This is a genomic window from Stenotrophomonas sp. 116085_Sma (assembly GCF_056479585.1).
Map to the genome: position 1 here is coordinate 2299554 of NZ_CM151057.1, position 113304 is coordinate 2412857.

Annotated in this window: 96 protein-coding genes and 2 pseudogenes (1 of these 98 cut by a window edge); 36 read left to right on the forward strand and 62 right to left on the reverse strand. The window is 66.2% G+C overall.

Features of this window, described 5'->3' with window-relative positions; genetic code table 11:
- Positions 1-595, reverse strand: partial view of a FecR family protein gene (locus ACZK0Z_RS10780; protein WP_049427753.1) — the 5' portion only. It extends 257 nt beyond the left edge of the window; the window shows 595 of its 852 coding nt (coding positions 1-595); its start codon is at positions 593-595; the stop codon falls past the left edge of the window.
- The gene (locus ACZK0Z_RS10785) at positions 592-1116 is read right to left on the reverse strand and encodes an RNA polymerase sigma factor (protein ID WP_100443840.1); all 525 of its coding nucleotides are present in this window, start codon (positions 1114-1116) and stop codon (positions 592-594) included. The genes ACZK0Z_RS10780 and ACZK0Z_RS10785 overlap by 4 nt, the downstream gene beginning before the upstream one ends.
- A 201-nt stretch (positions 1117-1317) precedes the next feature.
- Here ACZK0Z_RS10785 and ACZK0Z_RS10790 point away from each other — a divergent pair, with 201 nt between their 5' ends.
- From ACZK0Z_RS10790 to ACZK0Z_RS10805, 4 genes are all read left to right on the forward strand, one after another.
- Positions 1318-1584, forward strand: coding sequence for a hypothetical protein (locus ACZK0Z_RS10790; protein WP_197631911.1), 267 nt, complete (start codon positions 1318-1320; stop codon positions 1582-1584).
- 9 nt (positions 1585-1593) lie between these two features.
- Complete coding sequence (locus tag ACZK0Z_RS10795) at positions 1594-2766, forward strand: low temperature requirement protein A (RefSeq protein ID WP_197631912.1); 1173 nt, start codon at positions 1594-1596, stop codon at positions 2764-2766.
- An 86-nt stretch (positions 2767-2852) separates the two neighbouring features.
- Positions 2853-3287: an EamA family transporter gene (locus ACZK0Z_RS10800; protein WP_049427888.1), complete on the forward strand. Its 435-nt coding sequence runs from the start codon at positions 2853-2855 to the stop codon at positions 3285-3287.
- Positions 3288-3320: 33 nt separating this feature from the next.
- Positions 3321-3713 carry a DUF3224 domain-containing protein gene (locus ACZK0Z_RS10805; protein WP_049427886.1) on the forward strand — a complete coding sequence of 131 codons (393 nt, stop codon included), beginning with the start codon at positions 3321-3323 and terminating at the stop codon, positions 3711-3713.
- A gap of 13 nt (positions 3714-3726) precedes the next feature.
- Here the strand turns inward: ACZK0Z_RS10805 and ACZK0Z_RS10810 are convergent, their stop codons facing one another.
- The 7 genes from ACZK0Z_RS10810 to pip all read right to left on the reverse strand — a co-directional run bounded on the left by ACZK0Z_RS10810 (position 3727) and on the right by pip (position 11244).
- Positions 3727-4368: a response regulator transcription factor gene (locus tag ACZK0Z_RS10810; RefSeq protein ID WP_100443841.1), complete on the reverse strand. Its 642-nt coding sequence runs from the start codon at positions 4366-4368 to the stop codon at positions 3727-3729.
- The gene (locus ACZK0Z_RS10815; protein WP_049430486.1) at positions 4361-5416 is read right to left on the reverse strand and encodes a sensor histidine kinase; all 1056 of its coding nucleotides are present in this window, start codon (positions 5414-5416) and stop codon (positions 4361-4363) included. Before ACZK0Z_RS10815 ends, ACZK0Z_RS10810 begins: the two co-directional genes overlap by 8 nt.
- Before the next feature lie 77 nt (positions 5417-5493).
- Positions 5494-6231 carry an MgtC/SapB family protein gene (locus ACZK0Z_RS10820; RefSeq protein WP_049430484.1) on the reverse strand — a complete coding sequence of 246 codons (738 nt, stop codon included), beginning with the start codon at positions 6229-6231 and terminating at the stop codon, positions 5494-5496.
- A gap of 31 nt (positions 6232-6262) precedes the next feature.
- Positions 6263-9022, reverse strand: coding sequence for a magnesium-translocating P-type ATPase (gene mgtA, locus ACZK0Z_RS10825; RefSeq protein ID WP_197631914.1), 2760 nt, complete (start codon positions 9020-9022; stop codon positions 6263-6265).
- Positions 9023-9085: 63 nt separating this feature from the next.
- Complete coding sequence (locus tag ACZK0Z_RS10830) at positions 9086-9385, reverse strand: hypothetical protein (protein WP_005413574.1); 300 nt, start codon at positions 9383-9385, stop codon at positions 9086-9088.
- A gap of 292 nt (positions 9386-9677) precedes the next feature.
- Positions 9678-9977, reverse strand: a complete 300-nt coding sequence (locus ACZK0Z_RS10835) for an EF-hand domain-containing protein (RefSeq protein WP_049430480.1) — start codon at positions 9975-9977, stop codon at positions 9678-9680.
- Positions 9978-10296: 319 nt separating this feature from the next.
- Positions 10297-11244 (reverse strand): prolyl aminopeptidase, encoded by a 948-nt coding sequence (gene pip, locus ACZK0Z_RS10840; RefSeq protein WP_197619257.1) that lies wholly within the window; start codon positions 11242-11244, stop codon positions 10297-10299.
- A 114-nt stretch (positions 11245-11358) separates the two neighbouring features.
- Here pip and ACZK0Z_RS10845 point away from each other — a divergent pair, with 114 nt between their 5' ends.
- Entirely contained in the window at positions 11359-12024 is a 666-nt protein-coding gene (locus tag ACZK0Z_RS10845) for a TraX family protein (RefSeq protein ID WP_049430475.1), read from the forward strand.
- Positions 12025-12275: 251 nt separating this feature from the next.
- Here ACZK0Z_RS10845 and ACZK0Z_RS10850 read toward each other — a convergent pair whose 3' ends face one another.
- Positions 12276-14411, reverse strand: coding sequence for a TonB-dependent receptor (locus ACZK0Z_RS10850; RefSeq protein WP_414489305.1), 2136 nt, complete (start codon positions 14409-14411; stop codon positions 12276-12278).
- A 301-nt stretch (positions 14412-14712) separates the two neighbouring features.
- On the opposite strand from ACZK0Z_RS10850, the gene ACZK0Z_RS10855 reads away from it, so the two are divergent.
- Both ACZK0Z_RS10855 and ACZK0Z_RS10860 read left to right on the forward strand, forming a co-directional pair.
- Positions 14713-15327 (forward strand): TetR/AcrR family transcriptional regulator, encoded by a 615-nt coding sequence (locus tag ACZK0Z_RS10855; protein ID WP_049430471.1) that lies wholly within the window; start codon positions 14713-14715, stop codon positions 15325-15327.
- A gap of 77 nt (positions 15328-15404) precedes the next feature.
- The gene (locus ACZK0Z_RS10860; RefSeq protein WP_049430501.1) at positions 15405-16493 is read left to right on the forward strand and encodes a DNA glycosylase AlkZ-like family protein; all 1089 of its coding nucleotides are present in this window, start codon (positions 15405-15407) and stop codon (positions 16491-16493) included.
- A 145-nt stretch (positions 16494-16638) separates the two neighbouring features.
- Here the strand turns inward: ACZK0Z_RS10860 and ACZK0Z_RS10865 are convergent, their stop codons facing one another.
- Genes ACZK0Z_RS10865 through ACZK0Z_RS10875 form a run of 3 tightly spaced genes read right to left on the reverse strand, consistent with a single transcriptional unit; the run spans position 16639 to position 19058 of the window.
- A complete protein-coding gene (locus ACZK0Z_RS10865; protein WP_197631916.1) occupies positions 16639-17715 on the reverse strand; it encodes an ATP-binding protein in 1077 nt (358 codons plus the stop codon).
- A gap of 3 nt (positions 17716-17718) precedes the next feature.
- Positions 17719-18435 (reverse strand): response regulator, encoded by a 717-nt coding sequence (locus ACZK0Z_RS10870; RefSeq protein ID WP_197619253.1) that lies wholly within the window; start codon positions 18433-18435, stop codon positions 17719-17721.
- A gap of 53 nt (positions 18436-18488) precedes the next feature.
- The gene (locus ACZK0Z_RS10875) at positions 18489-19058 is read right to left on the reverse strand and encodes a hypothetical protein (protein WP_197631917.1); all 570 of its coding nucleotides are present in this window, start codon (positions 19056-19058) and stop codon (positions 18489-18491) included.
- 239 nt (positions 19059-19297) lie between these two features.
- Between ACZK0Z_RS10875 and ACZK0Z_RS10880 the strand changes: the two genes are divergently transcribed.
- Together ACZK0Z_RS10880 and ACZK0Z_RS10885 are read left to right on the forward strand one after the other, a co-directional pair.
- On the forward strand, positions 19298-20479 hold the full coding sequence (locus ACZK0Z_RS10880) for an efflux RND transporter periplasmic adaptor subunit (RefSeq protein ID WP_197631918.1): 1182 nt from the start codon (positions 19298-19300) through the stop codon (positions 20477-20479).
- 2 nt (positions 20480-20481) lie between these two features.
- A complete protein-coding gene (locus ACZK0Z_RS10885; protein WP_197631919.1) occupies positions 20482-22425 on the forward strand; it encodes a MacB family efflux pump subunit in 1944 nt (647 codons plus the stop codon).
- A 148-nt stretch (positions 22426-22573) separates the two neighbouring features.
- On the opposite strand, the gene ACZK0Z_RS10890 is transcribed toward ACZK0Z_RS10885, so the two are convergent.
- The 16 genes and pseudogenes from ACZK0Z_RS10890 to ACZK0Z_RS10965 all read right to left on the reverse strand — a co-directional run bounded on the left by ACZK0Z_RS10890 (position 22574) and on the right by ACZK0Z_RS10965 (position 37607).
- A complete protein-coding gene (locus tag ACZK0Z_RS10890; RefSeq protein WP_197631920.1) occupies positions 22574-23644 on the reverse strand; it encodes a M23 family metallopeptidase in 1071 nt (356 codons plus the stop codon).
- A 154-nt stretch (positions 23645-23798) separates the two neighbouring features.
- Entirely contained in the window at positions 23799-25508 is a 1710-nt protein-coding gene (locus ACZK0Z_RS10895) for a sensor domain-containing diguanylate cyclase (RefSeq protein ID WP_197631921.1), read from the reverse strand.
- A 120-nt stretch (positions 25509-25628) separates the two neighbouring features.
- A pseudogene (locus ACZK0Z_RS10900) lies at positions 25629-25824 on the reverse strand (hypothetical protein).
- Positions 25824-26459, reverse strand: a complete 636-nt coding sequence (locus ACZK0Z_RS10905; RefSeq protein WP_197631922.1) for a DNA-3-methyladenine glycosylase — start codon at positions 26457-26459, stop codon at positions 25824-25826. Before ACZK0Z_RS10905 ends, ACZK0Z_RS10900 begins: the two are co-directional and overlap by 1 nt.
- Positions 26460-26531: 72 nt before the next feature.
- Positions 26532-27491 carry a cation diffusion facilitator family transporter gene (locus tag ACZK0Z_RS10910; RefSeq protein WP_049439609.1) on the reverse strand — a complete coding sequence of 320 codons (960 nt, stop codon included), beginning with the start codon at positions 27489-27491 and terminating at the stop codon, positions 26532-26534.
- A gap of 69 nt (positions 27492-27560) precedes the next feature.
- Positions 27561-28145 (reverse strand): AprI/Inh family metalloprotease inhibitor, encoded by a 585-nt coding sequence (locus tag ACZK0Z_RS10915; RefSeq protein ID WP_049430461.1) that lies wholly within the window; start codon positions 28143-28145, stop codon positions 27561-27563.
- 210 nt (positions 28146-28355) lie between these two features.
- Positions 28356-28613, reverse strand: coding sequence for a hypothetical protein (locus tag ACZK0Z_RS10920; RefSeq protein ID WP_014037272.1), 258 nt, complete (start codon positions 28611-28613; stop codon positions 28356-28358).
- Positions 28610-29962 (reverse strand): TFIIB-type zinc ribbon-containing protein, encoded by a 1353-nt coding sequence (locus ACZK0Z_RS10925; protein ID WP_197619247.1) that lies wholly within the window; start codon positions 29960-29962, stop codon positions 28610-28612. Before ACZK0Z_RS10925 ends, ACZK0Z_RS10920 begins: the two co-directional genes overlap by 4 nt.
- A gap of 21 nt (positions 29963-29983) precedes the next feature.
- A complete protein-coding gene (locus ACZK0Z_RS10930) occupies positions 29984-31123 on the reverse strand; it encodes an SPFH domain-containing protein (RefSeq protein ID WP_049430456.1) in 1140 nt (379 codons plus the stop codon).
- 101 nt (positions 31124-31224) lie between these two features.
- Complete coding sequence (locus tag ACZK0Z_RS10935; protein ID WP_458998554.1) at positions 31225-32067, reverse strand: NAD(P)-dependent oxidoreductase; 843 nt, start codon at positions 32065-32067, stop codon at positions 31225-31227.
- Positions 32068-32160: 93 nt separating this feature from the next.
- Positions 32161-33486, reverse strand: a complete 1326-nt coding sequence (locus tag ACZK0Z_RS10940) for a transporter (RefSeq protein ID WP_197631924.1) — start codon at positions 33484-33486, stop codon at positions 32161-32163.
- 46 nt (positions 33487-33532) lie between these two features.
- On the reverse strand, positions 33533-34282 hold the full coding sequence (locus ACZK0Z_RS10945; RefSeq protein WP_049430450.1) for a hypothetical protein: 750 nt from the start codon (positions 34280-34282) through the stop codon (positions 33533-33535).
- A 13-nt stretch (positions 34283-34295) separates the two neighbouring features.
- Positions 34296-35000 carry a C39 family peptidase gene (locus ACZK0Z_RS10950; protein ID WP_197631925.1) on the reverse strand — a complete coding sequence of 235 codons (705 nt, stop codon included), beginning with the start codon at positions 34998-35000 and terminating at the stop codon, positions 34296-34298.
- Positions 35001-35099: 99 nt separating this feature from the next.
- The gene (locus ACZK0Z_RS10955; RefSeq protein WP_197631926.1) at positions 35100-36416 is read right to left on the reverse strand and encodes an adhesin; all 1317 of its coding nucleotides are present in this window, start codon (positions 36414-36416) and stop codon (positions 35100-35102) included.
- 43 nt (positions 36417-36459) lie between these two features.
- A complete protein-coding gene (locus tag ACZK0Z_RS10960; RefSeq protein WP_478449630.1) occupies positions 36460-37077 on the reverse strand; it encodes a hypothetical protein in 618 nt (205 codons plus the stop codon).
- A complete protein-coding gene (locus ACZK0Z_RS10965; RefSeq protein ID WP_197631928.1) occupies positions 37074-37607 on the reverse strand; it encodes a hypothetical protein in 534 nt (177 codons plus the stop codon). The genes ACZK0Z_RS10960 and ACZK0Z_RS10965 overlap by 4 nt, the downstream gene beginning before the upstream one ends.
- Positions 37608-38003: 396 nt before the next feature.
- Between ACZK0Z_RS10965 and ACZK0Z_RS10970 the strand changes: the two genes are divergently transcribed.
- A complete protein-coding gene (locus ACZK0Z_RS10970) occupies positions 38004-39359 on the forward strand; it encodes a sigma-54 dependent transcriptional regulator (protein WP_197631929.1) in 1356 nt (451 codons plus the stop codon).
- Here ACZK0Z_RS10970 and ACZK0Z_RS10975 read toward each other — a convergent pair whose 3' ends face one another.
- The 4 genes from ACZK0Z_RS10975 to ACZK0Z_RS10990 form a co-directional block, all read right to left on the reverse strand.
- The gene (locus tag ACZK0Z_RS10975; RefSeq protein WP_197631930.1) at positions 39360-39668 is read right to left on the reverse strand and encodes a DUF6958 family protein; all 309 of its coding nucleotides are present in this window, start codon (positions 39666-39668) and stop codon (positions 39360-39362) included.
- Positions 39661-40197 carry a GFA family protein gene (locus ACZK0Z_RS10980; protein ID WP_197632019.1) on the reverse strand — a complete coding sequence of 179 codons (537 nt, stop codon included), beginning with the start codon at positions 40195-40197 and terminating at the stop codon, positions 39661-39663. The genes ACZK0Z_RS10975 and ACZK0Z_RS10980 overlap by 8 nt, the downstream gene beginning before the upstream one ends.
- Before the next feature lie 68 nt (positions 40198-40265).
- Positions 40266-41147 (reverse strand): TolB-like translocation protein, encoded by an 882-nt coding sequence (locus tag ACZK0Z_RS10985; protein ID WP_197631931.1) that lies wholly within the window; start codon positions 41145-41147, stop codon positions 40266-40268.
- The gene (locus tag ACZK0Z_RS10990; RefSeq protein ID WP_197631932.1) at positions 41144-42184 is read right to left on the reverse strand and encodes a twin-arginine translocation signal domain-containing protein; all 1041 of its coding nucleotides are present in this window, start codon (positions 42182-42184) and stop codon (positions 41144-41146) included. Before ACZK0Z_RS10990 ends, ACZK0Z_RS10985 begins: the two co-directional genes overlap by 4 nt.
- A gap of 91 nt (positions 42185-42275) precedes the next feature.
- Here ACZK0Z_RS10990 and ACZK0Z_RS10995 point away from each other — a divergent pair, with 91 nt between their 5' ends.
- The 4 genes from ACZK0Z_RS10995 to ACZK0Z_RS11010 are packed head-to-tail and all read left to right on the forward strand — an operon-like array spanning position 42276 to position 44323.
- On the forward strand, positions 42276-43202 hold the full coding sequence (locus ACZK0Z_RS10995; protein WP_049430433.1) for a LysR substrate-binding domain-containing protein: 927 nt from the start codon (positions 42276-42278) through the stop codon (positions 43200-43202).
- On the forward strand, positions 43199-43660 hold the full coding sequence (locus tag ACZK0Z_RS11000) for a helix-turn-helix domain-containing protein (RefSeq protein WP_005409769.1): 462 nt from the start codon (positions 43199-43201) through the stop codon (positions 43658-43660). Before ACZK0Z_RS10995 ends, ACZK0Z_RS11000 begins: the two co-directional genes overlap by 4 nt.
- Positions 43661-43670: 10 nt before the next feature.
- Positions 43671-44096: a VOC family protein gene (locus ACZK0Z_RS11005; RefSeq protein ID WP_049430432.1), complete on the forward strand. Its 426-nt coding sequence runs from the start codon at positions 43671-43673 to the stop codon at positions 44094-44096.
- Positions 44093-44323: a hypothetical protein gene (locus tag ACZK0Z_RS11010; RefSeq protein ID WP_049430431.1), complete on the forward strand. Its 231-nt coding sequence runs from the start codon at positions 44093-44095 to the stop codon at positions 44321-44323. The genes ACZK0Z_RS11005 and ACZK0Z_RS11010 overlap by 4 nt, the downstream gene beginning before the upstream one ends.
- A gap of 7 nt (positions 44324-44330) precedes the next feature.
- On the opposite strand, the gene ACZK0Z_RS11015 is transcribed toward ACZK0Z_RS11010, so the two are convergent.
- Both ACZK0Z_RS11015 and ACZK0Z_RS11020 read right to left on the reverse strand, forming a co-directional pair.
- Complete coding sequence (locus ACZK0Z_RS11015) at positions 44331-45026, reverse strand: HAD family hydrolase (protein WP_049430430.1); 696 nt, start codon at positions 45024-45026, stop codon at positions 44331-44333.
- 104 nt (positions 45027-45130) lie between these two features.
- The gene (locus ACZK0Z_RS11020; protein WP_049430429.1) at positions 45131-45871 is read right to left on the reverse strand and encodes a DNA/RNA non-specific endonuclease; all 741 of its coding nucleotides are present in this window, start codon (positions 45869-45871) and stop codon (positions 45131-45133) included.
- A 798-nt stretch (positions 45872-46669) separates the two neighbouring features.
- Between ACZK0Z_RS11020 and ACZK0Z_RS11025 the strand changes: the two are divergent.
- Positions 46670-48244: pseudogene (locus ACZK0Z_RS11025) on the forward strand (S15 peptidase family protein).
- Between the two features lie 60 nt (positions 48245-48304).
- On the opposite strand, the gene ACZK0Z_RS11030 reads toward ACZK0Z_RS11025, so the two are convergent.
- On the reverse strand, positions 48305-48487 hold the full coding sequence (locus ACZK0Z_RS11030; protein ID WP_049430425.1) for a hypothetical protein: 183 nt from the start codon (positions 48485-48487) through the stop codon (positions 48305-48307).
- Positions 48488-48680: 193 nt separating this feature from the next.
- Between ACZK0Z_RS11030 and ACZK0Z_RS11035 the strand changes: the two genes are divergently transcribed.
- A complete protein-coding gene (locus ACZK0Z_RS11035; protein WP_197619235.1) occupies positions 48681-50132 on the forward strand; it encodes a S41 family peptidase in 1452 nt (483 codons plus the stop codon).
- Between the two features lie 58 nt (positions 50133-50190).
- On the opposite strand, the gene ACZK0Z_RS11040 is transcribed toward ACZK0Z_RS11035, so the two are convergent.
- The 7 genes from ACZK0Z_RS11040 to ACZK0Z_RS11070 all read right to left on the reverse strand — a co-directional run bounded on the left by ACZK0Z_RS11040 (position 50191) and on the right by ACZK0Z_RS11070 (position 59186).
- The gene (locus tag ACZK0Z_RS11040) at positions 50191-51120 is read right to left on the reverse strand and encodes a DUF6708 domain-containing protein (RefSeq protein WP_100443844.1); all 930 of its coding nucleotides are present in this window, start codon (positions 51118-51120) and stop codon (positions 50191-50193) included.
- A 62-nt stretch (positions 51121-51182) separates the two neighbouring features.
- Complete coding sequence (locus ACZK0Z_RS11045) at positions 51183-52202, reverse strand: sugar kinase (protein ID WP_197631933.1); 1020 nt, start codon at positions 52200-52202, stop codon at positions 51183-51185.
- Positions 52203-52212: 10 nt separating this feature from the next.
- Positions 52213-53400, reverse strand: a complete 1188-nt coding sequence (locus tag ACZK0Z_RS11050; protein ID WP_197631934.1) for a GDSL-type esterase/lipase family protein — start codon at positions 53398-53400, stop codon at positions 52213-52215.
- A 21-nt stretch (positions 53401-53421) separates the two neighbouring features.
- On the reverse strand, positions 53422-54174 hold the full coding sequence (locus ACZK0Z_RS11055; RefSeq protein ID WP_197631935.1) for an SDR family NAD(P)-dependent oxidoreductase: 753 nt from the start codon (positions 54172-54174) through the stop codon (positions 53422-53424).
- Positions 54175-54220: 46 nt separating this feature from the next.
- Positions 54221-55525: an MFS transporter gene (locus ACZK0Z_RS11060; protein ID WP_197631936.1), complete on the reverse strand. Its 1305-nt coding sequence runs from the start codon at positions 55523-55525 to the stop codon at positions 54221-54223.
- Positions 55522-57750 (reverse strand): oligoalginate lyase, encoded by a 2229-nt coding sequence (locus tag ACZK0Z_RS11065; RefSeq protein ID WP_197631937.1) that lies wholly within the window; start codon positions 57748-57750, stop codon positions 55522-55524. The genes ACZK0Z_RS11060 and ACZK0Z_RS11065 overlap by 4 nt, the downstream gene beginning before the upstream one ends.
- Entirely contained in the window at positions 57747-59186 is a 1440-nt protein-coding gene (locus tag ACZK0Z_RS11070) for a polysaccharide lyase 6 family protein (protein ID WP_197631938.1), read from the reverse strand. The genes ACZK0Z_RS11065 and ACZK0Z_RS11070 overlap by 4 nt, the downstream gene beginning before the upstream one ends.
- Positions 59187-59427: 241 nt before the next feature.
- On the opposite strand from ACZK0Z_RS11070, the gene ACZK0Z_RS11075 reads away from it, so the two are divergent.
- The 3 genes from ACZK0Z_RS11075 to ACZK0Z_RS11085 all read left to right on the forward strand — a co-directional run bounded on the left by ACZK0Z_RS11075 (position 59428) and on the right by ACZK0Z_RS11085 (position 63835).
- A complete protein-coding gene (locus ACZK0Z_RS11075) occupies positions 59428-62319 on the forward strand; it encodes a TonB-dependent receptor (RefSeq protein WP_197631939.1) in 2892 nt (963 codons plus the stop codon).
- A gap of 102 nt (positions 62320-62421) precedes the next feature.
- On the forward strand, positions 62422-63165 hold the full coding sequence (locus ACZK0Z_RS11080) for a FadR/GntR family transcriptional regulator (protein ID WP_049430822.1): 744 nt from the start codon (positions 62422-62424) through the stop codon (positions 63163-63165).
- 178 nt (positions 63166-63343) lie between these two features.
- On the forward strand, positions 63344-63835 hold the full coding sequence (locus ACZK0Z_RS11085; RefSeq protein WP_100443848.1) for a hypothetical protein: 492 nt from the start codon (positions 63344-63346) through the stop codon (positions 63833-63835).
- A 127-nt stretch (positions 63836-63962) separates the two neighbouring features.
- On the opposite strand, the gene ACZK0Z_RS11090 is transcribed toward ACZK0Z_RS11085, so the two are convergent.
- Positions 63963-65609, reverse strand: a complete 1647-nt coding sequence (locus ACZK0Z_RS11090; protein ID WP_197631940.1) for a fatty acid--CoA ligase — start codon at positions 65607-65609, stop codon at positions 63963-63965.
- Between the two features lie 128 nt (positions 65610-65737).
- Here ACZK0Z_RS11090 and ACZK0Z_RS11095 point away from each other — a divergent pair, with 128 nt between their 5' ends.
- Positions 65738-66412: a response regulator transcription factor gene (locus tag ACZK0Z_RS11095; protein WP_049430814.1), complete on the forward strand. Its 675-nt coding sequence runs from the start codon at positions 65738-65740 to the stop codon at positions 66410-66412.
- 4 nt (positions 66413-66416) lie between these two features.
- Here the strand turns inward: ACZK0Z_RS11095 and ACZK0Z_RS11100 are convergent, their stop codons facing one another.
- Genes ACZK0Z_RS11100 through ACZK0Z_RS11115 form a run of 4 tightly spaced genes read right to left on the reverse strand, consistent with a single transcriptional unit; the run spans position 66417 to position 73379 of the window.
- On the reverse strand, positions 66417-69752 hold the full coding sequence (locus tag ACZK0Z_RS11100) for a hybrid sensor histidine kinase/response regulator (RefSeq protein WP_197631941.1): 3336 nt from the start codon (positions 69750-69752) through the stop codon (positions 66417-66419).
- 35 nt (positions 69753-69787) lie between these two features.
- Positions 69788-70273, reverse strand: coding sequence for a MaoC/PaaZ C-terminal domain-containing protein (locus ACZK0Z_RS11105; protein WP_197631942.1), 486 nt, complete (start codon positions 70271-70273; stop codon positions 69788-69790).
- The gene (locus tag ACZK0Z_RS11110; RefSeq protein WP_197631943.1) at positions 70270-71148 is read right to left on the reverse strand and encodes an alpha/beta fold hydrolase; all 879 of its coding nucleotides are present in this window, start codon (positions 71146-71148) and stop codon (positions 70270-70272) included. The genes ACZK0Z_RS11105 and ACZK0Z_RS11110 overlap by 4 nt, the downstream gene beginning before the upstream one ends.
- Before the next feature lie 32 nt (positions 71149-71180).
- Positions 71181-73379, reverse strand: a complete 2199-nt coding sequence (locus ACZK0Z_RS11115) for a TonB-dependent receptor (protein WP_414489299.1) — start codon at positions 73377-73379, stop codon at positions 71181-71183.
- Between the two features lie 197 nt (positions 73380-73576).
- Here ACZK0Z_RS11115 and ACZK0Z_RS11120 point away from each other — a divergent pair, with 197 nt between their 5' ends.
- The 3 genes from ACZK0Z_RS11120 to ACZK0Z_RS11130 all read left to right on the forward strand — a co-directional run bounded on the left by ACZK0Z_RS11120 (position 73577) and on the right by ACZK0Z_RS11130 (position 75978).
- Positions 73577-74581 (forward strand): extracellular catalytic domain type 1 short-chain-length polyhydroxyalkanoate depolymerase, encoded by a 1005-nt coding sequence (locus tag ACZK0Z_RS11120; protein ID WP_197631944.1) that lies wholly within the window; start codon positions 73577-73579, stop codon positions 74579-74581.
- A gap of 91 nt (positions 74582-74672) precedes the next feature.
- Positions 74673-75029 carry an excalibur calcium-binding domain-containing protein gene (locus tag ACZK0Z_RS11125; RefSeq protein ID WP_100443849.1) on the forward strand — a complete coding sequence of 119 codons (357 nt, stop codon included), beginning with the start codon at positions 74673-74675 and terminating at the stop codon, positions 75027-75029.
- Between the two features lie 133 nt (positions 75030-75162).
- Positions 75163-75978 (forward strand): S1 family peptidase, encoded by an 816-nt coding sequence (locus tag ACZK0Z_RS11130; protein WP_197619221.1) that lies wholly within the window; start codon positions 75163-75165, stop codon positions 75976-75978.
- 588 nt (positions 75979-76566) lie between these two features.
- Here the strand turns inward: ACZK0Z_RS11130 and ACZK0Z_RS11135 are convergent.
- Genes ACZK0Z_RS11135 through msuE form a run of 3 tightly spaced genes read right to left on the reverse strand, consistent with a single transcriptional unit; the run spans position 76567 to position 79261 of the window.
- Positions 76567-77601, reverse strand: coding sequence for a methionine synthase (locus ACZK0Z_RS11135; protein WP_049430794.1), 1035 nt, complete (start codon positions 77599-77601; stop codon positions 76567-76569).
- Positions 77602-77639: 38 nt separating this feature from the next.
- Positions 77640-78617 (reverse strand): DUF1852 domain-containing protein, encoded by a 978-nt coding sequence (locus ACZK0Z_RS11140; protein WP_049430793.1) that lies wholly within the window; start codon positions 78615-78617, stop codon positions 77640-77642.
- Positions 78618-78673: 56 nt separating this feature from the next.
- Positions 78674-79261, reverse strand: coding sequence for an FMN reductase (gene msuE / locus ACZK0Z_RS11145; RefSeq protein ID WP_197631946.1), 588 nt, complete (start codon positions 79259-79261; stop codon positions 78674-78676).
- Positions 79262-79336: 75 nt separating this feature from the next.
- On the opposite strand from msuE, the gene ACZK0Z_RS11150 reads away from it, so the two are divergent.
- From ACZK0Z_RS11150 to ACZK0Z_RS11165, 4 genes are all read left to right on the forward strand, one after another.
- Positions 79337-80251, forward strand: coding sequence for a LysR family transcriptional regulator (locus ACZK0Z_RS11150; RefSeq protein WP_049430788.1), 915 nt, complete (start codon positions 79337-79339; stop codon positions 80249-80251).
- On the forward strand, positions 80251-81120 hold the full coding sequence (locus ACZK0Z_RS11155) for a methylenetetrahydrofolate reductase (RefSeq protein ID WP_049430785.1): 870 nt from the start codon (positions 80251-80253) through the stop codon (positions 81118-81120). The genes ACZK0Z_RS11150 and ACZK0Z_RS11155 overlap by 1 nt, the downstream gene beginning before the upstream one ends.
- Positions 81121-81941: 821 nt before the next feature.
- Positions 81942-82373, forward strand: coding sequence for a BLUF domain-containing protein (locus tag ACZK0Z_RS11160; RefSeq protein ID WP_197631948.1), 432 nt, complete (start codon positions 81942-81944; stop codon positions 82371-82373).
- A 40-nt stretch (positions 82374-82413) separates the two neighbouring features.
- Entirely contained in the window at positions 82414-82929 is a 516-nt protein-coding gene (locus tag ACZK0Z_RS11165; RefSeq protein ID WP_049430781.1) for a hypothetical protein, read from the forward strand.
- Between the two features lie 13 nt (positions 82930-82942).
- Here the strand turns inward: ACZK0Z_RS11165 and ACZK0Z_RS11170 are convergent, their stop codons facing one another.
- A complete protein-coding gene (locus tag ACZK0Z_RS11170) occupies positions 82943-83878 on the reverse strand; it encodes a LysR family transcriptional regulator (RefSeq protein ID WP_049430778.1) in 936 nt (311 codons plus the stop codon).
- Positions 83879-84013: 135 nt separating this feature from the next.
- Between ACZK0Z_RS11170 and ACZK0Z_RS11175 the strand changes: the two genes are divergently transcribed.
- Both ACZK0Z_RS11175 and ACZK0Z_RS11180 read left to right on the forward strand, forming a co-directional pair.
- On the forward strand, positions 84014-85228 hold the full coding sequence (locus ACZK0Z_RS11175; RefSeq protein WP_478449639.1) for an FAD-dependent monooxygenase: 1215 nt from the start codon (positions 84014-84016) through the stop codon (positions 85226-85228).
- 118 nt (positions 85229-85346) lie between these two features.
- Positions 85347-87995: an excinuclease ABC subunit UvrA gene (locus ACZK0Z_RS11180; RefSeq protein ID WP_197631949.1), complete on the forward strand. Its 2649-nt coding sequence runs from the start codon at positions 85347-85349 to the stop codon at positions 87993-87995.
- A 65-nt stretch (positions 87996-88060) separates the two neighbouring features.
- Here ACZK0Z_RS11180 and ACZK0Z_RS11185 read toward each other — a convergent pair whose 3' ends face one another.
- On the reverse strand, positions 88061-88963 hold the full coding sequence (locus tag ACZK0Z_RS11185; protein WP_049430770.1) for a LysR family transcriptional regulator: 903 nt from the start codon (positions 88961-88963) through the stop codon (positions 88061-88063).
- Between the two features lie 109 nt (positions 88964-89072).
- Between ACZK0Z_RS11185 and ACZK0Z_RS11190 the strand changes: the two genes are divergently transcribed.
- From ACZK0Z_RS11190 to ACZK0Z_RS11210, 5 genes are all read left to right on the forward strand, one after another.
- Positions 89073-90194 carry a 4-oxalomesaconate tautomerase gene (locus tag ACZK0Z_RS11190; RefSeq protein WP_197632021.1) on the forward strand — a complete coding sequence of 374 codons (1122 nt, stop codon included), beginning with the start codon at positions 89073-89075 and terminating at the stop codon, positions 90192-90194.
- A 76-nt stretch (positions 90195-90270) separates the two neighbouring features.
- Entirely contained in the window at positions 90271-91329 is a 1059-nt protein-coding gene (locus ACZK0Z_RS11195) for an ABC transporter substrate-binding protein (RefSeq protein WP_049430767.1), read from the forward strand.
- A gap of 14 nt (positions 91330-91343) precedes the next feature.
- Complete coding sequence (locus tag ACZK0Z_RS11200; protein ID WP_014647218.1) at positions 91344-92177, forward strand: ABC transporter ATP-binding protein; 834 nt, start codon at positions 91344-91346, stop codon at positions 92175-92177.
- A complete protein-coding gene (locus tag ACZK0Z_RS11205) occupies positions 92161-92937 on the forward strand; it encodes an ABC transporter permease (protein ID WP_005409726.1) in 777 nt (258 codons plus the stop codon). Before ACZK0Z_RS11200 ends, ACZK0Z_RS11205 begins: the two co-directional genes overlap by 17 nt.
- A gap of 132 nt (positions 92938-93069) precedes the next feature.
- On the forward strand, positions 93070-94503 hold the full coding sequence (locus ACZK0Z_RS11210) for an OprO/OprP family phosphate-selective porin (RefSeq protein WP_478449642.1): 1434 nt from the start codon (positions 93070-93072) through the stop codon (positions 94501-94503).
- Positions 94504-94528: 25 nt separating this feature from the next.
- Here the strand turns inward: ACZK0Z_RS11210 and ACZK0Z_RS11215 are convergent, their stop codons facing one another.
- Complete coding sequence (locus ACZK0Z_RS11215) at positions 94529-95776, reverse strand: arsenic transporter (RefSeq protein ID WP_049430762.1); 1248 nt, start codon at positions 95774-95776, stop codon at positions 94529-94531.
- A 190-nt stretch (positions 95777-95966) separates the two neighbouring features.
- The gene (locus ACZK0Z_RS11220; protein ID WP_100443851.1) at positions 95967-98543 is read right to left on the reverse strand and encodes a glycoside hydrolase family 3 protein; all 2577 of its coding nucleotides are present in this window, start codon (positions 98541-98543) and stop codon (positions 95967-95969) included.
- A 216-nt stretch (positions 98544-98759) separates the two neighbouring features.
- Here ACZK0Z_RS11220 and ACZK0Z_RS11225 point away from each other — a divergent pair, with 216 nt between their 5' ends.
- A complete protein-coding gene (locus ACZK0Z_RS11225; RefSeq protein ID WP_049430759.1) occupies positions 98760-99806 on the forward strand; it encodes a LacI family DNA-binding transcriptional regulator in 1047 nt (348 codons plus the stop codon).
- A gap of 61 nt (positions 99807-99867) precedes the next feature.
- Here ACZK0Z_RS11225 and ACZK0Z_RS11230 read toward each other — a convergent pair whose 3' ends face one another.
- Both ACZK0Z_RS11230 and ACZK0Z_RS11235 read right to left on the reverse strand, forming a co-directional pair.
- Entirely contained in the window at positions 99868-101328 is a 1461-nt protein-coding gene (locus ACZK0Z_RS11230; protein ID WP_414489298.1) for an MFS transporter, read from the reverse strand.
- 114 nt (positions 101329-101442) lie between these two features.
- Positions 101443-104109: a TonB-dependent receptor gene (locus tag ACZK0Z_RS11235; protein ID WP_197631951.1), complete on the reverse strand. Its 2667-nt coding sequence runs from the start codon at positions 104107-104109 to the stop codon at positions 101443-101445.
- 415 nt (positions 104110-104524) lie between these two features.
- On the opposite strand from ACZK0Z_RS11235, the gene ACZK0Z_RS11240 reads away from it, so the two are divergent.
- Positions 104525-105733, forward strand: coding sequence for a serine hydrolase domain-containing protein (locus tag ACZK0Z_RS11240; protein WP_414489297.1), 1209 nt, complete (start codon positions 104525-104527; stop codon positions 105731-105733).
- A 74-nt stretch (positions 105734-105807) separates the two neighbouring features.
- Here the strand turns inward: ACZK0Z_RS11240 and ACZK0Z_RS11245 are convergent, their stop codons facing one another.
- The 5 genes from ACZK0Z_RS11245 to ptsP form a co-directional block, all read right to left on the reverse strand.
- A complete protein-coding gene (locus ACZK0Z_RS11245) occupies positions 105808-106407 on the reverse strand; it encodes a fasciclin domain-containing protein (RefSeq protein ID WP_197619201.1) in 600 nt (199 codons plus the stop codon).
- A gap of 190 nt (positions 106408-106597) precedes the next feature.
- Positions 106598-107851, reverse strand: a complete 1254-nt coding sequence (locus ACZK0Z_RS11250) for a carbohydrate porin (RefSeq protein WP_197631952.1) — start codon at positions 107849-107851, stop codon at positions 106598-106600.
- A gap of 83 nt (positions 107852-107934) precedes the next feature.
- Positions 107935-109638, reverse strand: a complete 1704-nt coding sequence (locus ACZK0Z_RS11255) for a PTS fructose transporter subunit IIC (protein WP_197631953.1) — start codon at positions 109636-109638, stop codon at positions 107935-107937.
- Between the two features lie 87 nt (positions 109639-109725).
- Positions 109726-110682 (reverse strand): 1-phosphofructokinase family hexose kinase, encoded by a 957-nt coding sequence (locus ACZK0Z_RS11260; protein WP_197631954.1) that lies wholly within the window; start codon positions 110680-110682, stop codon positions 109726-109728.
- Positions 110679-113189 carry a phosphoenolpyruvate--protein phosphotransferase gene (gene ptsP, locus ACZK0Z_RS11265; protein WP_197631955.1) on the reverse strand — a complete coding sequence of 837 codons (2511 nt, stop codon included), beginning with the start codon at positions 113187-113189 and terminating at the stop codon, positions 110679-110681. Before ptsP ends, ACZK0Z_RS11260 begins: the two co-directional genes overlap by 4 nt.
- Positions 113190-113304 lie beyond the last annotated feature (115 nt).

Here is a 113304-nt window from a genome sequence, read left to right on the forward strand (position 1 = left end):
CCGGTTCGGGTGGCGACAACGATCCCGGCTGGGCCAGCATGCGCTGCCCCGGCTTCAGGCGCTGCTCGGCGCCCCGGCCATCCACGCGCACGCCCACCTCGCCGCGCCACAGGGTGACCTCGCTGAGGTTGCCCTGCCGGTCCACGTCGAACACCGTGCCGTAGTTGCGCACCCGCACCGGCCCGGCCTCGACCTCGAACGGGCGCCAGCTCGAGTGCTGCACCTGGAAACGGGCCTGGCCCTGCACCAGCACTACCTGTCGCGAGCGAATGTGCCTGCGAACCTGCAGATGGGTACCGGCGTCGAGCAGGAGATGGCTGCCATCGGGCAGGCGGATGTCGCGGCGTTCGCCCACCACAGTCCGATAGTCGTGCACCTGCCATGCCGGGTCGGCAATGAACACGCCGGTGGCCGCGATCAGCAGCAGCGGCAGGACGATCTTCGCCGCACGCCCACCGCGACGACGCTGCAGGGCATCCGCGCTGGGCATGGGGAAGCGTTCCTTCAGGGCGTCGCGATGCTGGTCCAGCACCTGGTCGGTGGTGGCGGGTTGGATCGGCGGTTGCGGTGTGGACGGCGGCGGCTGTGGACTCATCGCAGGCCAGCCGACAGGTGGCAATCGGCCATGGCCAGGCGCAGGTGGCGCTCCACCGCCTTGAGGCCGATGCCCATGCGCCGGGCGACCTCGGCCTGTGGCAGTTCATGGATCTTGTGCAGGATGAAGACCTGCTGGCGGCGGCAGGGCATGCGTTCGATGGTCGCGCCCAGTCGCTGCATGGCCTGCTGTCCCTGTGCCTGCTGCTCCGGCCCGGGGCGCGGGCAGGCGTCATCGGGCAGCTTGGCACGCCCCTCCACCCAGTGCCGGCGCAGATCCTCGGCGCGGCAGCGGTCCACCGCGGCATCGTGTGCGATCCGCCGCAGCAGCGCGACCGGTTGCCGTGCGTCATGCGCGACCGGACGCTCCAGCAGGCGCACGCAGACATCGTGCACCACCTCACGGGCCAGCCCCGGCGAGCGGAAACGGCGGCGCAGATATTCCACCAGTTCCTCGTAATGGCGCACCAGCGAGGACATCAACGGCGGCGCAGGCGGGCAGGGAGAGGGCAGGCGGGGCATCCGGACCGGCAGTGGAAGCAAAGGGCGGGCGCGGGAGGGCATCCCTGCGCGATGACGCAATACTAATGGGAACTGTTCTCGTTTGCCATGTGGCACGCGGGTCGGGATTGTTCGTCGGGGCTGGAAGGTGAAACCACGATCATCGGCTGGAGCGCAGAATCGGCGGCGGCTAGCCTGCCAGCGGGCTCAAGGAGATGGACCATGCACGTGCTTCTGGTGATGGTGGGTGGGGTGCTGCTGTTGGGCGTGTTCCTGCTGTTCGGGCGGCTGTGGAGCGTAGGCCAGTCACAGCTGCCTGCGGCCCTGATTGCGTTCATCGCCACCTGGTTGCTGGTGACGGTAGCCAACATGTGGGTGGGCGTGAGCAAGGCCGGCTATGCCGTCCGCGAGGAACTGCCGATCCTGCTGCTGGTGTTCGCCGTGCCGGCGTTGCTGGCCGGTCTGCTGTACTGGCGCCTGACGCGCTGAAGGACGGCCATGAGTACACGACTGCGGCTGCCCGCCCTGCGCCAGCGCGATGGCCACCATGCCCGCGTGACCTACGAAGAGTTGTTCTTCGACCTCGTCTATGTATTTGCGGTTACCCAGCTCAGCCATCACCTCCTGCACCACCTGGACCTGGTCGGCGTGAAGCAGACGCTGGTGCTGTGGTTCGCGGTCTGGCTGGGCTGGCAATACGCCTGCTGGGTCAGCAACTGGTTCGATCCGGAGGCGCCACGCATCCGTGGCCTGCTGTTCGTCACCATGCTGCTGGCGCTGCTGATGTCTTCGTCCATCCCCGAGGCCTTTGCCGATCGCGCCTGGGTGTTTGCCGGGGCCTACGCCACGATGCAGGTCGGGCGCACCGTGTTCGTGCTGCTGGAGGTCGGTCGCGGCCATCCGCTGGCGCCGAATTTCCGCCGGATGCTGGCCTGGGTCAGCGTCTCGGCGTGCTTCTGGCTGGCCGGGGCGGCCACCGAGGGCAATGCGCGGCTTGCGCTGTGGGCGGTGGCGGTCGCCTGCGAGTATGTCTCGCCGATGTTCGGTTTTGCGTTCCCGGGGCTGGGCCGTTCGCACACCCGTGAGTGGACCATCGAAGGTGGGCACCTGGCCGAGCGATGCCAGTTGTTCGTCATCGTCGCGCTGGGGGAGACCCTGTTGGCGACGGGGGGCGTACTCAGCGAGATCAAGCACTGGAGCAGCGCTGTGGTATCGGCGGTGTTGGCCACCTTCGCCGGGACCATCGCCATGTGGTGGCTGTACTTCGGCATCTCCAGCCGCGACGCCACCGAGGCGATCACCCATGCGGCCGACCCCGGGCGCATGGGCGCCAACTTCCACTACGTGCATGCACTGCTGATCGCGGGCATCATCGCCACAGCGGTGGGCAATGACCTGGTGATGGATCACCCGGGCGCGGCGGTCACGCCGGTGTATGCGACGGTGCTGGTGGCTGGGCCGCTGATCTACCTGCTGGGCAGCGCCTTGTACAAGCGGGTGGTCTACGGGCGTGCGCCCTGGTCGCATCTGTTCGGTGCCGTGGCGCTGGCCGTGCTGGGCGTCGCGCTGACGCAGGCCCATCTGCTGGCTGCCGGCTGGCTGACCAGTGCGGTGCTGCTGGCCGTGGGACTGATGGACACGCGGTTGAAGCGCCGCCTGCAAAGCGCCTGATCCGCACGTTGCCCGGCATTGCTTGCGCAGGCGTGCGACGGGTGTAGCGTTGGCAACGGGACGCATGGATCCGGGAGAGGCGCAGCATGCAGAACGTTCCGCAGTGGTTGGTGTGGGCCGGGTTGTCGGCGTGCTTCGCCGCGCTGACCGCGTTGTTCGCCAAGGTGGGCGTGAAGGGCGTCGACTCGGACCTGGCCATGGCGATCCGCACCCTGGTGGTGGCCGCGGTGATCCTGCCCTTGGTGGTGGTTACCGGCAAATGGTCCAATCCGCTGCTGTTGCCGGGTCGCACCCAGTTGTTCCTGGTGCTGTCTGCACTGGCCACCGGCGCTTCATGGCTGTTCTACTTCCGCGCGCTGCAAAGTGGTGAGCTGGCCAAGGTCGCGGTGGTCGACAAATTCAGTGTGGTGCTGGTGATCGTGCTGGCCTACCTGCTGCTGGGCGAACGACCGACCCTGCGGGAATGGAGCGGGATCGGCCTGGTGGTGGCCGGGGTGATCGTGCTGGCGACGAAGAAGTAGCGGCGTTCAAACCCATCGACGAGGGAGAGCAGGATGCAGGGCGAAGCGCACGGAACCTTTAAAGTGAACCTGCTGCCGATCGGTGGCAACGACGGCCCGATCGGGGTGATGTCGATCGACAAGGTCTTCCACGGTGACCTGCAGGGCAGCAGCGTCGGCCAGATGCTGGCGTTCCGCAGCCCGGTACAGGGCTCGGCCGGCTACGTGGCCATGGAGCGGGTGAGTGGCACGCTGGCCGGACGCCAGGGTGCTTTCACGCTGCAGCACAACGGCCTGATGACCCGTGGCAGGCCGGAGCTGAGCGTGGTGGTGGTGCCTGACTCGGGCAGTGAGGGGTTGCTCGGCCTGAGCGGCACACTGGAGATCACCATCAGTGAAGGCCGCCACGACTACCGGTTCGCCTATGCATTGCCGGAACCGGAATAGCCGGCTTCCGGATTCAAGCGCTGCCCGCCTGCAGGCGGTCATACATTCGCACCAGATCCACCAGGGTGCGCGCACCCATCTTGCGCATCACCTGTGCGCGGCGAACCTTCACCGTGATCTCGCTGACGCCCAGGTCGCCGGCGATCTGCTTGTTGAGACGGCCGCGCACCACGCCATCGACCACCTCGCGCTCACCGGTATTGAGTGTGGCCCAGCGCTGTTGCAGCGCGCCCAGTGCTTCGCCCTCGCGGCGCCGCAGGCGGTCGAGCTCGATGCCCTTGTGGATCGCATCGAGCAGTTCCTGGTCGCGGAAGGGTTTGGTCAGGAACTCGATGGCGCCGTCCTTGATCGCGTTGACGCCCATCGCGATGTCGCCGTGGCCGGTGATGAACACCACGGGCAGCTGCAGGCCCAGGCTGCCCATGCTGCGCTGGAACTCCAACCCGCTCTGGCCCGGCATGCGTACGTCCAGCACCAGGCACGCAGGGGTGTCTTCCAGTTCGTGTTCAAGGAAGGCCTGGGTGGAGGCGAAGGCGCGCACCTGCAGGCCCATCGAGGCCAGCAGGTCTTCCAGCGCCGCGCGCACCGATGGATCGTCGTCGACCACGTAGACGATCGGCGCCGGTTCGGCCGCAGGTGCAGGGGGCTTACGCATGAGGGGTATCCAGGGCGACGGGCAGGTCGAAGATGAAGCAGGCACCGCCGCCTGCGGGGCGTTCGGCGCGGATCTGGCCGTCATTGGCCTCGATCATTGAACGGCTCAGGCTGAGCCCGAGCCCCAAGCCGTGTGACTTGGTGGTCCAGAAGGCATCGAACACACGCTCGGGATGGTCGGCGGGCAGGCCGACGCCGCGGTCACGCACACTGAGACTGACCCGCTGGCCGTCACGCCGGGTCAGCAGTGACAGGCGCCGGTCGGCGGCGGGCACGCCTTCCATCGCGTCCACCGCATTGAGGATCAGGTTGCCGATCACCTGCTGCACTTGCACGCGATCGGCCTGCACCGGAGGCAGGTCGGCGTCCAGCAGCAGCGCCACGGCCACGCCGTGCTGGTCGAGCTCGCTGCGCGACAGCGCCAGCATTTCCTCCACCGCCTGGTTCAGATCGAAGGCGCGTCGTTCCGGTGCCGCGCCCTGGGTCAGGCCGCGGATGCGGGCGATCACGTCGCCGGCGCGGTGCGCATCGGCCAGGATGCGGGCCACGGTCTGCCGTGCCTTGTCCACGTTCGGCGGGTCCTGTGCCAGCCAGCGCTGGCAGGCTTCGGCGCTGCTGGCGATGGCGGCGAGCGGCTGGTTCACTTCATGCGCGATGGAGGTGGTGAGCTCGCCCACGGTGGAAGCGCGCGCCACCCGCAGCAGGCGGCCCTGTGCTTCCTGCACGGCGGCCTTGGCCGCTTCCATGTTCAGGGCGAGGTAGGTGGTGATGCCGATCACCAGCATGCCGATCACCGAGTTGACCAGGCCGATGCGGTAGGTGCCGAAGCGGGTCAGGAAGAAGCTCAGCCCGGTCAGCGCGATGCAGGCAATGGCCAGGGTGATAAGCCCGCGCGCGCTCAGTACGCGCGACGCGGCGAGGATGACTGCTGCGTAGAAGCAGGCGGCGGCAACCGCATAATCGGTGACGGTGTCGATCAGGAAGATCGCCGCCATCACGACGATCAGAGCCAGCAGCACCAGCGGGCGGCGGGGCGACAGCGATGGCATCGGGACGGCTCCCTGGCGTGGGCGGAAAGGATAGCAAAGCCGCCATTGGGTGGATGCCGGCCGGCAGTACCGAACCACTATTCCTCCAGGCTGGCGTTCCAGAACCCCTGCAGTACGCCGGGCGTCGTCGCCAGTGTGGCCAGCACCGCATCGAGCTCACCGGCATCGACGGTGGTGGCATACAGCACCGCCTCGATCTCCACGTCGCGCTCGCCGAACGGCCGCTGGTCCACCGCGCGCACCGGGTACTGCGCCTGCTCGAGCAGCAGCAACAACCGGTCCAGCACCTCGGCCTGCTGCTCGCGCTGGCAGACCACGTTGATCGCATAGGTCGCCTCGCTGAACGCTTCCGGCAGTGGCTGCCGCTGGATGCGGTTCACCACGGGCCGAAGCAAAGTATTGGCGGCCAGCACGAACACCGCCGCCAGTACCGCCTCAGGCAGCAGCTTGATGCCCGCACATGCGCCCACGGCCGCCGATCCCCACAGGGTGGCGGCGGTGTTCAGGCCGGACACCTGGGCGCCGTCCTTCATGATCGCGCCGGCACCGAGGAAGCCGACGCCGGAGATCACATAGGCAACCACATGCAGCGGCGACGGCGGGCCGCCGTACAGGTCATGGAAGCGTACCGCCAGATCGACGAACACCGCCGCTCCCACCGCCACCAGGGTGTTGGTACGCAGGCCGGCGGTGCGTTGCCGCAGCTGCCGTTCCAGGCCGATGATCGTGCCCAGCACGAATGCCACCGACAGGCTGATCAGCGAGCTGAGCGTTGCGCCGGCGTTGAACGCCGGCAGGTTGGGATTGATGTCCATTGTGTTTCTCCCTGGACCAGGCGGCGGGCGCTTACTGCCAGCCGTAACGGCGGATGTAGAACCGCTTCAGCGCAGTGGTCAGCACCGCATAGCCGAACAGGATCGCCACCAGGAAAGGCCAGTAGCCGGCCGGCAGGGCCTGCAGCTTGAAGTAGCCGGCCAACGGGCTCATCGGCAGGGCCACGCCGATGGCCATGATCAGGCCGGTCATCAGCAGCAGGGGCGGTGCAGCGATGCTCTGCAGGAACGGTACTTTCGGCGTACGGATCATGTGCACGATCAGGGTCTGGGTCAGCAGGCCGACCACGAACCAGCCGGATTGGAACAGGCCCTGGTCGGCCGGCGTGCGGGCATCGAACACGTACCACATCAACGCAAAGCAGGTCAGGTCGAAGATCGAGCTGATCGGCCCGAAGAAGACCATGAAGCGACCGATGTCCGTCGGGTTCCACTTCAGCGGCTTGCGCACCAGTTCCTCGTCCACGTTGTCGAACGGAATGGCGATCTGCGAGATGTCGTACAGCAGGTTCTGCACCAGCAGCTGCAGCGGCAGCATCGGCAGGAACGGCAGGAAGGCCGAGGCCACCAGCACCGAGAACACATTGCCGAAGTTGGAGCTGGCGGTCATGCGGATGTACTTCAGCATGTTGTTGAACGTGCGCCGGCCCTGGATGACACCTTCTTCCAGCACCATCAGGTTCTTTTCCAGCAGGATGATGTCGGCGGCCTCCTTGGCGATGTCCACGGCGCTGTCCACGCTGATGCCGATGTCGGCCGCACGCAGTGCCGGGGCATCGTTGATGCCGTCTCCAAGGAAGCCCACCACCTTGCCCTGAGCACGCAGCTCGCGCACCAGGCGCTCCTTGTGCAGCGGCGTCAGCCGGGCGAACACGCGATGGTGGTGCAGCGCCCGCGACAGCGCACCGTCATCCATGCGCTCGATCTGCGGGCCGGTCAGGATGGTGTCGGCATCCAGTCCCACCTGTGCGCAGACACGGGCGGTCACCAGTTCGTTGTCGCCAGTGAAGACCTTGACCTCCACGCCATGCGCGGCAAGCGCCTGCAGCGCCTGCGCGGCCGATTCCTTCGGCGGGTCGAGGAACGCCACGTAGCCGATCAGGGTCAGGCTACATTCGTCGGCCTGCGAATAGGCGGTCTGGCTGGCCGCGGTCTCCTTCATCGCCACCGCGACCACACGCAGGCCCTGTTCGTTCAGCTCCTCGGTGGTCTGCCGCACGCGGGCCAGGCGGCGCTCGTCCAGCGGCATGTCCTGGCCGTTTTCACGCACGGTGCTGCAGACCGCCAGCATCTCTTCTACCGCCCCCTTGCAGATCAGCTCGTGGTGGTCCTCGCGCTCGGAGACCACCACCGACATGCGGCGGCGCTCGAAGTCGAACGGAATCTCATCCACCTTGTGGTAGTCCTGCGACAGCCGCAGCGAACTCTGCAGCTCCACGTGCTCCAGTACCGCACGATCCAGCAGGTTGATCAGCCCGGTCTGGAAGTGGCTGTTGAGGTAAGCGAACTTCAGTACGTCTTCCGAATCGTGGCCGAACACATCGGTGTGGCGCTCCAGCGCGATCTTGTCCTGGGTAAGGGTGCCGGTCTTGTCGGTGCACAGTACTTCCATCGCGCCGAAGTTCTGGATGGCATCCAGCCGCTTGACGATCACCTTGCGCCGCGACAGCAGCACCGCGCCCTTGGCCAGGGTGGAAGTGACGATCATCGGCAGCATTTCCGGCGTCAGGCCCACCGCCACCGACAGCGCGAACAGGAAGGCCTCGGTCCAGTCGCCCTTGGTCCAGCCGTTGATCAGCAGCACGAACGGCACCATCACCAGCGCAAAGCGGATCAGCAGCCAGCTGACACTGTTGACGCCGGCCTGGAACGCGGTGGGTGCGCGGTCGGTGGCGGTGCTGCGCTGGGCCAGGGTGCCGAAGTAGGTGCGGTTACCGGTGGCCAGCACAATGGCGGTGGCCGTACCGGACACCACATTGGTGCCCATGAACAGCAGGTTGTGCTGCTCCAGCAGGCCGGCCAGCCCGTCGCCCGGGTGCGCGAACTTCTCCACCGGCAGCGACTCACCGGTCATTGCCGCCTGCGCCACGAACAGGTCCTTGGCACTCAGCACGCGGCAATCGGCCGGGATCATGTCGCCGGCCGACAGCACGATATGGTCACCGGGCACCAGCTCGCGGATCGGAAGGTCCAGCAGGCGCGCCGGGCGACGGCTGTGCAGGTGCGCGCCGAAGTACTGGTCGGCCACATCCGCAGCCTCGGTGCCGGGATTGCGGCGCAGCACGCGCGCAGTGTTGCCGACCAGTGCCTTCAGCCGCTCGGCCGCTCGGTTCGAACGACCCTCCTGCACGAAGCGGATCAGCGTGGACAGCAGCACCATCGCACCGATGACGATCGTCGCCTTGATGTCCTCGGTCAGCCAGGACACCGCCGCCAGCACGGTCAGCAGCAGGTTGAACGGATTGCGGTAGCACTGCCACAGGTGGCGCCACCACGGCAGCGGCCTTTCGTGATCCACCTCATTGGGGCCGAGCGTGGCCAGTCGCTCCTCGGCCTCATGCGGGCTGAGGCCATCGGCATGTGATTCCAGCGTGGCCAGCAGCTGGTCTTCATCCTGCTGGGCGAGGGTGACCAGGCCGGTGGTGAGTGCGAATGGTGCCGCTTCGGCGCTGCCCGGGCCGAAGCCGGCCTCGGGCATCGCGCGGCGGCGGAACAGGTTGCCTGCGCGACGGCTGCGCAGGAAGGCGTTGAACCAGGCGTTGAGCAGGCTCATGGGACGCTCCTTGAATGTCAGAGCCGGCCGGGGCCGGAACACGAAGGGAATGGACGAAACAGATCAGGCGTGGCGCATCGCCAGCACCGCCGGTGACCACGGCTGCATGTGCAGGCGCTGGCTGCCGCCGATGCACAGTGGCTTCATCGCATCGCGCAGGGGGTAGGGCAGGTGGCGCAGCACCGTGATGCGTTCGCTGATCGGCAGCAACGACAGCGCGTCGGCCACCACGCGTGGCGAGCCGAGCGACAGCGAACGGGCGAACATGACCGGGCCGTGCTGCAGCAGCTGGCTGCGCAGAGCGGCAACATCGCGCTCACCGATCAGGCGGCGCAGGGTGATGTAGAGGATCTTGTAGGACATGGGGGCGATCTCCAGGCAGGCGGCACCTGGCGATCCCCCCTCACTCAGACAGGCAGGGACCGGCGGGCAGGCGCCAGGAACAGGCAACAAGCGGGCATCCGGGGCGCGGTGCGCCCGGCAGGGTCGGGGTCCATCTGCGTCTCCATGAGGGGAGGGGCCGGCCAGGGCTGCCCTGGCCAGTGGCGCTATTGTCCGCCCCTGAATGGGGCAGTCCTAGAGGCTCGTGGGTTACCCCGGCTATACCTTGGTATAGCCGGGTACCCGTAGCGCCAATCGAGGGTTCAGTAATGGATCAATGCGAAGCGCTGGTCTGCTTGCAGACGTCGTACTCGCCACGGGTCAACGTCTTGTCACGGTCGGTATCGCAGGCATGCAGGCGTTCGGCCCAGTCCGGTGCTACCGCATCGACTTCCGCCAGGGTGACGATGCCGTCCTTGTCCCTGTCCAGCGACTCGTACGGCGGTATCAACTTCACTTCGGTGACGTCCTCGGCGGCGGTGGCCTTGCTCGCCTCCTGGGTCCTGGAACAGGCGCCCAGCAGCAGGGCCGCACAAAGCGAGAGTGCAATGGGAAGGTAGCGACAAGCGATCATGGCGTGCTCCTGAAGAAAAGGCGGACTACCGGTGCGGTGGTCACGGCCGGATCTTCTGCGGGAGGCTGTAAGTGGGCTGCGAAGAATGGGGCCCGTGGACCGTTGCCGGTGGGTCGCCATTCACCGGGCCGCACAGCTACGATTGCGCGGAGACGCCTGGGCGAGGTGGCTCGACGGAGACGGCTCGGTAGAGTCGACTGCTAGTCGACTATCGCGCGCAGCGCGGAGCTTTCAGCTTCCTGCCAAGAGCAGTCGACTAACAGCCGACTCTACCCTGGAACGGCAGGAAGCCGGCCAGCGGCCGGCACTCCCGTCTGCTTCAGAAGCGGTCGGCAAAGGCGTCCGTGGCCCGCACCAGCGCATCCACCGTGGCCGGCTCGTTGGCACTGTGGCCGGAGGTCACCATCTCCAGCCGCGCTTCCGGCCAGGCCTTGGCCAGGTCCCAGGCGCTGCGCGGCGGGCAGATGATGTCGTAGCGCCCCTGCACGATCACGCCCGGCAGGTGGCGGATGCGATCGATATCACGCAACAGCTGGTCCGGTTCCAGGAAGATGCCGTTGCGGAAGTAGTGCGCCTCGATGCGGGCCTTGGCGAGGGTATCCAGCGGGTCATCGGTGGATTCGGCATCCACGTCGTGCTGCAGGGTGGCCGCGTTGTCTTCCCAGCCCAGCCAGGCCTGCGCGGCTTCGATCCGGATCGCTTCATCCGGGCCATCCATGCGGCTCCAGTAGGCTGCGATCATGTCGCTGCGCTCGGCTTCCGGAATGTAGGCTTCATAGCGGTCCCAGCGCTCCGGGAAGATCCAGCGCGCACCGCCGTCGGCCTCGGCGAACCAGCGGTTTTCCATTTCGCGGCCGAGGAATACGCCGCGCACGATCAGGCCGGTGGCGCGCTCGGGATGCGCCTGTGCGTAGGCCAGTGACAGGGTCGACCCCCAGGAGCCGCCATAGACCAGCCAACGCTCGATGCCCAGGTGCTCACGCACCTTCTCGATGTCGGCCACCAGGTCCTGCGTGGTGTTGTCGCGCAGCTCGCCGAACGGTGTGGAGCGGCCGCTGCCACGCTGGTCGATCAACACGATGCGGTAGCGTGCCGGATCGAAGAAGCGGCGATGAGTGGGTGAAATGCCCGCGCCTGGGCCGCCGTGCAGGTACACCACCGGAATGCCGTCCGGTGTGCCGCACTCTTCGACATGCAGCGTGTGCAGATCGCTCACCGGCAGGGTGAACTCGCGGTAGGGCTCGATGGCGGGGTACAGGCTGCGCATGGCGGGTGTCTCACAAGCAGGGGCGGCCAGCATAGCGCCGCAGCCGGGTGCCTGCAGTGGCACATGCTTTCGCGATGCTGGAAATGGGCTGACCGATGCGCATAAGCTGCCGCGATGCAAGCGACCACGACCGGGACGTCAACCTTCAACTTCACTCTCCGCAGCGGCGCGCGCGAGCTGCTGAAGTGGATCGCACTGCTGGCCATGACCGGTGATCACGTGGCCAAGGTGGTCTTCGACGGCTACGTGCCGGTGGTCAGCGAACTGGGGCGCATTGCCTTCCCGCTGTTCGCGCTGGTGATGGCCTGCAACCTGGCCCAGCCCGGGGCCGACCTGCGCAAGTCGATGCGCCGGCTGGCGCTGTGGGGGCTGATCGCGCAGCCATTGCACGCATTCGCGTTTGGCGCCTGGTTGCCGCTCAACATCCTGCTTACCTTCACTTTGGCGGCCGTGGCCGTGCACGCGCTGGCGAACCATCGGCCCGTTCTGCTGTTGCTGGCTGCTGGCGTGCTGCCGATGTTCGTGGATTACCAGTGGGCGGGTGTCGGCTGCGTGCTGCTGGGGTGGATCGCGTTCCGGCATCGCGCGTGGTGGCTGCTGCTGGTCGGGCTCGCAGCGGTGTGCTGGGTCAACCACAACGGCTGGGCATTGCTGGCCGTACCGGTGGTGCTGCTGGCCGCGCGGGTAACATGGCCACTGCCGCGCTGGCGGTGGGCGTTCTACGGGTATTACGTGGGGCATCTGGCGGTGCTGGCGTTGGTTGCCCATCTGCTTGTGTAATGTCGGAACTGGCATGTCGAGTGTCTTGAATGCCGGATGCGGTCAAGGAATGCGCGTCGCAGGTGGGGGGTGAAGCATGCCGCCATCGGCGTGTGTAGAGTCGAGCCATGCCCGACTCAGCGGGCGAACCGGAGCCGAGCATGGCTCGGCTCTACACGTTCTGGGAAATCCACGCCATGCGTGACCGGCAAAGCGAGCCGAGCATGGCTCGACTCCACAGGTGATGCATGTCTGGCGTGGAGGCGCCTGTCTCAGAAGTCCATCGTCGCCGACACCAGCACCGTCCTCGGTGCACCCAGCGCCAGGCTCGACAACAACGGCATGCCCCAATACGCCTTGTTGGTCACGTTGTTCACACTGGCTCTCAGCGCAAGCGGTCGACCCGCCACGGTGGTGCTGTAGCGCGCCCCGACATCGAACAGCGTGCGGCCCGGCACCGACAGGCTGTTGTCGGCACTGATGTACTGCTTCGACATCGCCGTGGCATTGCCGGTCAAGGTCAGGCCCTGCAAGGTCGGCACATCCCACTCCACACCCAGCTTGGCCTGCCGCTGCGCAACCGCTGTGGCCATGCGGCCTTCATTCACGCCGCCTGCCGTGCGGGTCAGTTTCGGCTGCACATAGGCCACGCCGCCCAGCAGGCGCACGCCGTCCAGTGGCGCACCGAAGAAGCCCCATTCCAAACCGCGGTTCCGCTGTTCGCCGCCGAACGAGAAAATATTCGTGACCGGGTCGGTGTAGCTGCTGGGCCGCTTGATTTCGTACACGCTGAAGGTGTGCGCGAAGCTACCCATGTCCAGCTTCATGCCCAGCTCCTTCTGCTTGGTGCGGAACGGTGCGAACACATCGCCCGCGTTGGCGGCGGTCATCGGTGCGGTGGCGCCCTGGCTGAGGCCTTCGATGTAGTTGGTGTAGACCGAGATCGTGTCGGTGGCCTTCACCAGCAAGGCTGCCGCCGGGGTAGTAGCGCTCTCGTCATACCGCGAAGTACGTACGCCCGTGGCCACGTTGAAGGTCTCGCTGACTACCTGCTGGCGGCGCACGCCCAGCGTCAGCTGCACGCGGTCATCGGCGAAGGAGAGGGTATCGGCGAAGCCAAGGCTGTCCAGGCGCAGGTCGGTATGCGAGATGTGTGGCGCTACGAACGGCGCGGCCGGGCCCCACACCGGGTTGTAGAGGTTGGTGGTCCAGTCCCAGCCGGGCACGCTGCGGCGGCCATAGTCGTTCTGGGTGTGCTGGTAGTGGGTCACGTTGGCGGCCCATTGGTGGCCTACGCTACCGGTGCGGAAGCTGCCGCGCAGGCCGGCGTCACCGGATTGCTTCTTGATGTCAAAGGCCAACTGGCCGATCACAGTGCTGAAGTCGCCGGCCGGGTTGAGGATCTGCGCGCTGATCGAGCCGTTGTAGCGGTAGTTTGTCTTGCTGGTGCCATAGGCCAGGTAGGCCATCACGCTGTCATTGATGTCGAACTCGCCGCGTAGCATCGCGCCCTTGTCCTGGCTGTCCACGTAGGCCCAGTCCGGGTTGATCAGGGTGTCGCCCCGCGGCGGGCGGGGAATGGCGACGCCCGGTGCCAGGCCGACACCACGGGCCGGGCCGTCCACGCGATCGTCGGCGCTGTACAGATCGGCCGACAGGCGGGTGCGACCACCGCGCCAGTCCACTGCCAGCGATCCCAGTTGAACCTTCTTGCTCTGCTTGCCAACGGCGCCGTCGCCATCACGCCAGGCGCCGTTGAAGCGGATGCCGAACTGCTTGCCTGCGCCGAGGCGACGGCCCATGTCCACGTGGGCACCGAACTGCGCATCGGAGGCGAAGTTGGTGCTGACCCGCAGCAGCGGCTGCTCGCCAGCGCGCTTCGGCACCAGGTTCACCGCGCCGCCCACCGAGCCGCCCGGTGGCATGCCGTTGAGCAGCGCGGACGGCCCCTTCAGCACTTCGATGCGCTCGAACATCTCCGGCGAGGTGCGGTAGTAGGGCGCCATGCCGCTGAGGCCGTTGAAGGTGGTGTCGCTGGTGTTGGAGGCAAAGCCACGGATGGCATAGTTCTCGCTCCACGCGCCGGTGACGCCGTTGCTGAACACCGTCGGGTCGGTGGCGGCGATGACGTCGGTGAGGTCCTTGGCCTGGCGATCACGGATGAACGACTCGGTGTAGCTGACCGTGCTGAACGGCGTGTCCATGAAGTCCTTGTCGCCCAGCAGGCCAACACGACCGCCGCCCGCCACCTGTCCTCCGGCATAGTCGGCGGTGGCCCGTCGCTGTTCCTGCACCTGCACCGAGGGCAGGGTGGACGGCGCGGAGTCGGCCAGCGCGGCAAACGAGGCCAGCAGCCCCAGCGCGAGGGTCGAAACGCGATAGCGCCGGGCCAGGCCGGGCGGCTGCATCGGCAGCCGGGTAGTTGCCACGGCCGGACGGATGGGCGAAGAGGGGAGGTCAAACACGGTCATGCCAGATTCCTGTGAATCGCAGGTGCGAACGCGCCTGGCGCGTTGCCAACGGCAAGCACGCGGGAGGGCGCAGCGCAGGGTTGTCGGCTGGGTGGGGACCTGGCGGGAAGTGAGCCACGGGCTCGATTCCGGATGGCGGCGGGGTGCGGCCCAGACGCATTCCGAATTAGTTGAGTAAAATAAACTAAACCATATGAAGCGGACAAGAGGGTCCTTTTACTGGCACCCTCGCGACGGTATGAGCATGCAACCCGAGATCCCGGCGCCGGCCCGTGGCCGCCCGCCCACCATCACTCCCGAGCGTCTGGCTGACATCGGCATCAAGCTGGGCCTGCCGAACCTGACCATGGCCAACGTGGCCGCCGAGCTGGCGGTGACCCAGGCCGCGCTCTACAAGCGTGTGGCCAACCTGGAGGCCTTGAAGCGGCTGGTGGCCGATACGGTGTTCCAGCGCTGGCAGATTCCGCGCGCGTCGGTCGAGGCGCCGGGTGGGCTGCAGGGCTACCTGATGGTCTTCGTGGAATCGCTGTGCGAGGTGGTGAAAGCGCACCCTGGATTGCCGCCCTACCTGTTGCGGCGCTCGGTGGCGACCACGCCGATGCTGGAAAAGATCGCCTCGCACCAGGCCCATGTGGCCGAAGTATTCGGCCTGCCGTTGGACAAGGCGCGCTGGGTGCTGGCCACGATTGCGTTCTACTGCATTGCCGGTGCGGACACGGTGTATGGGCTGGTGGATGACGAGGCCGAAGCGTTGACCGGGCGGCGCGTGCAGGACGAGGAAGTGATTGCCGAGTTCAGGCAGGGCATGCGTGCGCTGGTGATCGGCTCGCTGGACGTACTCGGCGTCCGGTAGATCCACGCCATGCGTGGATACCGGCACACGGTCCGCCAGGGCCCCATCCACGCATGGCGCGGATCTACAATGCGGCCATGCCTGCCACGCCCACCCTCGATGATCTGCGCCGCCACGCGGTGGCGCGCACGCTGTTCAAACCCACCACGCTGTTGGCCGCGATCCGGCGCCTGGGTTTCGTGCAGGCCGACCCGATCCGCGCACCGGCACGGGCACAGGACCTGACCCTGCGCCACCGGGTGAAGGACTACCGTGCAGGCGATCTTGAGCGGCGCTATGCGCGCCTGCCGGTGGAAGAGGACTGCCTGGTGAACTACGGCTTCCTGCCGCGCGAGCATCTGGCGCTGATGCACCCGCGCGTGTCCAAGCGCGAGTGGGACGCCGAGACCCATCGTCGTGCGGCCGACGTGCTGGCGTTCGTGCGCGAGCGCGGCAGCGTGCACCCGCGTGAGGTTGACCAGGCGTTTGCGCATGGGCGGGTGACCAACTACTGGGGCGGCACCAGCAATGCCAGTACGCATCTGCTGGATGGCATGCACTACCGTGGCCTGCTGCGCGTGCAGCGGCGCGACAGTGGCACCCGCATCTATGCAGTGGCCGAGCATGCCGAGCTGGATGCCAGCGAACAAGCGCAGGTCGAACGCGCGGCCGCCCTGATCGACCTGGTGGTGCGCAAGTACGCGCCGCTGCCCTCGGCCAGCCTGACCTATCTGGTGCGGCTGCTGGGCTACGGTGCACCGCATCTGGCCGAACAGAGCCGGCAGGCGCTGAAGCTGGCCAAGCAACAGCTGGCCAGCTGCACGCTGGATGGAACGACCTGGTACTGGCCAGCCAACGAGAACCCGCGATCGCGCCGACACGCACCGGACGAGCAGGTGCGCCTGCTGGCACCGTTCGACCCGGTGGTGTGGGACCGCCGCCGCTTCGAGCTGCTATGGGGCTGGGTCTACAAGTTCGAAGCCTACACACCCGCACCGAAGCGCCAGTACGGCTACTACGCATTGCCAGTGCTATGGCACGACCAGGTGGTGGGCTGGGCCAACGTCAGCATGCGTGACGGTGAGCTGGCATCCAGCGTGGGCTATGCCGGCAAGTCGCTGGCCCGTGACAAGGTGTTTCGTGGCGCGTTGGACGAAGAACTGCAACGCATGGCCGCTTTTCTGTAGAGCCGAGCCATGCTCGGCTGCGCGTTGCGCTGAGCTGCGTTTCGGTATCCATGAGACCCACCTATTGCGCGCGGGGCGCACGAAGGGCAGCCGAGCATGGGCTCGGCTCTACAAGGCGATGATCGAGGCGGACCCTTGAGCAATCTCAACGCCGCGCATGTACCGGCCAGCGGATCTCGAATGAACTGCCGCCACGTTCGGTAGCCCGGCACCGCGCGGTTCCGTGATGGGCCACGGCAATCGCACGCACGACCGCCAGGCCGAGCCCGGAACCGCCGCTCTGCCGCGAGCGCGAGACATCGGTGCGCTGGAAGGCCTCGAAGATGCTGTCGCGCAGTTCGTCCGGCACGCCAGGCCCCCCATCTTCCACGGCCACCGTGCAATGCCCCTCGGCGAGGGTGACGCGTACCCGCAGCGGGCAGGGGATGGCATGGCGACGGGCATTTTCCAGCAGCGCCAGCACCGCCTGGCGGATGCGGGCCGGATCGCAGTCCGCCAGCGACGGCCGCGCGTCCAGGCTCACCGAGAAGCCACTTTCGGCCAGCGCCTCGGACATCGCCTCCACCACTGCCGCCACCTGCACGCTGACGTCGCTGCGTTGCAGGCGCAGGTCGAGATGGCCGCTCTCGGCCAGGCTGACCACGCGCAGGTCCTCGATGATGCGGGTCAGGCCTTCCAGCTGGGTGAGCATGCTGTTGAACTGCTCGGGGCCCGGCTCGAATACACCTTCGGCGATGCCTTGGAGGCGGCCGCGCAGAATGGTCATCGGGGTGCGCAGTTCATGCGCGATCGCCGCGTTCCAGAACACCCGGTTCTCCGACATCCGGCTCAATCGCTCGGCCATGGAATTGAAGTCGCTGACCAGCGTGGCGGCCTCGGTCATCGAGGTGTCACCGCCGCGCGCGCGGGCCTCCAGATCGCCACTGGCGACCCGGCGCAGGCTCTCGGCCACCGAGTTCAACGGGGTGATGATGCGCCGGGTCAGGCGCGAGGCGACCAGCGTGGCGAAGATGACGACGACGGTGGCGGTCAGGCCGATCCACAACCATTCCAGCCCGGACGGCATGATCGTTTCCGGCTCGTCATACCAGCGCGGATAGAACACCTCCATCAGGTAGTAGAACAGGTAGAACCCGCTGATCGACAGCACCGTCGAACACAGGGATGCGACCGTGATGGAAAGCGTGATCTGGCGGCCGATGCTCTTGCCTTTGGGGTTCATCATTCAGTCCAGGAAACGATAGCCAACGCCGCGGATGGTGGCGGGAATGCCGATCACGCCGACGTCTTCCAGCTTGCGGCGCAGCTTGCTGACGTGGCTGTCGACGGTGCGCTCCTGCGCATCGCCTTCGGGCAGGCAGGCATGCAGGAGGTCCACACGTGCATGCACCTGGCGGGGGGCGCGGGCCATGTGCACCAGCAGGCGGAACTCGGTGAGGGTGAAGTTCAGGGCATGCACCTGCTCGCCAAGGCGCACCGTCACCTCGTGGCTGCGCAGGTCGATCTCGAATGGCCCCTGGCGGATCAGGCCACTGGGCTCTTCGACCACGGTACGGGCGCTGCGACGCAGTACAGCCTGGATGCGTGCCACGATCTCGGCCGGGTTGAATGGCTTGGCCACATAGTCGTCGGCACCCACGCGCAGGCCGGTCAGCTTGTCCACGTCCTGGTCGAGCGCGGTGAGCATGATCACCGGCGTGTTGCCGCGCCGCCGCAGTTCGCTCAGCACCTGCCAGCCATCGAGTTTGGGCATCTGCACATCCAGCAGCACGAGGTCCGGGCGCAGCTGGCGGTGGCTGGCCAGGGCCGCTTCGCCGTCGGCGGCGCGGGCGCTGCGCAGCCCGGAGCGGGCCAGGTAGGCGCCGAGGATATCGGCGATTTCGCCCTCATCTTCGGCAATCAGCACCAGGGGGGCCTGTCGGGAGCGGAGATCGTGTTTCATTGCGTTCTGCAGCATCATGGCAAGGTCCGGAAGTGGCGGCATCAAGGGCAGCGTCATCGTCGTTGCTCCATCGCCTGCGCTTCCTCGTCCGCTGCCCAGGCCAGGGTGGCCAGCACCAGCGTGCGCTGAAGGCTGGGCTGCACTGCACCCGCGCGGTGCAGCTGTTGCACCAACAGCGCGGACACAGAGGCTGGCAGCTTGCGCCAGCGCGATGCCATGGGCGTCGCCTCAACCCGAGCCTGCAGCCTGCGCGCCATGCCCACGACGGCGTGCAGGCGCAGCGCCAGCAGGATGACAACCAGTGCGGCGGCCAAGGCAAGCAGGCCCTGCAGGGTGGCAGTGCCGGCGGTCGGGAGCGCCGCCGCCCAGACGGCCAGGCCAATCAGGGCCAGTGACGCCACAGCCCCCGCGCGGCCTGCGTGACCAGGGCCATCGCTGCGGAACCACGCCAGCGCGGCGGCTCCGAAGCCCGCCAGCAAGGGCGGCATGGGACGGGGGCTGGCCAGCAGCCAGGTGGAGGTCGACGCCAGAACCAGTGCGATCAACCACGGCGAAGGCGCGCACCACCCCAGGTAGGCACGGCGCACATCGATGGGTGGCAGGTCTGGACAGGAAAGGGACACGGCAGGCTGGCAGTCGGCGAGGCCGACGAGGCTAGCGACCGTTGATGGAGACTCGGTCGAGATTGTGTCGAGATTGCGTGGACGCAGGCCACGGCGTTCAGGAGCGGGGGGGGGGATGCCTGAACGGCCGGCGCATCTCCATGCAATCTCCACGATGGCTCCAAGGAATGTCCATCCACGGCTTCCAGACTGCAGTCTCGGCGGTCGCATCGGGCGACTGCAGGCAGCCGGGCGTTTCGATGAGCAATCGCAGGATCTGGATCATTGCCGGTGCCGTGGCCATGCTGGTCGCGGGCACCGGATGGTGGGCGCTGGCCGAAGACGGGGATGCCGCGCTGATCACCGCGCCGGCGCAGGTGGCAGATCTGGAAAAGACCATACAGGCGGTCGGCCGGGTCAATCCCAAGGAGCTGGTTGCGGTGGGCGCGCAGGTGTCCGGCCAGGTCAAGCGCCTGCATGTGGTGCTGGGGCAGCGGGTACAGGCCGGCCAACTGATCGCCGAGGTCGACTCGCAGCCGCAGCGCATCGCGCTGCGCAGCGCCGAGGCAGCCACCAATGCACTGCGTGCCCAGCATGCCGCCAGCCAGGCGCGCCATGCGCAGGCCAGCGGTGTCTACGAGCGGCAGTCGCAGCTGGTGGCGTCGCGACTGGTGTCACAGGAGGGCTTCGAAGCCGCGCGCATGGCACGCGATGCGGCGCGTTCGGAAGTGGCCGCGCTGCAGGCACAGATCGACCAGGCAGTGACCCAGGTGGAAACCGCACGGATCAACCTGGGCTATACCCGCATCGTCTCGCCCAGCGACGGCTACATCGTGGCCATCGTGACCAAGGCAGGACAGACGCTGAACTCGATGCAGACCACGCCGACCATCGTGATGCTGGCGCAGATGGACACGATGACGGTGCGTGCCGAGATTGCCGAGGCTGACGTGGAACTGGTGGCGCCGGGGCAACCGCTGTGGTTCTCGACCCTGGGGCCGAGCGGTCGCCGTTATGAGTCCCACCTGCAGCAGCTGGAGCCAGCGCCATCTTCCATTGCCGACGTCGCTACCGGCAATGCAGGCGGCTCGGCGCAGTCGCCCAAGGCGGTGTACTACGCCGGCCTGTTCGATGTGGCCAACCCCGGCCTGAAACTGAAACCATCGATGACGGTGAAGGTGACCGTGCAGCTCGCGCGCGCCGCCAATGCGCTGCAGGTACCGTTGACGGCGCTGGTTGCGCCGGACGACATGGATGGCAACCGCGGCACCGTGCGCGTGGTCGACGCCAAGGGCCGAGTGCGCAAGCGTGCAGTGACGACCGGCCTGCGCACGGCCACCGCCGTGCAGATACTGAGCGGCCTGCGGGCGGGAGAGAACGTGGTGATCGGCCAGGCGCCCAGCGGCGGCGAATCCGAACCGACCAGCCTGCTTGGGATGTGAACATGACCGACGCACTGCTGGAACTGCATGGCATATCGCGCAGCTATCGCTCGGGTGCTGGCGAGGTTGTGGTGCTCAAGGACGTTTCCCTGCGCATCGACGCCGGTGAATTCATCGCCATCATCGGCCCGTCGGGTTCGGGCAAGTCAACGCTGATGAACATCCTCGGCTGCCTGGACAGGCCGACCGAGGGCAGCTATCGGGTGAACGGCGAGGCCACCGAGCAGATGGCTCCGGATACGCTTGCACGGCTGCGCCGCGAGCATTTTGGTTTCATCTTCCAGCGCTACAACCTGATGGAGAACCTGAGCGCTACCGAGAATGTAGCGCTGCCGGCGGTCTATGCCGGCATGGAGGCGGAAGCACGCACGGCCCGCGCGCGCAGGCTGCTGGAAACGCTCGGCCTGGGTGAGCGCACCGCGAACCGGCCGAGCCAGCTGTCCGGTGGCCAGCAGCAGCGCGTGTCCATTGCCCGTTCGCTGATGAACGGCGGCGCCATCGTGTTGGCCGATGAGCCGACAGGGGCGCTGGACCATGCCAGTGGCCAGCAGGTGATGGCCGAACTGAAGCGCCTGCATGCACAAGGCCACACGGTGATCCTGGTCACGCACGACGCGGCGATCGCGGCCAACGCCAAGCGATTGATCGAGATCGCAGACGGCCGGGTGGTGGCCGACCGCGGTGAGCGTGGCCCGGCTTCTGCATCTGTAGTGACCGCGCCCGATCGCGGTGTTCCATCAGTTACCGAGCGCCGCGCACGCATGGACGCCATACGCGAGGCCACGCGGATGGCCGTGCGGTCGATGCTGGCACATCGCCTGCGTACTCTGCTGACCATGCTCGGCATCATCATCGGCGTGGCGGCCGTGGTGACGGTGGTGGCGCTGGGCAAGGGCGCCCAGGCGCAGGTGGAGTCGCAGATCAACGAACTCGGCGCCAGTACGCTGGAGATCTTCCCCGGCGCCGATTTCGGCGACCCACGCTCGGCGGAGATCGAGACACTGGTGGTCGGCGACGCGGATCATCTTGCGGCGCTGAGCTACGTGGACAGCGTCAGCCCGAACCTGACCGGATCGGTGGCAGCCCTGCAGGGCAGTCGTCGTGCCAACACCCAGGTGCTTGGCGTGGGGGCCGACATGCTGCGCGTGCGTGGGCTGCGACTGAAGGCAGGGCGCTTCTTCACCGGCGCGGAAGTGGGTGAGCATCGTGCGCTGGGTGTGGTCGACCAGAAGGCCGCCAAGGCGCTGTTCACGGGCAACCCGATCGGCAGCACGGTGCTGCTGGGCGGCATGCCGGTGGAGGTGATCGGCGTGGTGGGGGCCAATGCATTCGCTGGCGGCGCAACCCCTACGGTCTACGTGCCTTACACCTCGGCGGCGTCGCGACTGCTGGGCAGCCAGCGCCTGGAGAGCATCACCGTACGCGTTCGCGACAACGTACCTACCAATGCTGCCGAGGCCTCGCTGGGCGCCGAACTGGAGCGGCTGCACGGTCGCCGCGACTTCTTCGTCTACAACGCCGACCAGATCCGCAGGGCAGTGATGAAGTCCAGCCAGACCCTGGCGGCGCTGGTCTCCGCCATTGCTGCGGTGGCGCTGGTGGTGGGTGGGGTGGGGGTGATGAACATCATGCTGGTGTCGGTGAAAGAGCGCGTGCGCGAGATTGGCGTGCGCCTGGCCGTGGGCGCGCGGCAGGGTGACATCCTGCGCCAGTTCCTGATCGAGGCGGTGCTGATCTGCCTGTTCGGCGGCGTGCTGGGGGTGCTGCTTGCATTCGGCGTGGGGGCGCTGTCCAGCCTGCTGTCGCTGGGTGTGCCGTTCCTGTTCACCGCCGGGCCAGTGCTGGCTGCGCTGGCGTGTTCCTCGGCAATCGGGCTGGGCTTTGGCTACTTCCCGGCACGCAGTGCAGCGCAACTGGACCCCATCCAGGCGCTGGCGGCCGAATAGGGCCGCACCCGCTGCTGGAACCTGTAGAGCCGAGCCCGCGCTCGGCTGCTCTTCGGCCTCTTCGGCCAGGCCACGATGAGCGCCGCGCGCAGCAAGCCGAGCGTGGTCTCGGCTCTACAGGAGCGGCGCTGGCGGCGGGGTGGGTGTGTCAGCGCGGCGGGAACTCAATGACGATGTCGTTCAGCGGCAGCTGACTCCCATGCTGCGCGGTCACGCCGGGTGTCCAGGCCTCCCCTTGGCCGAACAGCTGCGCTTCGCTTTCAGGGCCGAAATCGTTGAAAGCCTGGAAGACATAGGGGATGCCCTCGGAGCCTTCGAACGTTGCCTTGTTGGAGAGCTGGAAGTGCAGATGCGGGGCGGCGGAGTTGCCCGACTGCCCAAGCTGGGCCAGCGCCTGTCCGCGCTGGACGCGCTGCCCGGGTTCCACCTTGATGCTGCCGGTGCGCAGGTGGGCGTAGCTGGCAAAGATGCCCGGTGAAACTTCCAGGACAACGTAGTTGCCAAACAAGCCATCCGCCGTGAGCGAGGCGGGTTCCGGTTGCGCGGTCAGGGGCGCATGTTCGGGTTGCCCGTCACGTGTTGCGCGCACGATGCCGTCGGCCACGGCCAGCACGGGTGCTGCGTAGCCCACCCAATCCGAATGGCGGGTGTGCTCCAGATCGCTGGCCGTTGGGCGCACGGCGCGCCCCTGTTCGTCGACGCCGACCAGATCGAGCGCGAAGCGCTGCGGAATGGTCAGGTCACCATTCACTGCCACCAGGCTGCCCCAATGGTGTGACTGCGCCGCGCCGGGCCCTTCATGGGCAAGCCATCGGCCACCCCGTAGGGGCGGGCCGAGCGCCATCACCTTCGCCGCGCTGACCGCAACAAGGGCGCCGTCCAGCGCCACGCTGCCGTGGTGCTCGGTGCCCAGCAGCATGCGGTGCCGGAGGGTATGCGGCACGCGATCGGCGGCGGGCAGTGACAGCCACAGGAACACCACCAGGCGCTTGCCCGGTGCAATGGATATCGCCCCATCCTCTGAAGGCGATGGCCGTACCCAGTGGCGCAGGGCAGGGCCATCCAGGCTCAGCAGCGGAATGCTGGAATCGTCGCCGAACACCTGCAGCGATTGCGGCAGCAGCGCACCGGTATCGCCGTAGTAGTTGGTGATGTGCAGCTCGTAGGCCAGATGGCGCAGGCCGTCGCTGCCGACGAAGGGCGTCGGCGCGAAAGGCACCCGTGCTTCAACCGGTGCAGGGGCTGGTGCTGGCATCGCAGGAAAAGGAAGGAGCAACAGCAGCAGAGCCAGGCAGACACTGCGGATCATACGTGTTCCCCCAGGCCGACGGTGGCCGCTGCCGAGCATAGCGCCACGCCGGGGGCTCGAGGTATCAGGGCGCCGGCCGGGGATGCTGGCGCACCCGCGCGCGTTCCCGATACAGGCGACTGTCGGCACGCTGCAGGGTATCGGCCACCGATTCGCCCGGGGTGTGGTGGGTCGAACCGAGCGAGAACGGCGTCGGTGACTGTCCGGCCTTCTGCACATACCACAGTTCCAGCGCGGCCAGCCGTCCGGGTTCCGGCGCGGTCAGCACCACCATGAATTCGTCGCCGCCCATGCGCACCACGTGCTCCGCCGCACCCAGCGGGCCACGCAGGAAAGCGACGAACTCGACCAGCACCGTGTCACCCCGCGCATGGCCTTGGGTGTCGTTGATCCGCTTGAAATGATCCAGATCGAACATCAGGCAGGCCCATGGCTGGTCCGCCAATGCGTCCAGCCGAGGCAGGAAGCGCCGGTTGTAGCTCTGGGTGAGCGGGTCCTTGAAGGACATCTCGCGCAATTGCTGTTCCTGCATCCGCAGCGCCGTCACGTCCTGCGCATGGCCCAGCACGTACGGCGGACTGGCCTCGTTGTCGAGCACATTGTGATAGGCCCAGAAATGCCGGGTGCCGTCCGCAGCGATCAGCTCGATGACGCCAGCATCGGTGTGATTCACCGCAATGCGCTCGAGATAGGCCTTGAAAGCGGCGCGCTTGTCCGGCGGCATCAGGTCACACAGGCTGCGCCCGATCATCTGGCTCTCATGGAAGCCCAGTGACTGCACGGCGGCCGGATTGACCGATGTCAGCACGCCGTCCAGCGTGTGGGTGCAGATCAGGCCAAGGCTGTAGTGGAACAGGCGCCGGTAGCGTGTTTCGCTGGCTTCCAGGGCATCCAGTGCCGCGCGCTCTTCGGTGATGTCCTGGATGGCCCCAACCAGCCGCGGGCGTCCATCTACCTGCTGCCGCCCACCGACCACCCGGGTCCAGATCGCGCGCCCGTCGGCGGTGGTCATTGGCAGCTGCACCTCCCAGGACGTGCCTTCGTCGATGCAACGCTGCACTGCCGCGCGGATGATGTTGCGGCTGTCTTCGCGATAGAACGACAGCGCGGTGTCGAGCGTCGGTTCAAAGTTGCTGCGCACGCCGTGCAGCTGCTTGGTCTCGCGGGTCCAGCGCACTTCGTTGGTGACCAGGTCCATCTCCCAGCCACCCACCCGTGCTGCGCGGTTGGTGCGTTCCAGGAAGTCCTCGCTGCGCTTCAGCTCTCGATGCAGGGCCTTGGCCTGTCCAACCTGGGCCATCAGCGTGCTGCGCTGCTCCAGGACCTGGGTGGTGACCCGCGCCAGATGCACCATCAGTTCGCGCTGGGAGGGAGACAGCACGCCGGGCATCGGGTCGAGCAGGCACAGCGTGCCAATGCGTGCACCATGGGCCGAGCCCAGCGGGATGCCGGCGTAGTGCCGGATGCGCGGCCCGGCGGTCACCAGGGGATTGGTCGAGAAGCGAGGGTCCTGGCGCGCGTCGGGTATTTCGAACAGCTCGTCGTGACGGATCGCATGCGTGCAGAAGGAGATCTCGCGGGCCGTTTCGGTGACGCCCTCCAGCCCGATATTGGCCTTGAACCACTGCCGGTCTTCGGCCACCACGGTGATCAGTCCCATGGTCATGCCGGTCGCGGCGCGGGCGGCGGCGACGATGGCATCGAACACCGGCTCAGGGGGCGTATCCAGCAGGTGCAGTCGTTCGATTTCGAGCAGACGTTCGGCTTCGTCCATGGCGCTTTTCAGGGCTGGGTGGCGAGGGCGGTTGCGGCGGCTGGCTGGCGCTACGCTTGTGCGCACGGCGATATGTATCGCCATGGCGGAGTGATGCCGATGTGAGGTGGCCGCGCCCGCTCAGTGTTGTTGGAGCGATGCCTGCAGGGCGGTGGCCAGTGCGGCATCGCCGGATAGCAAGTCCTGCCAGCGTAGCGTGATGCCCTTGCGTCGCCCCCTTTTCGACCAGCTTGAGGCCTTCGGGGTCCACGGTGAGGGTATAGGGCCGGCCATCGATGTCCAGTTCGCGACGCAGTGGTTTGTCGAGCGGGGTCATCATCGTTTCCTCGCAGGGGCGGGAGTACGACGTGGCTGGATCGATACGTGACGATTGTCACGGATGTGCCAGCGCCAAGGGAAATCGACAGCGCGGGTAATGCCGATGCGTGGACCCACTACCGGGTCGGGCGGAGGCGGGGTCCCATCGCTTGCGATCACGATGCCATGGCTGCCGGTCACCAGGTCGGCGCCGTCGAAACTGCGGTCCAGCCCGAATGCCTGCGAGAGCTTGCCGGGGCCGCTGGCCAGATCGTGGTCCCGGCGCGCGGCGGGGCGCAGCTCGTGCATGCGCTCAAGGCCTGCCAGCGGCTCGACGGCCCGCAGCAGCACCGCCACGCCGTCACCGACCTCTCCGCAGACCACGTTGCTGCCCCAGTGCATGCCGTAGGTGAAGTAGACATACAGGTGGCCGGCCTCACCGAACATGCTGGCCGTGCGCGGCGTCTGCCCGCGATAGGAGTGCGCCGCCGGATCGGCGCTGCCCGCGTACGCTTCGACTTCAACGATGCGACCGGCTCGGCCATCGTCACGGACCAGAAGTTTGTTGAGCAGCTCGGGCGCAACCTCGACGGGCGGGCGCCGGTAGAAGCTGCGCGGGAGGATCTGTAGAGAGGCGGGCAACCAATCCGGCACGGTTGAGGCAGGCTCGGGCAAATGTTGGTGGGACTGTGGCATTGGACTGGTGAAACGGGCGCAGACGCAGCGTCATTCCGGCGCGGGCGGCGCCGCCAGCGTGGCGCGCCGGGCGGCATAGACCTCGGGCGTCTGCGGTTTGATGAACAGTGCCACCAGTTCCGGATACTCGCGCTTTACCGCCGTTTCGATGCGGGTGATGCAGGCTTCAATCTGTGGGGTCTGCCGATCGTCCTCGAACTCGGCGCTGAGCATGGCCACCACCTGTTCCGGGCCCATCTGCATGGTGGTCACGCCATTGGCGCGGCGCAGGTCCGGATCGGTTTCGGCCACCGCCATGATCCGCTCGGCCACTGCGGGGTGGGCAGGCTCTCCAACCAGCAGGCCCTTGGTTTCACGGGCCAGGAGGAAGGCGGTTGCGGCCAGCACGCCGGCGATGCACAGCGACGCCACACCATCAAGCACCGGCATATCCAGCACCTGCGCGGCCACCAGACCGATCAACGCGAAGCCCAGCCCGAGCAACGCAGCGCTGTCTTCCAGCAGTACGGTGAAGGTGGAAGGATCCTTGCTGCGGCGGAAGGCTTCGAAGTAGCCAAGTTTGCCTTTGGTACGCCGGAACTCACGCAGCGCCACCCACCAGGAGGCCCCCTCGAACAGGATGGAAATGCCCAGCACACTGTAGCTCAACGCATGATTGGTGGCCGGCTCCGGCCGGCGGATGTGCTGGATGCCCTCGTACGCCGAGACGCCGGCGCCAGCGGCGAACACCAGCAGGGCGACGATGAAGCTCCAGAAGTACAGCTCGCGGCCATAGCCGAATGGATGGACCGGGTCCGGCGCCTTGCCGGCACGGCGCAGTCCATACAGCAACAGCAGTTCATTAAGGGTGTCGACCAGCGAATGCACGCCTTCGCTGAGCATGGCCGAGCTGCCGGAGATGCCGGCAGCGATGAACTTGGCGATGGCAATGGCGAGGTTGCCGGCGAGTGCGGCATAGATGACCAGGCGGGAACCGGTGGGAGCGGACATTTCGGCGGCGGGGTGAGGCGGACGCCTGATCTTCCCGTTCAGCGCGTGCCCACTGCGTGCACGGTGCGATCAGCGTCCCTTGGGATTGAGATACAAACGCGCCCCATCCGATTCACGGTACCCCGTCCAACGCCCGCCTCCCGACGCGCGGAACCGCCCGAACACCGTGTTGCTGGTGTCGGTCAGCTGCAGCTGGTTGCCCGACAGCACCCAGCGGTTGGCCGAGAAGAAGCCATCCGGGCAGCCGGCAGGCACATAGGCATTGTAGCCGCCGAACCACTCGATGTTCTTCAGCTCGATGGTGCAGGTGCTGCCGTTCTCCTGGCCCAGTGTCCAGCTGCCGAACAGGTCGCTGTCGCGCAAATCGCGGCCACCACGGTGGCGGTCTTGGCGCCAGTCGTCGTTGTCGTCGTGGGACCCGAAGCCCACGACGATCTCTTTGCTTCCGCTGCGTGACTCGGACTGCGAGATGCCGCTGGTGGTGGTCTGGGTGGTCACCGCGCCACTGCCCTGGGTCTGGGTGCTGCTGGATTGCGTGGTCTGGTCGGTGTGGGTGGTCTGTCCGCCGAAGCCGAACGAGGCGTCCTGGGCGAGGGCGGGCAGGGCCAGGCAGCACAACGCGGACAGGCAGGTACGGGCGAGCACGGCAGCCATTGCAGCATCCTCGGAAGGGTGGACCGCGCGAGTATCGAACCGGTGGGGCGGGAGACGGTGTGAGGGTGTGCCCTGGGGCAGCCCAGCGAAGGCTGGGTGCTGTCTGCTGAAGGGTAGTGCCGGCCGCCGGCCGGCTCCTCTTTGGCGCCCAGAGACCGAAGGAATGCCGGCCAGCGGCCGGCACTACCCGCAGCCAGGCAGGGCCTGGCGCTACGGGTCGGGCTTTACCCGCACCACCCGTTTCCGGTACTCATACACATTGTCACCGCGGATGCGCTTCTCCTCGGTACCGGTGACCCTGCCCACCTGCTGGTCCGAGCCGGTGACGGGCTTCGCCTCGATCTCGGTTTCATGCTCGAAGGAGTGGGATTTGTCGGTGTTGCGGTAATAGCGGTACAGCGCCCAGTACAGCGCGGTTGCGCCGGCCGGACCTGCCGCCAACAGCCAGAGGCCACTGTCGTCGCTCATGTCGATGCCACCAGGAATGCTATTGCGAGGGCTTCAATGACGGTGCCGGTGGCCAGTGCCGCCAGCAGCATCTTCCATTGCTGCACGGGTACGCTGCCCATGGTCTCGCCGGTGCGGCCATTCACTGCGATGTAATGCAGCATGCCGCCGTTCTTTCCCGGCTGATGGTAGGAATACAGCCACACCGGCAGGTACATCGATACCCAGCGGGTACCATGCACCTCCAGCTGTTCCTGTTCCCAGCGCACGCCACGGTTGTAGCGCTTCACCGAACCTTCCACCTGTGCGCGGGCAATCGACAGCAGCTGGTCTTCCAGCCGCGGCCGCAGTCTTTCCACATCCAGGTTGCGCTTCTCCGAAGTGAAGCCGGCCAGGTACGAGGCGTTCCACTTCACCGCGTTCTTGGTGTCGAACGGCAGGATGGTGTTGATGATGTTGTTGGTGTTGGCGCGAGTATCCAGATTGCCGCGCTCGGCCGAGGATTCCAGTGGCAGGTCATCGACGGTGAAATCCACCTGGCGCTCGACCTGGTAGACATCGGCGTCGTACAGGGTGCGCTTGTTCTTCTCGCTGCCCACCGTGTATTCGCGCGTCTTGATCTCGCCCTTGCCGGCCACGGCCGCGCTGACATTGCTGTCGACGATCATGTAGGGCAGGAATACGCCCACCACGTTTTCCGGGGTGAACTGGTCCTTGAACGCCTTCAGCGCAAACATCCGGCGCTTGTCGACGAACTGGCGGATGCGTGCGACCGCATCGTCCTTCTTGATATGGAAGGGCAGCACGGCATCTGGCACCGCGCCGTTGGCGATCTGCTCGTTGACGCCGAAGACGTGGCGGCACCAGTGGCAGCGCGTTGTCATCGTGCTTTCGGTATTGACCATGACTTCGGCGCCGCAGCCGGTGCACTTGAACGTCATCAACGCCGAGGTGTTGGCATCGATGTCGCGTGCGCCGGAGGCGATGACGGTGCCGCGCAGCTGGTCGATGGCCTCGCCCAGCCCGAATTCCTCCTCGACCCGCGCGCCATGCCATTCGTGACGGCAGTACAGGCAGACCAGGATATCGGTGCCGGCCTTGGGCCGGATGTCGGTGGCGCCGCACTTCGGGCAGCGGTTGAGGCCATCCTTCAGCTCGCTGGCCGAGGTGTCGATGGCAACCGGATCAGGCGCTTCCACTTCATCGCGGATCGCCTGCGGCAGCGTCGAAGTGTCCAGCGGGAAGCTGCCGGGCAGGGGAGGGACGTCCTGCGGCGAACCCGGCCCATCCAACGACGCCGCCGGCAGGGGCGGCGGCGTCGCGGGCACGGATCCGGGCAGCGGCGGTGGGCCGTTTCGGGGATCGGACATGTGGTGTATGCGTCCTGCCGGTTACAGGCCCAGTGCCTTGGCCTTGAGCGCGTCGTAGTCACTCTGGGTGATCAGGCCCAGGTCCAGCATTTCCTTCGCCTTCTTCAGCTTGGCGACCGGGTCGTCCGCAGCCGGGGCCACCGGCTGCTGCATGCCGCCGACACCGAACATGCCAGATGCCATGCCGACTCCGACCAGGCCTGCCGCGCCGCCATTCTCGCCTGCCGACTGGATGCCCTGGGCAACACTGGCCTGCAGGTTGGAGTTGCCACGCGCACCGGACAGCGCATCGGCGCGCTGCACGGTTTTCAGCAGTTCGCGGGTGTTGGCGTCGTATTCGATCGAGACGATGGCGGTCTTGACGATGGCCAGGCCGCGGTCCGACTTCCACTGGTAGCCCTGTTCAACCGCGGCCGACAGGCTCTGCGCGAAGCCCAGCGAGTCCTGCTGCAGCTTGGTGATGCGGTTGCCCTTGCCCGGGTCGTTGGTGTACAGGCTGAAGGCCGGGGCCAGCGAACCGACCACTTCATTGAACAGTTGGTTGGCGGCGGCATTGTCCAGATCAGTGAAGTCGAACACCTGGCCGGGCCGCAGGTAGCTGGCCGGCACGAAGTTCTTCACGAACAGGATCGGGTCGACGATCTTCAGCGTGTACGAGCCACGGGTGACCGCGCCGACCTGGGTGTTGAGGAAGCCGTCGTCCCAGTAGATTTCCGACTGGGTGCCGAAGCGGTTGTCGGGCAGCTCCTTCAGCGAGACGAAGTAGGCGGCCTGCTGCGAGCCGGGCTGGCCGCCGAACTTGAAGCGTTCCCAGCTCTGCTTGATGAAGGTGCTGACCAGGCCGTCGCCGGCGAAGATCGACTGCGAGTTCAGATCGTCCGAGCGCCACTCATAGCCACCCGGTTCGGCGACGAACGCAGTGATCGCGCCGTCCTGGAACAGCAGCAGGCCGTAGCCTTCGGGCACGATGATCTTCGAGCCGTTGGTGATGATGTTGGACGAGCCGCTGGTGTTGGAGCCGCGTCCGGCATTGGTGCCCTGCGGCACCGCCGCGAACAGGGCCGCCGTGGACGGCAGGCCCGCCGGCACGGTGTAGAAGTCCTTCCACTGGTCGGCCAGAACACCGCCAACCGCACCCTTCACCGCCTGTACCAGACCCATGTCCAACTCCCTGTGATTCGAGGGCAGGCACCGTGCCTGCCGAGCTGGACTGAATATAGCAGCGGTGGGGGGCGGCAGTGGTGCCGGAACATGAATCCGGATCAGCGCCGGCCCGTGCCGGTTGGCCCGGCCCGTACAGCCTGCAGCACGGCCGCCATGTCCAGCGCCCCCGACCCGGACGCCAGTGCCTGTGCGAACAGCGCGTCGCTGGCGTCGATCAAGGGCGCATGCATGCCGACCTCATGGGCGGCAGCGGCTACCAGCCCACTGTTCTTGCGCACGTCGGTGATCGACGCCTGCACGCTGAAGTCGCCACGGACCATCTTGTCCAGCTTGATGCGTGATACTTCGCTGGCCATCGGCCCTGCGTTGAGCACCTGCGCGAAGCGGTCCAGCTCGATGCCGTGGGCTTCGGCGAAGTGCACCGCTTCGGCCAGGCCGGTGACCAGGATGATCAGGTACAGGTTCACCGCCAGCTTCATGCGCAGCGCGGACGGCACTGCGCCACAGCACACCGTTTGCCTGCCCATCGGTGCAACCAGTGGGGCGGCTGCCGCGAGGTCGGCATCCGCACCGGCCAGCAGTATCACCAGCTGCGCCGCTTCGGCCTGTACGCGTGAGCCGGACACCGGCGCCTCGACGTAGCGGCCGCCCGCGGCACGGATCTGCTCGGCCAGCGCCTGCGAGTACGCTGCCGAACTGGTGCCCATGTTGATCAGCAGGCGGCCCTCGACCCGCTCGCCGAACGCAGCGCTATGGCGGTCGAGCACGCTGTCGATGGCATCGTCATTGGCCAGCATCAGGATGAGGTGGTCGCAGGCCGCGAATACTTCGTCCACTGCCTCGCAGACGTCGATGCCGGCGGCGCGCGCGGCAGCATGGTTGCGGTCTGAGCGCGACCAGCCGCGTACCTCGTAACCTGCGCGAGCCAGATGGGCCGCCATGGGCGTTCCCATCACTCCAAGTCCCAGGAATCCGATGCGCATGATGGACGTCCGCTGGCCGCAGGGCGCCCATCATGCCATGGGCAGTGGTCGCTAGAGCATGTACGGAATCTTGAACGCCAAGGTGAAGTCCGGCGCATCCGGGGTCAGCCCGATGCCCAGCAGGGTGACCAGCGTGGTGTGCTGGTTCAGCGCGTAGGTCACGCCCAGATTCAGTGACGCCGCATTGGCGTCGCTGCCGATCACCTTCGTCCACTTGCCGCCCTGGAAGCGGGTCGAGGCACGGGCGCTGATGCGGTCGCTGAAGGACAGGCTGAGGCTGGTGCGTTCATTGAACGCAAAGGCAACGCCGGCACCGAAGTACACCGAGCCGCCCAGCTTCACATCCCCCGGGTTCACGGTATCCGGATTGCTGTCGATATCGTTGAACCCGCGCGGGATGGAGTGCACGTAGCCGATGTTGGCGAACAGGATCGCCGGATCAGCGGTCTTGACCATCGAGAGGCCCAGGTTGGCCTGCCAAACGCCGTTGCCGGTGGGCTGTTCGCGCGGCACGGCGAAGCGGATGTAGTCGTCGTCATCACGCTCGATCACCTTCCAGTCCAGGCCGTAGGGCGCGCGACCGGTGGGCGCGGTCACGCCTGCCGTCAGTACCGTCTCGGGTCGCCAGCCACGTTCCCCGAACAGCCGGTAGTTGGCGCTCAGGCCGATATCGCCCAGGCCGTTGCCATTGGTCTCTTCCTGTGCAATGGCAGCAGCTGCGCCGCCCGCCCCACCTTTCTGGTAAACCGTGCGCCGTGCGAGGTAGGGCACGTCCAGGTTGAAGGTGAGGTTCGGGCTGACGCCCCAGCGCGCAGCCAGGTTGTAGGTGAGGGAATCGGACTCCACGTTCTCGATGGCGATATTGCCGAGGAAGATCGCGTCCAGTGCGAGGAAGCCGTTGAGGGTGAGCTGCTTGCGGTCGTAGCGGGCGTAGCTGAGGCTGTTTTCGACGGTGAAGCGGCGGGAAAACAGGGCCGATTGCTGCTGCTTCACATCATCCACGCTGCGTCGCGACTCCTGCTTCGCCTGCTGCGCCTCGGCCGCCGTGCTGGCGTAGCCTTCGCTGCGTGGTGGAACGTCTGCACCTGCACCGGCCTGTAGTGCCGTGCCGCGCTCTCCTGCCGTTGCCGGAGCAGTTGCGACTGCCGGACCCATTGCTCCAACCCGGCCACTCAATCGCGCCTGCATGGCCTGCACCTGCATGTCCAGTTCGCGCAATCGTCGAACCTCCTGGGCGTAGTTGCTCTTGAGCTGCTCCAGCTGGTTGGCCAAGGCCTGTACATCCGCATTGTCGTCGGCCGCCGCCGGAGGTGCGGCGAGGGCGGTGCCCGCCAGCGCCGCCAGCGCCAGCGGGGTGATCCTCAGTAGGGTGTGCATGTTCGTGTCCTGCGTTGTGGAACGCGTCCCCCAATGCCGCGCCGTGTTACTGGCCCGGCCCCATGCCGCGGTTCAGCGCGATTGCCTGGGCCACGTTCTGGCTCAACGGCAGGTTGCCGCCCGCGGTGTTCCTCACCAGTTCCAGCCGCAGCTGGTTGCTGGCTGCCTGGCCGTCACCGGCCAGGGCGATGCCCTGGCCGACGCTGCCATTGCGTATCCATTGCTGCACCAGCCCCTGGCCGTCCACCTGCAGCATCAGGCGTGCCTGGTTGCCGTCCAGCACAGCACTGGCACGGATGCCGGCCTGCTGTGCGCTGGCCGCATGAGCGCCGTCGGATGTCGCCACGGGCACGGCACCGTCGCGCACCACCAGCGTGGTGGCGTTGCGTGCGACGTTGCCATCGCCGGCCACCTGCACGCTCTGCACCAGCCCACTGGCGTTGGCCAGGCCGCTGCTGTCGATGCTGCGGCCGTGCGTGTCCGGTAACGGGGCGTCGGCGGCGGTCACATGCACGCTGGGCTGGAAGCTCAGCTTCGGGGGGCCGCCGCCGCGGAAGTCCATGCCCAGCGTCAGCGCGCCCTGCAGCGCGGCGCCGTTGCCGGCCTGCCATTGCGAGACCATGGTTACCCCGAACCAGGCCACGGTGTTTCCACCCACGGTGTAGCGGCCACGCATCAGGTTCAGTTCGGGATCCGGAATCTCTTTCAGGCCGCGTCCTGGCGCGCCCTCGGCTGCAAGCAGGGGCAGGGCAGGGCTTGCCAGCAGCAGGACCATCAACAAGGGGCGGCGGAACATGGCGAAGCCTCCTTCAGAACAGGTCGGCATGGCTGAAGCCGAAGTCGACCAGCTCGGCATCGGTGATCGGCCCCTGTCGCGCGAAGAGCGCGCGGGCACTGGACCGTTCGTTGGGTTGCAGCAATACCGTGTTGCGATCGAAATCACTGCCGATCACCACGAACACGGCACGTGAGGGCCAGGCGGCCAGAAACTCCGGCAGGGCCAGGCTGCGGTTGCCGAGGATCGGGTCTGCCACTTCCACGATGCCCTCACGGACCTGCTTGAGCACCACGAAATGGCGGAAGCCGCGCACGTCCATCAGTACCAGGCCGGGAACGCGCAGTGTGCGCAGGCGTTGTTCGTCGATGCGGTAGCCGCGCCCACGCATGCCCAGTGACTCCACGTAGCGCTTGATGTCGAGCAGCGAAAAGCCGCGTTCGGCGACCAGCGCCGGATCGGATACCCCCATCATCCCTTCGATGACCGTCGCCTCGTCGGTGTCCAGGTGGTAGGCGTGGCGCAGGATGGTCGCCAGCGCCGCAGCCCCGCAGCTGTAGTCGGTGTGCTGGCGTACCACGTTGCGGTAGCGCCGCTCCTGCATGCTCTCCACCGTCTGCTGCAGCAGCGCGCCATTGGGCAGCACGTCACTGAAGCGCACGTCGCCCGCCCACGCAGATGCAGTGGCCAGCAGCAACAGGCACGAGAGCAGGCGCATCGAAAGACGGCAACGGATCATCACGGTCTCCGGTGGCAGGGGGGAGCCCCTGTCCCAAGGGGGAGGAGGAACAGGGGCTCCCGGGAACCCGGCCATTGGCGGACGGCCGGGGTGTTGCGCTTACTCGCCGCTGCCGCCACCACCGCCGGTGCTGGGCTGGGCGACTGCCAGGGCAAGGCTGTTGGCCTGCAGGTTGCCGGTGCCGGACGCCACGTTCACGCCGATGTTGCCGGAGGCGCCGGAGAAGGCGCTGCCCGACAATGCCGAAGTGTTGGTGGCGTTGACGTTCACCCAGCGCGTGGTGCTGACCGTGCCGCTGAGGCTGGCATACAGGTCGGCCACGCCCAGTTCGACGAACTGGCTGGTGCCACTCTCACGCGTATCGAAGCCCAGGCCGCCCACCCCCGGCCGGTTGGGGTTCATCGTGGCGTTCTGGATCTGGTTGTCCAGGTCGATGTGGCCGGTGCTGTTGCCACTCGGGTGCGGCAGTTCGCCATTCCAGGTGTCCAGATAGTAGTTCGCCATCTGGTAGGCGTTGCCGGTGCCGCGGTAGGTGCCCGCGCCATAGGCCAGGGTCAGGCCGCTGACACCGCCACGCATGCCGACCTGCACGGTATCCGTGTAGGACTGCACGAAGCCGGCGTTGCTGACCGTGTTGCCGGTGGAGACCTGGTTCGAACTGATGCTCGACTGCGCCACCGCCGTGGTTGCTACCGAGGCCGCGAGCGCGTTCTTCTGCTCGTTGTTGTTGCCCGAAGCGATGTTCACGCCGATATTGCCGGACGCGCCGCCGAAGGCATTGCCGCCCAGGCCTGCGGCGTTGGTGACGCCGGAGTTCATGGTGGCGTTGCCGAAGCCAGCCTGGTTGACGAACACCTCGGCGTCGGCCATGCCGAAGCTGAAGGATGCATCGGCAGCGGACAGCGACGCGGCGTTGTCCTGCGCGTTGTTGTCGCCCGATACCACGTTGAAGCCGAGATTGCCCGATGCACCGGCACCGACGCTGTCACCGATGGAGGCGCTGTTGGTGACCAGGCTGTTGCTGGTGGCGTTGTTGCTGATCGACTGGCGATTGTCGATCACGGCGATGGCGGCCGAGTCGAGGTCGATGTCACCGTTGATGTTCGGGTCGCCGGAGAAGTTGATGTCGGTACTCAACCGCAGGTCCTTCTCCAGGTTCACGTCGACGCCGTGGTTGTTCCTTTCCTTGCGTTCGTCGGCCTGGATGTTGCTGTGCTTCTGCACATTGACGTTGACGGTGCGGTTGCGCACATCGTTGTCGGTGTGGTTGTGCGTGTCGTTGCGGGTTTCGCTGACGGTATGGTTGTGGTTGATGTTCGCGTTGGCGTTCTGGTTGTCCCAGCCATTGGCCGCAGCGGCGGTCGAGGCAGTGGCAATCGCCATGGCGAGCATGGTCTGTTTGACGGTCGCTTTCATGGTGCCCTCTCTCTCATCAGGTGGTGCATCGGTTGGGTGGTTGTCACGGGCGGTCCTGCACGACCAGGCCCAGTACGTTGGCCGTGTCGTTGCCGCTGCCCGCTACCTGATTGAGTTGCAGGACCCCGTCGAATCCCCGCAGCGCGGTGCTGGCCACACCAACGCTACGGGTGCCCGTCGCAACGCCGCGACCGGCGTCGTCCCGCCCCCCTGCCAACGCGGAACCTTCGGCGGCCAAGGCCAAGTCGTCGGTTTCGCGTATGCCCTGTCGGGCCAGCGTCGCGCTGACGACGTTGAGCGTCGTGTTGGCGATGCCACTGGCCTGGTTGATGGATGCGATGCCACTGGCGCCCGCCAATGCGTCACCGCCGATGAGAGCGGCGGCATGCAGCGGCCCGGACAGCACGCGGTTGCCGTGCTGCAGTTGCCGGGCTGTGATCGCCACATCGGCGTGATCACCCTTGGCGATGCCGTGCAGGTTGGCCTGCAGGTTGAGGTCGCCTGCGGCCTGGTTCACGGCGATGGCGCCGTTCGCGCCGGCCAGTGCGCGGCCGTCGATGCGGGCCACGTCGAGGTAGGCGAGCATCCCGCTGTAGTCATCGGCATGCACTGTCCAGGGCAGTGGGCCGAGCAGCAGAAGCAGCCAGAGCGGGCGCTTCATTTTCCACCGGCCGGGGCTGTGCCCTGCAGTGGGAACTGGCCGAGCGCGCCGCGCACGGTATCGGCAATACCACGCGTGCTGCTGCCAACCGCGCCGAGCGGGCCACTCATGGCGCCACCGAGGTTGCTGCCGATCATGCCGTCGCCGCTGCGGCCGAGCGTACCGCCCAGGGCCTGCTGGGTGACCCGTTCAACGGTGGTGCCGCCGGTCGCTGCGGGGGAGCTGGCCTGACCGGCGCCCATGCCGGCGTAGTCCTCATCGCTGAGCTCGTCCATTCCGTTCGTGCCGCCGCCGGCCCCCAGCGCGGCGGCGATCTCGCGCTGCGGTTTCGGGTCGGCAATCAGGGCAACGCCCGGAGGGGCCATGCGATAGGCTGGACGCGCGGACACATCACGCAACAGGACAATTTCGCCCGGTTGCGGCTTCACGCCTTGGCGTGCGCCCGAAGCGGCTGCAGTTCCGGGCAGCAGCAACAGCAGGAAGGCCAGGAGAGCGCCAAGCCCGCGAACAAGTGGGGTGATACCGTCCATGCCGATCTCCCGCGATGGGTGCGGCGGAAACACGCATCAACCGTGCCAACATCAAGATGCCCACGCGACAGCGCCCGAGCGAAGCAGTGGGTATCCAGGCTGGTGCCACCGTGTTACAGGCACGTCGGGGAACTGTCGGGGTTTCGCAGCCCGAGGCTGCGCGGGGCAAGGGCGCGGCCGGACTGTCGCATTGCTGTTACAGCCCGCAGCGCGGACTGCAACGGTGCCGCTTCAGGCAAGCATTCCTTGACGCGCCAGTCATTGCGCCGCCGTTTAGGGAAGCGCTAGGATCCGCCCAACAAGGGCTGCCCTGGCGGCCGTAGAGGTCCCGGCGGGGGGCGGCACGCCGGTGATTGGCTGACAGTCCGCCGTCGGTGTCCGGATGCTGGGGGAAGCATGGCAGCGGTCCCGGAGGCTTCAACGTCACGTTGCGTGCTCTGGTTTGGCGAGCCGTTGGCGAACGAGCGCAGTGCGCTTGCGGCGGCAGGCTGGTATGTACGCAGCATCCGTCCCGATCCCGCGATGGCGATTGGCCTGCGCGGGCGTGATCGATTGCTCGCGGTGCTTGACCTGCGTCACCTGGATGCGGTGGCACTGCAGCTGCTCGCATCGTGGATCGAACAGCACCAGCACCTTCCGTGGCTGGCTGTGCTGCCGCCGGGTGCAGTGATCACGCCGCCTGCGTGGCAGCCGCTGCTGCAGCGATGCGTCGCGCGCTTCACACTGCCATTTGGGCTGCAGGACCTGGTCTGCGCGATGCGCCAGCAGTTCGATGCGGATGATCCACCTGTCGAAGAAGCGTGCAGTGGGCAGGGTCCACGCGCATTGATCGGCGAAAGCCCCGCGCTGCACGCCGTACGTACGGTCCTGCACAAATTTGCTCCGGTCGAACTTCCAGTCCTGGTCACTGGCGAAACCGGTACGGGCAAGGAACTGGCCGCGCATGCGCTGCATGCGTTGTCCGGTCGCGCGGGCAAGCCGTTCATCGCCGTCAACTGCGGTGCGATCCCGGCCAACCTGGTGCAATCGGAGCTGTTCGGTCACGAGCGCGGCTCGTTCACCGGTGCCGACAAGCGCCAGATCGGTGTTTTCGAGTCGGCCCGCGGCGGCACCGTCTTCCTGGATGAAGTGGGCGATCTGCCGCCAGAGGCACAGACCAGCCTGCTTCGCGTGCTGCAGGAAGGCACCTTCGAGCGTGTCGGCAGCAGCCAGCCGCTGCGGGCGGACGTACGCGTGCTGGCCGCCACCCACGTTGAACTGGAACATGCGGTGGCACAGGGCCGGTTCCGCAGCGACCTGTACTACCGGCTCAACGTGCTGCGCCTGTTGATGCCCCCTCTGCGTGAACGCGGTGCCGATGTGCAGCTGCTCGCCGGGCATTTCCTGCGCTGCTTCCGGCTGCGGCACAGCGTGCGCGCGCGTGGCTTCACTGCAGGCGCGCTGCAGGCCATGCGCCGCTTCGATTGGCCCGGCAACGTGCGTGAGCTGCTGAACCGGGTCCAGCGCGCGGCGATCATGGCCGAAGGTGAACTGATCAGCGAACGCGACCTGGAACTGGGCGCACCTCTGGCGACCCTGCCGGGGGCGATGCTGCACGATGCCCGCGGCCAGGCCGAACGCGATGTGCTGCTGCAGACGCTGCGCCAGACCGGCTACAACGTCTCCGAGTGCGCACGGCAGATGCAGATCTCGCGGGTGACGGTGTATCGCCTGTGCCGCAAGCACCGACTGGAGCTGCCTGCACAGCGCTGATCAGCGTGCCGCCACGTGCTTGAACAGGCGCAGCGGTTTTCCCGGAAGGCGCTCGATCACGCCCTTGGCCTCCAGATCAAGCTGCACGGCCTTCAACCACCAGCCAGCGGTGGCACCTGCCGGGAACAGCGAGGCGGGCAGGTGCGGCAGCAACGCCTGTTTCGCCTGCGCAACGGTCAGGCCTGGGGGGTGCGCAGGCAGGACTCGCAGCAGGGCCTGACGCATGGCCATGTACTTGGCGCGGTCCACGCGCTGGATATGGCCGGGCGTGGTGAAGCTCTCGATCTCGATCCGATCGGGCTCAGACATGGGTATCCCCCGCAACCTCGATGCGTGGGCTGCGCAAGCCCATGGCGATCCACGCCTTCATCAAACGGGCATGGAACCGCAGTGAGCGGGTCTGCAGGTTCGGCACGTCGTCGGGAAGGACAGAGGCATCAGGAAGATCACTGACCATCGTCCGCATCTCCACGGCGGGTCTTGCCGATGCCGGCCACAGCAGACCATACAGGCTCAGCCAATGGCCGCCGCTGAACTCCAGGAAGAGCGGCGTATTGCAGCAGCCTGCCAGGACGCGGCGGCTGCCGCCCCTGCTGGACAACCGCAACGCGCGCAGCATTGCATGCCCGGCATCGATGCTGACGCGATCCTTGCGGTGCATTACGAAGAGCGTCTGGCCATGCGGGCCCAGTACGTCGGGTGCTCCGGGCATCGACTGCAGGGTGGTGCCTGCCTTGCGGCAGCTGTCGCAGCAGCATTCGACGGTGGCAATGGGGTGCCCCGTGGTGGTCAGGCGGACCTGGCCGCAGGCGCAGGCAAGGGACTGTTGAGAGGGCATCTGAAGGATTTCCTGGGGTACTCGTCCATTCGACGAACCGGGGCGCCGGAAATCGACGGCATCCGCCTTCAAGGGCGCGTCATCCGATAGCGGATGCGGTACAGGTCCAACCCTGCACCGTCCGCGCGCCGCGCCGAATAGGTCAAGGTGCCGGGTTGCGAGCCATCCAGCATCGCGCCGTAGCTGTCGCCGGAGACCTCGTTCAAGGGGGAGGGCAATGCATGGCCCGTGTCATAACGGCCTCCACGCTCGTAGGCAATGAACTGGCGCACCGGTGCCCTTCCGAAGTCCAGGGCGCGGGCAAACACGAGCGTCCGGCCGTCGCCCAGGAAGGTGGCATCGAACTCCTGCGCTACGGTATTGAGGTCTCCCGCCAGCGGCCGGGCACGCTCCGCGACGCCACGGACCATCGTTGCGATGTAGAGGTCATGGCCACCCGCACCGCCTGCGCGATCGCTGGAGAACAGTAACGTGCCTGCATCCGGCGAAAGCATCGGCGCGAACTCATCGGCTGCGCTGTTCACTGCGGGGCCAAGATTGATCGGCTCCCCGAATCGACCGTCGCTCCCCATGCTGACCCGATACAGATCGTCGCCGCCCTGGCCGCCTGCGCGATCCGAACAGAAGTACACCACGCGGCCATCGGCGGAAAAGGCGGGATCGAAGTCGCGCCCCGGCGTGTTGAACGGCACCGGCGTCGCCAGCCGCCAGCGCTGCCCATCGTGGCGGGAGACCCAGATGTCATACCCGCCCGGACCGCCGGGCCGGTTGCGGCTGAACCACAGCGCGGTCTTTCCGTCGGGGCTCAAGGTCAGTCGAATCTCGTCGTACTGCGTGGATGCAACGCCCGGGGCAAAGCGCTCGGCCGGGCCGACGATCTGCAGTCCCCTTGATGGAGACGCGGGGGGCGACGCAGCAACCAGCAGCACCACGGCCAACAGCGTCTTCATGCCTGTCGCTCGAAATCGCTGACCCAGTTGGTTTCCCAGCTGCGCCCACCATCGACCGAGGCCGCCTGTTCCCAGCGCGCCGAACGCGGGGTAATGCGTGACCAGATCACCCGTGTCTGGATTGATCGACCGTCGTGCTGGTCTTCGCCGAAGAAGTGGCCGACACCGGCCTCGAAACCACCGCGCAGCGGCGCGCCGATCCGGGTCGGCTCCCGGCCATCCAGCCACCAGCTCAGCCAGTGCTGCTCCGCCGCATTCCAGGCACGGATGCCCATGCCGCGCAGCGGTGCTCCAGGCACGTCCATCAGGTTGTCACCCACGTTGCCGAATCCTCCCAGCACCGGCCAGTTGTGCAGGGTGCCGTTGAACGCGTCCCACGCATCGCTGCCTGCCAGCCGAGCGCGCAGGCGACGATGGCGCACGTTCCAATGGCCCACCAGGAAATCAAAGTCGCCTGGTGCATCCGGCAGCTTCGGAAGCGGAGAGGGAGCCGCAGCAGTGCGGCGAAACCAGTTGCGCCAGTTCACTTCCCAGTGCGCACCGGCATCATCGGAGAACGCCTGTTCCCACCACGGCTCCTCGCCGTGGATGTCATGCCAGCGGAACCACACATCGATGGGGCGCCCGTCGATCCGGTCGGTGCCATGGAAGCTGCCGGCGTTGCCTTCGAAAACACCGCGCACGGGGGCTTCGATACGGGCAGGGTTGCGGCCATCGATCCACCAGATCGACCACAGGGAAGACACCGGATCAAATGCACGCACGCCCAGGCCCCTGTAGGGGCCCGAAGGCAGCGCCATGACGTTGTCATCGATGGTGCCGAGTCCGCCCAGGGTGAGCCATACCGCGCTGGAGCCGGTGAAAGACTCCCAGCGGGTATCGCCCACCAAGCGCTCCTTCAGGCGTTGGTGCCGGACCTGCCAGTTGCCCTGCAACCATTTCCAGTCTTCGCTGTGGCCGGGCAGGGCCCACCCGGAGGGCAGCGCCGTGGACGCTGCCGCGGCGGCCAGGGTTGCCAGGAACTGCCGTCGATCCATGTGCGTGATCCCCTGTCGAAGGTGCCTCCATCGTTGCGCGTACCAAGGGGATTGACCACGCAGAAATCGGGGCTCAGGCTAAGTCACACTTATGGTCACCCAACGCCAACTGCCATCGCTTGCCGCCATCCGTGCCTTCGAGGCGGCGGCGCGACTGGGCAGCTTCGCGCGCGCCGCCGAAGAGCTTGACACCAGTGCGGCGTCGGTGAGCTACCACGTGCGGCGGCTGGAGGCCCAGACCGGGATCTGCCTGTTCCTGCGCCACGCACAGCACGTGGAACTGACGGTGGCGGGTGCCAGCGTCGCCCAGGAGGCCACCCGGGCATTCGATGCACTGCGCGCCAGCTTCATGCGCGCCGCTGACAGGGATGCGGCGCGACTGCGCCTGTCCGTGCTGCCGACGCTGGGCACCAGTTGGCTGACGCCGCGGCTGGGCACGTTCCGCGCCCGCCACCGGCAATTCGTGCTGGAACTGGACCTGTCGGCAGCGCCGCAGGATCTGGCCGCCGGCCACTTCGACGCCGCCATCCGCAATGGCCAGGGCGAATGGCCGGGTCTTCAGGCAACTCCCTTGTTTCCCAGCGTGTTCACACCGTTGTGTGCGCCGGCGCTGCTGCACGAGGCGCGTGGGCTGGGCAGCAGCGCGCTGGAGATTCCCCTGCTCGGGCGGCCGGACTGGTGGGCCCTGTGGTTTGCCGCGCACGGGCACCATCCACCGCCGGCACCGGAGAGTTTCGTCGCGCCCTTTGCCGTCGAGCATCTGGATGTCGGCGCCGCGATCGCCGGGCAAGGCATCGCCATTGGTTCGCCGATCCTGTTCCAGGCCGAGCTGGACAGCGGGCGGCTGGTGCAGGCGCATCCGGGCGTGGCCAGCGACGGTCGCGGCTTCTGGTTCGTGGCACCCACGGCGCGAGGTGGCAGTGCCAAGGTCATTGCATTCCGTGACTGGCTGGTCGAGCAGGCCGCCGAGGCGCGGCACGCAGCCCGCCATTACCTGGCCCGGGCGGTAATGCCATGAACCAGAGCCCTGAACTGCTGCGGCGCCTGCTGCGTGCCAAGGACCGGATGGATCGGGCCAGCCATGAGGAATGGCCCGTCGCGCGCCTGGCCGAGGTCAGTGCGGTGTCGCCGGCGCACTTCGCCCGCTCGTTCAAGCAGGCCTTCGGGCTGCCACCGCACCGCTATCTCCTCAGCCGGCGCATCGAACGGGCCGTGGCGATGTTGCGTGACACCGAGTTGCCGGTCACCGAAATTGCCGCGCAGACAGGGTGGAGCAGCCTGGGTACCTTCGGCCGCATCTTCCGTGACATCACCGGTGACAGCCCGGGCAATGTGCGTGAGCGTGAGCGTGCGGGTCAGGCGGCGTCGGCCAGCGTGCCGGAATGCCATGCACGCGCCGCGCAGCGCCCGGACCTGAAGATCGCAGTTTTGGAGAAGCGCCGCCGCGAGGCGGTTGCTAACGTGGACCCTACCTGAGGGAGGTCCCATGACGAACACTGTGAACACGGTCGGCCTGTATGTGCGCGACCAGGATGAGGCGCTGGCGTTCTACGTCGGCAAGCTCGGTTTCGAAGTGCATACCGACGTGCGCAATGGCAGCTACCGCTGGCTGACGGTACGCAGCCCGGGCCAGGACGGTTTCCAGCTGGGCCTGTTCGTGCCGGGCCCGCCCACCCACGATGCGGCCACCGCGCTTTCGCTGCAGCAGCTGGTAGCCAAGGGCGCAATGCCGCCCCTGGTGCTGGCGGTCGATGACTGCCAGGCACGCTACACGCAATGGCTGGCACAGGGCGTTGAATTCACCCAGCAGCCGATCGAGCGCTATGGCGCCGTCGACGCCGGATTCCGCGACCCATCGGGCAATGGCTGGAAGATGATCGAAGCCCGTTCCGAAGCGAGGCGCCGGCAATGAGCCGCGGTGGCTGGGCACGGCCCGTGCATCGTTGGACCTCGATCGTGTTCACCCTGGCGGTGATCGCCAACTTCGCCGTACGTGGGCTGGGCCAGGGCGAACCGGCGGCGTGGATCACCTATTCGCCGTTGCCGCCCTTGTTCCTGCAGCTGTTCACCGGGTTGTACCTGTTCGTGCTGCACTACAACGGCAGGTGCCGCAGCGCCGGGCAGGGCACTGCGGGTTGACGCTGGGTCAGGCGGCAGCGTCGGCGGCGTAGGCCGCCAGCAGCGCGGGAAGGTCTTCCATGCGCTGGAAGATCACCTGGGCACCGGCTGCGCGCAGCGCCTCGGGCGTGCTGTGGTGCGGGCCGCCCTCGCTGAAGCCGAACACGGTGGCGCCTGCCGCCACACCGGCGGTCGCACCGGTCACGGTGTCTTCGATGACCGCGCAGCGCTTCGGATCCACGCCCAGCGCGGCAGCGGCCGCCAGGTAGACGTCCGGGTGCGGCTTGGTGTTGGGCATGTCCTGGCCGCTGTAGACGTGGTCGCCGAAGGCATCGAGGATGCCGACCTTGCCCAGCTGCAGCTGCACCTTGTGCAGATCGGCGCCGGAAGCGCAGGCAATCCGCCCTTCGGTCGCAACTGCGATCGCACGCACCGCTTCCGGCGCGCCCTGGATCGCCTGCAGGTCACGCTCCAGGGCGATGTTGCGCTGCTGGCGGAATTCCTCCAGCCATTCCTCGGTGAACGGCTTGCCGGTGCGTTCTTCGATCAGTCCGGCCAGGTGGGCAACGGATTGGCCAAGGAAGACTTCCCCCGCCTGCGCTGGAGTCAATGGCCAGCCACGTTCGGTCAGCATCTCGGAGAGGACGCGGGCGACCAGTGGCTCGGAATCGACCAGTACGCCGTCGCAGTCGAACAGCACGGCATCGAAGGGGAAATGGGACATCTACAGCTCCAGAGGGCAATGCGGTGGTGCAATTGCCCGCCATTTTCCCACAGCCATCCTTGCGTGGCACCCGGACCGGGTGCCACCCATTCCCGGCAGGCCGGTCAGCCCAGGTCACACCCCGCCGGCTGGGGCCAGGTGGTGGCCGGCAGCATGTTCTTCAGCGAGGCAGGTGCGTTGATCGCCACGTAGCTGGCACCCAGCAGCTCCTCCAGATCGGCGATGGTCACCAGGTAGCTGTCCAGGCTGCCCAGGTTCGCTTCATTGGGGATGATCCAGCTGATCGCCTTGGCCGTGCCGGTGTTCGGATCGCGGGTGATGATCGTCTTCCAGAAGAACTCCGGCGTCGGGATGCCGTGGCTGGAAAGGAAATAGTCGTTGGCGGCGTCGCCGTAGACCACGCCACCGTAGACATCCACCGGCGCGATGTCGCGATAGCACTCGGCCACGTTCTCGGCCTTCACCCAGATGCCCTGGTTGAAGCTGGACACCTGCGGGACGATGTTGGTCATGTAGTTGGCGCGGCGGATGTACGTCGCGTTGTAGTCCATGTGGTTGGACGTCACCAGATGGCCCCGGTCATAGCCGGACTTGATGCTGGCGTAGGAGGCGGTGCTGGTCTGCCCGAGGCAGCCGGCCGGCAGGTCCGGGTCCTTGTAGAAGCTGGACGGCCGCGCGGCCGAACCAGTGTCTGCGGTCAGGGTGTATTCGTAGCGGGTGGCGCTGTGGATGCTGCAATCGTAGGTAAGCACGAAGCCGCCCTTGTTGAGGGTGACGACCTGGGCCTGGGCAGCGCCGGCGAAGGCACTGAGGACGAGCGCGAAGAAGAAGCTTGCAAGGCGCATTGCGGTTCTCCAGCAGAAGTTCAGGGCGCAGCCGTCCGCCACGGCCTGGCAGGGCGAGGTCATGGGGAGACGGTGCGGAGTGGGTGCAGCGGATTGCGGTGGGACGTGGCCGCGTTGTTGGGCTGTGGAGGCCCTGCGGTGTCGTAAGCGTCACAAGCTGTCGTCTTTCGGTCAACGACGAAAAGACGAAGCTGTGACCGCGCGCAAGCACTGGAGAGGTGTCAGATCACACGGCACGTGGGTGACATACGCGGGTGCTAGGGCGTTGTAGCGCAGGCGGTGTACGACTCGATATCCTGCGCAGCAGGACCGGGAGCCATGGGATCGGGCAAGGCGAATGATCAACAGTGAACTGCTTGCAGGGGCCGCTGCTGCCGCCCTGATCGGGATTGCAATCGTGGCCGCGCTGCGTCGACAGAGACGCCCGCCACATCGCAGTTTCAAGTGTGGGCGCTGCGGCAACGCCGCCCTCCATGACGAACGTACCCGTGGCGCCTGGCGCGCCGGCAAGCAGCGCTTCTACTGCAGCGCCTGTCATGCCGCCTGGCTGCGATCGCATCCACAGACTTCCGCGCCGCACCGCGGGGCGTCCGGATGCCTGGGCGTCGTTGGCACACTTGCATTGATGCCACTTGCAGGCCTGGTGGCGTGGGTGATCCACCGCGCCTGAATGTGATCGTGCATCGATCCAACCGGGCGCCGGGTTCGAAAGCGTCATGCTGCGTCGCAAGGTGCCACCCACCATTCGCACTGGTACGGTCCGACCCGTTGCACCACCACCGACGGGGAGAGACCACGATGCGCAAGGTAGTGCTGCTGTTGATCCTGCTGACCGGGCTGGCGCCCACCGCTTGGGCGGCCACGGTCAAGACCACCCATCGCACCATTCCCAGGTGGGATGGAACGCCTCTCGGGGCCTTCGTCATCGAACCGCAGGACGCGGGCAGCGGACGGCATCCGCTGCTGGTGATGCCCAGCAGCTGGGCCGTGCCCAGCGTGGAGTACGTGGGCGTGGCGCAGTCACTGGCCCGGCGCGGCTATGTAGTCATCAGCTACAGTTCGCGTGGCTTCTGGGAGTCCGGCGGCAGCATCGACATCGCCGGGCCGGCCACGGTCGAGGATGTCAGTGCGCTGATTGACTGGGCGCTGGACAACACCCGGGCCGATCCCACCCGTGTTGGCGTCTCGGGCATCTCGTACGGCGCCGGCACCAGCCTGCTGGCCGCGGCGCGCGACCCGCGCATCAAGGCGGTGGCGGCACTGAGTGGCTGGGCCGACCTGCAGGCCTCGCTGTACAGCAACGATACCCCCAGCGCACAGGGCATCGCGCTGCTGGTGGCCGCCGGCCTGGCCACTGGCCGTCCGGGAACGGAACTGGCCACCATCAACCGCAATGTGCTGGTGGGCAACTACCAGGGTGCTGTGGACTCACTGTTGCCTGTGGCGGCGCAGCGCAGCCCCGGGGCCAGCATCGATGAGATCAACGCCAACCAGCCGGCGGTGTTCCTGGCCAACGCCTTCAACGACAGCCTGTTCCCGCCGGGCCAGCTGGTGGACTTCTTCAACCGCCTGAAGGGCCCCAAGCAGCTGCAGTTGCGCCATGGCGACCACGCGCTCAACGAAGCCTTTGGCGCACTGGGCATTCCCAACGAGGTCTACGACGCGGTTGGCGACTGGTTCGACCACTACCTCAAGGGTGAAGCCAATGGCATCGACCGGCAGCCTGCGGTGCAGCTGAAGTCGCAGAAGGGCAGCTGGAGCACGTATCCGAACTGGCAGGCGACCAATGCCGGCGCCATCAGCTATGCGCTGACCGCGCCCAAAGGGCTGCTGCTGCCCACCGGCGGCCTGGCATAGAGCGGAAGCAGTACCGGCTGGAACTACCGTATCGGTAGTGGCCTGCTGACCGCTGCCAATTCGGGCGTGGCGATGGCCTCTGGCGCGCTGCAGATGATCAATCTGCCGCCAGGCGCCTATGTTCCGTTCGTGGGCCGCAACGCGGCCGGCGTCTGGCAGGGGCCGGTCCAGTGGAGTGCGCGACGCCTGGACGGCGCGCCGGAGGTGCGCCTGACCGTCACGCCCAGCCGCGCCGACACCACGCTGTATGCCTATCTGTACGCCGAGGATGTGCTGGGCAACGGCCAGCTGATCAGCCACAAGCCGTACACGCTGCGCGGCGCCACGCCGGGCCAGCCGAAGACGCTGGACCTGCGCCTGGAAGCGAGCAGCTGGAACATTCCGGCTGGCAGCCGCCTGACCCTGGTGGTTGATACGGTGGATCTGCGCTATTCCGGCATCAGCCAGTTGGGCGGCACGGTGACCTTCAGTTCACCAGCCAACGCGCCTTCGGTGCTGAAGGTGCCGTTGCATTGAGGCCAGAAGCCAGGGCCGTCGCCCGATGCCAAGTCGAGCGGCGGCTGTTTCCTGATGGGGTCAGTTGCTGCGCGCCCGGGCGGCCGCCGCGTTCGCGCGATTGATGCGATCCAGTCTTTCCTGTTTTTCGTATGCGTCCTTGGCGTCCATCACGCCACTGGCAGCATGCAACCACCCGCTGGTGGTGCACCCGGAAAGCAGAAGAGTGCAGGCGAGAGCAGAGGCGGCGAGGGTGACTTTCATCTGGATTCCTTGAGGCAACGGTCGCTCCCACGGATCTGAGCGCCTACGCGCATCGGGCGGGAGCGTCGCAAGCCTACTTCACGATGGCTTAACTTTGTGCGACCGACTGACTGGATTTATTTGTATGTTCAATTGGTTGGCGCCCATTTCCTGGCGTGGACAGCAGGCCGGATACGTTTCACGGGAGTCGCGGATGTCTGCAACGACGATGCTGGTCGCGGTACTGCTCGGTACCTCCGCAACGGTAGTCCCGCCCATCGATTGGCCTGACGTGCTGCAGAAGGATCTGGATGCAGCCGACGCGGCCATGCGCGGCAGCCATCCGGGCGCCGTGGATCTGCGGAATCCTGGTTTCGGCGCGCAGCTGGATGAAGCATTGGCCCTTGCGCGCTCGCGCACGGATCGGGTCTCCAGCTACCAGGGTTACTGGTGGGCGATGAAGGGCTATGCGGCGTCCTTCAACGATGGGCATGTCAGCCTCAACGCACTTCCCGGCGCGCCCGTGCTTCCAGCGCAGTGGCCCGGGTTCCTGACCGGTTTCGACGGCGATGCGCAGGTGGTCATGACCGTGGGCGGTGGTCCGGGCCACCCGCCGCTGGGGGCTCGATTGCTGTCCTGTGACGGCATCGATGCGCAGACGCTGGCTGCGCGCCGGGTGGGTGACTTCAGTGGGCGCTGGAACCTGCAGGCCAGCCGCATCCAGGGTGGCGGCGAAGTGCTGCTGGAGCAGGGCAATCCGTTCGTGCCAAGGTTACGCAGCTGCATTTTCCGTGTGAATGGTCGAGAGCAGGCCCATTCGCTACGTTGGACGCCAATCGATCCGGCAGCCCGGAAGGAACGCCTGGCCGATACCCGTCGCAGCTTCCGCCCGGCCAATGGCTGGCACATCATGCCCGATGGCGGCTACTGGATCACCACCAGCAGCTTCAATGCCGACCCTACGGAGCAGAACTTCAAGGAACTGACCGCGCTGCTCGAGCAGCTTGCTCCAAATGCCGAAGCACTGCAGCAGGCACCGTCGGTCGTGCTGGATGTGCGTGGCAACAGTGGCGGTGCTTCGCAATGGAGCATCGAACTGGCGCGATTGATCTGGGGCCGTGCCGCCGTGGACGGGCTGTCCGATCCCAGCTGGGTGGAGTGGCGGACCTCCGAGGCCAACATTGCCCAGTTGCGCAGCTTCCTGCAGAAGCTGGTGCGGGCGTCCGACGCATCGCCAGAGCTGCGTCGCATGCTGGAATCGGTGACGACGGGCATGGCACAGGCACGCGGCCGGGGTGAGGCAGTGTGGCGCGAGCCATCCGATACCAGGGCAGATACAGCATCAACCGCAGGCCCGGCAGCACCGCTGCGCAAGGGTAGGGTGGTGGTCGTGGCCGATGCGTCCTGCGGCTCGGCCTGCCTCGATGCACTCGATCTGTGGAAACGGCTGGGCGCGATGCAGGTCGGCGTCGAGACTTCGGCCGACAGCCTCTACATGGATGTCAGGCCGGAGCGGCTGCCGAGCGGACTGGCCAGGATTTCCGTACCGATGAAGGTTTTCCGAGGCCGGGTGCGCGGTTCCAATGAACCGCATGCTCCGGATCGTCGCTTTGACGGCGACATGCGGGACACACGCGCACTGGAAGCGTGGCTGCTGGCGCTGTGAGGACGCGCCTGCCCATGACACGGAATTCCCACGTGCTGTTGCCGGACGCAACGCTGGGTCAGCGCAGGTCCGGTGGATTCATCGAAGCGTCGCGGACACAGGGATCACCGGCGTCCGGTGTCAGGCGCGCCTCGATGTCTGGTGGAAACCGCGGAATCCTGCTGGTCTGCATCACCACCCAGCGCATGATCGTGTGCAGGTAGTTGAGTGGCAGCATCGTGAGCCACATGAAACCCGGGAGCTGCGCGTCTTCGGCGAAGATGCGCTCCTTGCCGGACGCGAAGCTCTCGCGCTTGCCGTCCAGCGGCATGCAGTAGCGCACCGCGTCCACGACGGCTGCCGGTCCTTCTTCCATGTAGCGCCGCAGGAACTCCCAGTGGGCATGTGCGTTCTCGATGCGAGAGGTCGCGATGCAGAACGCGAACGTCTCCCGTACTGTGACGCCATCCGCGTCCAGGATCAGTCCGCGTACATCCCAGTTGTACCATCCGAAGGTTCCGGTTCCGCGGCCAAGCGTGAAATAGACCTGGTCCCAGGGCACGCTGAGGGTGGTGCCATCCAGCCCGAACACGTGTATCTGCCGGTGCTTGCGATCGAGCGCGATCGGATAGTAGGTCCAGCGGAACAACTCGAGGCAGGCCACCCAGATGCTCGCTGCAGTGAAGGCGGCCAGCATCGCCATGCCGATGAATATCGCCTCCCACAGGCCATTTTCGTTGGGTAGCCTGTTCACGATCAGCAACCAGAGCAGCATCAGCACGCCGCCCAGCCCGAAGGCAATGCCGATCGCGCCCAGCAGGGCTGCAAAGCCACGCGCGGCGAACCAGCGATCCACCGAAACCAGGCAGTTCGAATTCATCTTCACCACGCACAGATGCGCCAACGGCACGACATCCAACCGCTTCTTCTGCAGCAGGCGGTGCTCGCGATCAAACGCATTCAGCGGGCGGTTGTTGGGAAACTTGCGCGTGTATCCGGTGTAATCCATGGGCGATCCCTGCGCGATTCCAGCGCCCGTTGGATTCTAGCGGGATTCTCCTGGGGGGGGGATCAGCGACGAACGTCGAACGGATGGCTATCCATCAGTGCCCGGACTTCAGCTTCGCGGGCAGGGCTGAAGTCGCCGGGAATGGCGTGCTTCAACGCGCCCGCGGCTAGTCCGAAGCGGACGGTGCTTTCTGCGTCTAGACCGGACAGCAATCCGTGCAGGACGCCGGCGGCAAAGGCATCGCCACCGCCGATGCGATCAACGATGCCGGGCAGCGGCCTCGGAGCGGCCTGCGCGCGGGTTTCATCGCGTCCCAGCAGCAGCGCACCGAGCACGTGATGGTCGGCGCTGATCACCTCGCGCTGGGTGCAGGCCAGCCACCGCAGGTGCGGGAACGCAGCAAAGGCAGCGGCCGCAGCGGCCTCGGTTCGAGCGACCGCATCGTCCTGCGGGAAGCGCAGTCCCAGCACCAGTTCGATGTCCCGATGATCGGCAAAGAGAATGTCGGTCTCGGCGAACAGCTCGCGCAGGATCGGCGCTGCATCGCCATCCCAGCGTTGCCACAATGAGGGACGGTAATTGCCGTCGAACGACACCTGCACACCGGCCGCGCGAGCCGCACGCACGGCACCCAGCACCGACTCGGCCACGTTGGCGCCCAGCGCCGGGCTGACGCCCGAAACATGCAGCAGGTGCGCGCCGGAAAGCAGGGCGGGCCACGCATGATCTTCGGCGCTGCTGTTTGCGAATGCAGAACCGGCGCGGTCATACACCACTTCACTGGCGCGCTGCACCGCACCGGTCGCCAGGAAGTACAGGCCCATGCGGTGACCCTCCACTTCACGCACGCCGGCCACGCCCACCCCATGCCGCCGCAGCTCGGCCACGGCGTGCCGGCCCAGCGCGCTAGCGGGTACCGTGCTGACCATCTGCACATCGTGGCCCAGGCAGGCCAGCGAGACCGCCACATTGGCCTCGGCGCCTCCCACATGAACCTGCAGCTGCGGCGTCTGCAGCAGCAGTTCACGACCGCGGGCGCCCAGGCGCAGCAGCAACTCACCGAAACAAACGACGCGGCTCATCGGTTCTCTCTCACTCGGAGGTGGTGCAGCCCAGCATGCGCATATCGATGGCATCGGCCATGCGCCGGTAGCCTTCGTCGTTGGGATGCAGATGGTCGCGGGTGATCTCGTTGGGCAACGACTCGGCTCCCTTCGGGTCACGCAGCGCGGCATCGAAATCGATGATGCCGTCGAAGCCGCTGTTGCCGCCGCGTGCCCACTGGTTGATCGCGGTGCGGGTGGCTGCGGACACGGGCTCGTAGCGCTCGGAACCGCCGAACGGGGTCAACGTACCCAGCCAGGCGCGGATGCCGTGCGCATGCAGCCGCGCCGCAACCTGCTGATAGCCCAGCAGCATGTCCGCCGCATTGCGTCCAGGCAGCGGCTGCGCGCCACCACCGTGGCGGATGTCATTGATGCCTTCGAACAGGATCACCTGATCGGCATCAGCCACCGCGATCACATCGCGATCCAATCGTGACAGCGCACTGTGGCTGCGGCCATGGTCAAGCAATTTGTTGCCGCTGATGCCCTGGTTGAGCACCACGAAGCGGTTGGGGCAGGCCTGCTGCAGGCGGTGCGCCAACCGCTCCGGCCACTGGTTGAAGGTGCCGCGACGTGCGGTGGCGCCTTCGGTGATGGAATCGCCCAGCGCCACGATTACCTGGGGACGATCATCACGCTGCACCATCACTGCCGAGAACACGTTCTGCTGGTAGCTCAGCCGCACGCTGTCGGCAACGGTTGCCTGCCTGCCGTCCGCTACCCGCAGCTCGGTGCGGCGCACGGCGGGACGGGTGGGCTGCGGGAAATAGGCACTCACGCTGATTTCCTGCAGCGCCGCCACCGGCATCCGCACCGGGTCGCTCAGCAGCGCGGCCCCGACCGGCACCTCGATGACCGCGCGGCCGTCCACCGTTACCGGCAGTGGTGCGGCCTTGCTGTTCTTCACTCCCACGCGCAGGTCCTCGACGCGCAGGGGCGCCGTGCCGAGTTCGTTGCTGATGCGCAGCCGCAGCACATCGCCACGGCTGCCAATGCGCATGTCCTGGCGCACGGTCTGTGCGGCGAACTGTACCGGCGCATCGGACGTCCCGTCCTTGCGGTCGGGCGCGGGCGCGGCCGTCCAGGCAGTGACCCACACGGGTGCGGCCCACGCAGCGGGCGCCGTCATGGCGGAGCAGAGCATCAATGAAAACAGAAGTGTCCAGCGCTGCATGGGCAGGAGTCCGGTCAGGTGTCAGGAGAAGTAAGTACCGCCGTTGACGTCCAGATTCGCGCCGGTGATGAACGCGGCCGCATCCGAGGCCAGGAACACCGCAGCGTCGGCAGCTTCGTCCGGCGCCCCCTGGCGGCGCAACGGGGTGGCGCCGGCAACGGCCGTGCGTACTTCCGGCTTGGTGAATTCGTCGTGGAAGCGGGTGGCGATCATGCCGCAGCACAGCGCGTTCACGCGGATGCCCTTCGGCCCCAGCTCCTTGGCCATGGCGCGGGTGAAGGTCATCACCGCCGCCTTGGCGGTGGCGTAGATCGATGCGCCCGGGCCGCCGCCATCACGGCCTGCCTGCGAGGCGAAGTTGACGATGGCCGCGCCTTCGCGCATGTGCGGCACCACTGCGTGGGTGGTGAGGTAGGTCGAGGTCAGGTTCAGGTCCATCACGGTGTGGAAGAACACCGGGTCGATGTCGGCCAGCGGCCGGCGCTGCACCATGCCACCGGCCACGTTCACCAACAGGTCGATGCGCTCGCCGAACGCGGCCTGTGCCGCAGCGACCAGGCCGGCGACGGCCGTGGCGTCGGTGGCGTCGGCGCGATGCACGATGGCCTGGCCACCGGCCGCATGGATCTGTGCCAGCGTTTCCTGGGCACTGGCCTCATCATTGGCGTAGTTGATGCAGACGCGTGCGCCGGCGGCAGCCAGCTTGATCGAAACGGCGCGACCGATATCGCGGCCACCGCCGGTGACAATGGCCACCTTGTCCTGGAACGACATGCGGAAAACTCCTTGGTTTGCGGGGGAATTGAAGAGAGATGCAGGCTCAACCGCCGCGGCGGTCGAGCTTGTGGATAGGCCCGGTCCACCACCACAGCGCAGCAAGCGACAGCGGCACCAGCGCGGCAACGAGGATGAAGATCGGGGCGTAGGAGTGGCGGGTCAGCACCGGCACCAGCCAAGTGGTGATCAAGGTGCCGGCTACTGCGGCCAGGCCCCCCAGGCCCGCCAGCGTGCCCACCGAGCGGCCGTCGAACAGATCGCCGGGAAGGGTCTGGATGTTGCCGATGGCCACCTGGAAGCCGAACAGCACCGCAGCGATTGCCAGCACCGCCAGCAGCGGCTGGTTGGCCAGCACGGCACCCAGCAGGGCAGGAGCCATGACCACGCAGCCCAGCGTTATGGACAGCTTGCGGGCGCGGTCCACGCTGTGCCCGGCGCGGATCATCCGCCCGGAGAGCCAGCCGCCGCTGAGGCTGCCCAGCATCGCGCCGACAAACGGCACCCAGGCGAACAGGCCGATCTGCTTGATGTCGAAGCCGAAGGTTTCAGCCAGGTAGATCGGCAGCCAGGACACGAACAGCCACCAGATCGGGTCCAGCAGGAAGCGGCAGGCGAGCATGCCCCAGCTCTGCCGGTGGGCCAGCAGCTCACGAACGCTGGCCTTCGGCGCCACCACCGCCTTTTGCCCGGCCTGGTCTTCCTGGATCAGCCGGCGCTCGGCATCGCTCACCCACGGATGCTTGTCCGGGCCGGCGCGGTAGACAAACAGCCACGGCAGCAGCCACAGGAAACCGATTGCACCGACCAGCACGAAGGTGCCGCGCCAGCCCAGCCACAAGTAGAGGCCGGCGATGGCCGGTGCGGAGACGATCGCCCCGATCGACGCACCTGCGTTGAACACGCCCTGCGCCAATGCGCGCTCGCGCGCCGGGAACCACTCGGCATTGGCCTTCACCGCGCCCGGCCACGCGCCTGCTTCGCTGATGCCGAGCATCGCCCGTACCAGGCCGAAGGACAGCATCGAATGGGTGACCGAATGCAGGGCGATGGAGATCGACCACACGCTGATCGACAACGCGAAACCCAGGCGCGTGCCGATCATGTCGAACAACCGCCCGAACAGGAGCTGGCCGGAGGCGTAGAACAGCATGAACACCGTCACCAGCAGGGCGTAGTCATCCTTGGTCGCCCCCACTTCCTTGGCGATTTCCGGCCACATCACCGCCAGTGCATTGCGGTCGATGTAGTTGATGACCGTGGCCACGGCAATCAGGCCCACGATCAGCCAGCGCACTGCTGAACGCACCGGCACCTTGCGCAGCTGGGCCACCACCGCAGGGCCGTTCATTTTGCGTCACCCTTGCTGCGGTCCATGCGCGCGTGGCTGCCGCTCCAGCGGTAGGCATGGCCGTCCACGGTCACGCTGTGCTCGCCCTTGGCGCTGCTGTCATCGGACACGCCCAGCGCGATGCGCGCTCCACTGGCAAGGCGCAGTTCGATCACCTCGGCATCGCTGCCGCGGGTGCGCACGATGTCCTTGATGCGGCTGTCGGCGCCGTGCACGTACTCGGCGGTGCCGTTGTACTCGCCATGCGGCTCCAGCACGCTGAAGAAGGTCACGTCCTTCTGGCCTTCCACGCGTTGCAGCAGCGCCGGCTCGCGGCGCAGGTTGAACTCCGGATCGTTGGCACCGCTTTCCACCAGCAGCGCCTGTGCAGGCGCACTGCTGCCGAAGCGGTAGGTGTAGAAGCGCCCATCCAGCAGCCAGGCCAGCGAACGCGGCGCGCTGCCGGGTTTGCTGCGTGCATCCAGCCACAGGTGCTGGTAGCCGTTGTCCTTGCCCAGCACTGGGCGCTGGGCGGGGAAGTGTTCGGCCTCGAAGCCGGTGGTGACGATGTGGCCATTGAAGTGCAGCGGCAGGTCGTAGCGCGCGGCCTTGTCCCCGTGCACCTTCAGCAGGTCCAGCACCACCGGCAGGCCCAGGTCGGGGTGGCGCAGCAGCGCCTGGGTGCGGGTGAATACCACGCCGGGATAGGCATCGCTCATCGTTGCCGAGGCAATCTGGGTATCGGCATCGGCCTGGAAGAAGCGCACCTGCGGGGCGTGCTCCTCGCCGCGCTTCCAGTCACCCTTGAAGTGGCTCTGCTCGTCCACCACCAGGGTGTTGTGGGCCACGGTCTGTTTGGCCCAGCTGCGGTTCTCCGGCAGGTAGATGCCACCGCGCTTGGCTTCCACGTTGAGGAAGCGTGCTGCACCGTAGTCGGTCACCACCGGATTGCCGTTGTCGTAGAACAGCCAGTTGAGCTTATCGAAGTGGCCATGGCCCATGCCCTGCATCGTGTCCTTCTGCACCAGTGCCTGGCCGCGTTCGCCGTTCATGCGCAGGATCGCCAGGCCGCCGCGTTCGCCGTCGGGGCCATCGCGCAGCAACATCGGCCGGTAGTCGAAGGGCCTGGCCTTGTTCGCGGCCAGTGCCTGCGCCACCTGCAGGCCGTCGGGTGACAACAGCAGGCGTTTCTGCTGCTGGGCCACCGACAGCAGGCGGTCATCGCCGGTGCGCGCATAGGCGATGCCGATGCCGGCCACCAGCTCTTCGGTGTCGATGCCCTTGTCCAGGATGGCGTCGTTGATCGGGAAGAACAGGCCGTTGTAGCTGGACTGCACCAGCACATCCACGGCCTTCAACAGCACGCCGTCGCGGCGCGCGAATATCTTCCGCTGCGGTTCGTTGCGTTCGATGGCATTGGCGAAAAGCAGGAACGGCGCCAGTGCGTAGCGCTGGTAGTAGGGGCCTTCCTCGTAGTAACCATCGGGCGAGAACAGCAGGTCGATCTGCCGCAGGAAGCCGAACCGGTCATCTTTCTGGCTGCCCCGCAGGGACTTCTCCACGAGTTCCTGGTCGCGCAGCACGTAGCCGGTCATGCCGGTGGCGGCCACCGCCCAGGTGGCGTGGTTGTGGATCTGGTCGTAGTTCTTCGGCTCGCTGACGAGGAACTCGGCCATCGGCCGGAACACCTTCGATTCGATGGTGTCGCGGTCCCCGATGGACAGTGCGTCACGGATCGCGTCGTAGCCCTGGATGGCGTTGACCAGCCATACCGAATCGTTGAGCACCTGCCAGAACACGCGCCCGGGGATCTGCCCGCGGCCTTCCGGGTGCGGGCCCAGCGCCGGGTAGAGCTGGGCATACTGCAGCAGCATGTCGCGCGCATAGTCCACGTAGGCCCTGTCGCCGGTCAGCCGGTACAGCGTGCCCGCCGCCAGCAGCGCCTGGTAGTTGCGCTTGTGCTGTTCATGGGTGCGGCCGCCGCCCTTGTCCTTGGGTACCGGCACGTCGATACCGGCCTTCATCATCTTCTTCAGCGTCGCCTCGGTGCGCGCCTGCTCCTTGGCGAACCACGGGTAGCGGCGCCCTTCGCTGGCCATCTGCTGCCACTGCGCAGCGGTGACCAGCACCGGCGCGGCCTCGGCCTGTCGCACGGCAGCAGCGGGGGCCGCGAACAGCGATGCGCTCGGCAGCAGGGCGAAGGGGGCGGCCAAGGCCAGGGAAACGAACAGCGGCTGCAACCTCATCGATCAACTCCATTGCGGGTGCGTGACAGGGCAACTTCGCCCACCTTGGGATACCAGTCGACGCCGATCGCCTCGCGCGCGGTCATCGCCAGGGCAGGATCGGCACCCACGGCGGGCAGGGCAGGCGTGGCCACCCACAATCCGCTGGCAGCCTGCTGCAGGCTGACGGCTCGGCTCTCTACGCCTCCCGGGAACACGGTGCTGGCTGCCGGCGACTGCACGTTGCCGCTGAAGCCGATGCCGGCCAGCGAACTGGCGGTATTGGGCGGGTTGCTGCTAGTGCGGTTGACGATCAGGTTGCCAGTGAAGCGGCTGTTGCTGGCGGCAACCACGATGCCCTTGGTTTCATCATGGCCGACACCGAAACTGATTTTCGCCACGTCCACGAAGGTGTTGCGGCTGATCGTGGCATTCACCACCGGCGCATAGCCGGACAGCGGCGGACTGGCCTGCGCATCCATCACCGCCAGTGCCGAACGGTTGCTGGACCCGGCCAGCCGTTCAAAGTAGTTGTTGCTGACGGTCTGGTCGGCGTTGATGATGCGTACGCCGCCGGTGCCGGCCTTGTCGTCGCCGAGGAAGACATTGTCGATCACCCGGTTGCCATTGCCGTGGCGCAGGGTCAGCGCGCCGGCCGAACGATAGAACACGTTGCCGCGGTAGGTATTGCCGCCAGACTTGTTGGAGACGATTTCGGTCTCGCCGTCGCAGCCTTCGAACCAGTTGTTCTCCACCGTGCTGTTGGAATTGCTCAGTGAGGTGTCACTGGTGCCGACGCGGATCGTTTCACCGCCGTTGACGCCCAGCGCTGGGCGTGGGCCGAACCAGTTGTGGTCGATGCGGTGCTGGTTGTCCAGGCCCTGGGTGGCATCGCGCACCACCACCACGGTCGGCCCGGCGTTGGTCTTGCCGCGCAACTGGCTGTGATCCAACCGGTTGTTGCTGCCATACAGCGATACCCAGTAGTCCTGGTCGCTGGCATCCGGGTTGGTGTAGTCATCGATCACCAGGCCGGTGACGCGACTGTTGCTGGCGACGGCCTTGCTCGACTCGCGGAACGCGACCACTGCATCACCCGGCGTATAGCCGTTGCGGAACACCAGGTTGGACACCTGCAGGTAGTTCCCCGCCAGGCGCAGGTCCGAGCGCCCGCTGAGGACGACCTTGCCGGCGGTCTGCGCGCGCAGCACGATCGGCGCGGCTGCCGTGCCCTGGGCCTTCAGCAGCAACCGGGCGTCGGTCCAGATGCCGTCAGCCAACACGATCTCATCGCCGGGCTGCAGCGCCGAGGCGGCGGTAGCGAACTCAGCGACATCGTGGACGAGCCAGCTGGCTGCACTTGCTGCTGAAGTGGTCAGGCACATGGCTAGACCAGTGGCCAGGCAAAACAGTGATGAATTGTTGTGCGGGTGACGCGCCAGCGAGTGAATGCGCATGAAATCCTTCCAGGGATGGCCCGGCCGTCGTTTCAGGGTGGGTCTGCATACCACTTTCGGGCCTGTTGTAAGCCAGCTTTCGCGCAAAGTCATGCTGCAGAAGCACATTAAATTGCGATCAACTGGTATGGATAAAAGGCATTTGCGCAGTGACATACCAATTGGTTGACATTTTCATGTCGACGTGCCGAAGCTGCGTCCCACGCCTGGCATGCAGGCGATCCTTTGGGAGGAGGAAACCATGCGGCGACCCGCCGGAGCAGTGCACAGCATCTCGTTGTCCCCCACACCCCTGATCGTGGCGCTGCTCGCCGTGCTGGCGGGCCTGCCCACGGCCCAGGCGCAATCCAGCAGGGACGCGGCAGGGCAGGATCCCACCACGCTGGACCAGGTGCAGGTCACCGGCATCCGCGAGTCGATGCAGAGTTCGATCAACAAGAAGCGCGACGACACGGTCATTGCTGACGTGCTCTCGGCCGATGACATCGGCGATCTGCCGGCGCCCTCGCTGGCCGACGCGATCGAAACCCTGACCGGCGCCGCTTCGACCCGCGACAAGACCGGGGCCTCGGAAATTTCCATCCGTGGCCTGGGCGCCTTCCTCAGCAGCACCAACTTCAACGGTCGCGAGATCACCAACGGCAGCGGCGACCGCTCGGTGAACTTCAACATGTTCCCCGCCGAGCTGATCAATACGGTCGCCATCTACAAGACCCAGCGCGCCGACATCATCGAAGGCGGCGTGGCCGGCACCATCGGCCTGGAAACGGTGCGCCCACTGGAGTACGGCAAGCGGGCGGCGCAGATCGATCTGCGTGGCAGCTGGGCCGAGTATGACAAGAAGTACCGCGACGACGACGGCATCGGCTACCGCGGCACCGCCAGCTACATCGACCAGTTCGAATTCGGCAACGGACAGAAGCTGGGCATTTCGCTGGGTTTCCAGCGCCTGGATGGTACTGATCCGGAAGAGAGCATCACCAGCGGTTCCACCTGGTATGCCTGCGATGGCACGCAGAACGTGGGCAATGCCAACTGCAATGAAGTGTCCGCGCAGGCCATCGCCAACGGCGCGCCGTACTACCTGGTGCCAAGCAGCCGCATCTACCGGCTCAAGCAGGAGCGCAACGACCGCCAGAGCGAGTTCGCCGCACTGCAGTGGCGGCCCAATGACGTGGTTGAAGTGAATCTCGACTTCGAACACACCGAGCGCAACTGGTACGAGAACCGCAGCGATCTGAGCCTGTCCAACGCACGTCGCGGCATCACCCAGCGCGACGTGGACGCAGAGGGCATCGTGCGCCACCTGCATGGCAGCACCTCGATCGACTCCACCTCCAACCGCTACTGGCGTGGCGAGGAATACACCGGGGGTGGCCTGAACCTGATCCTGCGACCGACCCCGGCCTGGGAGCTGTCCACCGATCTTTCGTACTCGCACACCAATCGCCTCGATAGCGAGCGCATGACCCGCCTGCGCGCGAACCAGCGCGACGTCAACAATGCCGCCGTGCCCGGCATCAGCAGTGGTGCCACCGGCTACGTGGACTATGACTGGGACTGGCACGGCGAAGTGCCCAGTGTTGCGCTGGCGCCGAACTTCGACCCCACCAACTGGGACGCCTACACCGGGGCGGCGCGGGTGACCTCAAGCGCAACGGAGAACGACCACAGGATCAAGGCCGGCCGCTTCGACGCCAGTTTCATGCCCGAGTCCGGTTTCTTCAGCCGCATCAAGGGCGGCGTGCGCGCCAGCCAGGCCGACTACCGCCTGCGCGACAACACCCTGGTCACCGACTACGACCAGCGCGTGGCGGCCGACAAGGCGAAGATCATCGCCGCCAACCAGGCCTGCCGCGCACCGTTCCCCCAGGATGACTTCATGGATGCCGCCAGCGGCAACACGATCTCCTCGTGGGCGTACTTCGATCCGGACTGCCTGTACCGGTCGTTCCGCGGCAGCCTCGACAGCGGCCTGGATCCGGGTTTCCAGGATCCGAACAATGTCGACATCACCGAGAAGACACGCGCGCTCTATCTGATGGGTGAGTTCAGCAGCAGCCTGTTCGGCTTGCCGGTGACCGGCAACCTTGGCCTGCGCTGGGTCAAGACCGATGTTCGCTCCGAAGGCGTGCGTACCGGCCTGCGTATCGAGGACAACGGTGACGGGACGATCCGCCTGCAACCCACCGGCGAGTACAGCACGCAGGTGTTCAAGGCGGGCAACGACAAGCTGCTGCCCAGCCTCAACGCGGCTTTTGAACTGCGCCCGGACGTGTTGCTGCGGGTGGGTGCATATCGCGCGATGTCACGGCCGGACATCGCCGCGCTGGGTGCCGGGCGCACCATCAACGTGAGCAGTGATGCCACCTACGGCAATCTGGCCGACGCGCTGGATGACATCAGCGCCAGTGGCAACCCGGCGGCACAGCCGCTGATGTCCTGGAACGGCGACCTTTCCCTGGAGTGGTACCCGAACCCGGACACGATGCTGGCCGGCGCGGTGTACTGGAAGCAGTTCAACGGCGGCACCGCCATCGCGCTGGTGCCTGAAACCTACACCATCGACGGCCGGAGCGTGACCGTGCCGGTGCGGCAGCAGGTGACCACCGACGAGGACAGCACGCTGACCGGCTTCGAGCTGACCGCCACCCATCGACTGTCGTACCTGCTCAAGCCGTTCGACGGGCTGGGCTTCAAGGTCAGCTACAACTACGCCGATGCCGACTACCAGACCCAGGACTCGCGACTGGGCGAGCAGCTGGCCAGTGACGGCACGATCATTCCGGCCATCGTGCCGCCGGCGGGTCTCAGCGGCTTCTCACGGCACGTGCTGTCCGGCTCGATCTACTGGGACGTCGGGCGCTTCAACATCCAGGCCATCGGCAAGTTCCGCTCGCACTACTACCAGGACTTCACCGGCAACACCGCGCAGCAGAACCGCTACTACGATGACAACACCAGCGTGGACCTGCGCCTGCGCTACCGGGTGAACAAGCAGTTGTCGCTGTCGCTGGAACTGATGAACCTGACCAACGAGCCGCGCGTGGCCTACCAGCCGCTTTATGGCAACTTCCGCGAAGTGGTGACCTACGGGCGGCGTGCGTATTTCGGTGTACGATACAAGTTCTGAACAGGGCGGCGCGGCCACTGGTCGCGCCGTCGCTCCAACCGGACCCTTGCCGGCCGCGGTGGCAGGGCAGGGACCCGGAAGGAATCGCCAAGGGTCAGCCGCATGTCCGCCAACCGCCTTTACCAGACCATCGCTGCCAAGCTCCGCAAGCTGATCGAGGACGGCGAATTCCCGCCGGGCTCGCGCTTGCCAGGTGAGCGTGAGCTGGCCGAGCGGTTCGGTGTCAGCCGGGTGACCATCCGCGAGGCTGAAATTGCCCTGGAGGCCCAGGGCTGGATCGCGATCCGCATTGGCTCGGGCGTGCATGTGAAGCCGCGCCCGACGCAGGTTCCGGGTGGACTGCCGGATGTCAGTGCGTTCGACCTTACCGCTGCGCGCGCGGTATTCGAGGCCGAGGCCGCCGCTCTGGCGGCAAGCAATCTGGATGATGCCGGCATTGCCGAGCTGCAGGCGCTGGCCGAAGCGCTGTGCCGTCGCGACCTGAGCGACGCGGAAGCCGGCGAGTACGACCGCCGTTTCCACCTGGCCATCGCACGGCTTTCCGGCAATCCGGTGGTGGAATTCTTCGTGCAGCAGATCTGGCGCATGCGCAGCGAACTGCCGCGGGTGACCGAGGTCTATGCCCGGGTCTGCCATGATGATGGCGCCAACCGCGCCGACGAGCACATGGCCATCTTCGAAGCATTGCGCGCGCGTGATCCGATGGCCGCACGCAATGCCATGCGCCATCACTTCCAGCGCCTGTTCGAAGCCATGCTGCAGGCGACCGAAAGCCAGGCGCTGGAGGAGATCCGTCGCCGCACGCAGCAGGACCGCGAACGGTTCATGGCCACGACGCGGATCTGAGTGCCGCGTTCAACACAATCGGCGCTGCGACCTTCAGCAGGGCAGATCGCGCTCGACGCCTGATGGATATGAGAAATGGGCATGACTGCGGCGATGCCCAGCGTGTCCGCAATGCCTACACTGCCCCCGGGTCATACACGGCCCGTTGAGAAAGCTGCATACACACAAGGAGCAGGGTATGAAGTTCTCGCTGTTGGGCGCGGCGCTGCCATTGGTGCTGGCACTGAGTGGAGTCCCCGGGGGAAGCGTCAATGCAGGACCGATCGCGGGCACCGCGACCGCCACTGTGGTTGCGAAGGCCACGTACGCGTCGGATTCGCTGGAGGCCGGCTACATCGTCGATTGGATCAAACGGAATTCGCCCGCCTACGCGCCGGCGTTGCAGACGGGTGAACTGGCCATCTCGCACAGCTATCAGTCTGCTGGCAGTCTCAAGCTGGCCGGTGCGGCGGGCCCGCCTGTTCCATTGCCTGCGCGTGGCGTGGAGGGCGAGGTCATCTCGATCTCCAATACCTTGCCGAGCGGCGCTTCCGAGTCGTGGACATACCGGTGGTCGAGCGGGGCGTGGAAGCTGATCAAGTACAGCTTTGATGCATGCCAGGGCCCCGCCAGCATCGGTGCGAAGGGATCCGACACGGCGATCGCTGCAAAGGGACCCTGCATCGACTGAGGGCGACCTGTGCTGGCAGAACAGCGCTGAGTCTGCTGCAGGAGAGTGGTGCCCCGGGAGATCATGGTCCCGGGGCGCCACTTCATACCTTGCCGTGCGAACATTGACCTCGGCGATCAGGCGGAGATCACCCACGGTCCGAGTCAGTCGCTGGGTCATGCAACCCACGCAGCTTCTTCTTGTTGATCTTACCCACGCTGGTGCGCTCGATCGCATCCACGAAATTGACCCGCTCCGGAATCGCATAGCGTGAGATATCCCCGGCGCGGCTGCGTGCTGCGACCAGTTCGATGATCTCCGCTTCGGCCACATGTTTTCCCGGCTTCCTGACCACCAGCGGCAATGGCCGCTCACCCCATTTCGTATCGGCGATACCGATCACCGCGACCTCGCTGACTGCCGGGTGCAGCGCGATGATGTCTTCCAGCGCAAGCGAGGAGATCCACTCGCCGCCGGTCTTGATCACATCCTTGATGCGATCGGTGACACGCAGGTAGCCACCTACGTCGATGTTGCCGATGTCTCCGGTGTGCAGGTAACCGCCCGCCCACAGCGTTGCCGAAGCCTCGGGATCGTGCAGGTAGCCCTGGGTCAGCCAAGGTGCACGCGCCACCACTTCGCCGGTGGCGACGCCATCGTGGACGACATCACCCATGTCCGGGTCGACGATGCGCAGATCCACCAGCGGCACCGGCAGCCCGGCCTTGGTCCGTAGTGACAGCACCTCATCGGCATCGGTCACGGTATCCACGTCGATCTGGGCGATGGTGAGCAACGGGCAGGTCTCGGACATGCCATAGCCGCCGAAGATGTCGATGCCCCGTGCCAATGCACGCTGCGCGAGCGCACGGGGCAGGGCGGCGCCGCCGATGATCACCTTCCAGCCCTGCAGATCGGCCTGCGCAGCGTCCGGGTGCTCCAGCAGCATGTGCAGGATGGTCGGCACGCAGTGCGAGAAGGTCACCTTCTCGCGGGCGATCAGTGCCAGCAGGTTGGCGGGGAGATAGCGGCCCGGGTAGACCTGCTTGATGCCCATCAGCGTGGCCACGTAGGGCAGGCCCCACGCGTGCACATGGAACATCGGGGTGATCGGCATGTAGACGTCGTCGCGGTGCAGCCGTCCCTGGCTGGGCGCACTGCCGAGGGCAGCCATCCCCGCCAGTGAATGCAGGACCAGTTGCCGATGACTGAAGGAGACGCCCTTGGGCAAGCCGGTGGTGCCGGTGGTGTAGAACACTGTCGCGCGGGTGTTCTCGTCGAAATCAGGGTATTCACTGGCCGCTGCAGCGTCGCGCAGCCCGGCTTCGTACTCGGCGACGAAACCGGCTGGCAGCGGACCATGGGTATCTTCCATCAGGATGCGCGTGCGTAGATCGGGTAGCTGTCCGTCGATTCCATCCAACAGCGGCAGGAACTCGCGATTGACCAGCAGCACCCGTGCACCGCTGTGATTCAATGTGTAGGCAATCTGCTCCGGTGCCAGGCGCACGTTCACCATCATCAGCACCGCACCGATCATTGGTACCGCGAAGTAGGCTTCCAGGTAGCGGTTGCTGTCCCAGTCCATGACCGCCACCGTATCGCCATGCTTCACGCCCAGCGAGGTCAGCAGCCCCGCCAGCTGGCCGATGCGGGCATGCAGGGTGCGGTAGTCGTAGCGGACCGTATCGCCGTAGACGATCTCCTGCCCGGGGGACACCGCCAGGGGTGTCAGCAGCAGTTGCTTGATCAACAGCGGATAGGCAGCGGCATCGGTAGCGGGGGCGGATGGCATGAGGGTTCCTCGTGGCAGCATGTCGGTGGCCGGTCTTCTCCTGGCCACACTAGCCATCCCTCCCGCCCGTACCAGCGTACCTAGGTACCTGTGCCCAGCCGCGGGCGATTTGCTAATCTCGCCTGGACATGCCGACCCTGCTCATCGCCGACGACCATCCCTTGTTCCGCGCGGCGCTGCATCGCGCGGCCGAAGAGGCGGTCGCCGACCTGCAGATCTGCGAAGCCGATTCGCTGGACAGCGTGCTCGATGCGCTTGAGGGGCAGTCGATCGACCTGATGCTGCTGGACCTGCACATGCCGGGCAACCACGGACTTGCAGGCCTGGCGACCATTCGTGCGTTGCAGCCGGGGTTGGCGATCATCATCGTCTCGGCCAATGAGGAACCGCAGGTGATCCGGCGTGCCATCGACCTCGGTGCGGCCGGTTACCTGCCCAAGAGTTCGGGCCTGCACGAGCTGCAGGCAGCGCTGCAGTCGGTACTGGAGGGCGAACGCTGGATTCCGGCCCTGCTGCGGGAGCCAGTGGCGCGCGTGGCGCCGTTCAGCAGGGACGCCGACCTGGCCGCGCGCCTGGCCAGCCTTTCCGCGCACCAGTACAAGGTACTGGGCCTGGTGGCCGAAGGGCTGCTCAACAAGCAGATCGCGGACCGGCTCGGTGTGCAGCTGCGTACGGTCAAGGCACACATGACACGCATCATGGGGCGGCTGGGGGTGCGCAACCGCGCGCAGGCCATCCGCGTACTGCACGAAATGGGACTGGCCGATCCATCCCGGCAGATCGAAGAAGCGCCCGGGCCCTGATGGATCAGGGCGTGGCCGCAGAGCTCGCGGACAGCAGGTGGTTGATCGCCCAGCGAAGTGCCAGCGGCTTGAACGGCTTGCTCAACAAAGAGAGCCCCGCGCCACGAACTGCATCGCGCGTCGCGCTGCCGGTGTCCGCACTGAGGATCACCGTCGGCCGCAGCCCATGCATGGCCGTCAGTCGCTTCCACAGCGCGACACCGGTATCGCCGTCATCCAGGTGATAGTCGAACAACCACAGCGCGGCCTCATGTGCTGATGCTCCGATCACATCGGCGCCCGTTGCCGCAATGACATCACAGCCCCAGGAGTGCAGCAGCTGCTGCATCGCCTCCAGCGCAACCGGGTCGTTGTCCACCACCAGCACGCGGATGCCCTTGAGGGCGGTGCTGCCATTGGCCATGGTTCCGCCGCGCGGCGCTTCCGGCCGCGAAGCGCGTGTCACGCTGAGCGAGAAGGTCGAGCCGCGATCCGGCACGCTGTGCAGGTGCAGTGGGGCATGCAGCAGACCGGCAATACGGTGTGCGATGGTCAGGCCAAGCCCCAGGCCCTGGCCATTGCTGCGATCGATCCGATGGAATTCTTCGAAGACCACCGCCTGTTGCTCCGGTGCAATGCCGGGGCCGGTGTCATGCACGCCAATCGACAGCCTCCGGCCCTGGCGGCGCACCCCCAGCAACACGCCGCCACGGCGGGTGTAGCGGATGGCATTGGCCAGGAAGTTCTGAAGCGCCCGGCGCAGCAACAGCGGATCGCTGTAAACCCAGGTGTGGCTTCGCACATAGCCGAACTGCAGGCCGCGGGCTGCCGCGAGCACGGCAAACTCCTGTGCAAGCGGATCCAGCACGTTCGACACCGGGAACGGTCGCGGATCGGCCACCAGCCCACCGGCCTCCAGTCGAGAAATGTCCAGCAGGCCCGACAGCAGGTCATCGGTGGAATCCAGCGCACCACGGATCTGGCGCAGGAAGCTGTCGAGGAACTCCGATTCGATGTGCTGCGACATCGCATCGGTCAGCAGCTGCGCGGCATGCAGGGGTTGGATCAGGTCGTGGCCCACGGCAGTCAGGAAGCGGGTTTTCGCCACGTTGGCGCGCTCGGCTTCCTGCACCGCCTGTTCCAGCCGTGCGGTGCGGTCCTGCACGCGGTGCTCGAGTGTTTCATTGCTGCGCTTGAGTGCATCTTCCGCCCGGCGGAACGCGGTGACATCGGTGAAGGTGGCCACGTAGCCGCCACCCGGCATCGGGTTGCCGCGGATCTCGACGATGGTGTCGTCGGGGAAGATGCGCTCGGACAGGTGCGGCGTGCCGCGACGCATGTGGGCGACGCGGCGCTGCAGCGCTCTGTCGGGCGTGTCGCCGGGGCCGTCGCCAATCTTCAGCTGGCCCAGTGCCCAGGCGGTGAGATCGACCACCGGGCGCCCCACCTGCAGCAGCTCCGGCGGGAACCTGAACAACGCGGCGTAGCGGCTGTTCCAGGCCACCAGCTGCAGCTGCGCATCGACCACGCTGATGCCCTGGCTCATGTTTTCCAGCGCCGCCTCCAGTAGCCGCTGGTTGAAGCGCAGTACCTGCGTTGCCTCGCCCACCGCGCGGGTCACCGCATCCAGCGGCGCAGCGCCACCCTCGCGTGCGGCTTCGACAAGCAGCCGCGCCATGCCCGCGCCCACCACGGCGGTCAGCTCGCGCTCGATGGCGATGACCCGGTCATCATCCAGCATCTGCCCGGCGTGGCCCTCCAGCAGCTGGCGCGCACGCTCCTGGCCGAGGAAGCGCCCGGCGGTCCTGCGCAGGGAAGCGGCAGCCACCGCATCCCGCCTCCGGGGCAGCGGCGGACGCACGGCGCGCGACACCAGGGCAACCGTCAGCAGATTGATCGCCAGGCTGGCGCCCATGCTGAGCGCGATATGGCCGGGTTGCACGCGCAGCGAAACCACGGCCAGCCAGTGCAGTCCGTCGGGACTGGCCGACGGTGTCGCGGCCGGGATCACCATCGGCAGCAATACCAGCCACAGCCAGGCCAGCGAACCCAGCACGATGCCGGCCATGATGGCCGGGGACGGCGTGCGTGGGCGGTACACGGCCAGCAGCACCGCTGGTGCCAGCTGCGAGAGCGCGGTGAAGGATATCAGGCCGAAATCACTGAGTGCCTCGGTATCGCTCATCGCGCGGCTGTACAGCCACGCCATCAGGAACACGGCGAGGATGCCTGCACGTCGGAACGCCAGGACACGCGGGCGCAGGTCGGCATTGGCCACGCCGCCACCGATGCCGCCGAGCAGGTGCGACCCGAATCCATGGTTGCCAAGCATGATCGACAGGGTCAGCCCCGAGAGGATCATCATGCCGGTGGCCGCGCTCAGGCTGCCCAGGTAGGCCAGCAGTGCCAGCAGGTGACGACCGCCGGCCTGGGGCAGGGCCAGAACATACAGGTCCGGAGATACCGATGCCGGCAGCTGTGCTGCACCGGCCAATGCCATCGGCACCGACGGCAGCCCGATCAACAGCAGGTAGACCGGGAACATCCAGCGTGCCGTCTTCAGGTCCGAGGTCTGGCGAAGCTCGACCACGCCGACATGGAACTGGTGCGGCAGGGTGAATGCAGAGATGGCGCCCAGCGCAACCATGGTGAGATAGTCCGGCACGATGGCCGGTGGCGGCAGTTGTGCCATCTTTTCCAGCAGCGGCGTGCCGGCCGCGTGCACCGACAGCGCGGCATACAGGCCGATGGCCAGCAGGGCGGTCAGCTTCAATACCGATTCCAGGCCCAGAGCGACCACGATGCCGCGGTTCGGTTCGGTGGCCGATGCCTTGCGGGCACCGAACAGCAGGGTGAAGGCGGCCATCGTCAATGCGAACCAGAACGACATGTCCAGCTGCCAGCCGGCAGCTGTGAAACGATCACCCAACAGTGCGCCCAGCCCTTGGCTGACCGCTCTCAGCTGAAGCGCGATGTAGGGAATGATGCCGAGCAGCGCGACCAGGGTGATGGTGAAGCCAAGGCCGCGATCCGCACGCAGCCGTGCGACCACCAGGTCGGCGATGGTGGCACTGTTGTGCTGCTTGGCCAGTCGCCCCAGGCGGAGCAGGAACGGCAGGCCGAACGCGAAGATCAGCGCCATGCCAGCGAGGGTGGGTGGAATGGGGAAGCCCCATTGCAGCCCCTGCGACGCCGCGCCGTAGTACGTCCATGCGGTGCAGTGCACCGCCAGGGACAGTGCGTAGATGAGCGGCCATGCCTTCGAAAGCCGATGCCCCCGGCGCTCGCCCCACAGGGCCACGCCAAACAGCAGTGCGGTCCACGCAATGCAGGCCAGCAGCACGAAAGAGGGCGTCAACATCGCTCCAGTGTAGGCAGAAGCCGGGCGCGGCAGCGCTAGGCTGCGATCACGATCAGTGACAACTGCTCGGCAACCAGTGCCATATCACCATCGGGAAGCCGTTCGACACTCTTGTGCTGGGTCAGCAGCCACTGCCCGGGCTGGCGCAGCTCCAGCGAGAGCAGCCGCGAGCGGACGCGCACCTCCGATCCGCTCGGCACCGGCGCCAGGAAGCGCACCTTGTTCAAACCGTAGTTGAGCACGTGGGCGATGCCGGGGAAGCCGGCGAGGGCGGCGACGTCGTCTTCCACGGTCAGTGAGAGCAGCAGGAAGCCATGCGCGATGGTGCGCCCACCCGCCAGCTGTGCCTGCGCCCGCGCCGGATCGACATGGATCCAGTTGTGGTCGCCTGTGGCATCGGCGAAGGCGTCGATGCGCGACTGGGCGATGCGGGTGGCGCCACTCAGCCGCTCGCTGGCCGCCCATTGCTGCAACGGCTGCAGGACGGCCGGCAGGGTGGCGTCGATGCCCTGTGGGTTCATTCCACACGCTCCAGCAGGGCCAGGATCGCACCACGCGCCTCAGGCTCGGACAGCATGGGCGCGTGGCCGACATCCGGCACCTCCACCAGCCGGGCACGCTCCGACGTCGCCGCCATCTGCCGTGCAACGTCGGCCGGCAGGATGTCGGACAGGGCGCCACGCACGACCAGCACCGGCACCCGCGAGGTCAGCCCGCGCACCGCGCGCCACAGCACCGGCCGCAGCAGCCACAGCACCCACGGCCGCGTGGTGCGGATCACCGCCGGGTCGTAGTCCAGTTCCAGCAGCCCATCGCTGCGCGTGCGGAAGGTACGCACCGCCATCTGTCGCCAGTCATCGGTGCTGAAGCGCGGGAACGCGGCCTTGCCGATCGATGCCACATAGGCAGTGGCCTGCTCGAGATCCATCGGTGGCACCGGCTTGCCCGCGTACTTGCCGATCCGTGCCAGCGCCTCACGCGGCACCTTGGGGCCGGCATCGTTGAGGACCGCACCCGCGATCCGCTCCGGCGCGCGCGAGGCGAGGGTGATGGTCACCAGTACGCCCAGCGAGGTGCCTACGAATACCGCCCGGTCGATGTTCTGCGAGCGCAGCAGCGCCACCATGTCGTCGGCATAGGTGCGCGGGTTGTAGCTGGTGGGATCATGCGCACGCTCCGACCCTGCGCGCCCGCGCAGGTCAACCGCGATCACGCGCCAGCCGCCGGCAGTGAGCGTATCGGCCAGCGCATCGAAATCGGCACCATTGCGGGTCAGGCCGGGAATGCAGACCACGGTGCCGCGCGGTGCCGTTCCCGTACCCGGTGCATGGTCGCGCGCATGCAGGCGCAGGCCATCATTGCTGTTCCAGTACAGATCTACGTAGGACTGCATCATGCAGGAGCTTCCTGGAAATCGTAACGGATGCGCTAGAAATCGTAACGGACGCTGAGGCTATATTGGCGCGGCGGGCCATAGAAGCCAATCAGCGTGCCGACCGCCGGAATGTTGTAACCGGTGGTGCGGTATTCCTTGTCGGCCAGGTTGGTGCCCTGCAACGAGAAGGTCCAGGCGTCATCCAGGCGCCAGATCACACCGGCATTGACCAGTCCATAGCCGTCCTGGCGGATCACCGGGCTCAGGTCGGTGGTGGGCCAGACCTCGCTCTGGTAGCTGTAGCTCACCCGTGCAGAAAGGTTGCTGCCGTTGGCCAGGTCAGTGCGGTACTCCACGTTCAATGCACCCGAGAATTCCGGCGCATTGGTGAACTTCATCTGCCTGGCGACGTTGACGCCGCGATCGATGTACTCATCGTACTTCGTGTCCAGCCAGGCCAGGTTGCCGGAGATCAGCCAGTGCTGGCTGGGCAGGTACTGGTACTCGACTTCCAGGCCCTTGACGGTGCCGGCGCCGGCATTGGTGAAGTCGCCGAAGAAGGAATCGTCGATGCCATCGCCATTGGTGTCCAGGCCGGTGAACACCGACAGCTGGATATCCTTGTACTTGTTGTAGAACGCCGACAGGTTCAGGAAGAAGCGCTGGTCGAAGAAGGCCATCTTGCTGCCGACCTCGTAGCTGTCCACGGTCTCATCGTCGAAGGGCTCGGCCGAGCGTGGCACCGCCACCGCGTTGGCGCGGATGTTGTAGCCGCCCGACTTGAAACCGCGCGTGGCCAGCCCGTACACCATGATGTCCGGGGTGATCTGGTAGTCCAGCGAAACCTTGGGCGAGACGTTCCTGAAGTTGGTCTTCTTGTCGAAGTCCGCCGTCACCGCCACCGGCCGGCTGAAGCCCGGGTCAGCATAGAGGCGGTTCAGCACGATCGCGCGCTTGTCTTCGTCGGTGTAGCGGGCACCCACATCAAGCTTGAGCCTGCTGGTCAGGTCGAACGTCCAATCCGCGTACAGCGCGATGCTGTCGGTCAATACCTTGCCCTGGTTGTCGGCGAACTGGGCGCTGAAGTAGTTGTTCTGGATCTGGCCGCCGGCCTCGCCACTGAACTGGTACAGGCCGACCACGCCGCGCACCCGTCCGCCGGCATCGTAGTTCAGCTGTATCTCGTTGCTGACCTGCTCGTCGTGGTAAGTGCCGCCCACGTCGGCCAGCTTGATCGGCGTGGTGTCGAAGTCGATGTTGGCCTCACTGTCGGATTCACGCTTGGCCACCACGTACTTCACCGCGATATCTTCGTTCGGGCGCCAGTTCACCGTGGCCGACGCGCCCTTGGTTTCCACGTTGTTGAGATTGCGCATGCCCGAACGGATGTCATAACGGCTGTCCATTGGCGGGTAGGCGCGCAGGAACGGATTGGGCGCCAGCATCTTCGAACCGCGCATGCCGGAGTGGTCGTCGATCCAGTCCAGTGCGAACTGCACGTCGAAGTCATCGCCGGCGTACGCACCCAGGTTCACGCGCGCCGCGTTGATCTGCTTGTCGCTGACCGGCTGACCGTTGAACGTGTTCTCGCCGAAGCCATCGTGGTTCATGCTGGCCACCGCCACGCGGGCACGCAGGCCGCTGTCGGCACCACCGATCGGACCACCGATGGCGGCCTTGGCATCCAGCTGGCTGTAGTTGCCCACGATGACCTGGGCGAAGCCCTCGGTTCTGGTGGGCAGGCCGCGCGAGATGTACTTGATCGCGCCACCGATGGTGTTCTTGCCGTACAGCGTGCCCTGCGGGCCGCGCAGCACCTCGATGCGCGAGACATCGAACACGTCCAGCAGCGCCCCCTGCGGCCGCGCGATGTAAACGTCATCCAGATAGATGCCTACGCCCGGGTCGGCGCCCCAGGTGGGATCGGACTGGCCGATGCCGCGGATGTAGGCGGTAACCGTGCTGCTGGCGCCACGGGCGGCGTAGATGGTCAGGTTCGGTACCTGCGCATCCAGGTCGCTGATGTCCTGGACATTCATCCTGTCCAGCGCCTCGGAGGTGAAGGCGGTGACGGCGACCGGTACCTCCTGCAGCGTTTCCTCGCGCTTGCGTGCGGTGACCTTGATGCTGTCCAGGTTTGTGGGTGAAGCGGTCCTGCCTGCCGTCGGCACGGCCTGTGGCGTGTCCTGTGCCAGTACCGGCCCGGAGGCCAGCAGTGCGCCGATCATGAGACTCAGGCAATTCCGTTTCATTCGGTCCTCCCCCAGGCAAGTGCTCACAGATGGCCCATTGCCACCCCTGCAGCGAAGGCTAGCGGTGTCATCCGGCAGCGGCGAGTGGACCTAGGTCCAGTCGGCAGTGGCCGCCGGATGCGGATACTGGGCGTGCCCTCAGCCGGACGCGCTCCCCGGTACTACTTCATCCACGACTCACGCATGAGGATCTGGCCATGAATTCCGGAATCGATTCGATCAAGGCGGTACTGCTGGCGCTGTGCTGCTGGCTGGCGTCGGCAGGCAGCGTGCTCGCCGCGGGCCCTGCCGGGCATTGGGACATCGGCCTGTACGGCAACCTGTTCGGCGCCCGCGAATACCAGGTCTGGGTGCCGGCCGGCTACAGCGACCAGCAGCCGCTGCCCTTGCTGTTGGTGCTGCACGGCTGCGTCAACGGCCCCAACCTGATGGGCGAGGCCTCCGGCTTCAACGATGTGGCCGACATCGAGGGTTTCATCGTGGTCTATCCGCGCCAGAACGTGACCTCCAACCCGGCGCGCTGCTGGAACTGGCAGCTGCCGATCAACCAGGCCCGTGACAGCGGCGAGGCGTCGATCCTGGCCGGCATCGTGGACAAGGTGAAGGCCGGTTACAGCGTCGATCCGCACCGGGTCTACGTCACCGGCATTTCTGCCGGCGGTGCTATGACCTCGATCATGCTGGCCTGCTATTCGGACGTGTTCGCCGCTGGTGCCATCCATTCCGGCGGCATGTTCAAGGGTGCGACCACCATCTCCGGCAGCGCCTACGCGTTGCTGGCCGGCAGCATCCATTCGCCGGACAGCAACGGTCGGCTGGCCTGGCAGTGCTCGGGCTCACCGATGCCGCGCCCGCTGCCGGTGCTGGTGTTCCATGGCAGCGCCGACCTCACCGTCAACCCGGTGAACGGTGAGCAGGCCGTGCGCCAGTTCCTGCAGACCAACGACCTGGCCGACGACGGCCTGGACAACGACTCGGTGAAGTACCTGCCGACCAGCACCTACCATGGCCAGGTGCCGGGTGGGCGTGCCTACACGGTGGACACCTATGCCTATGGCGGTCGCACGCTGGCACAGCACTATGTGGTAAAGGGCATGGGGCATGCGTGGAGTGGCAGCCAGTCGGGCTTGCCGTTCACCGACCCGAAGGGCCCGGATGCCACGTTGATCACCTGGTTGTTCCTGAAGAACTACCAGCGCTGAAGGCAACAACCGCTGTAGTGTCGAACCTGATCGACGGTTGCAACCCCATGCTAGCCTTCGCCCTGGCAGGACTGCCTGACAGGGGGAGGGCATGGACATCCGACGCGCTTTTTCAATCGCATGGCTCGCATTCGGCCTGCTCGCATTGCTGTTGTCGGCAAACGCCCTCGGCCATCCCGGCGGGCTCGACAGGAATGGCTGCCACACCAACCGCAAGACCGGTGACTACCACTGCCATCGAGGCGCTCCAGCAGCGCCTCGATATGTCGACACCCCGCGCAGCAGTTTCGCCCCCGGTTCTGCGCGCAGGTCCGGGGTGTTTGCCAACTGCACGGAGGCCCGCGCCGCCGGAGCAGCGCCGGTACGGCGTGGTGATCCGGGGTATGGGCCACACCTTGATCGCGACAATGATGGCGTGGGCTGCGAACCCTATCGTGGTCGCAGGTAGGGCAAGGCCCGCCTGGCTTCAGTCGCCGTTTTCCCGCGTTCGTCGGTCATCAGCAGGGCTGGTCGCACGACCTCCCTGCGTCGGGGGCGATGCCCTAGGCTGTTGTCACTTGACCGCAGGGACGAAGGCTTCCATGAACCGCTGGCTTTTCCTCGCGCTTGCCGCGCTCCCGTTCGCCGCCGGTGCCGTGGTCATCCGCGATGATGTTGACGATGCCAGGTACCAGATAGACGCAACGGAATTCCCGGCACTGGCAGACATGCCGGGCGAGGGGCACGGCGTCCTGATTGCACCGAGATGGGTGGTGACCGCCGCGCATGCCGCACCGATGGAGGGGATGGGCGCCACCATCACCATCGATGGCAAGGGCTATGGTGTCGAGCGTGTCTTCCTGCACCCCGGCTATCGGAGGATGCCCGAGGCGCTGGGCATGGAGGCGATGGCAACGGGGAGTGCGTCGAAAATCCACGCGTTTCTGGCGGCGTCGGATGACATTGCGCTGATCAGACTTGCCACACCGGTGAGCGACGTGCAGCCGCTGGCGCTCTATCGTGGCAGCGCCGAGGTCACCCAGATCGCCACCTTGATCGGCAAAGGCGCCACCGGCAACGGTGCGACTGGACTGGTGCCCGGCGGGCCGCATCGTACGACGCTGCGGCGGGCCTACAACGCGATTACCGGCGGCAACACGCGTTATCTCTGGTACCGGTTCGACCCGCCTCCGCAGGGCCTGCCCCTTGAAGGCGTGCTCGGCAACGGCGACAGCGGCGGCCCGCTGCTGATCGAGGATCAAGGCGTGTGGAAGCTGGTCGGCCTTGGGTCCTGGATCACTGCCGTTTCCGAGCACGCACTTGAAGCCGGCTACTATGGCCAGGTGGTCTACAGCGTTCGCGTGTCCCGCTACATTGACTGGATCGAAAGCACTATCGATCGTGACGCGTCACGTTAACTGACTGCCCAGGAGCCTGTCGCGTAGATGCTGGCCCGGTCTCAAGGCATGCGACCGGCGTTTGTATCCTTCCAGCGATGGCTTCTTCGTTCAAACATCCTGCGTGCATGATCGACTTCCAGCCTTCCGGCTGGGTGCAGAACGGCGGGCGCTGGGATCTATGGTGGAACGGCCGTTCGGTGGCGCACATCATGGCACACCCCGTACTCGGTATCCGCCTATGCCTGGATGCGCGCAGGATGTCACGAAGCAAGGTCGTCGCTGCGGCGAATGTACGCCAGGCCAAGCGCTATGCCGAGCGCTGGTGCGCCGTTCGGCTTTGCCCCCAGTTGCGGCTGCGCGATGCAGTGGCACGACTGGTGGATGCAACGCCCGGCACGCAAGGTGCGGGGACGCCACCGCTCTCCCGCGAGCAGCGGCAGCAGGCCCGCCGCCTGGCTGAGGCGGGAGCGGGGGAGGTGAGGCGGATCAAGGAGGCGCTCGCGCCCCGTCGGCCGCCGATGGCAGTGCGGCCTGATGTGCAGGAAAATGGCAGAGCCTGGTCGACCACAGACCAGGCTCCACCCAGTCGCCCGCCGGGTGGCCGCGCTACGCCGAAAGCTCCTCGCGCACGATCTTCGCCCCTGCGCTGAGCGCGCGCAGCTTGCCGCGTGCCACTTCACGCGCCAGCGGTGCCATGCCGCAGTTGGTGCTCGGGTAGAGCTTGTCGGCATCCACGAACTGCAGCGCCCTGCGCAGCGTGTTGGCCACGTCTTCCGGCGTTTCCACCGTATTGGAGGCCACGTCGATGGCGCCCACCATCACCTTCTTGCCGCGCACCAGTTCGATCAGGTCGATCGGCACGTGCGAGTTCTGGCATTCCAGCGAGATGATGTCGATACTGGAGGTCCGCAGCTTCGGGAACGATTCTTCGTACTGGCGCCATTCCGAGCCCAGTGTCTGCTTCCAGTCGGTGTTGGCCTTGATGCCATAGCCGTAGCAGATGTGCACGGCCGTCTGGCACTTCAGGCCTTCGACGGCCCTCTCCAGCGCAGCCACGCCCCAGTCGTTCACTTCGTCGAAGAACACATTGAAGGCGGGCTCATCGAACTGGATGATGTCCACGCCGGCGGCCTCCAGTTCCTTTGCCTCTTCGTTGAGGATCTTCGCGAACTCCCAGGCCAGCTTTTCGCGGCTCTTGTAGTGGGCGTCATACAGCGTGTCGATCATGGTCATCGGGCCAGGCAGGGCCCACTTGATGGGTTGCGCGGTCTGGCGGCGCAGGAACTTCGCATCCTCCACGAACACCGGTTTCGGGCGGCTGACCGCGCCAACCACTGTCGGCACGCTGGCATCGTAGCGGTTGCGGATGCGCACGGTTTCGCGCTTCTCGAAATCGACACCGCTGAGGTGCTCGATGAAGGTGGTAACGAAGTGTTGCCGGGTCTGTTCGCCGTCGCTGACAATGTCGATGCCTGCGTGCTGCTGTTCCTGCAGGGACAGGCGCAGCGCGTCCTGCTTGCCTTCAATCAGGCCATCGTCCTGCAGTTTCCAGGGTGACCAGAGCTTCTCGGGCTCGGCCAGCCAGGATGGCTTGGGCAGGCTGCCTGCGGTGGAGGTGGGAAGCAGTTTCTTCGTCGACATTGCGTCTTGTTTCCTGGGGCGAGTGGGGAATCGATGGATCAGCGGGCGGCCCACTGCTCAAGCACGGCGCGGTATGGCTTGATGAAGTGTTCTTCGGTGAACCTGCCCTGCTTGACCGCCAGCTGGCTGCGCTCTTCGCGGTCGTAGACGATGCGGGTGGAGGAGTAATCCTGGTGCTTCAGGCTGGGCTGGTAGACCTTGCCGGCCACGGAGTTGGCGTTGTAGATCTCCGGGCGGTAGATCTTCTGGAAGGCCTCCATCGTGCTGATGGTGCCGATCAGCTCCAGGTTCGAGTAGTCGCCCAGCAGGTCGCCCTGGAAGTAGAACGCCAGCGGTGCGACGCTGCCCGGCGGCATGAAGTAGCGCACCTGCAGGCCCATCTTGTCGAAGTACTGGTCAGTGGGAGAGAACTCGCCCTGCCGGTACTCCACGCCCAGGATCGGGTGGTGGTTCTCGGTGCGGTGGTAGGTCTTGCTGCTGGATACGCTGATGCAGATCACCGGCCCCTTGCTGAAGTTGGCACGGTAGGCGTCAGATTCCAGGAAATGCCTGAACAGCTTGCCGTGCAGGTCGCCAAAGCCTTCCGGAATGCCAAAGGTGGCCTTGCCTTCGTTGCTGGCCGGCAGCACCACGCTGAAATCGTAGTCGCGCACGTAGGACGAGAAGTTGTTGCCGACGATGCCTTCGGTACGGGCACCGGTGCGGGTGTCGACGATGGTCGGTCGCAGCACTTCGATCAGCGGGAACGGATCGCTGCCATTGCCGCCATCGATGTGCATCTCCACCGAGATGATGTCCAGCTCGACCGCGTAACGATCCGCGCTGGGGTTGTCCCAGTGCGCCAGATCGTTGAAGCGGTTGTTGATCATGCTGATCGTGTTGCGCAGGTTCTCCTGGCGCGACGCGCCGCGGGCCAGGTTGGCAAAATTGGTGGTGATGCGCGTCCCATCGGCGGGCTGGTAATCCTCGTTGAAGGGGATGCGCGTGATGCTGAAGGTGAAGGTGTCGGTCGTCATGGATGGCGTTCCGTAGTGCGGGGTGACATCCGGATGCCGGCGAAGGCATCCGGCATTCAATGTGCTGGGGCGGCCTCAAGGGCGGCGGCGCGGTGGCGGGGCAGGGCCAGCAGCGGCAGGGCCCGCCGCACCGCCAACCGCGTCCGCTCGATCAGGGCATCGTTGTGCACGCGGCCGTCGACGAAATCGCGGTCGGTGGCGTAGACGCCCAGCGGCAGGGTGCGCGCCTGGAAGAAGCTGAAGAGCGGGCGCAGCTGATGGTCGATCACCAGCGAGTGGCGCTCGCTGCCGCCGGTGGCGGCCAGCAGGATGGGGGTGTCGACCAGTGCGTCCTGGTGGATGAAGTCGAAGAAATGCTTGAACAGCCCGGTGTACGAGCCGCGATAGACCGGCGTGCTCACCACCAGCACATCGGCCTGCTCGACGGCGGCCAACTGGCGTTCCACCGTGTCGGGCAGCTGCGAACGCCAGAGCGCACCCGCCAGCTGCGGGGTCAGCTCGCCCAGTTCAACCAGGTGCTGCTCGCTATGGATGTCCTCGCCCATCAGGTCCAGCAGATGCTCGGCCAGGGCCGCGGCCCTGGAGGGGCGCTGCAATCCGCCGGAAACGGCGACGATTCGAAGGGGGCGGGTAGGTGAAAGCATGACCCGATGCTAGCCACGCCCTTCCATGACGTAAAATGGTATTACTTCACCAATCCATGAGCGGGATTCATCATCATGCTGGAGCGGATCCACCTCAGTATCGTGCAGCAGGTCGAGCAGCAGGGCTCTCTCACCGCTGCCGCCGGCGTACTCAACCTGACCCAGTCGGCCCTGAGCCACAGCATGAAGAAGCTGGAGCAGCAGCTGGGTACCGACGTCTGGCTGCGCGAAGGCCGCAGCCTGCGGCTGACCCAGGCCGGGCAGTACCTGCTGGCGGTTGCCAACCGGGTGTTGCCACAGCTGGACCTGGCCGAGGAGCGGCTGGGCCAGTTCGCACAGGGTGAGCGGGGTGCGCTGCGCATCGGCATGGAATGCCATCCCTGCTACCAGTGGCTGCTGAAGATCGTCTCGCCGTACCTGGCCGCGTGGCCGGACGTGGACGTGGACGTCAAGCAGAAGTTCCAGTTCGGCGGCATTGGTGCACTGTTCGGGTACGAGATCGACCTGCTGGTCACCCCGGACCCGCTGCTGAAGCCGGGCCTGAAGTTCATTCCCGTATTCGACTACGAGCAGGTGCTGGTGGTGGCCAGCAATCATGCGCTGGCCAAGCTCGACCATGTAAAGCCACGCCAGCTCGCCCAGGAAGTGCTGATCAGCTACCCGGTGCCGTTCGAGCGCCTGGACATCTACAACCAGTTCCTGCTGCCGGCCGGCATCACCCCGCGACGGCACAAGGCCATTGAAACCACCGACATCATGATGCAGATGGTGGCCAGCGGCCGTGGCGTGGCCGCCATGCCACGCTGGTTGGTGGAGGAGTATGCCGCGCGCATGGACGTGGTACCGGTGCGCCTCGGTGCGAAGGGCATTCCCAAGCAGATCTATCTGGGTGCGCGCCAGGCCGACACCGGCATCGACTATCTGGAGGCCTTCATCGACCTGGCGCGGAACAGTTCGCCCCTGGCCAGCAGTGCAGGCATGGGCAAGTAATGTCCGCACCTACGTCACTGCGGGCGCAGGCCTTCCTTGATGCCTTTTCGCTGGAGGTAAGCGCCAAGGCCATGCCGGCGCTGGCTGCCGAAGCCGCCCGCATTCCGCGTGGCACGACGATTTCCATTCCCTGGCTGGCCAGCGAGGACGACGACGCACGCCTGGCAGCGGCGCGCAGGGTGCGTGAACTGGGCTTCGAGCCGATGCCGCATCTCCCGGCCCGCCGAATCGGGTCGCGTGCCGCGCTTGAGCGGTTCCTGCAGCGTGCCTCCAGCGAGGCCGGTGTCGCCCAGTACCTGGTGATCGCCGGCGATCTGGCTACGCCCGCCGGCCCATTTGCAGATAGCGCTTCGATCATCCAGACAGGGCTTCTAGAGAGGGGCGGCATCAAGGTCGTCGCCATCGGCGGTCATCCCGAGGGCCATCCGGTGATGGGCAGTGACGAGTGCTGGCAGGTGCTGGATCACAAGTGCCGAGCCATCGAAGCACGCGGCATGGCGCCGATGATCATCACGCAGTTCGCCTTCGATGCCGACGTCGTTCTGGCCTGGTTGGACGCGCTGCGCGCCCGTGGCATCGATGTTCCGGTACTGGTCGGCGTGCCGGGTCCGGCAAGCATCGCGCGGCTGGCACGCTACGCCGCAATGTGCGGGGTGGGTGCCAGTGCATCCATGCTGGCAAAGTACGGCATCTCGATCGGACGACTGCTCGGAACCGCGGGGCCGGAAGTATTCGTGGACCACCTGGTGAGCGGTTTGACTGAGGCCCACGGGTTGGCCAGCCCGCACTTCTTCCCGTTCGGTGGTATTGCCCAATCACTGGACTGGATCAAACGGCATCGGGCGCAGGCGTCGGTTGCCCGCCGCTGACAGGTCAATCATGGCGGCCGGGCAGTTCACGTGGTTGCCCGGTCCCGTCCCGGTCAGCCCTGCCGGTGTCGTATCCCGGGCGGGCAGCTGATCAGGCCGGCATTGCTGATGGCCTGGCGCGTACCGCACGCGCGGCACGCAAGCACGGTGCCTCCTCTCACATGCTCCATCTCCTGCTCACCCCAGACGCTGGTTGCGCCGCACGCCGTGCAGGTTGCTTCTATCTGCAGGGCCCGGGCCAGGTCGCCCTCTGCGCCCGGTCTGTAGGTGAGGTCGGTGATCTTGAATATGCCGGTATGACTCATTGGAACGCCGTTGTGGGTCTACTACGGGAAGATATCGATGCAGAGGTGTCGGGCGCGTTGGCGCGGCGTCGAGAAGCGGTGCGGGTCCACTCAGGGGTCAGTCCGCAATGTGAATTCCTCCAACCGCGCACGGCTGACGGACTGATGGTTGCCGCACCCCGGGCAGCTGAGCGAAGCAGCGCCGTTGAGGTCGACAAGCCCATGACCAGGAATGGCCCGGAATTGCCTTGAGCATTTCAGGCAGGAGCAATCAATCCGGGTGACCTGCAGCAGGGTGCCATCCTCACGCGCCACTCCTTCGACGCTGACTACATAGAACTGTCCGATGTCTCGCATGAAGATGAACAATGCCCTGAACGTTTGGGGCGCCCATCATGCCGTCTGGCGTGCCGTACGGCGCAGCCATCGACCGTCCTTATTCTGAAGAATTAAGAATACGCATCACGGCCCGGGCTTGTACCGGATGCTAGAGTGTGAATAGGTGCCGACGTGGCGCCACATTCAAGGCGGATGTCCATGCCCATCAGGGCCGTTGTATACGCAAGCCAGGCCGCCGAAGGTCTTTCGATTGATCGTCTGAAGGCGCTCGTGGCCGATGCTGCAAGGTTCAACAAGCTTGCAGGGGTGACAGGCGTGCTGCTGCACGACGGCACGCGATTCGTGCAGTACTTCGAAGGCCCGGAAGATGGCGTGGCCAGCGTCTACGAGCGCGTGCTGCAATCGGCCAGCCACACGGATGTCGTGGAGCTGGCCCGCGGGCGCGTCTCTACCCGCCAGTTTCCCTATTGGTCGATGCACCAGCTTCCTGCCGATCAGCTTCTGGTCGGCCGACTTGCCAGGGCCGACTGGTCACGCTTCAAGAGAAGGCAGCCCGAGGAAATCGCAGGCTCCGCGTGGGGAATCGATGTGCTTGCTGCGGCGGTAGCGCCCTACGTACACGCCGCTTAGTTTCCGCTTCGGCGGCCACTTGATCGAGGTGTGCAGTGAAATGAAGGCTCTCATCACGCTCATTGCTGCACTGGCTGCGGGCCCGGCGCTTGCCGATGCCCCGCTGCCGCCGCCGGAGAGGTTCACGGCATGCTCCTCCGCGCGGAATCTCTGTGCTGATTCCGATCCGGCCTTGAATTCAACACGGGTAACGCCGCAGGCATCCGGTCAAGAGGCCTGGCTGATACCCGGGTGGCATCGCTGGCTGTTCCCGTCGGACGATGGGGAGTCGGTCGTGGTCGGCTACGAGGGCATGAACCTGGTTCCGGCTGACGTGAGGTTGAGCGAGCCGGTGCTGCTTTTCTACCATCGTGGCCGCTTGGTCCGCACCGTCACCCTGGGTCAACTGTATCGCCGCACATCGCAGCTTCGGCGTACCGTCTCGCACTTCGCCTGGGCGAGTACCATCGGCTTCAATCACTCCAACCAGCTCGTGGTCGAGCTGGTCAATGGAGAGAAGGTGGCGTTTGCTCCCAGAACAGGTGCTCGCGAGCCGGTTCGGCCGGACGGGCGCTGACTGCCCGCCGCTGTCACCGCCCGGATTGATCGGGACGCAACACAGGCGCTGCCGGTTGCAGCCGGGCCTGGATGAATTCCAGCAACGCCCGGACCCGCGCCGTGACCGAATGGCGATGGCTATAGGCTCCAAGCAGTTGCAGCGGCGCAGGTAGCAGATCCAGTTGCACTTCCTGCAGCCGGCCGTCGGCAATGTCGTCCTGGCACGGATGGGCCGCAACGATGGCAAAGCCCAGGCCTTGGCGTGCGCCCGCAACGGCCAACTCCCCACTGTTGACCCGATAGCGGCTGCGCACAGACACCTTCACGATGTTTCCCGTGGCGTCGAGAAACTGCCAGGGCTGCCCCTTCAGGGCACTTGCGGTGGTGATGCAAGGGAAGCGCTTGAGTTCATGCACCCGATGCGGCACGCCAGTCCTGGCCAGCAACGCCGGCGCGGCCACCACAATGCTGGGCAATGTCGCCAGAACACGGGTGATGAACGCACTGTCATCCTGCGGGCCACGGTGGAAGAACAGGGAGAGATCGATGTCTTCGCGCAGCACTTCCAGGCCGGTCAGGCGCGTGTCGCACTCCAATTCAATGCCGGGGTGGAGACTGCAGAACTCGGCGAGGATGGGCGCGAGCAGCCGTGGCGCTTCGGTCGGAATGCACATCCTCAGAGGACCCTTCAGTTCGCGCTGCACCGCGCCGAGCTCCTCCTCGGTGGACAGCAGGGTATCGAGCAGGGGCTTGGCGCGCGCGTATAGCAAGGTGCCGGCTTCTGTCATGCGCAGGTGGCGGGTACTGCGCTCCAGCAGTCGAACGCCCAGGTTGCGCTCCAGTGAAGCGACATGGCGACTGACGTTGGATGAAGGCAGGGCCAGCAGGCGCGCCGCACCCGAAAAGCTCTGCTCGTCTACAACGGCCACGAACACACGGACGGTGTTCAGGTCGAAACTACTGCGCATGACTATCCCGTCCAGGGTATGAACTTCTCTCACTTCTGCATGCTAGTTGCCAGTATTGGCAGAGTCCAGACTGCACTCCCGCCCCATGGATGCTCCGCAATGGCGTACCCGGGGCTGATAAAAAGGCGTGTTGGAATGGACGTAGGAATCCTGGGTGGCGGCATCGCAGGCCTGAGCGTGGCCCTTGCCCTCCACAATCAAGGGCACAGCTGCTTCGTATACGAGCGCCGCACCGCACCATCAACCATGGGCGCCGGCGTGACACTCTGGCCCAACGCCGGCTTCGTACTGCAGGAATTCGGGCTGCTGGAGGACATGGGTGCAGTCGGCGGCCGGCCGACATCCGTGCACCGCTGGAATGCAGCGGGTGACCCGCTGGGTGGCCTGGATATCACGTTGCTGGACCAGATCATGGGATACCCGACCCATACGATTCTGCGCAGGGACCTGCAGGCGGTTCTGCTGGATCATGTGATGCGAGCGCGTATCCCGGTGGCGTTCGGGCATTGCGCCGAAACAATTGAGCTGGATGCCAGCGGCAAGGCCGTGGCGCGGTTCAACAATGGGCACAGCATCCGCCCGGATCTGCTGCTCGGCGCGGACGGGCGCATGGATTCGGTGGCGCGCAGGTTCGTCGCGGGGGACAACACGCCGATCTACCAGGGCTTCGTGAACTGGATCGGGGTTGCACAGGGCAGGGCACTGGCAAGCGACATCAGGATCGATGACTACTGGGGTGCCGGGGATCGTTTCGGCTGCGTCGCCGTCCGCGAAGATCGGGTGTATTGGGCGGCCGCGCAGGCGCGCCCACTCCCTGCGGCGTCCCCCGCCGCGGGCATGCACGACGAAGTGAGGTGCTTGTTTGCAGGATGGCCCGAGCCTGTCGACCGCCTCATCGAGGCCACGCCGGCGCACGCCGTCCAGCGGGTCGCCGTGCACGACCTTGAGCCGCTGCACACCTGGAGCCGCGCAAACGTGCTGCTCATTGGGGACGCAGCCCATGCGCCGCTGCCAACATCGGGGCAGGGAGCATGCCAGGCACTTGAAGACGCGTGGCACCTGGCACGCTGCATTGGCGGGGGCGATGGCTGCCTGGAAGAGGTACTGCTGCGCTTCGCCACCATCCGCGGCCCCAAGACTGCCCGGCTGGCAGAGCAGGGCCGCATGTTCGCGCGCGGCCTGTTCGCCAACGACCCTGAAACCTGTCGTATCCGCAACGAGCGCGCCAGGGCATCCGACCCAATGCGCGACGCGCTGGCCATGGCGGCAGGATGGTCGCAGGGCCTGCCGATGGCCGACCGCGTTGAAAGGCTGGCGGCAAACAGTGCAGGCAGCATGTATCGCCTATGAAAGTTGGGAATCACCCATGGCCTGACCGCGCCATCCCCCACCTTCACCCCGCAGCAGCGAGAATGCACCATTGGGCGCGCTTCGACGCGCGCCGTTCACTGCCCGCAGGATCGCGAAGATGTCCAAGCCCCCCTTTGGTGAATCGTCATGTGCCGCCGCTGCCAGCGGTTGCGTCGAGGTGCGCGGTGCGCGAGAGCATAATCTCAAGAATGTCGACGTCTCCATCCCGCGCAATGCACTGGTGGTGTTCTCCGGGGTATCCGGTTCCGGCAAGTCTTCGCTGGCCTTCGGCACCGTCTTCGCCGAGGCACAGCGGCGCTACTTTGAATCCGTTGCGCCCTACGCGCGGCGCTTGATCGACCAGGCCGGCGTGCCCGATGTGGACGCCATCGACGGGCTGCCACCGGCAGTGGCGTTGCAGCAGCAGCGCGGCGCGAGCAATGCACGTTCATCGGTGGGCAGTGTCACCACGCTGTCCAGCCTGGTGCGCATGATGTATTCGCGTGCAGGTGCATACCCGGCCAACCAGCCGATGCTGTACGCCGAGGACTTCTCGCCCAACACGCCGCAGGGCGCCTGCAGCACCTGCCACGGGCTTGGGCATGTGTACGAGGTGACCGAAGCGCTGATGGTTCCGGACCCGTCGCTGAGCATCCGCGAGCGCGCCATCGCTTCCTGGCCGCCAGCCTGGCATGGCCAGAACCTGCGCGACATCCTGGTCACGCTCGGCTACGACATCGACGTGCCGTGGAAGAAGCTGCCGAAGAAGGACCGGGAGTGGATCCTGTTCACCGAGGAAACACCCACCGTGCCGGTCTATGCCGGCTTCACGCCGGCCGAGACCCGGGCCGCACTCAAGCGGAAGCTCGAGCCGAGTTACATGGGCACGTATACCGGCGCGCGCCGCTATGTGCTGCAGACCTTTGCCAATACCCAGAGCGCGTTGATGCGCAAGCGGGTTTCCCGCTACATGGAAGGCAAGCTGTGCCCGGCCTGCCACGGAAAGCGACTGAAGCCGGAAGCGCTCTCGATCACCTTCGCGGGCGTGGATATCGGCGAGTTCATGCGGCTGCCCCTGGATCAATTGGCGGATCTGCTGGAGCCCATCGCGCAAGGTGACTTCAGCGCGCACAGCCGGGGCGAACCCACCAGCAGGAACGCCACGCGCCGCGACCGCAACCAGCGTGCGGCCAGCGGGCGCGCCGTCCATGCTGCGGCCCCGGATGTCCGCCTGACTTCGGCCCTTTCGGAAGAGAAGCGGCTGGCTGCACAGCGACTGGCGGCTGGGGTCATGGCGCGTGTACGGCAGCTGCGTGAGCTGGGCCTGGGCTATCTCTCGCTGGACCGCGCCACGCCAACGCTGTCCGCCGGCGAACTGCAGCGCCTGCGGCTGGCCACCCAGCTCAGCTCGCTGCTGTTCGGTGTGCTGTACGTGCTCGACGAGCCTTCGGCTGGCCTGCACCCGGCCGACAGCCAGGCGCTGTACGACGCGCTGGATCGGCTGCGTGATGGCGGCAACTCGGTGTTCGTTGTGGAGCACGATCTGGAGCTGATGCGCCGCGCGCAGTGGCTGGTGGACGTGGGGCCGGAGGCCGGCGAACGGGGAGGGCGCGTGCTTTACAGCGGCGAGCCCGACGGCCTGCGCCAGGTGCAGGATTCGCGCACGGCCCAGTATCTGTTCGACCGGGTGCCGGCACCCGCCAGCCGCCAGCGCAGCGCAAGGCATTGGCTGGAACTGCAGGGCATCCATCGCCACAACCTACAGGGCGTGGACGCCCAGGTGCCGTTGGGGTTGCTGACGGCAGTGACCGGCATTTCCGGCTCGGGCAAGTCCAGCCTGATGGCGCAGGCACTGCCGGAGCTGATGCTGCTGCATCTGGGGCACGAACCCGCGGACGATGGTGCCGAGGCATCGCCGACCGACGGGCCGACGGTGATCGAAACCACCCGAGGCCAACTGGCCGGGGATGTGGACGCCATCCAACGCGTGGTGCAGGTGGACCAGAAGCCGATCGGCCGCACGCCACGCTCCAACCTGGCCACCTATACCGGGCTGTTCGATCACGTTCGCAAGCTGTTCGCGGCGACGCCGGCCGCACGTCGTCGCCGGTTCGATGCGGGCCGTTTCTCGTTCAACGTGGCCAAGGGCCGATGCGAGACCTGCGAAGGCGAGGGTTTCGTGAGCGTCGAACTGCTGTTCATGCCCAGTGTCTACGCCCCATGCCCCACCTGCCACGGCGCGCGTTACAACGAAGCCACGCTGAAGGTGCTGTGGAATGACCGCAACATCGCCGAGGTCCTGCAGATGACGGTGGACCAGGCGCATGCGTTCTTCAGCGGGGAGGAGCCCATCGCCCGACCGCTGCAGCTGCTGCAGGAAATCGGCCTGGGTTACCTGCGGCTGGGCCAGCCGGCCACCGAGCTTTCAGGGGGCGAGGCCCAGCGCATCAAGCTGGCCACCGAACTGCAGCGCAGCCAGCGCGGGCGCACGCTCTACGTGCTGGACGAACCCACCACCGGCCTGCATGCCTCCGATGCGGACAGGCTGCTGGTACAGCTGCAGCGGCTGGTCGAGGCAGGAAACACCGTGGTCATGATCGAGCACGACATGCGTGCGGTCGCGCAGGCCGACTGGGTGATCGACGTCGGCCCGGGCGCAGGTGGCGCGGGCGGCACCATCGTGGCGAAGGGAACGCCGCATCAGGTGGCGCGTGCCAAGGGCAGCCGGACGGCGCCGTTTCTGGCGCGCGAGCTGGCGCCTCTGTAGGGCCGAGCCATGCCCGGCCATCACTTTCCGCCAGATCTCGGGTCCGCCGGTCCATCAAACGATGTTCAGCTCTCCCCGCGCCACTGGCTCATCAACATCTGAAGAAAGCGTTCCGCAGTAGGCGAGAGCAGGGCGCCTCGGCGACGGACGATCCCGATCGTGCGCGACACCACAGGGTTGCCTATCGAGCGCGTCACCAGGGTGGGATGATCCCCGTCCGGCGTCGCCATTTTCGGCAGGACAGAAACGCCGATACCGGCCTCGACCATGCCCAGTGACGTCGACAGGTGGGTCACTTCGTAGTGCCAGCTCAGTTTGAGGTTCTCGCGCGCCAGGGCGCCGTCCAGCAGCGTGCGATTGCCGCTGGTGCGATGCACGGTGATCAGCTGATGCTCGGCCAGGTCGGCCCACTCCACCTTGCGCTTGCGGGCCAGCGGGTGGTCGCGTCGGCAGGCCAGCACGAACGGGTCTTCGGCCAGTACGTCGAAATCGAGATTCGGATCGTTGGCGCCCATGAAGTTGATGCCGAACTCGACTTCGCCACGTTCCACCGCCTGCAGGCCCTCGGTCGCCGGGATATCCAGGATCCGGAAGCGGACGTTGGGATGCGCTTCGTGGAAACGCGCCATCACGCTGGGCAGGAAGTAGAACGCCGCCGTCGGCAGGCACGCGATGGTGACGGTAGCGCCGCGGGTGTCTTCGCGGCCGCGCAGTGAGAACAGTGATCCATCGAATTCCTCCAGCATGCGACGCACCAGTGGCAGCAGGTTCTCACCGACGGCAGTGGTGCTGACGCTGCGCGTGGTCCGCTCCAGCAGCGGCGAACCCACGGCCTGCTCCAGCTTCTGGATCCGGCGGCTGAGTGCCGGCTGGGAGACATGCAGGATCTCCGCCGCCCGATGAAAGCTGCGCGTCTCTGATACCAGCAGGAACGCGCGTAGATCGAGAATTTCGCAATTAATGCTCATCAGGTATCAATCATCCAAAAATCAGCAATTCACAGATCAATTGGGGTCATGCCAGTATCGAATCACAGAGGGGTCATTAATCTCCTATACGCATCAATCTAGCACACGTATGTCCAACGATCTGCTCAGCATTCCCTGCGTGCTCATGCGCGGCGGCACCTCCAAGGGCCCGTTCTTCCTGGCCAGCGACCTTCCGGCGAACACCGCCGAACGCGATCGCCTGCTGTTGGAAGTGATGGGGTCGGGTCATCCGCTGCAGATCGACGGCATCGGTGGTGGCAACGCGCTGACCAGCAAGGTGGCCATCATCGACCGATCGAGCCGGGCAGATGCCGACGTGGACTATCTGTTCGCCCAGGTAAGGGTGGAGCAGCAGGTCGTGGACACGTCTCCCAACTGCGGCAACATGCTGGCGGCGGTGGGCCCGTATGCCATCGAGCGGGGGCTGGTGCAGGCTCAGGACCCGCAGACCGAGGTGCGCATCCACAACGTCAATACCGGCAAGCTGATCATCGCGACGGTGGAAACGCCTGGCGGCAATGTGGTCTATCGCGGTGATACGCGCATTGCCGGTGCGCCGGGCTCGGCCTCGCCGGTCAGGCTCTCTTTCCTTGATGCCGCGGGCGCCCGCACCGGCAAGCTGCTGCCCAGCGGGCACGCGCAGGAGTCCATCGATGGCGTCCCGGTCAGCCTGGTGGACTGCGCCATGCCGATGATGCTGGTGCGTGCCGAGGACCTGGGCGTACGGGGTGATGCTTCGCCCGCCGAACTGAACGCGGACGCGACGTTCATGCGCCGGCTGGAAGCGCTGCGCATCCAGGCAGGTGCCCGCATGGGCATCGCCGACGCCGGCAACAAGGTCATTCCCAAGCCGGTGCTGCTGTCGGCGCCGCAACAGGGGGGCGATCTGCAGGTGCGCTATTTCATGCCGCACCAATGCCACACCGCACTGGCCATCACCGGCGCGGTCGGCCTGGCCACCGCCGCCGTCACGCCGGGCACGCTGGCCCACACTTTGGTCGGATGCCTGTCCGTTCCCGGCAGCATTACCCTCGAACATCCGAGCGGGGCCCTGGAGGTGAGTCTCAGTCGCAGTTCGGACGATACGCCGGTGATTGCCAGCGTGGTGCGCACCGCACGCCGACTGTTCGACGGTCGGGTATATGCAACGTCGCCCGCGCACGCCACGGCCAGTACCACCCAAGACCGCCAATGGACGTCAGCGGCATGATCTGAAACCGGCTGGGTCGGCACAGGCGTGCCTGCCCCGCCACCACAACGTAGATGCTTCACTCCTGGGAGGGATGATGTACAAGCAGTTCCTGATGGCCGCGCTGTGCGCGGCCGGCCTGGCCGCGGCCGGGTGCAGCAACAGCGGCCGCGCCGAAGGTGCGACCACAGGCAGCGCTGACAACGCACCGGTGCGCATCAGCGTCGGCTCCTACAACCTCAACAACCTGCCGTTCTTCATCGCCGACGCCAAGGGCTATTTCAAGGATGTCGGTCTCGAAGTGAAGACCGAGAACTTCGCCCAGGGCGGCTCCAAGGTACTGCAGGCGCTGGTGGCCAATTCCACAGATGTGGCCGTCGGCTTCTACGACCACACCATCCAGATGCAGGCCAAGGGCAAGGACGTCGTCGCCTTCGTGCTGCTCTCGCGCAATTCCGGGCTGGTGATGGCCGGCCGTGAGGATGCCACCTTCGATCCGGCCCGGCCGGAAACCATCAAGGGCCAGAAGGTCGGGATCACCGCGCCGGGCTCCTCGTCAGACTTCTTCGTCCGTCACTTCCTCGCCCAGCATGATATTCCGGCCGACAGCATCTCGCTGATCGGCGTCGGCTCCGGCGCCGCAGCGGTTGCCGCCCTGGAGCAGGGCAAGATCGACCTGCTGGTCAACTACGACCCGGCTGCCACCCTGATCACCGAGCGCAAGGTCGGCAGGATCCTCCTCGACGCGCGCAGCGACGACGGCGCCCGCCAGGTCTATGGTGGCCTGTACCCGACCTCGGTGATGTATGCCAACCAGAGCTTCCTGGACAAGCGCCCCGAAGCGGCCGAGAAGATCGCCCGTGCCGAGCAGATGGCATTGAAGTTCATCGCCGACAACAGTGCCGAAGAGATCGTTGCCGCGCTGCCGGACAGCTACGTCTCCGGCGATCGCGCCACCTATGCCCGCGCGGTGGAGAACGCGCGCGCGATCTTTACCCGGTACGGTCACTTCACGCCGGCCGACCTGGAAACCCCACTGAAGGTGCTGCGCGAGTTCAACACGGATGTGGCCAAGGCCAACATCGATCTGTCCAGGACCTACACCAATGCCTTCGTCGAGCGTGCCAACGCTGCGGCGCCGGCGGCCCAACCGTAAGCGGAGGTAACCCCATGGCCCTCAATGCCACCGTGCGCCAGTTCAATGGCGCACCGCAGCTGGAGCCTGCACAGACCATGGTCGCCATCAACAAGGTGACCATGTCCTTCGGCGAATTCACCGCCGTGCGTGATGTCGACATCCAGGTGGGTGACGGCGAGTTCCTTGCCATCGTCGGCCCGACCGGCTGCGGCAAGAGCACCATCCTCAATTCCGTGGCGGGTCTGCTGAAGCCGTCTTCCGGGCAGGTCAGCATCGACGGCCGCGCCGTCAGCGGCGTGCAGGAGTCGGTCGGCTACCTGTTCCAGCAGGATGCGCTGCTGCCGTGGAAGACGGCTTACCAGAATGTTGAACTCGGCCTGCGCTTCCGCGGCGTGCCCGAAGCCGAACGCAAGGCCAAGGCCAACGCGTGGTTGGCCAAGGTCGGCCTGGCCGGTTTCGAGCACCGCTACCCGCACCAGCTGTCCGGTGGCCAGCGCAAGCGGGTGCAGATGGCGCAGGCGCTGATCGTCGAGCCGAAGGTGATCCTGATGGATGAACCGTTCTCGGCGCTGGACATCCACACCCGGCACCTGATGCAGAACGAGCTGCTGCGTCTGTGGCAGGAGGACCGGCGCTCGGTGATCCTGATCACCCATGACCTGGAAGAAGCGATCGCCCTGGGGGATCGCGTGGTGGTGCTGTCCTCCGGCCCGGCCAGCCGTGTCGTGCGCAGTTTCGACGTGGATCTGGAACGGCCGCGCAACGTGGCCGAGATCAAGCTGGATGACCGTTTCACCGATCTGTACCGCGACATCTGGGCCTGCCTGCGCGGCGAAGTGGAGAAGAGCTATGCACGCCAAGACTGACAAATTCATCCAGCTGGCCCTGGTAGTCGCCGTTTTCGGCGGCTGGGAAGGCGGTATCGCGCTGGGCGTGATCGATCCGTTCTTCTTCCCTTCGCCGACGGCGATCGTGCAGCAGGCCTGGACCTGGCTGTCCGATACGTCCTTCTACCAGCACGTCTACATCACCCTCACCGAAACCGCGCTGGGCTACATCATCGGCACCGGTCTGGGTGTGGCTGGCGGCGTGTGGCTGGGCCTGAGCCGACGCTCGGCGCGCATCCTCGATCCCTTCATCAAAGGCTTCAACGCAATTCCGCGCGTAGTGCTGGCGCCGATTTTCGTGTTGTGGCTGGGGCTGGGCCTGTGGTCGAAGGTGGCGCTGGCGGTCACCCTGGTGTTCTTCACCACGTTCTTCAATGCCATGCAGGGCGTGCGCGAGGTGAATCCGGTGGTGCTGGCCAATGCCCGCATCCTGGGCGCAAGCCGCAGCGACCTGCTGCGCCATGTCTACTTCCCCGCAGCAGCCAGCTGGATCCTGTCCTCGCTGCGCACCTCGGTGGGCTTCGCGGTGGTCGGCGCGATCATCGGTGAGTACCTCGGGGCCTCGGCGGGCCTGGGTTACCTGATCGCGCAGGCCGAGGGCAACTTCAATGCCGTGGGCGTGTTCGCCGGCATCATCATCCTGGCCGCCTTCGTGCTGGTCATCGACGCCCTGCTGGACGTGGTCGAGAACAAGCTGATCACCTGGCGTCCCAACGCCCAGGCACAGGCCACCAGCTGAACCGGCCGCGCTGAGCCGGCCTGCCGCCGCCGGACCGATCCGGCGGCGCGCACTTCTTCCCCCGATCTTCCCCCGCACCACCGCAACAGGCCAGCGCCGGGCCAGGGGGCCGGCTGGCCGGAGAGAGAGCCCATGAATCATTCCACCGTGCTGCCGCTGGCAGCGCTGTCGGTCGCGCTCGGCCTGCTGTTGGCCAGCGGTCACGCAGGCGCCCAGTCTACTTCGCCCCCGCCCGCACCACTGAGCCAGGCCGAACTGTCACACCTGGTGCAGCAGCAGGCGTTGCAGATCCAGCAACTGGAAGCTCGCCTCCGCGCCGTGGAGGGCGGGCAGGGCACTGCGGCCGCAACGCCCACGCCGCCCGCACCTGCGCTGGAGACGCGGGTGGCCGCACTGGAATCGGGACAGTCCAAGCTGCCCAAGGTCTCCTGGGCCAAGGGCGCACCGGAGTTCAGCAGTGCCGACGGCAATACGGTGTTCCGTCCCCGCGGCCGCCTGTTCGTCGATGCCTCAAGTACTGACGGTTCCGCGGTCGCCGAACGCAATGTTTCGGGTACCGAGATCCGTTCGGTGCGCCTGGGGGCAGAGGGACGCTACGGAACCCTGGGCTGGGTGGTGGAGGGTGACTTCGCCGACAACGCGGTGGCCTGGAAGTCGGTCTACGCCACGCTGGACCACACCCTGTTCGGCCTGCCGGCCGATCTCACGATGGGCAACCGCTTGAACGATCGCGGTATCGATGGCTCCAGCAGCACCTCCAACACGCCGTTCCAGGAACGCAACGTGGTCGGCACGTTGATGCTGCCGCAGCGCGGCCTGTTTGGTGTCGGGCTGACCGAGCGCGTGCATGGAAAGGGGTGGCACGCCAGCCTGTCGGTGTCCGGCAACGACCTCAACAACGCCGGCACCGACAACGACAGCCAGACCTGGGCCACGCGCGTCCACTGGAATCCGCTGGACACCGCTGACGCCACGGTGCATCTGGGCGCATGGGCCTTCCACGAGAAGATTCCCGCTGGGGCCAGCGGCGTGGTGCGCAGTTCGGCCATCGCAGGGCATTTCAACGATCTGGTCAAGATCGCGCCGGGCACACTGCTGGGTGCCGAGCGCAGCACCGCCTACGGTGCGGAACTGGCCGGCTTCTTCGGCCTGGCGTGGGCAACCGGCGAGTGGGGTACGCGAAGCCTGCGCGGGGCCGATGCCAGCGGGCGCTATGGTCGCGACCACGAGGCGTGGGCGATCTCGGCCGGCTGGTTCCTGGCGGGCGCGCTGCCGTCCTACTCGGGCAAGGCCGGCACGTGGGGCAAGGTGAAGGTGGCCGATCCGGTGACGCGCGGCGGCAGCGGTGCGTGGGAGCTGAAGGGCCGCTATGAGGACGTGGACTATGCCGAACTGCCCAGTGGCGGTACCGGCCACGCGTGGACACTGGGCGCGAACTGGTACCTCAACGATTTCAGCCGGGTGATGTTCGAAGCCGTGCGTTGGCAGACCCGCCACCGCAGCGGCAGTGCCGCGGGCAGGGATGAAGGCACCACCTTCAATACCCGGCTGCAGTTGGCCTTCTAGAGCCGGGCCGCCGCCTGCATTCTGGTCACAGCAGCAACAGCGCAGCGATGAGTGCAGGCGGCATCACCAGCGCGCCGACGCGCAGGAAGTCGAGCGCGCTGACATGCTCGCCTTCGCGACGCAACGCCACCAGCCACAGCATGGTGGCCAACGAGCCGGTCACCGACAGGTTCGGCCCAAGGTCCACGCCGATCAGCAGCGCGGCACGGGTCTGTGCGGGCAGTTCAGCCATCTGGCCCAGCGAACCGGCCGCAAGGCCCACCGGCAGATTGTTGGCCACGTTGCTGAGCAGTGCGGCCGCGCCACCTGCCAGCCAGCTGGCCTGCTGCGGTGACGTCTTCGCCAGCGCCTGCAGCGCGCTGGCCGCAGTCTGGATGACGCCGGTCTGCGCTACCGCTTCCACCAGCACGAAAAGCCCGGCCACCAGCGGCAGCACGCCCCAGGCTACGTGGCGCAGCAGCGGTAGCGGGCTGCGGCGCTGGCGAACCACCACCGCCGCCACGCTCAGGGCACCGGCGCAGAACGTGGCCAGGCCCAGCGGCCCGTCAAGTGCAGAGGTCACCAGCAGCACGCTGCCGGTGAACAGCACACCCAGCGCACTCAGGCGCCCGCCCTCGGTCAGCGGGCGATGCTGCGGCGCGGCCACCAGCGGCTGTGCGATCTCGCGCCGGTGCACCCAGCGCAGCACAAGATAGGTCGCACCGATCGCAGCCAGCGAGGGCAGTGCGAACTGCGCCAGCCACTGCAGCAGCGGTGGCATGTGCTGGCCGTAGACCACCAGGTTGGCCGGGTTGGAGATGGGCAACACGAAGCTGGCCGCATTGGCGATGAAGGCACAGACGAACAGGTAGGGCAGGGGATTGGCGCGGGCCGCCTTGCAGGCCGCGTAGACCGCCGGGGTCAACACCACGGCTGTCGCATCATTGGAAAGAAACACCGTTACCAGCGTGCCGACCAGGAACACCAGGTCGAACAGGCGCCGCCCCGAGCCGCCCGCATGCCGCACCGCATACAGCGCCAGCCAGTCGAACAGCCCTTCGCGGCGGGCGAGCTCGGCCAGCACCATCATGCCGACCAGGAAAAGGTAGACGTCGCGGCCTTCGGCGACTGCGTGCCAGGTGGTGCCGAACGACACGGTGCCGCTGAGCGGAAGCAACGCGGCCGCGCCGAGCGCCCACACGTACTCCGGGATGCGGAACGGGCGGAACAGCAGGCCGACAGTGGCAACGGCCACCGCCATCCAGATGATGAGCGAAGAATGGGAAGCGAGCATGGAGTAGGGCGTGCGCGGTGCCGTCCATCGACCCCGCCGCCGGTTCCCCGGCGTATGTGATCGGCGTGCAGGCGCCCGCTGCGATCAGTGCAAGTGCCGGGGTTGCAGCATCATACCGTGCCGGCTGCCCAGCGAATGCCCTGGCGCGGCGCGGTCCGTGACGGCCGCGCCAAGGCATTCAACACGGCGCCTACTGCGTCGCGCACTCCACCTTGCGATCGAACTCGGTGCCCAGTACGACAGAGGTGATCGCAAGCGTTGTGCCCTTTCCGGCGCGCAGTGCAAACGGTACGCTCAAGCGGCTCATGTCTGCCCCGGCCTTGGCCAGGCATTTGAGGGGAACGCCCAACCTGAGCCACTCATTCCGCGGCGCTGCCGACAGCGCAGGGCCCAGCGCAACCTCGGCAGAACACGCCGCCCCGCAGGCGGTACCCAGTGTCACTGCGGATGCCGCAGGGAGCTGCTCGACACGCACGGTCGCTACCACGGAGAGCTCGCCGTTGGTCTCGCGCGACCAGTCCAGCGGAGTATTGGCCTGCAAGGCCACCGTGGCCGGCGCCCGGAAACTGAACTGGCGTGCGCCCTCCTGCACATCGGTGTTGATCGCGACCATCGCCAGTGACTGGTCGGCAGTGGTTGCATTGGGATGCACGACATCGGTCGATTCGCCATTGGCGGCAGTCAGGCGAAGCATCAGGCCGGTGCCGGCCACACCACGCTCGAACAGGGTGCCGCTACCCGCGGCGTCCGGATCAATGCCGGGGTCCTCGGAAAGCGCAGGTAGATTTCCCTTGTCGGCATAGGTCAGGCCGTATCCGAAGGCGAACTGCGGGTCGTAGTCCTTCTGCCCCACGTTGTTCTCGTACTGGTTGGCGCGGCGTGGCCAGGAGTAGCTCAGCTTTCCGCGGAAGTCGTGTTGCACGCGCCCATCGCCGCCGCGCAGCAGCACATCGGCCACGCCCCCACCTTCCGAGCCCGGCAGCCACGCAGCCACGAAGGCATCGGCGGCGTTGATTTCGCGGTTCAGCCACAGCGGGCGCCCACTCAGGAACACCCCCACGACCGGAATGCCGTCTGCCTTCAGGCGTCGCATCAGCTCCAGGTCTCCGGACTTGCCGTTCTTGAACATCAGGTTGGGCAAGTCGCCCTGAAATTCGGCGTAGGGATCTTCGCCAAACACCACGATGGCTACATCGGGGCGATTGCGGTAACGGCCATCGATGGCCAGTTCGGCCTGGCCGCCGCCCGACTTGACCTGTGCCTGCAGACCTTCCCAGATCGTTTCCGCATTCGGGAAGTCCTCGCGACGCGTGCCGTCGCCCTGCCAGCTGAGCGTCCAGCCGCCCGCCTGACGGCTCATGTCGTTGGCGCCATCGCCCGCAACCAATACCCGCTGTTTCGGCGAGAGTGGCAGCAGCTGGTTCTGGTTCTTGAGCAGCACCAGCGATTCACGCACGGCCTGCCGCGCCACCTGGCGATGCGCCGGCGCCCCGAGCAGCTCGAACTTGCCGCCCAATGCGCGCTCGGAGGGCTTGGGCTTGTCGAACAGGCCCATGCGCATCTTCACCCGCAGGATGCGGCGGACGGCATCGTCCAGCCGCGCCTCCGGCAGGGTGCCGTCCTTCACGTGGGCCAGCGTGCTCTCATACATCCCCTTCCAGCTGTCCGGTGCCATGGCCATGTCCAGGCCGGCGACGTAGGTCTTCGCGCAGTCGGTGTTGCTGCAGCCCTTGATCTGGCCATGGCCGTTCCAGTCACCGACCACGAAGCCGCCGAAACCCATCCGGCCCTTCAGCACATCGGTCAACAGTGGCTTGTGCCCGTGCATCTTCTCGCCATGGAAGCTGTTGAACGACGCCATCACCGACTGCGCGCCCGCATTGATCGCCGGCAGGTATCCAGCGGCATGGATGTCACGCAATGCGGCCTCGCTGACCGTGGTGTTGCCCTGGTCCTTGCCGTTGCCCGTGCCGCCATCGCCGAGGAAATGCTTGACCGTGGTCATCACGTGGTGGTCGTCGAGGAAGTCCGCGGCCCCCGCCTTGCCCTGCAGGCCCTCGACGAAGGCCCCTGCATAGCTGGCCACCAGTGCCGGATCTTCCGAGTAGCCCTCGTACGTGCGCCCCCAGCGGTCGTCCTGCGGGACGGCCACGGTCGGCGCGAAGGTCCATTCCATGCCGGTCACGCGGGTTTCGGCCGCGGTGATCCTTGCGATCTCGCGCAGCAATTCCGGGTTGCGCGCTGCGCCCAGGCCGATGTTGTGCGGGAACAGAGTGGCACCCACCACGTTGCTCTGGCCATGCATCGCATCAATGCCCCAGACGATGGGAATGGCCTTGCCACCGTTGCGCGTGTCCATCGAGGCTTCCCAGAACGCGTCGGCCAGCGCAAGCCATTCGGCGGGCTTTGCGTTGTAGCGGCCACCTGGGTCGGATGCGCCGCCTGCCAGTATTGAACCCAATCGATATCTGCGCACGTCATCGGGCGTGATGCTGGCGATATCACCCTGCACGATCTGGCCGACCTTTTCTTCCAGCGTCATTGATGCGATCAGCGCGTCGATGCGTCGTTCCATGGCCGGATCGTCGGCCAGCGGCCAGGTTGCCCTGGGCCAGTGCGCGGGCGTGATGGTGCCTGCGTCGTTCACCGGGGCAGGGGCCGCACCGGCCGCAGGTACCAGCGCCATGGCAAGCGCCGCAGCCAGCATCAGGCGGTGGGGACGGAACACGGGGTTGCGCTTCGCACGATCGGAATGACGGATGTTCATCGGAACAATCATCTCGGAAGGGTGGCTTGGGTGGGCTCGGCGGCCGGAAAGCAACCTGACAGCGTTGTCAGTCAAAACCGAGCATACCCAGCCCGTGGGACGAATGCTTGCTGCACAGCGGCATGGGATTTGAGGATAAAGTTGCATCTGTATCCACATCCCGTGGTGCAGGATTCCGGTAAAGATGGTGAGGCTATGACGGGCAGAGGGCGGGGGATGCCGGGAGCTGAGCAGGTGCTCGCAGGCAGGCCGGGACGCGTGCGGATCGAGGATGTCGCGGCAACGGCCGGGGTCTCGATGAAGACCGTCTCGCGGGTGCTCAACAACGAGCCGAACGTCTCCAAGAGCACCCGGGCCCGGGTGGAGGCGGCGGTGGAAAAACTGCGCTACCGCCCCTTGCCCTCGGCACGGGTCCTCGCTGGCCGGCGCTCCTACCTCATTGCGATGCTCTTCGATAACCCGTCCTCGAACTATCTGATGGAGATCGAGATGGGGGTGCTGGACGCGTGCATGGAACAGCACTACAACCTGATGCTCGCTCCGCTGATCTACGATGCGGCCGATATCGTGGAAAAGGTCGAGTCATTGATCATGCAGTCGCAGCTCGACGGCGTGGTGCTGACGCCGCCGCTGACAGACGACACCGCCCTGCTGGAACGCCTGGTCGACCTGGGCATCCCGTATTCCAGCATTTCGGCGAAGGAACAGAACCGGAACGTGGGCGTCGTCGTGGATGAAATCGGCGCGGTGGTGGCGCTGATCGCACACCTGGCCTCGCTGGGCCATACCCGTATCGCCCATATCAAGGGACACGCCGCGCATGGCGCAAGCATGTGGCGCCTGGCAGGCTATCGCGAAGGCCTGCGCAGGGCAGGCCTGCGCTACGACCCCAGCCTGGTCCTGGAAGGCGAGTTCTCATACGAATCCGGCTACATCGGCGCCAACGCGCTGCTTGATCGGCCTGATCGGCCGACCGCCATCTTCGCCGCCAACGACGATATGGCGGCAGGCGTCATCTGTGCGGTGTTCGAACACGGCCTAACGGTGCCATCCGACATCTCGGTCTGCGGTTTCGATGACACGCCGATCGCCCGCCAGATCTATCCGGCACTGACCACCGTCTGCCAGCCCACCCGTGAGATGGGCCGGCGCGCGGCCATGGAGCTGATCAAGGAAGTGCGCGAGCTCGGCAGCGGTGGCGTGGTCGATATTGCTTATGCCTTGCAGGTCCGGCGATCCACGGGACCGGCCCGTCACGATTGAACGCAGGCGCGATGGCGTGCCGACGCGGCCGGCACGCCATGCTGGCAGGCAGGGGCGCGGCTCAGTGGCCGCCTTCGGTGGCCAATCGCTCCAGATCCACGCCCTGGCGACGCAGCGTACGGCCGGCCGCCCACGCGTAGAACGCCAGATAGCAGAAACACAGCACGCCAATGATGAAGCTGTAGTGCACGCCGACCTTGTCGGCCAGTGCCCCCTGCGCCCAACTGACGATGCCGCCGCCCATGATCATCATGATCAGCAGGCTGCTTGCCTGGTTGGTGTGGCGGCCCAGGCCCGTGATTGCCAGGGTGAAAATGCAGGGCCACATCGTGCTGCAGAACAGCCCCACACTGATGAAGGCGATCACACTGGTCATCCCGGTGGTGAACATGCCGACCAGCTGCGCCCCGATGCCACACACGGCAAAGTACAGCAGCATGCGCGATGGATTGCCCTTGCTGGCCAGGGTGGCGATGATCATCAGGGCGATCACCGGTGCGTAGTGGAAGAACTGTGCGGAGTTGTGGCCAGAGATCGCGTTGACGGCAAGGTAGATCGCAAATGCAATGAACGGCAACACCAGCATCAGCAGCCTCTGCGCGCCTGCGCGCACGTCGAAGGCTCCGGCGGCCCCTCCCCAGCGACCGATCATCAGGCTGGCCCAGTACAGCGACACGAACGGGGCGATCACGGAGGTTTCCAGGCCTAGACCACCCTTGCTCAGGGGTTGCTCAAGGTAGGCTGGAAGATTGTCGATGGTCGACACCTCCACGCCGACGTAGAGGAAGATCGCGATCATGCCCATCGCCAGCTGCGGGTAGGAGAGCGCAGATCCGCGATCAGCCTGGTGATTCGTCCCGGTCGCAGCTGCGGGGACCGTGGCGCGCAGCTCGACATGATTGGGCACGCTCGAGAACCGCAGCAGTACGGCGACCAGTACGAAGGCGGCGCCCAGCACCAGGTATGGGATCTTTACGCTCTCGATGCTCGCCTCTGTGTTGCCCGCTGACACGCTGCCAAAGATGGCAATGCTCACCAGCAGTGGGCCTACCGTTGCGCCCAGGTTGTTGACACCGCCGGCCATGGTCAGGCGCTGCGATCCGGTGGCCGGATCACCCATGATCACCGCCAGCGTATTGGCTGCGATCTGCTGGAGCGAGAAGCCCAGGCCCACGATGAACAGGCCGGACAGCATCAGTGCAAACGAGCCGGTATTGGCCGCCGGATAGAAGAGCAGGGCACCGAGTGCCGACACCAGCAGGCCAAGGCAGATGCCGTTGCGATAGCCCACCCGATGCAGCAGGTCGTTGCCGATGGCGCGGGAGATGGCGATGTAGATCAGCGAACCGGCGGTGTAGGCAACGTAGAACGCCATCGCCACGTACATGCTCTGCGCCTGGCTGAGATGGAACGCTTTCTTGAACACCGGAATGAGGATGCCGTTGCTTGCAGCGACGAAACCCCAGAAGAAAAAGACGGTGATGAGTACACCGAACTGCGACCAGCGGGTTGTGTGTTTCATGATTCTCGTGTCATCACGGACAGGACGACGCCCCGTGCGTTGTCGCACAGGGCAGGACGTGGTGATTGCGCGCGGAGGGCCGGCAAAACCGGCCCTCCTTCAAGGCTGCACTGCTCAGAACTGGTAACGCAGGCGCAGGCCGTAGCTGCGCGGGTCGTTCAGGAAGCGGACGTTGATGCCGGAACCCACCAGGGCCTTCTGCGAGACATCGTTGCCCAACAGATTGTTGCCCCAGGCTTCCACGCGCCAGTTGCCGCTCAGTGAGGTGAAACCGATGCCCGCGTTCAAGGTGGTCTCGCCCTTCTGGCGGTCAGGGAAGCCGGCCGCAGCGGCGCTTTCGGTACGGTCATGGACCAGCTCGCCACTTGCTGGATCCTGTCGGATGAACTCCACGTCCCGGTTGTTGTACTGGGTGAGGTAGAAGGCCGAGCGGTACGAGGCCAGCAACTGCCAGTCGAAGGTGCCAAAGCGCAGCTCGGTCGTATGCTGCAGCCTTACGTTGAAGGTAAGCTTCGACGCCAGCGGCAGTTCGTTGCCGGACAGGTCGATCAGCGAGGTGGCACCACCGGCGTCGTAGTTCTGGCTGCGGACATCGGCGACGGTGCCACGCTTGATCTCGCTGTCCATCCAGAGGGCGTTGATGTTGACCATGAAATTGTGCGGAAAGCGCAAGGTGCTTTCCGCCTCCAGGCCGTACACCGCGGACTTGCCGACGTTGCGGTTGACCAGGGCATAGCCGGTGGCTTCACCGGTGGTCGGGTTGGTGGCGATCACCGCCAGGTCCTGGAACACCTGGTCGCTGTAGTCGTAATAGAACCCGCTGACGTTGAAGGTCGAGGTGCGCCCCAGCATCTGGAAGGAGTTCTTGCTGCCGATCTCGTAGGCAATGATCGATTCGGGCTTGAAGGTCTCGGGAATCTCCTTCGGATCAAACGTGTCGTTGAAACCCCCCGCCTTGTGGCCGGTCGACACCAGGCCGTACAGCAGGCTGTCATCGCTAACGTCGTACTCGAAACCCGCGCGCCAGTCGGTAAAGCTGAACTTGCTCTTGCCGAACTGCTGGGCCGGAATCGCGCTGACCTGGGCCCAGCTCTGGTACGGGCAATCGACGGTATCGCCACCGATGTCGGGGCGATCCACGCAACCGAATGGGCCGCCATCGGGCACCGCGCCGATCTGCTGCAGCAAGGTGTCGTTGCGACCATGTCGCAGCACACCCTGCAGCAGGAAGCGGGCCATCTCCGCCTGCGAGGTGATGTTGCTGACGTCAAAGTTCGGACGGCTCATGAAAGCCGGCTCGAAGCCGGGCGTGCCGAGGCGCGTGGCAAAGTCCCCGCCCTGGCCAGGCAGGCCCAGCGACCAGTTGCCGCCAATGCCGTAACGCGACTTCTTCTCCTCGGAGTAGCGCAGGCCGCCCTTCAGGCGCAGGCGATCGTTGACGTCGAATGTACCGTCGGCGAAAACGGCGGATGACTTGCCATTGACCTTGGGCATGGTGAATTCAGTGCCCGAATACCAGCGCCCTTTGTCCACCAGCGAAAGGTAGCCCACCCGCTGGTCCTCATTGAAGTGGAACAGGCCGGTGGTCCAGCGCAGCCGTTCGTCCTGGTCGGACGTGAACCGCAGCTCATGTACCTGCGACTCCGACTCGGTCAGCCAATACTGCGTGGAGTAGTTGTCGTAGTCGATGCCGCCCGGGTTGCTGGGTGATACCGGATCGATGTTGCGGCCCGGCCAGAGGATGCCTTCGCTCTGCGCATTGGTCTGGCGGTAGTCCACGTTGCGGTAGCTGCCGTTGTACTCCACCGCCACCTTGCCGAAGTCATAGGAAATGCTGGTCTGCGCCCCCCAGTTGGTGCTGTCGAGCTTGCCCTGCGCGCCGCGGTAGATGATCTTTCGCAGGTCGACATCGTCCGGCAGGTAGCCGGCCTTGGCGGCGGTGTAGACGTTGGCGCCTGGATAGCCCGTACCGCCCTCCTTGCCGATGTCGGCCATTGCGAAGATCGACAGCTTGTCATCTGGCTGGTAGAGGAACGACAGGCGTGCGCCCCGGTCGTCCTGCACGCCAGCCGGTTCCAGGTCCTGCGCGCGCCCAGCATTCTTGAACGGAGAGTCTTTCTCCACCTTGTAGCCAGCCACCCGGAAGGCCGCGCCACCGCCGATCGGAAGATTCAGGGCGAATTCGCCACCGCGATGGTCACGATTGCCGGCCTCGGCCTGGACGTACCCGCCGAACGCTTCCAGGTCAGGGCGCTTGGTGATGATGTTCAGCGTGCCGGCCAGCGCATTGCGGCCGCGCAGCGTGCCCTGCGGGCCCTTGTTGATTTCCACCCGCTCGACATCGTAGAACATCCCGCCCAGGCCGCGCGGTCGTGCAATGTAGGCCCCGTTGATGTGGGGCGCGGCGCCTGGATCACCCAGCTCGGTGTTGTTCGAAGAACCCACGCCGCGGATGAAGATCTCCAGGTTGCCTTCCTGGTTGGCCATGCTCATGCCTGGCACCAGGGCTTGGATGTTGCGCAGCTCATTGTTGATGCCCAGCGCACGCGTGTCGTCCGCAGAAATTGCCTGGGCGGTACCTGCATATTTCTGCAGGTCCTGTTCCCGGCGTTCGACGGTGACGATGACGGCGTCCAGCGTCGAGGCCTCCCGTGCCTCGCTGGCGGCGGTGGAACTGCTTTCCTTGGCTGATTGCGCCGCCACCGGCAGCGCCGCAGTGGCGGTGACGATGGTGGCAAGGACTGCCTGTGCGAGTGTGCTCTTCCTGAAATGGACGGTCATAGGGTCCCTCTCTCCCCATAGATGATGTCTGGACGTTCCCGCGCCGTGCGCCGGACGTGGGCTCTTGTAAGTGCCGCCTGACAACGCTGTCAATCAGAATGAACGATGGATGACCAGAAGCTTGGGAAATCAGACAGTTGAGCGATCAGCAGTGCCGCTTGGCACGCCGCATTTGCTGCAGTGCGAAACGAAATCGGGCGGCGTTGCGCTCGCCGTACGGCTGCACCCGCCGGATTGGATCAGAACGCAGGCCGGCGGCGAGGGCCATCGAGTTCGCGTGTTCCCTTGGCGGGCTGCGGGGGCCATTCGTGTGGCGCCGTGATGATGCTGCCATGTGGTCGGGCATGACTTCAGGCACTCGGTCATGACTACACCTGTAGTCAATGTAAACAGGCATTCATCGTAGGAGATGCCAATGAACACTGCACGATGGCTGTCCAGCTTCGCGGCCTTGATGCTGGCCGTCCCTGTACTGGCCACCACGACCACCACGACCACCACGGCCGACGCCGTCGCGACAATCGAACACAATGCCCGTGCCGCGCATTCGGACGCGGTACTTGTCTGGAAGAATGGAAAAACACTGCTGGAGCCCCGGCCAGGGACGGCCGATGAACCGGTTCACCTCATGTCGGCCACCAAGTCGGTGGTGGCGCTTGCCATCGTGCTTCTGCTGGACGAGGGAAAACTGGCCTCGCTCGACGAGCCGGTAAGCAACATCTTCGCGGAGTGGAAGCAGGGGCGGAAACGGGACATCACGGTACGCATGCTGCTGGACCATACCTCTGGCCTGCAGAACGTGGCCAACGCGGGGGAAGAGCTGGAAGCTGCGCCGGACCTGGTCAAGCTTGCGCTGGCTGCAGAGCTGAGCAGCGATCCAGGCACCACGTTCTCCTACAACAACAAGGCTACCAATCTGCTGCCCGGTATTGTCGAGCGTCTGGCAGGGGAACCGATGGATGCCTACCTTGAGGCGCGCCTTTTCAAGCCGCTGGGCATTGCCCGATATACGTGGTTGAAGGACGGTGCGGGCACGCCCTTGGGCATGGCCGGATTGTCGCTGAGCGCCCGCGATCTGGCGACCATCGGGCAGCTGCTGCTTGATGGCGGCGTCACCCAGGCGGGTACGCGCGTGCTGAGCGAGCGGTCGGTGGCGCTGCTGACGGCAGCAAGTGCCCGCTCGCCGGATGTTGGTCTCCTGTGGTGGCGCATTCCAGCATGGGAGCGTTATGAGCTGAAAGGCCAGATGGCCGGCTTCCTGGCGCAGCATGAAGTCAGCGATCCGGTCCAGCAGGCATTGCTGGCCACCGAGGGCAGGGCATTCGACAGCAGGAGTGCACTGATTGCGTACATGGCCGAGCGACTTGGGGCGGACTGGCCGCAGCACTATGGCAGCGAGATCACCGGTCGTGGACTCAAGCTCTCCGACATTTTCGACATCCAACGCGGCCCAACCGTTGCCTACGCCGCCAATGGCTACCTGGGCCAGCACCTGGTCATCGTTCCGCAACAGCAGGTGGTTGCCGTGCGCCTCATCCACCGACGCGACACCCATCGCGCTCCATTGGATGACTACGCGACGTTCCCGGCGGATGTACTCAAACTGGCCCAGGCGCTTCAGTGAAGGGAGGAGCCGGGCCTGTGCCCGGCTCCTCGTCCACTACTTCATGCTGCTGGCCGGAGTGGCAGGGCGTGCCACTACTTCGGCATCAGCACAGCATCAACAACGTGGATGACGCCGTTGGATTGGTTGACGTCGGCGATGCTGATACCTGCTTTGCCGCCCTTGGCGTCGATCACCCACAACATGCCGTCATGGAGTGCGACGGTAAGCGGCTCGCCTTGCACAGTCTTCAGCGTGGCTTTTCCACCGTGCTTCCTGGCATCGGCCAGGAGCTGGGCGGAACTGAAGCGTCCTGGCACCACGTGGTAGGTGAGGATCCGTGTGAGCTGTGCCTTGTTTTCAGGCTTGACCAGTGCATCGACCGTGCCTGCTGGAAGCTTGTTGAAGGCGGCATTGGTGGGTGCGAAGACAGTAAAGGGACCGGCGCCATTGAGCGTATCGACCAGGCCCGCGGCCTTGACCGCTGCCACCAGGGTGGTGTGATCCTTGGAGTTCACAGCGTTTTCAACGATGGTCCTGGTCGGGTACATCTCGGCCCCGCCAACCATCACGGTATCTGCGGCGAAGCTGGCGGAAGCGGTTGAGACGAGTACGGCGAAGCTGACTGCGGCGGCGATGCGCTGAAGAGCGTTCACGGTGCGTTCCTCGGTAGGATGCCCGCACAGCGCGGGCATCCTACATACGGCTGGCGGGAGCGGCTGGATGCACCAGCGTGATGCTGAGGCCGGCGTCGATCGAATCCACGCTGCCGGACAGACGTGCGGTCATTGACCAGAGCCGCTCGCTGCCGCCCACAGGGCAAAATGGACTGCGTGGGCATCACGAGCCGTTGATCGGCAATCGCGTGGACGAAAACGGATTCTCCTACAGACTCCAATCGACCCGCAGGCCGGCGATCAGCGCATTCGGTAGATCATGCTGGCGTGCGGGTTCGTTGAACTGGTCCGGATGCACGATGTAGTGCAGGTTGGGTGCGACCCGAAGCTGCGGGGTGACCTGGATGCCATAGCTCAGTTCCATCATCACCTGGCTCCCGTGCGGGGTACCGCTGCCACCCGCCGCGGCACGGGCGAGGCGCAGGTTCTCCAGCGCGATGCTGCTGTACTTCTGCTGGGTCACGACGAAGGCGATGCTGTCCTGCGGCCGGCTGGCGAACGTGCCTTTCTGCACCAGGCCGGCCTGCAGGAAGTGATCCTCGATCAACTGGCCGGAGGTACCCTTGAGTGCGGCACCGAAGAGGGTCAGGCCACGACCGCTGCCATCGCTGCTGAGCTGCTGCTCGAAGCGGGCGAACGCACCGGAGCGACCATGACGCGTCGCGTACTCCTGGCCACTGAGCAGCGCCGGCATGCCGTTGGCATCGCGCAGCGGGTCGCGGTAGGTCGAGTTGTCCTGCCAGCCACCCAGTTCGTAGCGGGCCTTCAAGCGCGCCGACGCGGGGCTGCGCCAGCCGATCGTGTAGGGCACGACCCAGCCGGTGGCCTGGTTCGTGCTCCATTTCAGGCCGTGCTGGCCATCTTCGGCCTGGCTCGGGTCGACCTGGTACGCGCCCACGCGTACGTAGACATCCGGCGTCACCCATGCCGTGGCATCAGCCATCCAGCTCGATACCGGCCACCATGTGAAGCTGCTGGTGCGGAACACATAGGTCGGGTTGCCGCAGGCCGAGTTGCCCTGGAAGTACTGGCACCACTCCGAACCGAGATGATGGATGTTGGCGACGCTTCGCCCTGCTTCCAGCACCAGTCGGTCGTTGAGCAGTTTCTGCTCGATCGTCAGATTGGCCAGGCGCGTTCCCTGGCCACCGTAGATCTCCTGCACCGAGGTGCTGTTGCCCGTACTGCTGTTGGCGAGATTGGTGCCGTGGCGGTTGATGCCGTAAGCCTTGATCGTTGCGCCCCGCCAGCCGAACGCGGCGTCCAGGTCCACGTCGGCACCGAACATCAGCTGGCCGGCATAGGCCGTGCCGCTGCGCTTGCCGCCGTCAAGCGTGGCGGCCGCCTCGCCGGTGTAGGCGAGCCTGGGAGTGAAGACGTCGCTCGCGTCTGCGGTGGCGGCCAGGGATGGCAGGGCAAGCGCGATCGCCATCGGCAACATGTGTCGGGAAGAGCGGGTCATGGGCGAGGGTCCTTGTGCAGGGCGTAGGTCGCTGCGCCCCTGCGTGCGCAGGGGAGGTGGCAGGGTCTTGGCGATGGGGTGGATCAGGCCGGCGTGGTGACCGGCTTCTTGAGGATGCGCAGCGCGACCGCAGTGACGGCCACGCCGGCCAGCAGTGCCAACAGGTAGATGCCGAGGTGAGTGACTGCGTTCGGGATCGGCAGCACGAACACGCCGCCGTGCGGCACCTTCAGCTCGACGCCAGCGGCCATCGAGATTGCACCTGCCACGGCAGAACCAAGGATCAGCGCTGGAATGGTGCGCAGCGGATCACGCGCGGCGTAGGGGATCGCGCCTTCGGTCACGAAACTGAGGCCAAGCACGCCGGCAGCACCGGCCGTGCCGCGCTCCTCGGCGGTGAAGCGGTTGCTGAACAGCCATGTCGCCAGTGCAATACCCAGCGGCGGCGTCATGCCGCCGATCATCGTCGCCGCCATCGGCGTGTAGACCTGGCTGGAAATCAATGCAGTAGAGAACGCGTAGGACGCCTTGTTGACCGGCCCGCCCATGTCCACCGCCATCATTCCGCCCAGCAGCAGGCCAAGCAGGATCGCGCTGCCGCCCTGCATGCCGCGCAGCCAGTCGGTCAGCCAGGCCAGCAGCCCGGCGACCGGCGTGCCGATCACGTACATCATCAACAGGCCGACCAGCAGCGTGCCCAGGACCGGCAGGATCAGCACCGGTTTGAGGCCTTCCAGGCTGCGCGGCAGGCGCAGCGCACGGTTGATCCAGTGCACGCCGTAGCCAGCGATGAAACCAGCCAGGATGCCGCCGATGAAGCCAGCATCCATGTTCACTGCTACCAGCCCGCCGATCATGCCGGGCGCAATGCCGGGGCGGTCGGCGATGGAGTAAGCGATGTAACCGGCCAGTGCGGGCACCATCAACATGAAGCCGGACTTGGCCCCGATCTGGAACAGCGACCAGGCCAGCGTGCCCTTGTGGGCATCGTCGAAGGCATAGATGCCGCCGAGTGCGAATGCCAGTGCGATCAGCAGGCCGCCGGCAGTGACGAACGGCAGCATGAACGACACGCCGGTCATCAGGTGCTTGTAGGGCCCGGTGGCCTTGGTCTTTTCGGTCGTGCGCCCTGAAGTTGCCGTACCTGCCTGCATGCCGGCCTCGGCCAGCGCCTTGCGGATCAGGTTCTGGCCGTCGTTGATCGCCGGTTTGGTGCCGCTCTTGAACAGGCGATTGCCAGCGAAGCGCGACAGATCGACTTCGCGGTCTGCGGCGATCAGGACGAGGTCAGCAGCCGCGATTTCCTCGTCGCTCAACGCGTCCTGCGCGCCGACCGAGCCCTGGGTTTCGACCCGGATTGCATGGCCCAGCGCCTTGGCGGCCTGTTGCAGCCCCTCAGCCGCCATGAAGGTGTGAGCAATGCCGGTGGGGCAGGAGGTAACGGCAACGATGCGCTTGCCCGCATCCGTGCCGGCGTCGTTCGACCGTGCGGCCGCGAGCGGTGCGAGCGCCGCAATCGGGTCGTCCAGTACCTCGCCCAAGCTGGCATGCGCGATCTCAGCATTGGCGAAGCGCGCGATGTCCGGCTCACCACCACCCACCAGCAGCAGGTGCGTCGCGGCGGCGGCGTTCGATGCAGGCAGTGCGCCGGTCACGCCCTGGTCGCTGCGGATCTCGATCATCAGCTCGAGCCCGCGCTGGCGGGCGGCGCGGCGCAGCGCTTCGGCGGCAAGAACCGCCTCGATGCTGCGCTCGCCAGCGGCGATGACTACGGTGAAAGCGTGCATGGGAACTCCTGGAATTCTTCGGGTTCGTCCTTGCCGAAGGCGCTGCGGTCGGCGTGAAGCCAGCCGCCGTGCCTCCGGCAGACAGGGTCAATCCAACCGCTCGATCAGTACATCGCCGGCCCATGCGCGTACCTGCGCCGGGTCCAGCCGTCGTGCATCACCGCTTTGCAGCCGGCTCATCGAGAACACGGTCGCCAGCCGTGCGCAGCCGGCCAGATCGAGGGCGGGCTCCAGCATCGCGGCAGCGATGCCGGCGACCATGGCGTCGCCCGCACCGACCGTGCTGCCCTGGGCCAGTCGCGGCGGTCGTGCGACCAACGCGCCGCTGCGATCAATGAACAGCGCGCCGTCGGTGCCCATCGAGATCGCTGCGAGCGCCACCCCGCGTTCGACCAGGGCCTGGCCAGCGACGCGCAGGGCGCTGCGGTCCAGCAGCGGCGTGCCGGTCCAAGCCTCCAGCTCCTGGCGGTTGGGCTTGACCGCGTAGGGCAGTGCACCCGCAGTGCCACTCAACGCAGCGGCAAGCGCATCGCCACTGGTGTCCAGCAGCACGCGCGCCCCGGCGGCACCGGCCTGCACCTGCAGCCGCGCCCATGCGTCGGCCGGCAGGCCGGACGGCAGGCTGCCGGACAGCACCACCGGCAGGCCCGGCAGCAGCAGGGCACCGAGCCGGCGCGACACGGCGTCCAGATCGGCATCGTCGAGTGCCAGGCCGGGCAGGTTGATGTCGGTGGTCTCTCCGTCTTCCTCGTCAACCAGCTTGATGTTGGTGCGGGTGCTGCCCGGAATACGCAGGCAGCCATCTACGATGCCGCGCGCCGAGAACAACGTACCGAACACACCGTCGTTGCCGCCACCGAGTACGCCCAGTGCCGTGGTCGGCACGCCCCAGTCGGCCAGGCAGGCGGCCACGTTGATGCCCTTGCCACCCGCATCGTCGCGGCTGCTGCGCGCGCGATGCACATGGCCCGGCCGCAGGCTGGCCAGCCGCACGGTCTGGTCGATCGCCGGGTTCAAGGTAACGGTGACGGCGCGGGCATTCATGCACCTGCTCCATCGAGGGCGCGTACCTGCTCGGCGGTTTCGCAGTCCAGCGCGGCATTGGCCAGCCTCTGCAGATCTGCCAGCGCAGTGCCGCGCAGGCGTGCCTTCACCGAAGGGATGTCGTTCGGGGTCATCGACAGTTCGTCCACGCCCAGCCCTGCCAGCAGCATCGCACCGAACGGATCGCCGGCCAGGCCACCGCAGACACCCACCCAGCGCCCCTGCGTGCGTGCACCTTCCACCGTGGCGCGGATCGCGCGCAGCACGGCCGGATGCAGGCTGTCGGCTTCTGCGGCCAGCTCCGGGTTCTGGCGGTCGATGGCCAGCACGTACTGGGTCAGGTCATTGGTACCGATCGAGAAGAAGTCGGCGTGGCGCGCCAGCGCATCACTCTGCGCTGCGGCGGCCGGGACTTCGATCATGATGCCGATCGGCACGTCGGGTGCCTCGAGTTCGCCGCGCAGGCGCTCGCAGATGGCGCGCAGTGCCGTCAGCTCCGGCACCGAGGTGATCATCGGGAACATGATGGACAGCCGTGCACCGTCCTTGGCCGCGCGATACAGCGAACGCAGCTGCGGCTCCAGCAGGTCGGGGCGGCGCAGCAGCAGGCGCGCGCCACGTACGCCGAGGAACGGGTTTTCCTCGTGCGGCAGCTCCAGGTGGGCGACCTGCTTGTCGCCACCGATATCGAGCGCGCGCACGATCAACGGACGGCCGTCCAGCGCTTTGGCCATGGCCATGTAGGTTGCGTACTGCTCATCCTCGCTGGGCGTGCTGCCGCGTTCGAGGAACAGGAATTCGGTGCGCATCAGGCCAACAGCTTCCGCGCCCTGTTCCAGCGCCAATGGCACCTGCTCCGGCAGGTTCACGTTGGCGCCGATGTCGATGCGATGGCCATCGGTGGTCTGCGCCGGCTGCGCACGCTGTGCGGCTTCACGCGCGCGGATCTGCTGCTGCCCAGCGATCCAGGCGCGAGCCGAAGCAAGATCTGCCTCGGAGGGGGACAGGTAGAGCCGCCCGCTGCTGCCGTCGATGATCGCCTCGCGGCCGGCCTGGATCGCCAGCAGTTCGGCGCCACCGGCAACCAGCGCCGGCAGGCCGAGCGTGCGCGAGAGGATTGCGGTGTGTGAGGTGGGACCGCCCAGTGCAGTGGCGAGGCCGAGCACGCGGCGGGTGTCGAGGTTGGCGGTATCGGAGGGCGACAGGTCGGCGGCAAGCAGGATGCACGGCTGCGTCGGCAGATCGGCCAGGCCGCCGCCGGCCGCAGAGGGGTCAAGCTGCGCCAGTACGCGCCGACCCACATCGCGCAGGTCGGCAGCGCGCCCGGCCAGCACCGGATTGCCCAGCGCCGCCAGCCCGGAGGCGATCTGCTCGATGGCCTGGTGCCAGGACCACGCAACGCCGTGGCCTTCAACCATCAGCTGGCAGGTGCGGGTAATCAGGTCGGTGTCGTCAAGCAGCGCAGCCTGCGCCTTGAAGATTGCTGCATCCGAGGCGCCAAGGCGGCGCTGGGTGTCGTCCTGCAGCGCGGCCAGCTGCTGGCGGGTGCGACCCAGTGCATCCTGCAGGCGTGCGCCGCCCTCGCCGAGCGGGGCCGGGCGATCGGCAACATCGGCCTGCGCGCTGGCCAGTACATGCACCGGGCCGATGGCCAACCCGGGGCTGGCGCCGATGCCGACGATCGCCGCCTGCGCTTCGGGCGGATTCCAGCCCGCGACCGGCGCCGCCTTCCGCTGTGCTGCACGCTCCGCATCGGTCTTTTCCTGCGCCACCAGCCCGTTCATGACCTTGCGCAGTGCGGCCAGCAGGGCGGGGGCATCGGCGCCCTCGGCAGAAACGCTCACGGCATCGCCCTCGCGAAGCCCGAGCTGCAGCAGCGCCACCAGACTCTTGGCATCGGCCACCTGATCGCCCGCGCGCACCTGGGCACGGGCCGTGAAACCCCGCGCCGCCTCGGCCCAGCGCGTGGCCGGGCGCGCGTGCAGTCCACTGGGGTAAGCGATGGTCCAGTCGAAGCGCTCGGCCAGGTCCGTCACCGGTACGTGGGCGACAGTGACAGTCGCATCACGGGCCAGCGCATTGACGATCTCGCCCGCATCGAGGGTGGTGAACAGCCGCTGCAGCGCCGCCTCGTCCTGGATCAGGCGGGTCAATCTGCGGAGCAGGGTGATGTGGGTGTCGGACTGGGCGGCGATGCCAACCACCAGGCGGGTGACCTGGCCCGGGTTCCATTCCACGCCTTCCGGCAACTGCAGCACCGCAATGCCGTCGCGGCGCACCAGGTGGCGGTCCTCGCCGAGCCCATGCGGGATGGCCACGCCATGGCCGAGGAAAGTGTTCGCCAGCGCTTCGCGGCGCCCCATGCTGGCCTCGTAGCCCGGCGCCACGCAGCCTGCGGCGACCAGCATCTGGGCCACCTGGGCGATGGCATCGGTCTTGTCCTGTGCCCGCGCGTCCAGGCGGATCAGTTCCCGGCTGACGGGAGAGGGGGAGGTCAGGGGCGACAAAGCGGGCTCCGGGAGGGGGTGGTTGGGGCGTATTGGGAACGTTCCCAGTCCGTATTTCAATGTGCGCTGCACAAAAAGCCAATAGTCCTTTGGCGTTAGCATTGTGCTGAACGGC

Excerpts from the sequence above, each read along its gene's own strand:
- ACZK0Z_RS10785 (WP_100443840.1), bottom strand. The coding sequence starts at position 1,116 with ATGCCCCGCCTGCCCTCTCCCTGCCCGCCTGCGCCGCCGTTGATGTCC.
- ACZK0Z_RS10790 (WP_197631911.1), top strand. The coding sequence starts at position 1,318 with ATGCACGTGCTTCTGGTGATGGTGGGTGGGGTGCTGCTGTTGGGCGTG.
- ACZK0Z_RS10795 (WP_197631912.1), top strand. The coding sequence starts at position 1,594 with ATGAGTACACGACTGCGGCTGCCCGCCCTGCGCCAGCGCGATGGCCAC.
- ACZK0Z_RS10800 (WP_049427888.1), top strand. The coding sequence starts at position 2,853 with ATGCAGAACGTTCCGCAGTGGTTGGTGTGGGCCGGGTTGTCGGCGTGC.
- ACZK0Z_RS10805 (WP_049427886.1), top strand. The coding sequence starts at position 3,321 with ATGCAGGGCGAAGCGCACGGAACCTTTAAAGTGAACCTGCTGCCGATC.
- ACZK0Z_RS10810 (WP_100443841.1), bottom strand. The coding sequence starts at position 4,368 with ATGCGTAAGCCCCCTGCACCTGCGGCCGAACCGGCGCCGATCGTCTAC.
- ACZK0Z_RS10815 (WP_049430486.1), bottom strand. The coding sequence starts at position 5,416 with ATGCCATCGCTGTCGCCCCGCCGCCCGCTGGTGCTGCTGGCTCTGATC.
- ACZK0Z_RS10820 (WP_049430484.1), bottom strand. The coding sequence starts at position 6,231 with ATGGACATCAATCCCAACCTGCCGGCGTTCAACGCCGGCGCAACGCTC.
- mgtA (WP_197631914.1), bottom strand. The coding sequence starts at position 9,022 with ATGAGCCTGCTCAACGCCTGGTTCAACGCCTTCCTGCGCAGCCGTCGC.
- ACZK0Z_RS10830 (WP_005413574.1), bottom strand. The coding sequence starts at position 9,385 with ATGTCCTACAAGATCCTCTACATCACCCTGCGCCGCCTGATCGGTGAG.
- ACZK0Z_RS10835 (WP_049430480.1), bottom strand. The coding sequence starts at position 9,977 with ATGATCGCTTGTCGCTACCTTCCCATTGCACTCTCGCTTTGTGCGGCC.
- pip (WP_197619257.1), bottom strand. The coding sequence starts at position 11,244 with ATGCGCAGCCTGTACCCCGCCATCGAGCCCTACCGCGAGTTCACCCTG.
- ACZK0Z_RS10845 (WP_049430475.1), top strand. The coding sequence starts at position 11,359 with ATGCAAGCGACCACGACCGGGACGTCAACCTTCAACTTCACTCTCCGC.
- ACZK0Z_RS10850 (WP_414489305.1), bottom strand. The coding sequence starts at position 14,411 with ATGCAGCCGCCCGGCCTGGCCCGGCGCTATCGCGTTTCGACCCTCGCG.
- ACZK0Z_RS10855 (WP_049430471.1), top strand. The coding sequence starts at position 14,713 with ATGAGCATGCAACCCGAGATCCCGGCGCCGGCCCGTGGCCGCCCGCCC.
- ACZK0Z_RS10860 (WP_049430501.1), top strand. The coding sequence starts at position 15,405 with ATGCCTGCCACGCCCACCCTCGATGATCTGCGCCGCCACGCGGTGGCG.
- ACZK0Z_RS10865 (WP_197631916.1), bottom strand. The coding sequence starts at position 17,715 with ATGAACCCCAAAGGCAAGAGCATCGGCCGCCAGATCACGCTTTCCATC.
- ACZK0Z_RS10870 (WP_197619253.1), bottom strand. The coding sequence starts at position 18,435 with ATGAAACACGATCTCCGCTCCCGACAGGCCCCCCTGGTGCTGATTGCC.
- ACZK0Z_RS10880 (WP_197631918.1), top strand. The coding sequence starts at position 19,298 with ATGAGCAATCGCAGGATCTGGATCATTGCCGGTGCCGTGGCCATGCTG.
- ACZK0Z_RS10885 (WP_197631919.1), top strand. The coding sequence starts at position 20,482 with ATGACCGACGCACTGCTGGAACTGCATGGCATATCGCGCAGCTATCGC.
- ACZK0Z_RS10895 (WP_197631921.1), bottom strand. The coding sequence starts at position 25,508 with ATGGACGAAGCCGAACGTCTGCTCGAAATCGAACGACTGCACCTGCTG.
- ACZK0Z_RS10910 (WP_049439609.1), bottom strand. The coding sequence starts at position 27,491 with ATGTCCGCTCCCACCGGTTCCCGCCTGGTCATCTATGCCGCACTCGCC.
- ACZK0Z_RS10915 (WP_049430461.1), bottom strand. The coding sequence starts at position 28,145 with ATGGCTGCCGTGCTCGCCCGTACCTGCCTGTCCGCGTTGTGCTGCCTG.
- ACZK0Z_RS10920 (WP_014037272.1), bottom strand. The coding sequence starts at position 28,613 with ATGAGCGACGACAGTGGCCTCTGGCTGTTGGCGGCAGGTCCGGCCGGC.
- ACZK0Z_RS10925 (WP_197619247.1), bottom strand. The coding sequence starts at position 29,962 with ATGTCCGATCCCCGAAACGGCCCACCGCCGCTGCCCGGATCCGTGCCC.
- ACZK0Z_RS10930 (WP_049430456.1), bottom strand. The coding sequence starts at position 31,123 with ATGGGTCTGGTACAGGCGGTGAAGGGTGCGGTTGGCGGTGTTCTGGCC.
- ACZK0Z_RS10935 (WP_458998554.1), bottom strand. The coding sequence starts at position 32,067 with ATGGCGGCCCATCTGGCTCGCGCAGGTTACGAGGTACGCGGCTGGTCG.
- ACZK0Z_RS10940 (WP_197631924.1), bottom strand. The coding sequence starts at position 33,486 with ATGCACACCCTACTGAGGATCACCCCGCTGGCGCTGGCGGCGCTGGCG.
- ACZK0Z_RS10945 (WP_049430450.1), bottom strand. The coding sequence starts at position 34,282 with ATGTTCCGCCGCCCCTTGTTGATGGTCCTGCTGCTGGCAAGCCCTGCC.
- ACZK0Z_RS10950 (WP_197631925.1), bottom strand. The coding sequence starts at position 35,000 with ATGATCCGTTGCCGTCTTTCGATGCGCCTGCTCTCGTGCCTGTTGCTG.
- ACZK0Z_RS10955 (WP_197631926.1), bottom strand. The coding sequence starts at position 36,416 with ATGAAAGCGACCGTCAAACAGACCATGCTCGCCATGGCGATTGCCACT.
- ACZK0Z_RS10960 (WP_478449630.1), bottom strand. The coding sequence starts at position 37,077 with ATGAAGCGCCCGCTCTGGCTGCTTCTGCTGCTCGGCCCACTGCCCTGG.
- ACZK0Z_RS10965 (WP_197631928.1), bottom strand. The coding sequence starts at position 37,607 with ATGGACGGTATCACCCCACTTGTTCGCGGGCTTGGCGCTCTCCTGGCC.
- ACZK0Z_RS10970 (WP_197631929.1), top strand. The coding sequence starts at position 38,004 with ATGGCAGCGGTCCCGGAGGCTTCAACGTCACGTTGCGTGCTCTGGTTT.
- ACZK0Z_RS10975 (WP_197631930.1), bottom strand. The coding sequence starts at position 39,668 with ATGTCTGAGCCCGATCGGATCGAGATCGAGAGCTTCACCACGCCCGGC.
- ACZK0Z_RS10980 (WP_197632019.1), bottom strand. The coding sequence starts at position 40,197 with ATGCCCTCTCAACAGTCCCTTGCCTGCGCCTGCGGCCAGGTCCGCCTG.
- ACZK0Z_RS10985 (WP_197631931.1), bottom strand. The coding sequence starts at position 41,147 with ATGAAGACGCTGTTGGCCGTGGTGCTGCTGGTTGCTGCGTCGCCCCCC.
- ACZK0Z_RS10990 (WP_197631932.1), bottom strand. The coding sequence starts at position 42,184 with ATGGATCGACGGCAGTTCCTGGCAACCCTGGCCGCCGCGGCAGCGTCC.
- ACZK0Z_RS10995 (WP_049430433.1), top strand. The coding sequence starts at position 42,276 with ATGGTCACCCAACGCCAACTGCCATCGCTTGCCGCCATCCGTGCCTTC.
- ACZK0Z_RS11000 (WP_005409769.1), top strand. The coding sequence starts at position 43,199 with ATGAACCAGAGCCCTGAACTGCTGCGGCGCCTGCTGCGTGCCAAGGAC.
- ACZK0Z_RS11005 (WP_049430432.1), top strand. The coding sequence starts at position 43,671 with ATGACGAACACTGTGAACACGGTCGGCCTGTATGTGCGCGACCAGGAT.
- ACZK0Z_RS11010 (WP_049430431.1), top strand. The coding sequence starts at position 44,093 with ATGAGCCGCGGTGGCTGGGCACGGCCCGTGCATCGTTGGACCTCGATC.
- ACZK0Z_RS11015 (WP_049430430.1), bottom strand. The coding sequence starts at position 45,026 with ATGTCCCATTTCCCCTTCGATGCCGTGCTGTTCGACTGCGACGGCGTA.
- ACZK0Z_RS11020 (WP_049430429.1), bottom strand. The coding sequence starts at position 45,871 with ATGCGCCTTGCAAGCTTCTTCTTCGCGCTCGTCCTCAGTGCCTTCGCC.
- ACZK0Z_RS11030 (WP_049430425.1), bottom strand. The coding sequence starts at position 48,487 with ATGAAAGTCACCCTCGCCGCCTCTGCTCTCGCCTGCACTCTTCTGCTT.
- ACZK0Z_RS11035 (WP_197619235.1), top strand. The coding sequence starts at position 48,681 with ATGTCTGCAACGACGATGCTGGTCGCGGTACTGCTCGGTACCTCCGCA.
- ACZK0Z_RS11040 (WP_100443844.1), bottom strand. The coding sequence starts at position 51,120 with ATGGATTACACCGGATACACGCGCAAGTTTCCCAACAACCGCCCGCTG.
- ACZK0Z_RS11045 (WP_197631933.1), bottom strand. The coding sequence starts at position 52,202 with ATGAGCCGCGTCGTTTGTTTCGGTGAGTTGCTGCTGCGCCTGGGCGCC.
- ACZK0Z_RS11050 (WP_197631934.1), bottom strand. The coding sequence starts at position 53,400 with ATGCAGCGCTGGACACTTCTGTTTTCATTGATGCTCTGCTCCGCCATG.
- ACZK0Z_RS11055 (WP_197631935.1), bottom strand. The coding sequence starts at position 54,174 with ATGTCGTTCCAGGACAAGGTGGCCATTGTCACCGGCGGTGGCCGCGAT.
- ACZK0Z_RS11060 (WP_197631936.1), bottom strand. The coding sequence starts at position 55,525 with ATGAACGGCCCTGCGGTGGTGGCCCAGCTGCGCAAGGTGCCGGTGCGT.
- ACZK0Z_RS11065 (WP_197631937.1), bottom strand. The coding sequence starts at position 57,750 with ATGAGGTTGCAGCCGCTGTTCGTTTCCCTGGCCTTGGCCGCCCCCTTC.
- ACZK0Z_RS11070 (WP_197631938.1), bottom strand. The coding sequence starts at position 59,186 with ATGCGCATTCACTCGCTGGCGCGTCACCCGCACAACAATTCATCACTG.
- ACZK0Z_RS11075 (WP_197631939.1), top strand. The coding sequence starts at position 59,428 with ATGCGGCGACCCGCCGGAGCAGTGCACAGCATCTCGTTGTCCCCCACA.
- ACZK0Z_RS11080 (WP_049430822.1), top strand. The coding sequence starts at position 62,422 with ATGTCCGCCAACCGCCTTTACCAGACCATCGCTGCCAAGCTCCGCAAG.
- ACZK0Z_RS11085 (WP_100443848.1), top strand. The coding sequence starts at position 63,344 with ATGAAGTTCTCGCTGTTGGGCGCGGCGCTGCCATTGGTGCTGGCACTG.
- ACZK0Z_RS11090 (WP_197631940.1), bottom strand. The coding sequence starts at position 65,609 with ATGCCATCCGCCCCCGCTACCGATGCCGCTGCCTATCCGCTGTTGATC.
- ACZK0Z_RS11095 (WP_049430814.1), top strand. The coding sequence starts at position 65,738 with ATGCCGACCCTGCTCATCGCCGACGACCATCCCTTGTTCCGCGCGGCG.
- ACZK0Z_RS11100 (WP_197631941.1), bottom strand. The coding sequence starts at position 69,752 with ATGTTGACGCCCTCTTTCGTGCTGCTGGCCTGCATTGCGTGGACCGCA.
- ACZK0Z_RS11105 (WP_197631942.1), bottom strand. The coding sequence starts at position 70,273 with ATGAACCCACAGGGCATCGACGCCACCCTGCCGGCCGTCCTGCAGCCG.
- ACZK0Z_RS11110 (WP_197631943.1), bottom strand. The coding sequence starts at position 71,148 with ATGATGCAGTCCTACGTAGATCTGTACTGGAACAGCAATGATGGCCTG.
- ACZK0Z_RS11115 (WP_414489299.1), bottom strand. The coding sequence starts at position 73,379 with ATGAAACGGAATTGCCTGAGTCTCATGATCGGCGCACTGCTGGCCTCC.
- ACZK0Z_RS11120 (WP_197631944.1), top strand. The coding sequence starts at position 73,577 with ATGAATTCCGGAATCGATTCGATCAAGGCGGTACTGCTGGCGCTGTGC.
- ACZK0Z_RS11125 (WP_100443849.1), top strand. The coding sequence starts at position 74,673 with ATGGACATCCGACGCGCTTTTTCAATCGCATGGCTCGCATTCGGCCTG.
- ACZK0Z_RS11130 (WP_197619221.1), top strand. The coding sequence starts at position 75,163 with ATGAACCGCTGGCTTTTCCTCGCGCTTGCCGCGCTCCCGTTCGCCGCC.
- ACZK0Z_RS11135 (WP_049430794.1), bottom strand. The coding sequence starts at position 77,601 with ATGTCGACGAAGAAACTGCTTCCCACCTCCACCGCAGGCAGCCTGCCC.
- ACZK0Z_RS11140 (WP_049430793.1), bottom strand. The coding sequence starts at position 78,617 with ATGACGACCGACACCTTCACCTTCAGCATCACGCGCATCCCCTTCAAC.
- msuE (WP_197631946.1), bottom strand. The coding sequence starts at position 79,261 with ATGCTTTCACCTACCCGCCCCCTTCGAATCGTCGCCGTTTCCGGCGGA.
- ACZK0Z_RS11150 (WP_049430788.1), top strand. The coding sequence starts at position 79,337 with ATGCTGGAGCGGATCCACCTCAGTATCGTGCAGCAGGTCGAGCAGCAG.
- ACZK0Z_RS11155 (WP_049430785.1), top strand. The coding sequence starts at position 80,251 with ATGTCCGCACCTACGTCACTGCGGGCGCAGGCCTTCCTTGATGCCTTT.
- ACZK0Z_RS11160 (WP_197631948.1), top strand. The coding sequence starts at position 81,942 with ATGCCCATCAGGGCCGTTGTATACGCAAGCCAGGCCGCCGAAGGTCTT.
- ACZK0Z_RS11165 (WP_049430781.1), top strand. The coding sequence starts at position 82,414 with ATGAAGGCTCTCATCACGCTCATTGCTGCACTGGCTGCGGGCCCGGCG.
- ACZK0Z_RS11170 (WP_049430778.1), bottom strand. The coding sequence starts at position 83,878 with ATGCGCAGTAGTTTCGACCTGAACACCGTCCGTGTGTTCGTGGCCGTT.
- ACZK0Z_RS11175 (WP_478449639.1), top strand. The coding sequence starts at position 84,014 with ATGGACGTAGGAATCCTGGGTGGCGGCATCGCAGGCCTGAGCGTGGCC.
- ACZK0Z_RS11180 (WP_197631949.1), top strand. The coding sequence starts at position 85,347 with ATGTCCAAGCCCCCCTTTGGTGAATCGTCATGTGCCGCCGCTGCCAGC.
- ACZK0Z_RS11185 (WP_049430770.1), bottom strand. The coding sequence starts at position 88,963 with ATGAGCATTAATTGCGAAATTCTCGATCTACGCGCGTTCCTGCTGGTA.
- ACZK0Z_RS11190 (WP_197632021.1), top strand. The coding sequence starts at position 89,073 with ATGTCCAACGATCTGCTCAGCATTCCCTGCGTGCTCATGCGCGGCGGC.
- ACZK0Z_RS11195 (WP_049430767.1), top strand. The coding sequence starts at position 90,271 with ATGTACAAGCAGTTCCTGATGGCCGCGCTGTGCGCGGCCGGCCTGGCC.
- ACZK0Z_RS11200 (WP_014647218.1), top strand. The coding sequence starts at position 91,344 with ATGGCCCTCAATGCCACCGTGCGCCAGTTCAATGGCGCACCGCAGCTG.
- ACZK0Z_RS11205 (WP_005409726.1), top strand. The coding sequence starts at position 92,161 with ATGCACGCCAAGACTGACAAATTCATCCAGCTGGCCCTGGTAGTCGCC.
- ACZK0Z_RS11210 (WP_478449642.1), top strand. The coding sequence starts at position 93,070 with ATGAATCATTCCACCGTGCTGCCGCTGGCAGCGCTGTCGGTCGCGCTC.
- ACZK0Z_RS11215 (WP_049430762.1), bottom strand. The coding sequence starts at position 95,776 with ATGCTCGCTTCCCATTCTTCGCTCATCATCTGGATGGCGGTGGCCGTT.
- ACZK0Z_RS11220 (WP_100443851.1), bottom strand. The coding sequence starts at position 98,543 with ATGAACATCCGTCATTCCGATCGTGCGAAGCGCAACCCCGTGTTCCGT.
- ACZK0Z_RS11225 (WP_049430759.1), top strand. The coding sequence starts at position 98,760 with ATGCCGGGAGCTGAGCAGGTGCTCGCAGGCAGGCCGGGACGCGTGCGG.
- ACZK0Z_RS11230 (WP_414489298.1), bottom strand. The coding sequence starts at position 101,328 with ATGAAACACACAACCCGCTGGTCGCAGTTCGGTGTACTCATCACCGTC.
- ACZK0Z_RS11235 (WP_197631951.1), bottom strand. The coding sequence starts at position 104,109 with ATGACCGTCCATTTCAGGAAGAGCACACTCGCACAGGCAGTCCTTGCC.
- ACZK0Z_RS11240 (WP_414489297.1), top strand. The coding sequence starts at position 104,525 with ATGAACACTGCACGATGGCTGTCCAGCTTCGCGGCCTTGATGCTGGCC.
- ACZK0Z_RS11245 (WP_197619201.1), bottom strand. The coding sequence starts at position 106,407 with ATGCCCGCGCTGTGCGGGCATCCTACCGAGGAACGCACCGTGAACGCT.
- ACZK0Z_RS11250 (WP_197631952.1), bottom strand. The coding sequence starts at position 107,851 with ATGACCCGCTCTTCCCGACACATGTTGCCGATGGCGATCGCGCTTGCC.
- ACZK0Z_RS11255 (WP_197631953.1), bottom strand. The coding sequence starts at position 109,638 with ATGCACGCTTTCACCGTAGTCATCGCCGCTGGCGAGCGCAGCATCGAG.
- ACZK0Z_RS11260 (WP_197631954.1), bottom strand. The coding sequence starts at position 110,682 with ATGAATGCCCGCGCCGTCACCGTTACCTTGAACCCGGCGATCGACCAG.